At 73.9% G+C, this 114,198-nt stretch carries 90 protein-coding genes, 5 tRNA genes and 2 pseudogenes (1 of these 97 only partly in view); 54 read left to right on the top strand and 43 right to left on the bottom strand.

Annotated features, from left to right (window positions below):
* Window positions 1-3,554, bottom strand: partial view of an ABC transporter ATP-binding protein gene (locus tag ACZ7C5_RS26215; protein ID WP_470323575.1) — the 5' portion only. The gene continues 400 nt to the left of window position 1, outside the view; 3,554 of the gene's 3,954 nt are visible here — the first part of the coding sequence; it begins with the start codon at window positions 3,552-3,554; its stop codon lies off the left edge, out of view.
* A gap of 386 nt (window positions 3,555-3,940) precedes the next feature.
* Window positions 3,941-4,618, bottom strand: coding sequence for an SACE_7040 family transcriptional regulator (locus ACZ7C5_RS26210; RefSeq protein ID WP_470323574.1), 678 nt, complete (start codon window positions 4,616-4,618; stop codon window positions 3,941-3,943).
* A 131-nt stretch (window positions 4,619-4,749) separates the two neighbouring features.
* On the opposite strand from ACZ7C5_RS26210, the gene ACZ7C5_RS26205 reads away from it, so the two are divergent.
* The 4 genes from ACZ7C5_RS26205 (at window position 4,750) to ACZ7C5_RS26190 (ending at window position 11,280) form a co-directional block, all read left to right on the top strand.
* Window positions 4,750-6,456: a carboxyl transferase domain-containing protein gene (locus ACZ7C5_RS26205; RefSeq protein WP_470323573.1), complete on the top strand. Its 1,707-nt coding sequence runs from the start codon at window positions 4,750-4,752 to the stop codon at window positions 6,454-6,456.
* Window positions 6,457-6,609: 153 nt separating this feature from the next.
* Window positions 6,610-8,910 (top strand): acetyl/propionyl/methylcrotonyl-CoA carboxylase subunit alpha, encoded by a 2,301-nt coding sequence (locus ACZ7C5_RS26200; RefSeq protein WP_470323572.1) that lies wholly within the window; start codon window positions 6,610-6,612, stop codon window positions 8,908-8,910.
* On the top strand, window positions 8,907-9,893 hold the full coding sequence (locus ACZ7C5_RS26195) for a hydroxymethylglutaryl-CoA lyase (protein WP_470323571.1): 987 nt from the start codon (window positions 8,907-8,909) through the stop codon (window positions 9,891-9,893). The genes ACZ7C5_RS26200 and ACZ7C5_RS26195 overlap by 4 nt, the downstream gene beginning before the upstream one ends.
* 196 nt (window positions 9,894-10,089) lie before the next feature.
* Window positions 10,090-11,280, top strand: a complete 1,191-nt coding sequence (locus ACZ7C5_RS26190) for an acyl-CoA dehydrogenase family protein (RefSeq protein ID WP_188298929.1) — start codon at window positions 10,090-10,092, stop codon at window positions 11,278-11,280.
* A 184-nt stretch (window positions 11,281-11,464) separates the two neighbouring features.
* Here ACZ7C5_RS26190 and ACZ7C5_RS26185 read toward each other — a convergent pair.
* Window positions 11,465-11,890, bottom strand: a pseudogene (locus tag ACZ7C5_RS26185) (universal stress protein); the annotation flags it as partial.
* Window positions 11,891-13,036: 1,146 nt separating this feature from the next.
* Between ACZ7C5_RS26185 and ACZ7C5_RS26180 the strand changes: the two are divergent.
* Entirely contained in the window at window positions 13,037-14,125 is a 1,089-nt protein-coding gene (locus ACZ7C5_RS26180; protein WP_470323570.1) for an HAD family hydrolase, read from the top strand.
* 175 nt (window positions 14,126-14,300) lie between these two features.
* On the opposite strand, the gene ACZ7C5_RS26175 is transcribed toward ACZ7C5_RS26180, so the two are convergent.
* On the bottom strand, window positions 14,301-15,107 hold the full coding sequence (locus ACZ7C5_RS26175; protein WP_470323569.1) for a GNAT family N-acetyltransferase: 807 nt from the start codon (window positions 15,105-15,107) through the stop codon (window positions 14,301-14,303).
* Between the two features lie 968 nt (window positions 15,108-16,075).
* Between ACZ7C5_RS26175 and ACZ7C5_RS26170 the strand changes: the two are divergent.
* The 5 genes and pseudogenes from ACZ7C5_RS26170 to ACZ7C5_RS26150 all read left to right on the top strand — a co-directional run.
* Window positions 16,076-17,296: pseudogene (locus ACZ7C5_RS26170) on the top strand (helix-turn-helix domain-containing protein); the annotation flags it as partial.
* 710 nt (window positions 17,297-18,006) lie between these two features.
* Window positions 18,007-18,609, top strand: coding sequence for an oligoribonuclease (gene orn / locus ACZ7C5_RS26165; protein WP_401092079.1), 603 nt, complete (start codon window positions 18,007-18,009; stop codon window positions 18,607-18,609).
* A gap of 177 nt (window positions 18,610-18,786) precedes the next feature.
* Window positions 18,787-18,862, top strand: a tRNA-His gene (locus ACZ7C5_RS26160).
* 182 nt (window positions 18,863-19,044) lie between these two features.
* The gene (locus ACZ7C5_RS26155) at window positions 19,045-19,491 is read left to right on the top strand and encodes a DUF4442 domain-containing protein (RefSeq protein WP_401092080.1); all 447 of its coding nucleotides are present in this window, start codon (window positions 19,045-19,047) and stop codon (window positions 19,489-19,491) included.
* Window positions 19,492-19,601: 110 nt separating this feature from the next.
* Window positions 19,602-20,534, top strand: coding sequence for a hypothetical protein (locus ACZ7C5_RS26150; protein ID WP_470323568.1), 933 nt, complete (start codon window positions 19,602-19,604; stop codon window positions 20,532-20,534).
* A 38-nt stretch (window positions 20,535-20,572) separates the two neighbouring features.
* Here the strand turns inward: ACZ7C5_RS26150 and ACZ7C5_RS26145 are convergent, their stop codons facing one another.
* From ACZ7C5_RS26145 to ACZ7C5_RS26135, 3 genes are all read right to left on the bottom strand, one after another.
* A complete protein-coding gene (locus tag ACZ7C5_RS26145) occupies window positions 20,573-21,031 on the bottom strand; it encodes a GNAT family N-acetyltransferase (RefSeq protein WP_401092082.1) in 459 nt (152 codons plus the stop codon).
* Window positions 21,032-21,238: 207 nt separating this feature from the next.
* The gene (locus tag ACZ7C5_RS26140) at window positions 21,239-22,144 is read right to left on the bottom strand and encodes a spermidine synthase (protein ID WP_401092083.1); all 906 of its coding nucleotides are present in this window, start codon (window positions 22,142-22,144) and stop codon (window positions 21,239-21,241) included.
* A gap of 149 nt (window positions 22,145-22,293) precedes the next feature.
* Entirely contained in the window at window positions 22,294-22,809 is a 516-nt protein-coding gene (locus ACZ7C5_RS26135) for a hypothetical protein (RefSeq protein ID WP_470323567.1), read from the bottom strand.
* Between the two features lie 261 nt (window positions 22,810-23,070).
* Between ACZ7C5_RS26135 and ACZ7C5_RS26130 the strand changes: the two genes are divergently transcribed.
* Window positions 23,071-24,690, top strand: coding sequence for a tetratricopeptide repeat protein (locus ACZ7C5_RS26130; protein WP_401092085.1), 1,620 nt, complete (start codon window positions 23,071-23,073; stop codon window positions 24,688-24,690).
* Window positions 24,691-24,826: 136 nt separating this feature from the next.
* On the opposite strand, the gene ACZ7C5_RS26125 is transcribed toward ACZ7C5_RS26130, so the two are convergent.
* Window positions 24,827-25,483 (bottom strand): histidine phosphatase family protein, encoded by a 657-nt coding sequence (locus ACZ7C5_RS26125; RefSeq protein WP_401092086.1) that lies wholly within the window; start codon window positions 25,481-25,483, stop codon window positions 24,827-24,829.
* 211 nt (window positions 25,484-25,694) lie between these two features.
* Here ACZ7C5_RS26125 and ACZ7C5_RS26120 point away from each other — a divergent pair, with 211 nt between their 5' ends.
* From ACZ7C5_RS26120 to ACZ7C5_RS26110, 3 genes are read left to right on the top strand one after another with little or no spacing between them, the layout of a single operon-like run.
* On the top strand, window positions 25,695-26,939 hold the full coding sequence (locus ACZ7C5_RS26120) for a hypothetical protein (RefSeq protein WP_401092087.1): 1,245 nt from the start codon (window positions 25,695-25,697) through the stop codon (window positions 26,937-26,939).
* Window positions 26,936-28,561: a hypothetical protein gene (locus tag ACZ7C5_RS26115; RefSeq protein WP_401092088.1), complete on the top strand. Its 1,626-nt coding sequence runs from the start codon at window positions 26,936-26,938 to the stop codon at window positions 28,559-28,561. Before ACZ7C5_RS26120 ends, ACZ7C5_RS26115 begins: the two co-directional genes overlap by 4 nt.
* Window positions 28,562-28,569: 8 nt before the next feature.
* Entirely contained in the window at window positions 28,570-29,922 is a 1,353-nt protein-coding gene (locus ACZ7C5_RS26110) for an AAA family ATPase (protein ID WP_401092133.1), read from the top strand.
* 9 nt (window positions 29,923-29,931) lie between these two features.
* On the opposite strand, the gene ACZ7C5_RS26105 is transcribed toward ACZ7C5_RS26110, so the two are convergent.
* Window positions 29,932-30,258, bottom strand: coding sequence for a hypothetical protein (locus tag ACZ7C5_RS26105; protein ID WP_401092089.1), 327 nt, complete (start codon window positions 30,256-30,258; stop codon window positions 29,932-29,934).
* Between the two features lie 300 nt (window positions 30,259-30,558).
* Here ACZ7C5_RS26105 and ACZ7C5_RS26100 point away from each other — a divergent pair, with 300 nt between their 5' ends.
* The 3 genes from ACZ7C5_RS26100 to ACZ7C5_RS26090 all read left to right on the top strand — a co-directional run bounded on the left by ACZ7C5_RS26100 (window position 30,559) and on the right by ACZ7C5_RS26090 (window position 31,806).
* Entirely contained in the window at window positions 30,559-30,912 is a 354-nt protein-coding gene (locus ACZ7C5_RS26100; protein ID WP_401092090.1) for a hypothetical protein, read from the top strand.
* A gap of 191 nt (window positions 30,913-31,103) precedes the next feature.
* Window positions 31,104-31,664, top strand: a complete 561-nt coding sequence (locus ACZ7C5_RS26095) for a bifunctional DNA primase/polymerase (protein WP_223245445.1) — start codon at window positions 31,104-31,106, stop codon at window positions 31,662-31,664.
* A gap of 68 nt (window positions 31,665-31,732) precedes the next feature.
* Window positions 31,733-31,806 (top strand) — tRNA-Lys (locus ACZ7C5_RS26090).
* Window positions 31,807-31,949: 143 nt separating this feature from the next.
* Here ACZ7C5_RS26090 and pgi read toward each other — a convergent pair.
* Both pgi and ACZ7C5_RS26080 read right to left on the bottom strand, forming a co-directional pair.
* Window positions 31,950-33,611 (bottom strand): glucose-6-phosphate isomerase, encoded by a 1,662-nt coding sequence (gene pgi / locus ACZ7C5_RS26085; RefSeq protein ID WP_401092091.1) that lies wholly within the window; start codon window positions 33,609-33,611, stop codon window positions 31,950-31,952.
* A 243-nt stretch (window positions 33,612-33,854) separates the two neighbouring features.
* Window positions 33,855-35,438, bottom strand: a complete 1,584-nt coding sequence (locus ACZ7C5_RS26080) for a Na+/H+ antiporter (RefSeq protein WP_401092092.1) — start codon at window positions 35,436-35,438, stop codon at window positions 33,855-33,857.
* A gap of 163 nt (window positions 35,439-35,601) precedes the next feature.
* Between ACZ7C5_RS26080 and ACZ7C5_RS26075 the strand changes: the two genes are divergently transcribed.
* The 4 genes from ACZ7C5_RS26075 to ACZ7C5_RS26060 all read left to right on the top strand — a co-directional run bounded on the left by ACZ7C5_RS26075 (window position 35,602) and on the right by ACZ7C5_RS26060 (window position 38,429).
* On the top strand, window positions 35,602-36,510 hold the full coding sequence (locus ACZ7C5_RS26075) for an NADP-dependent oxidoreductase (RefSeq protein ID WP_401092093.1): 909 nt from the start codon (window positions 35,602-35,604) through the stop codon (window positions 36,508-36,510).
* A 74-nt stretch (window positions 36,511-36,584) separates the two neighbouring features.
* Window positions 36,585-36,658: transfer RNA gene (locus tag ACZ7C5_RS26070), tRNA-Lys, on the top strand.
* 161 nt (window positions 36,659-36,819) lie between these two features.
* A complete protein-coding gene (locus ACZ7C5_RS26065) occupies window positions 36,820-37,791 on the top strand; it encodes a GlxA family transcriptional regulator (protein WP_470323566.1) in 972 nt (323 codons plus the stop codon).
* Window positions 37,791-38,429, top strand: coding sequence for a DJ-1/PfpI family protein (locus ACZ7C5_RS26060; RefSeq protein WP_401092095.1), 639 nt, complete (start codon window positions 37,791-37,793; stop codon window positions 38,427-38,429). The genes ACZ7C5_RS26065 and ACZ7C5_RS26060 overlap by 1 nt, the downstream gene beginning before the upstream one ends.
* 131 nt (window positions 38,430-38,560) lie before the next feature.
* Here ACZ7C5_RS26060 and ACZ7C5_RS26055 read toward each other — a convergent pair whose 3' ends face one another.
* Window positions 38,561-40,264, bottom strand: coding sequence for a chitinase (locus ACZ7C5_RS26055; protein WP_470323565.1), 1,704 nt, complete (start codon window positions 40,262-40,264; stop codon window positions 38,561-38,563).
* Window positions 40,265-40,464: 200 nt separating this feature from the next.
* On the opposite strand from ACZ7C5_RS26055, the gene ACZ7C5_RS26050 reads away from it, so the two are divergent.
* Window positions 40,465-43,776: a S41 family peptidase gene (locus ACZ7C5_RS26050; protein WP_401092097.1), complete on the top strand. Its 3,312-nt coding sequence runs from the start codon at window positions 40,465-40,467 to the stop codon at window positions 43,774-43,776.
* Window positions 43,777-43,841: 65 nt separating this feature from the next.
* On the opposite strand, the gene ACZ7C5_RS26045 is transcribed toward ACZ7C5_RS26050, so the two are convergent.
* Window positions 43,842-44,054 (bottom strand): hypothetical protein, encoded by a 213-nt coding sequence (locus ACZ7C5_RS26045; protein ID WP_401092098.1) that lies wholly within the window; start codon window positions 44,052-44,054, stop codon window positions 43,842-43,844.
* Window positions 44,055-44,242: 188 nt separating this feature from the next.
* Here ACZ7C5_RS26045 and ACZ7C5_RS26040 point away from each other — a divergent pair, with 188 nt between their 5' ends.
* Window positions 44,243-45,049: a phosphoribosyl-dephospho-CoA transferase MdcG domain-containing protein gene (locus ACZ7C5_RS26040; RefSeq protein WP_470323564.1), complete on the top strand. Its 807-nt coding sequence runs from the start codon at window positions 44,243-44,245 to the stop codon at window positions 45,047-45,049.
* A 134-nt stretch (window positions 45,050-45,183) separates the two neighbouring features.
* On the opposite strand, the gene ACZ7C5_RS26035 is transcribed toward ACZ7C5_RS26040, so the two are convergent.
* A complete protein-coding gene (locus ACZ7C5_RS26035) occupies window positions 45,184-46,131 on the bottom strand; it encodes an Lrp/AsnC family transcriptional regulator (protein ID WP_401092100.1) in 948 nt (315 codons plus the stop codon).
* Window positions 46,132-46,265: 134 nt separating this feature from the next.
* On the opposite strand from ACZ7C5_RS26035, the gene ACZ7C5_RS26030 reads away from it, so the two are divergent.
* The 3 genes from ACZ7C5_RS26030 to ACZ7C5_RS26020 all read left to right on the top strand — a co-directional run bounded on the left by ACZ7C5_RS26030 (window position 46,266) and on the right by ACZ7C5_RS26020 (window position 50,079).
* A complete protein-coding gene (locus ACZ7C5_RS26030) occupies window positions 46,266-47,789 on the top strand; it encodes an MFS transporter (protein WP_401092101.1) in 1,524 nt (507 codons plus the stop codon).
* A gap of 162 nt (window positions 47,790-47,951) precedes the next feature.
* Complete coding sequence (locus ACZ7C5_RS26025; protein ID WP_401092102.1) at window positions 47,952-48,596, top strand: dihydrofolate reductase family protein; 645 nt, start codon at window positions 47,952-47,954, stop codon at window positions 48,594-48,596.
* Window positions 48,597-49,068: 472 nt separating this feature from the next.
* On the top strand, window positions 49,069-50,079 hold the full coding sequence (locus ACZ7C5_RS26020; protein WP_401092103.1) for a methyltransferase domain-containing protein: 1,011 nt from the start codon (window positions 49,069-49,071) through the stop codon (window positions 50,077-50,079).
* Between the two features lie 102 nt (window positions 50,080-50,181).
* Here ACZ7C5_RS26020 and ACZ7C5_RS26015 read toward each other — a convergent pair whose 3' ends face one another.
* The 4 genes from ACZ7C5_RS26015 to snpA (ACZ7C5_RS26000) all read right to left on the bottom strand — a co-directional run bounded on the left by ACZ7C5_RS26015 (window position 50,182) and on the right by snpA (ACZ7C5_RS26000) (window position 54,942).
* Entirely contained in the window at window positions 50,182-52,266 is a 2,085-nt protein-coding gene (locus ACZ7C5_RS26015) for a phosphocholine-specific phospholipase C (RefSeq protein ID WP_401092104.1), read from the bottom strand.
* A 199-nt stretch (window positions 52,267-52,465) separates the two neighbouring features.
* On the bottom strand, window positions 52,466-53,125 hold the full coding sequence (locus ACZ7C5_RS26010; RefSeq protein WP_401092105.1) for a pentapeptide repeat-containing protein: 660 nt from the start codon (window positions 53,123-53,125) through the stop codon (window positions 52,466-52,468).
* Window positions 53,126-53,355: 230 nt separating this feature from the next.
* Window positions 53,356-53,979, bottom strand: a complete 624-nt coding sequence (gene snpA / locus ACZ7C5_RS26005; RefSeq protein ID WP_401092106.1) for a snapalysin — start codon at window positions 53,977-53,979, stop codon at window positions 53,356-53,358.
* A 312-nt stretch (window positions 53,980-54,291) separates the two neighbouring features.
* Window positions 54,292-54,942, bottom strand: coding sequence for a snapalysin (gene snpA, locus ACZ7C5_RS26000; RefSeq protein ID WP_470323563.1), 651 nt, complete (start codon window positions 54,940-54,942; stop codon window positions 54,292-54,294).
* A gap of 405 nt (window positions 54,943-55,347) precedes the next feature.
* Here snpA (ACZ7C5_RS26000) and ACZ7C5_RS25995 point away from each other — a divergent pair, with 405 nt between their 5' ends.
* The gene (locus ACZ7C5_RS25995) at window positions 55,348-56,325 is read left to right on the top strand and encodes a LysR family transcriptional regulator (RefSeq protein WP_401092108.1); all 978 of its coding nucleotides are present in this window, start codon (window positions 55,348-55,350) and stop codon (window positions 56,323-56,325) included.
* A 20-nt stretch (window positions 56,326-56,345) separates the two neighbouring features.
* On the opposite strand, the gene ACZ7C5_RS25990 is transcribed toward ACZ7C5_RS25995, so the two are convergent.
* Both ACZ7C5_RS25990 and ACZ7C5_RS25985 read right to left on the bottom strand, forming a co-directional pair.
* A complete protein-coding gene (locus ACZ7C5_RS25990) occupies window positions 56,346-57,560 on the bottom strand; it encodes a low temperature requirement protein A (RefSeq protein ID WP_401092109.1) in 1,215 nt (404 codons plus the stop codon).
* A gap of 493 nt (window positions 57,561-58,053) precedes the next feature.
* Window positions 58,054-59,760: an ABC transporter family substrate-binding protein gene (locus tag ACZ7C5_RS25985; RefSeq protein WP_470323562.1), complete on the bottom strand. Its 1,707-nt coding sequence runs from the start codon at window positions 59,758-59,760 to the stop codon at window positions 58,054-58,056.
* 341 nt (window positions 59,761-60,101) lie between these two features.
* Between ACZ7C5_RS25985 and ACZ7C5_RS25980 the strand changes: the two genes are divergently transcribed.
* The 5 genes from ACZ7C5_RS25980 (at window position 60,102) to ACZ7C5_RS25960 (ending at window position 65,120) form a co-directional block, all read left to right on the top strand.
* Window positions 60,102-61,082: an ABC transporter permease gene (locus ACZ7C5_RS25980; protein WP_401092111.1), complete on the top strand. Its 981-nt coding sequence runs from the start codon at window positions 60,102-60,104 to the stop codon at window positions 61,080-61,082.
* A 16-nt stretch (window positions 61,083-61,098) separates the two neighbouring features.
* A complete protein-coding gene (locus tag ACZ7C5_RS25975) occupies window positions 61,099-62,100 on the top strand; it encodes an ABC transporter permease (RefSeq protein ID WP_470323561.1) in 1,002 nt (333 codons plus the stop codon).
* Window positions 62,097-64,181, top strand: a complete 2,085-nt coding sequence (locus tag ACZ7C5_RS25970) for an ABC transporter ATP-binding protein (protein ID WP_470323560.1) — start codon at window positions 62,097-62,099, stop codon at window positions 64,179-64,181. The genes ACZ7C5_RS25975 and ACZ7C5_RS25970 overlap by 4 nt, the downstream gene beginning before the upstream one ends.
* Before the next feature lie 60 nt (window positions 64,182-64,241).
* Window positions 64,242-64,315: transfer RNA gene (locus ACZ7C5_RS25965), tRNA-Lys, on the top strand.
* 73 nt (window positions 64,316-64,388) lie between these two features.
* Window positions 64,389-65,120: a GOLPH3/VPS74 family protein gene (locus tag ACZ7C5_RS25960; protein WP_470323559.1), complete on the top strand. Its 732-nt coding sequence runs from the start codon at window positions 64,389-64,391 to the stop codon at window positions 65,118-65,120.
* A 78-nt stretch (window positions 65,121-65,198) separates the two neighbouring features.
* Here the strand turns inward: ACZ7C5_RS25960 and ACZ7C5_RS25955 are convergent, their stop codons facing one another.
* Both ACZ7C5_RS25955 and ACZ7C5_RS25950 read right to left on the bottom strand, forming a co-directional pair.
* Entirely contained in the window at window positions 65,199-66,080 is an 882-nt protein-coding gene (locus ACZ7C5_RS25955; protein WP_470323558.1) for an alpha/beta fold hydrolase, read from the bottom strand.
* Window positions 66,077-66,856, bottom strand: coding sequence for a DUF998 domain-containing protein (locus ACZ7C5_RS25950; RefSeq protein WP_470323557.1), 780 nt, complete (start codon window positions 66,854-66,856; stop codon window positions 66,077-66,079). Before ACZ7C5_RS25950 ends, ACZ7C5_RS25955 begins: the two co-directional genes overlap by 4 nt.
* A gap of 221 nt (window positions 66,857-67,077) precedes the next feature.
* On the opposite strand from ACZ7C5_RS25950, the gene ACZ7C5_RS25945 reads away from it, so the two are divergent.
* From ACZ7C5_RS25945 to ACZ7C5_RS25935, 3 genes are all read left to right on the top strand, one after another.
* A tRNA-Lys gene (locus tag ACZ7C5_RS25945) sits at window positions 67,078-67,151 on the top strand.
* 224 nt (window positions 67,152-67,375) lie between these two features.
* Entirely contained in the window at window positions 67,376-69,829 is a 2,454-nt protein-coding gene (locus tag ACZ7C5_RS25940; protein WP_470323556.1) for a transglycosylase domain-containing protein, read from the top strand.
* A 147-nt stretch (window positions 69,830-69,976) separates the two neighbouring features.
* Window positions 69,977-71,098, top strand: a complete 1,122-nt coding sequence (locus ACZ7C5_RS25935; protein WP_470323555.1) for an EamA family transporter — start codon at window positions 69,977-69,979, stop codon at window positions 71,096-71,098.
* On the opposite strand, the gene lepB is transcribed toward ACZ7C5_RS25935, so the two are convergent.
* The gene (gene lepB, locus ACZ7C5_RS25930; RefSeq protein WP_401092118.1) at window positions 71,061-71,837 is read right to left on the bottom strand and encodes a signal peptidase I; all 777 of its coding nucleotides are present in this window, start codon (window positions 71,835-71,837) and stop codon (window positions 71,061-71,063) included. The two genes, ACZ7C5_RS25935 and lepB, sit on opposite strands and share 38 nt — an antisense overlap.
* 143 nt (window positions 71,838-71,980) lie before the next feature.
* On the bottom strand, window positions 71,981-72,316 hold the full coding sequence (locus ACZ7C5_RS25925; protein WP_188295319.1) for a chorismate mutase: 336 nt from the start codon (window positions 72,314-72,316) through the stop codon (window positions 71,981-71,983).
* A 280-nt stretch (window positions 72,317-72,596) separates the two neighbouring features.
* Here ACZ7C5_RS25925 and ACZ7C5_RS25920 point away from each other — a divergent pair, with 280 nt between their 5' ends.
* Complete coding sequence (locus ACZ7C5_RS25920; protein WP_401092119.1) at window positions 72,597-73,022, top strand: OsmC family protein; 426 nt, start codon at window positions 72,597-72,599, stop codon at window positions 73,020-73,022.
* 400 nt (window positions 73,023-73,422) lie between these two features.
* Window positions 73,423-75,552 carry a putative bifunctional diguanylate cyclase/phosphodiesterase gene (locus ACZ7C5_RS25915; protein ID WP_470323554.1) on the top strand — a complete coding sequence of 710 codons (2,130 nt, stop codon included), beginning with the start codon at window positions 73,423-73,425 and terminating at the stop codon, window positions 75,550-75,552.
* A 50-nt stretch (window positions 75,553-75,602) separates the two neighbouring features.
* Here ACZ7C5_RS25915 and ACZ7C5_RS25910 read toward each other — a convergent pair whose 3' ends face one another.
* Window positions 75,603-76,694, bottom strand: a complete 1,092-nt coding sequence (locus tag ACZ7C5_RS25910; protein ID WP_470323553.1) for an LLM class flavin-dependent oxidoreductase — start codon at window positions 76,692-76,694, stop codon at window positions 75,603-75,605.
* A gap of 643 nt (window positions 76,695-77,337) precedes the next feature.
* On the opposite strand from ACZ7C5_RS25910, the gene ACZ7C5_RS25905 reads away from it, so the two are divergent.
* Window positions 77,338-77,925: a DedA family protein gene (locus tag ACZ7C5_RS25905; RefSeq protein WP_317619947.1), complete on the top strand. Its 588-nt coding sequence runs from the start codon at window positions 77,338-77,340 to the stop codon at window positions 77,923-77,925.
* 449 nt (window positions 77,926-78,374) lie between these two features.
* Window positions 78,375-79,652 carry a polysaccharide deacetylase family protein gene (locus ACZ7C5_RS25900; RefSeq protein ID WP_401092121.1) on the top strand — a complete coding sequence of 426 codons (1,278 nt, stop codon included), beginning with the start codon at window positions 78,375-78,377 and terminating at the stop codon, window positions 79,650-79,652.
* A gap of 96 nt (window positions 79,653-79,748) precedes the next feature.
* Here ACZ7C5_RS25900 and ACZ7C5_RS25895 read toward each other — a convergent pair whose 3' ends face one another.
* The 6 genes from ACZ7C5_RS25895 to ACZ7C5_RS25870 form a co-directional block, all read right to left on the bottom strand.
* Window positions 79,749-80,654 (bottom strand): alpha/beta fold hydrolase, encoded by a 906-nt coding sequence (locus ACZ7C5_RS25895; RefSeq protein ID WP_470323552.1) that lies wholly within the window; start codon window positions 80,652-80,654, stop codon window positions 79,749-79,751.
* A complete protein-coding gene (locus tag ACZ7C5_RS25890; RefSeq protein WP_401092136.1) occupies window positions 80,651-81,778 on the bottom strand; it encodes a branched-chain amino acid ABC transporter permease in 1,128 nt (375 codons plus the stop codon). Before ACZ7C5_RS25890 ends, ACZ7C5_RS25895 begins: the two co-directional genes overlap by 4 nt.
* Before the next feature lie 206 nt (window positions 81,779-81,984).
* Window positions 81,985-82,851, bottom strand: a complete 867-nt coding sequence (locus tag ACZ7C5_RS25885) for a branched-chain amino acid ABC transporter permease (protein WP_074005092.1) — start codon at window positions 82,849-82,851, stop codon at window positions 81,985-81,987.
* Window positions 82,851-83,666 carry an ABC transporter ATP-binding protein gene (locus ACZ7C5_RS25880; RefSeq protein ID WP_470323581.1) on the bottom strand — a complete coding sequence of 272 codons (816 nt, stop codon included), beginning with the start codon at window positions 83,664-83,666 and terminating at the stop codon, window positions 82,851-82,853. Before ACZ7C5_RS25880 ends, ACZ7C5_RS25885 begins: the two co-directional genes overlap by 1 nt.
* A 56-nt stretch (window positions 83,667-83,722) precedes the next feature.
* Complete coding sequence (locus tag ACZ7C5_RS25875; protein ID WP_470323551.1) at window positions 83,723-84,463, bottom strand: ABC transporter ATP-binding protein; 741 nt, start codon at window positions 84,461-84,463, stop codon at window positions 83,723-83,725.
* Window positions 84,464-84,543: 80 nt separating this feature from the next.
* On the bottom strand, window positions 84,544-85,815 hold the full coding sequence (locus ACZ7C5_RS25870) for a substrate-binding domain-containing protein (protein WP_470323550.1): 1,272 nt from the start codon (window positions 85,813-85,815) through the stop codon (window positions 84,544-84,546).
* Between the two features lie 516 nt (window positions 85,816-86,331).
* Between ACZ7C5_RS25870 and ACZ7C5_RS25865 the strand changes: the two genes are divergently transcribed.
* From ACZ7C5_RS25865 to glxA, 4 genes are all read left to right on the top strand, one after another.
* Window positions 86,332-87,093: a CoA transferase subunit A gene (locus ACZ7C5_RS25865; RefSeq protein ID WP_470323549.1), complete on the top strand. Its 762-nt coding sequence runs from the start codon at window positions 86,332-86,334 to the stop codon at window positions 87,091-87,093.
* A 4-nt stretch (window positions 87,094-87,097) separates the two neighbouring features.
* Window positions 87,098-87,823: a 3-oxoacid CoA-transferase subunit B gene (locus tag ACZ7C5_RS25860; RefSeq protein ID WP_401092126.1), complete on the top strand. Its 726-nt coding sequence runs from the start codon at window positions 87,098-87,100 to the stop codon at window positions 87,821-87,823.
* Window positions 87,824-88,387: 564 nt separating this feature from the next.
* Window positions 88,388-90,532, top strand: coding sequence for a glycosyltransferase family 2 protein (locus ACZ7C5_RS25855; protein ID WP_470323548.1), 2,145 nt, complete (start codon window positions 88,388-88,390; stop codon window positions 90,530-90,532).
* A gap of 94 nt (window positions 90,533-90,626) precedes the next feature.
* Window positions 90,627-92,558 (top strand): radical copper oxidase GlxA, encoded by a 1,932-nt coding sequence (gene glxA / locus ACZ7C5_RS25850; RefSeq protein ID WP_401092128.1) that lies wholly within the window; start codon window positions 90,627-90,629, stop codon window positions 92,556-92,558.
* A gap of 95 nt (window positions 92,559-92,653) precedes the next feature.
* Here glxA and ACZ7C5_RS25845 read toward each other — a convergent pair whose 3' ends face one another.
* From ACZ7C5_RS25845 to ACZ7C5_RS25835, 3 genes are all read right to left on the bottom strand, one after another.
* Entirely contained in the window at window positions 92,654-93,691 is a 1,038-nt protein-coding gene (locus ACZ7C5_RS25845) for a glycoside hydrolase family 6 protein (RefSeq protein ID WP_401092129.1), read from the bottom strand.
* Between the two features lie 227 nt (window positions 93,692-93,918).
* Window positions 93,919-94,644 carry a uracil-DNA glycosylase gene (locus tag ACZ7C5_RS25840; protein WP_401092130.1) on the bottom strand — a complete coding sequence of 242 codons (726 nt, stop codon included), beginning with the start codon at window positions 94,642-94,644 and terminating at the stop codon, window positions 93,919-93,921.
* A gap of 204 nt (window positions 94,645-94,848) precedes the next feature.
* Complete coding sequence (locus ACZ7C5_RS25835; RefSeq protein ID WP_188295330.1) at window positions 94,849-95,628, bottom strand: HAD-IIA family hydrolase; 780 nt, start codon at window positions 95,626-95,628, stop codon at window positions 94,849-94,851.
* A 178-nt stretch (window positions 95,629-95,806) separates the two neighbouring features.
* Between ACZ7C5_RS25835 and ACZ7C5_RS25830 the strand changes: the two genes are divergently transcribed.
* Together ACZ7C5_RS25830 and ACZ7C5_RS25825 are read left to right on the top strand one after the other, a co-directional pair.
* A complete protein-coding gene (locus ACZ7C5_RS25830) occupies window positions 95,807-96,883 on the top strand; it encodes a Gfo/Idh/MocA family oxidoreductase (protein ID WP_401090942.1) in 1,077 nt (358 codons plus the stop codon).
* Between the two features lie 96 nt (window positions 96,884-96,979).
* A complete protein-coding gene (locus ACZ7C5_RS25825) occupies window positions 96,980-97,582 on the top strand; it encodes a hypothetical protein (protein WP_470323547.1) in 603 nt (200 codons plus the stop codon).
* A gap of 44 nt (window positions 97,583-97,626) precedes the next feature.
* Here ACZ7C5_RS25825 and ACZ7C5_RS25820 read toward each other — a convergent pair whose 3' ends face one another.
* Window positions 97,627-98,049, bottom strand: coding sequence for a type II toxin-antitoxin system VapC family toxin (locus tag ACZ7C5_RS25820; RefSeq protein ID WP_317619944.1), 423 nt, complete (start codon window positions 98,047-98,049; stop codon window positions 97,627-97,629).
* Window positions 98,042-98,326 carry a type II toxin-antitoxin system Phd/YefM family antitoxin gene (locus ACZ7C5_RS25815; protein WP_188295332.1) on the bottom strand — a complete coding sequence of 95 codons (285 nt, stop codon included), beginning with the start codon at window positions 98,324-98,326 and terminating at the stop codon, window positions 98,042-98,044. Before ACZ7C5_RS25815 ends, ACZ7C5_RS25820 begins: the two co-directional genes overlap by 8 nt.
* A gap of 283 nt (window positions 98,327-98,609) precedes the next feature.
* Between ACZ7C5_RS25815 and ACZ7C5_RS25810 the strand changes: the two genes are divergently transcribed.
* On the top strand, window positions 98,610-98,903 hold the full coding sequence (locus ACZ7C5_RS25810) for a DUF6412 domain-containing protein (protein WP_317619945.1): 294 nt from the start codon (window positions 98,610-98,612) through the stop codon (window positions 98,901-98,903).
* Window positions 98,904-98,997: 94 nt separating this feature from the next.
* Window positions 98,998-99,708 carry a YidC/Oxa1 family membrane protein insertase gene (locus ACZ7C5_RS25805; protein ID WP_470323546.1) on the top strand — a complete coding sequence of 237 codons (711 nt, stop codon included), beginning with the start codon at window positions 98,998-99,000 and terminating at the stop codon, window positions 99,706-99,708.
* A gap of 56 nt (window positions 99,709-99,764) precedes the next feature.
* On the opposite strand, the gene ACZ7C5_RS25800 is transcribed toward ACZ7C5_RS25805, so the two are convergent.
* Entirely contained in the window at window positions 99,765-100,448 is a 684-nt protein-coding gene (locus ACZ7C5_RS25800) for an HAD family hydrolase (protein ID WP_401090935.1), read from the bottom strand.
* 25 nt (window positions 100,449-100,473) lie between these two features.
* Complete coding sequence (locus ACZ7C5_RS25795; RefSeq protein WP_401090934.1) at window positions 100,474-101,049, bottom strand: NUDIX hydrolase; 576 nt, start codon at window positions 101,047-101,049, stop codon at window positions 100,474-100,476.
* A gap of 330 nt (window positions 101,050-101,379) precedes the next feature.
* Here ACZ7C5_RS25795 and ACZ7C5_RS25790 point away from each other — a divergent pair, with 330 nt between their 5' ends.
* Together ACZ7C5_RS25790 and ACZ7C5_RS25785 are read left to right on the top strand one after the other, a co-directional pair.
* Window positions 101,380-102,147: a CDP-alcohol phosphatidyltransferase family protein gene (locus ACZ7C5_RS25790; RefSeq protein ID WP_470323545.1), complete on the top strand. Its 768-nt coding sequence runs from the start codon at window positions 101,380-101,382 to the stop codon at window positions 102,145-102,147.
* Window positions 102,148-102,564: 417 nt separating this feature from the next.
* Entirely contained in the window at window positions 102,565-104,385 is a 1,821-nt protein-coding gene (locus ACZ7C5_RS25785) for a hypothetical protein (protein ID WP_401090930.1), read from the top strand.
* Between the two features lie 78 nt (window positions 104,386-104,463).
* Here the strand turns inward: ACZ7C5_RS25785 and ACZ7C5_RS25780 are convergent, their stop codons facing one another.
* On the bottom strand, window positions 104,464-104,799 hold the full coding sequence (locus ACZ7C5_RS25780) for an ArsR/SmtB family transcription factor (protein ID WP_401090928.1): 336 nt from the start codon (window positions 104,797-104,799) through the stop codon (window positions 104,464-104,466).
* A gap of 108 nt (window positions 104,800-104,907) precedes the next feature.
* Here ACZ7C5_RS25780 and ACZ7C5_RS25775 point away from each other — a divergent pair, with 108 nt between their 5' ends.
* Window positions 104,908-105,894: a quinone oxidoreductase family protein gene (locus ACZ7C5_RS25775; protein WP_401090926.1), complete on the top strand. Its 987-nt coding sequence runs from the start codon at window positions 104,908-104,910 to the stop codon at window positions 105,892-105,894.
* A 308-nt stretch (window positions 105,895-106,202) separates the two neighbouring features.
* Here the strand turns inward: ACZ7C5_RS25775 and ACZ7C5_RS25770 are convergent, their stop codons facing one another.
* Window positions 106,203-106,400: a hypothetical protein gene (locus ACZ7C5_RS25770; RefSeq protein WP_401090925.1), complete on the bottom strand. Its 198-nt coding sequence runs from the start codon at window positions 106,398-106,400 to the stop codon at window positions 106,203-106,205.
* A gap of 166 nt (window positions 106,401-106,566) precedes the next feature.
* On the opposite strand from ACZ7C5_RS25770, the gene ACZ7C5_RS25765 reads away from it, so the two are divergent.
* Window positions 106,567-107,925 carry a helix-turn-helix transcriptional regulator gene (locus ACZ7C5_RS25765; RefSeq protein WP_401090923.1) on the top strand — a complete coding sequence of 453 codons (1,359 nt, stop codon included), beginning with the start codon at window positions 106,567-106,569 and terminating at the stop codon, window positions 107,923-107,925.
* Between the two features lie 175 nt (window positions 107,926-108,100).
* Window positions 108,101-108,937, top strand: a complete 837-nt coding sequence (locus tag ACZ7C5_RS25760) for an NmrA family NAD(P)-binding protein (protein WP_470323544.1) — start codon at window positions 108,101-108,103, stop codon at window positions 108,935-108,937.
* An 18-nt stretch (window positions 108,938-108,955) separates the two neighbouring features.
* On the opposite strand, the gene ACZ7C5_RS25755 is transcribed toward ACZ7C5_RS25760, so the two are convergent.
* A complete protein-coding gene (locus ACZ7C5_RS25755) occupies window positions 108,956-109,564 on the bottom strand; it encodes a hypothetical protein (RefSeq protein WP_470323543.1) in 609 nt (202 codons plus the stop codon).
* 370 nt (window positions 109,565-109,934) lie between these two features.
* Window positions 109,935-110,867 carry a zinc-binding dehydrogenase gene (locus tag ACZ7C5_RS25750; protein WP_470323542.1) on the bottom strand — a complete coding sequence of 311 codons (933 nt, stop codon included), beginning with the start codon at window positions 110,865-110,867 and terminating at the stop codon, window positions 109,935-109,937.
* 79 nt (window positions 110,868-110,946) lie between these two features.
* Between ACZ7C5_RS25750 and ACZ7C5_RS25745 the strand changes: the two genes are divergently transcribed.
* Entirely contained in the window at window positions 110,947-111,648 is a 702-nt protein-coding gene (locus tag ACZ7C5_RS25745) for a TetR/AcrR family transcriptional regulator (RefSeq protein ID WP_470323541.1), read from the top strand.
* Between the two features lie 169 nt (window positions 111,649-111,817).
* Here the strand turns inward: ACZ7C5_RS25745 and ACZ7C5_RS25740 are convergent, their stop codons facing one another.
* Entirely contained in the window at window positions 111,818-113,278 is a 1,461-nt protein-coding gene (locus ACZ7C5_RS25740; RefSeq protein ID WP_470323580.1) for an MFS transporter, read from the bottom strand.
* A 188-nt stretch (window positions 113,279-113,466) separates the two neighbouring features.
* Here ACZ7C5_RS25740 and ACZ7C5_RS25735 point away from each other — a divergent pair, with 188 nt between their 5' ends.
* The gene (locus ACZ7C5_RS25735; protein WP_470323540.1) at window positions 113,467-113,922 is read left to right on the top strand and encodes a MarR family winged helix-turn-helix transcriptional regulator; all 456 of its coding nucleotides are present in this window, start codon (window positions 113,467-113,469) and stop codon (window positions 113,920-113,922) included.
* Window positions 113,923-114,198: the final 276 nt, after the last annotated feature.

Genomic DNA, 114,198 nt, shown 5'->3' with positions numbered 1-114,198 from the left:
TCGTGCGCGCCGACCGCCCTGGCCGCCGCCTCCACCTCGGCCGCCGAGGCGTCCGGCCGGCCGTACGCGATCGCCTCGCGGACCGTGCCCGCGAACAGGTACGCCTCCTGCGGCACCACGCCCAGCCGGTGGCGGTACTGCGCCAGGTCGTAGCGGGTGAGGTCGACCCCGTCCACCCGGACGGTGCCCTCCGTCGCGTCGTAGAACCGGGCGACCAGCTTCACCAGCGTCGACTTGCCGGCGCCGGTCTCCCCGACCAGGGCCACCGTCTGCCCGGCCGGGATGTGCAGGTCCACGCCGCTCAGCACGGTCGGGGCACCGTCCGCGCCGCCGTTGTAGGCGAAGCCGACCCCCTCGAAGGAGATCTCGCCGCGCAGGCCCTTGGCCACCGGGACCGGGTCGGCCGCCTCGGCGGTGGTGGTCGGGGTGCGCAGCAGCTCGCGGATGCGGCCGAGGCCCACCGAGGCCTGCTGGTAGCCGTCGAACACCTGGGACAGCTGGTTGACCGGCGCGAAGAACAGGTCGATGTAGAGCAGGTAGGCGACCAGCGCACCGACCGTCAGCGTCCCGGCGTCGACCCGGGCGGCTCCGACGATCAGCACCAGCGCGGCGGCCACGCTGGAGAGGAACTGGACGAACGGGAAGTACAGCGAGATGTAGAGCTGGGCGCGGACCCGCGCCTCGCGGTACGCGATGCCGCGCGCCACGAAGCGGTCGGTGTTGGTGTCCAGGCGACGGAAGGCCTGGACGATCCGCATGCCGGCCACGTTCTCCTGGAGATCGGCGTTGACGGCGCTGATCAGGTCGCGGGAGCGCTCGTACTGGTCCCTGGACTTCCTGCGGAACACCAGGGTCGCGATCACCAGCAGCGGCAGCACGGCGAAGACCACCAGGGCCAGGCCGGCGTCGATGATCAGCAGGGCGGCGAAGATCCCGGCGAAGGTCAGCAGGCTGACCACCGCGGTGACCATCCCGGTCTGGAGGAAGGAGGTCAGCGAGTCCAGGTCGGTGGTCATCCGGGTCATGATCCGGCCGGTCAGCTCGCGCTCGTAGTAGTCCAGGCCGAGCCGGTTGAGGTGGGCGAAGATCTTGAGCCGGAGCGTGTAGAGGACGCGCTCGCCGGTACGGCCGCTGACCCGGTTCTCCGCGCCCTGCACCACCCAGTCCAGCAGGACCACGACGAGTGCGGTGAGCGAGGCCACCGCGACTCCGCCCATCACGCCCTTGCGGACGCCCTCGTCGATGCCGTGCCGGATCAGCACCGGCAGGACCAGTCCGGCCGCCGCGTCCAGGGCGACCAGCAGGAGGGCGATGAGCAGCGGGGTGCGGAAGGGGCGCAGCAGGCGGCGCAGGGTGAAGTCGGGGTCCCCTGCCTCGGCCTCGGCGCGGGGGACGGCCGGGACGTCCGAGGCGGGCGGGAGGGCCGCGACCTTGGCCAGCAGGTCGGGGTCGGCGGTGCGGGCGGCCTTGGTCAGGGCGGGGGTGGCCTGAGGTGCGGGGGCGGTCCTGGCCCCGGACGTGGCGTCCGCGGGAGTGCCGTCGGTGGACTGCGGCTCGGTGGACTGCGGTTCAGCGGTTTGCGGTTCAGCGGGCTGCGGCCCGGTGGGCTGCGTGCCGGCCTCGGGATCGGTGATCAGGGCTCGGTACCGGGGACATCGGGCTTCGAGTTCCTCGTGGGTGCCGAGGTCCAGCAGCCGGCCGCGGTCCAGGACGGCGATCCGGTCGGCGAGCTGGAGGGTCGAGCGGCGGTGGGCGATCAGCAGCGTGGTGCGGCCGGCCATCACCGAGCGCAGCGCGTCGTGGATCTCCGCCTCGATCTGCGGGTCCACGGCCGAGGTGGCGTCGTCCAGCAGCAGGATCCTGGGGTCGGTGAGGATCGCCCGGGCCAGCGCGACGCGCTGGCGCTGGCCGCCGGAGAGGGTCAGGCCCTGCTCGCCCACCTTGGTGTCGTAGCCGTCCGGCAGCGCGCGGACGAACTCGTCGGCCTGGGCGGCCCGTGCCGCGGCGACCACCTGTTCGTCCGTGGCGTCCGGGCGGCCGTAGGCGATGTTGGTGCGCACCGACTCGGAGAAGAGGAAGCTCTCCTCGGGGACGATGCCGACCGTCGCCCGGACCGAGTCCAGGGTGAGGTCGCGCAGATCGTGGCCGTACAGGCGGACGGCGCCGGCGGCCGGGTCGTAGAAGCGGGGCACCAGCTGGGCCACCGTCGACTTCCCCGAGCCGGAGGCACCGACCAGGGCGAGGGTCTCGCCGGGGGCGATCCTCAGGCTGAGGCCATGCAGGACGGGGGCGGGGTGCTCGGGGTCGTAGCGGAACTCGACCCGGTCGAACTCCAGGGCGGCGTCAGGGGTCTCGGCGTGCGCGAGGTCGAGGGTGCGGGCGTCCGGCCGCTCCTGGACCAGCGGGCGCTCGTCGATCAGTTGCAGGACGCGCTCGACACCTGCCCGGGCCTGCTGGCCGACGGTGATGACCATGGTCAGCATCCGCACCGGGCCGGTCATCTGCGCGACGTAGGTGGAGAAGGCGACGAAGGTCCCCAGCGTGACCCGGCCGTCGACGGCCAGCCAGCCGCCGAAGGCCAGGACGGCGACCTGGGCGAGTGCCGGAATCGCCTGCATCGCCGGGTTGTAGCGGGCGTTGAGCCGGATCGAGCGGAGCCGGGCGGCGAACAGGCTGCGGGAGACCCCCTCCAGCTTGTCGAGCTCCTGCGCCTCCTGGCCGAAGCCCTTGACCACGCGGACGCCACCGATCGCACCGTCCACCACGCCCGCGACGGCGGCCGCCTCCTGCTGGGCCGCCCAGGTGGCGGGGAAGAGGCGCTTGCGGCTGAGCACCGAGACCCCCCACAGCGCGGGGGCCATCACCAGGGCGATCAGGGTGAGCGGCGGGGACAGCCAGACCATCACGACCAGCGACATGACGAACATCAGCAGGTAGCCGGTCATCATCGGCAGCATGGAGAGCAGACCGTTGACCAACTGGAGGTCGGAGGTCGCGCGCCCGATCACCTGGCCGGTGTCCAGCCGGTCCTGGCGGTGGCCGTCGAGCCGGCCGAGCGAGCGGAACAGGTCGCTGCGCATGTCGTGCTGGACGTCGAGCGCGAGCTGGCCGCCGTAGTAGCGGCGGACCTGGGTGCAGCCGAAGACCACGAGGGCGCCGAGCAGCAGCAGCACCGCCCAGGGGGCCAGCGAACGGGTGTGGGCGACGATGACGTCGTCGATGATCAGCTTGGTGACCAGCGGCACCAGCGCGGTGACGGCCATGCCGAGGAGCGACGCGCCGAAGGCGAGCAGCAGGCTGCGGCGGGACCGCCAGCTGTAGCCGATCAGGCGGCGCAGCCAGCCGGCCTGCTCGGTCTGCTCGGCCGGATCAGTCGGCTCGGCCTGCTCGGTCTGCTCGGCCGGATCAGTCGGCTCGGCCTGCTCGGCCTGCTCGGTCGGCGTCGTGTGTGCGGCGGTGGTCTGCGGGCTGTCGACGGGGACCTCCGGGGTCGGGCCGGGGGCCGGGGGGCCGCTCGGGGATTGCTCCACCGTGGATCCGTGAGTCTCAGGCATATTTAGGAATGCTAACCATTTCGTCGGGTGGCCGCCACGGCGTTTCCGCCCCGGGTGGGTCAGGGGCGGGCCAGGGCAGCCCGGATCGTCCGGTCCAGTGGACTGGCCAACAGCCTGCGGCCTGCCGTGATTCCCGGCCGGGAGCCCACGCGGGCCACTCTCCCCCGACCGCTTCCAGGGTCGCTGACGGCCTTCCGGGCGCCCAGCGGCCAACGGGTGGGCGGGCGCCGTCCTTTGGGCCTAGCACTCGGGACGGGCTTCCGCCGGCGGCCTCACTCCGGGCTCCGGCAAGGCGCATCGCTCCGCTTCGATGTCGCCACAGACGCCGGAAACGGGTCCGGGAGCAGGGCGAGCGCGAGGCCGGGGCCCAGGGCGGGGCGCGGGATTCAGGCCCCCGCGGACACCGGACCGCCGGCGGGCTCGACGGCCGGGTCGGCGACCGAGGCGGCCGCCGCCGCGAATGCGCCGTGGGCAAGGGCGTGGAGCAGCGCGGCCATGCCGTCGCGCTGGAGCGCCGGGCGCTCGCCCTGGTCGGGGTTCGGGCCGAGGCTGTGCGGGGTCGAGTTGATCAGACCGAAGACGGCGTGCACGGTGGCCCGCGCCACCGGCTCGGCAGCGGGGCCGGCCAGCGGCGGGTAGGCCTGCCGGACCACGTCCACCCACAGTTCGACGTAGCCGCGCTGGAGCCGGCGGACGGTGCGCCGGTCCTCCTCCTTGAGGTTCAGCAGCTCGCGGTCGTGCAGGGTGATCAGGTCGCGGTCGTTCAGGGCGAAGTCGACGTGGCCGCCGATCAGCGCGTTCAGCGCGGCAGCCGGACCGTCACCCTCGCCCGCCCGGCGCCGTCCCTCCTCCAGCAGCCGCTCGCTGATGCCGATCAGCAGGTCCGCGAGCATCGCGTCCTTGCCGGCGAAGTGGCGGTAGAGCCCGGGGCCGCTGATCCCGACGGCCTTGCCGATCTCGTCCACGCCCACGCCCAGGAAACCCCTGGCGGCGAACAGCCTCGCGGCCTCCCGGCGGATCTGGTCGCGGCGTGGGAGCGCGGAGGCTGCGGGGGCGTTCGACATGTCGACCATCGTAGACAGTCGGGTTATCGGCCGTTAACCTGGGCGCGTAAGTTAACGTTAATTAACGTGCGATGCCAGGCAGACCGCACCCGGCCGCCCACCTGGTGCCGAGGGCAAGGGAGCTCTTGGGAATGGTCATCTCAACCACCGGCGCACCCACCGGTGTCCGGTTCAACGCAGCGACCGGCACGGCGCCCGGCGCCGCACCGTCTGCGGCCGCCGCACCGGCACCCCGGCTCGGCACCTCCGCCGACCCGGGCTCCGAGGCCTACCGCGCCAACACCGAGGCGCACCGGGCCCTGGTCGCCGAGCTGCGCGCGAAGCTCGACGCGGCCGCCCTGGGCGGCGGCGCCAAGGCCCGGGCACGGCACGCCTCCCGCGGCAAGCTCCTGCCCCGCGACCGGGTGGACACCCTGCTCGACCCGGCCTCCCCCTTCCTGGAACTGGCCCCGCTGGCCGCCGACGGGATGTACGAGGGCGCGGCCCCCGCGGCCGGGGTGATCGCCGGCATCGGCCGGGTCGCCGGGCGCGAGGTGGTGGTGGTCGCCAACGACGCCACCGTCAAGGGCGGCACCTACTACCCGATGACGGTGAAGAAGCACCTGCGCGCCCAGGAGGTCGCACTGGAGAACCGGCTGCCCTGCGTCTACCTGGTCGACTCCGGCGGCGCCTTCCTCCCGATGCAGGACGAGGTCTTCCCCGACCGCGACCACTTCGGCCGGATCTTCTACAACCAGGCCAGGCTCTCCGCCGCGGGCATCCCGCAGATCGCCGCCGTGCTCGGCTCGTGCACGGCCGGCGGCGCGTACGTCCCGGCGATGAGCGACCAGGCCGTGATCGTCCGCGACCAGGGCACGATCTTCCTCGGCGGTCCGCCACTGGTGAAGGCCGCCACCGGCGAGGTGGTCACCGCCGAGGAGCTGGGCGGCGGCGACCTGCACTCCCGCACCTCGGGCGTGACGGACCACCTGGCCGAGGACGACGCCCACGCCCTCTCCATCGTCCGCACGATCGTCGCCGGACTCGGTCCGCGCGCGGCCAAGCCGTGGCCGCTGACCCCGGTCGAGCCCCCGGCCGTCGACCCGGCGGGCCTGTACGGGGCCGTGCCGGTCGACCCGCGCACGCCCTACGACGTGCGCGAGGTGATCGCCCGCCTGGTGGACGGCAGCCGGTTCGCCGAGTTCAAGGCCGAGTACGGCGCGACCCTGGTCACCGGCTTCGCCCGGATCCACGGCCACCCGGTCGGCATCGTCGCCAACAACGGCGTGCTGTTCTCCGAGTCGGCCCTCAAGGGCGCCCACTTCATCGAGTTGTGCGACCAGCGGGGCATCCCCCTCCTCTTCCTCCAGAACATCACCGGGTTCATGGTCGGCCGGCAGTACGAGGCGGGCGGTATCGCCAAGCACGGCGCCAAGATGGTCAACGCCGTCGCCTGCACCCGCGTCCCGAAGCTGACCGTGGTGGTCGGCGGCTCCTACGGAGCCGGCAACTACTCGATGTGCGGCCGGGCCTACTCACCTCGCTTCCTGTGGATGTGGCCGGGGGCCAAGATCTCCGTGATGGGCGGCGAGCAGGCGTCCTCCGTCCTCGCCACCGTCCGCCGCGACCAGTTCGAGGCGCGCGGCGAGCAGTGGCCGGCCGAGGCGGAGGAGGAGTTCAAGCGCCCCGTCCGCGAGCAGTACGAGCGCCAGGGCAACGCCTACTACGCCACCGCCCGGCTCTGGGACGACGGTGTGATCGACCCGATGGACACCCGCACCGTCGTCGGCCTCGCGCTCACCGCCTGTGCCAACGCCCCGCTGGCACCGCCCGCCCCGTACGGCGTCTTCCGCATGTGATGCCTCCGGGTGTCACCCCTGGGTCCGCGACCCCTCCCTTCCGGTCCCTTCCGGGTGTGACTCCCCGCGGCGCCGGCCCACCCGGGCCGGCGCCCCGACCGCCCACCGCCACCTCCTTCGTACGGCTCCCCTCGACCCGGAGGAACCCCTCCCATGTTCGACACAGTTCTGGTCGCCAACCGCGGCGAGATCGCCCTCCGGGTGATCCGCACCCTGCGGCGGCTCGGCGTCCGCTCGGTCGCCGTGTTCAGCGACGCGGACGCCGACGCGCCGCACGTCCGCGAGGCCGACGCCGCGGTCCGGCTCGGTCCGGCCGACCGCAGCGACAGCTCGGCTGCCGAGACCTACCTGCGGAGCGACCAGATCCTCGCCGCCGCCCGCCGCACCGGTGCCCAGGCCGTCCACCCCGGCTACGGCTTCCTCGCCGAGAACCCCGGCTTCGCCCGCGCCTGCGCCGACGCGGGCCTCGTCTTCATCGGGCCACCTCCCGGTGCCGTCGAGCTGATGGGTGACAAGATCAACGCCAAGGAGGCCGTCCGGGCCGCCGGCGTCCCGGTGATCCCCGGCAGCCGGGCCACCGCGCCCAGCGACGGGGATCTCGTCGCCGCGGCCGACGAGATCGGCTACCCCGTACTGCTGAAGCCGTCCGCCGGTGGCGGCGGCAAGGGCATGCGCCTCGTCCGGGACCGCGCCGACCTGCCCACCGAGATCGCCGCCGCCCGTCGCGTCGCCCGCACCGCCTTCGGCGACGACACCCTGCTGCTGGAGCGCTGGGTCGACCGGCCGCGCCACATCGAGGTGCAGGTGCTCGCCGACGCCCACGGCACCACCGTCCACCTCGGCGAGCGCGAGTGCAGCCTTCAGCGCCGCCACCAGAAACTGATCGAAGAGGCTCCCTCCGTTCTCCTCAATGCCGAGACCCGTGCCGCGATGGGCGCCGCGGCCGTCCGCGCCGCGGAGTCCTGCGGCTACACCGGCGCCGGCACCGTGGAGTTCATCGTCCCCGGCATCGACCCGGACGCCCCCGCCTCCACCGACGCCTCCACCGCCGAGGGGGTGCGGGACTTCTTCTTCATGGAGATGAACACCCGTCTCCAGGTGGAACACCCCGTCACCGAACTCGCCGTCGCGGTCGGCCCGGACGCCGCCCGGCTCGACCTGGTCGAGTGGCAGCTGCGCGTCGCCGCCGGCGAACCGCTCTCCTTCACCCAGTCCGACATCTCCTTCCTGGGCCACGCCATCGAGGCCCGCATCTGCGCCGAGGACCCGGAACGGGACTTCCTGCCCACCGGCGGCCGCATCCTCACCCTGGACGAGCCCCGGGGCGAGGGCATCCGCGTCGACTCCGGGGTGACCCCCGGAACCGTCGTCACCAGCGCCTACGACCCCATGCTCGCCAAGGTCATCGCGTACGGGCCCGACCGCCCGACCGCGCTGCGCCGGCTCCGCGCCGCGCTGGCCGACACCCGCATCCTGGGCGTCACCACCAACACCGGCTTCCTGCGCCGACTGCTCGCACACCCCGAGGTCGCCGCCGGCCGGCTGGACACCGGCCTCGTGGAGCAGACGGCCCAGGAGCAGCCGGCCCTGCTCGCCTCGCCGTACTCCCCCACGAACGCGACCACCCCGGACGCGACCGTGGCGGCCGAACCGCCGTCGCCCGCTCACCTCCTCTACTACGCGGCCGCGCTGGCACGGCACCTGGAACTCGTCCCCGCCGCCGACCCCGGCGGCTGGACCGATCCGTTCTCCCTTCCCTCCGGCTGGCGCCTGGGCGGCACCCCCGCCTGGACCACCCACCGCCTCCGCACCCCCGGCCAGGACCCGGTGGCGGTGCGCGTCCGTTCGATCACTGCGGGCAACGTAGCCGATGCCACTGACAATTCCGCCGGGCCGACCCGCGAGGTGGAACTCCGACTCGACGAGGGCCCCGCGCACCGCGCCCGCGCGACCCTGGCCGACGACCGGCTGCACCTGACCGTCGACGGCCTCAGGACCACGTTCGCGCTGGCCACCGACACCGCTCCCGGCCTCGCCGCAGGCCCGGTGACCTGGCTCGGCGTCGAGGGCGACGCCTGGCCGCTGCACGCCTACGACCCGGTGGTCGAGAGCGCCGCCGGAGCCGGCGCGCACCACGGTGCCCTGACCGCCCCGATGCCCGGCACCGTCACGGTCGTCAAGACCACGGCGGGCGAGACGGTCCGCAAGGGCCAGGCCCTGCTCGTGCTGGAGGCCATGAAGATGGAACACGTGATCGCCGCACCACACGACGGCGTGGTCGCCGAACTGCGGGCCACGGCCGGCGCCACCGTCGCGATGGAGGACCTGCTGGTCGTGGTCGCCCCGATCGAGGACACGACGGCCGAGGGCACGACCAGTGGGGGCGCAACGGGCGGGGACGCCACGGCCGAACCGGCCGACGCTCCCGCCGAGCCCGCGGAGGTGCGGTCGTGACCGCCCCCGCCCGCGAGCCCGACGCCCTCGACCTGGGCCTGCCGGAGCCGGTCCGCGCCCCCGGCCTGCCCGAGGAGGTCCGGATCCACGAGGTCGGACCGCGCGACGGCTTGCAGAACGAGAAGTCCCTGGTGCCGGTCGAGGTCAAGGCCGAGTTCATCGCCCGGCTCGCGGCCGCCGGCCTGCGCACCGTCGAAGCCACCAGCTTCGTTCACCCGAAATGGGTACCGCAGCTGGCCGACGCCGAGGATCTGGTCCCCCGGCTCGCCGAGCTGCCGGAGCGTCACCCCGGCCTGCGGCTGCCGGTGCTGGTGCCCAACGAGCGCGGCCTGGACCGCGCGCTCGCCCACCACGCCTCCGACATCGCGGTGTTCGCCAGCGCCACCGAGACCTTCGCCCGCCGCAACCTCAACCGCTCGGCGGACGAGGCCATGGAGATGTTCCGGCCGGTCGTGGCCCGGGCCACCGGGGCGGGGGTCGCGGTCCGCGGCTACCTCTCGATGTGCTTCGGCGACCCGTGGGAGGGCCCCGTCCCGGTCGACCAGGTGGTCCGCTACGGCGTGCAGCTGCTGGAGCTGGGCTGCGCGGAACTGAGCCTCGGCGACACCATCGGGGTGGCCACCCCCGGGCAGGTCGCCGCCCTGCTGGCGGGCTTCGCGCGGGCCGGCGTCCCGGTCGGCCGGCTCGCCGTGCACTTCCACGACACCTACGGCCAGGCGCTCGGCAACACCCTGGCGGCACTGCGCGAGGGCGTCACCACCGTGGACGCCTCGGCGGGCGGCCTGGGCGGCTGCCCGTACGCGAAGAGCGCCACCGGCAACCTGGCCACCGAGGACCTGGTCTGGATGCTGCACGGGCTCGGCATCCGGACCGGCGTCGACCTGCGCGCCCTCGTCGCGACCAGCGGCTGGATGGCCGGACGGCTCGGCCGCCCGAGTCCCTCCCGCACCGTCCAGGCGCTGCTCGGCTCGACCGGGGGCTGACCCCGCCCGCTCCGCCTCCGGCGCCGGTCGCCCGTACCCGTCCGGCCGGCGCCACACCGCATCGCACTACCGCATCACCGCATCACCGCTCGACACCCATCCCTCAATCGCACCGTGCGACCGTCACACCTTCCGACGAACGCCGGTCATTCCGCTCACGTCCGCGGCCGCCCCGGCCGGGCGCCAGGAGGATCAGATGCTCGACCACCGACTCAGCAGCGAGTACGAGGAACTGCGGCGCACCGTCGCCGAGTTCGCCCAGGACGTGGTGAAGCCGAAGATCGGCGAGTTCTACGAGCGGGAGGAGTTCCCCTACGAGATCGTCCGGGAGATGGGGCGGATGGGGCTCTTCGGCCTGCCCTTCCCCGAGGAGTACGGCGGCATGGGCGGCGACTACTTCGCCCTCGGCATCGCCCTGGAGGAACTCGCCCGCGTCGACTCCTCGGTGGCGATCACCCTGGAGGCCGCCGTCTCGCTCGGCGCGATGCCGATCCACCGGTTCGGCACCGAGGAGCAGAAGCGCGAGTGGCTGCCCCGGCTGACCTCGGGCGAGCTCCTCGGCGCCTTCGGCCTCACCGAGCCGGAGGGCGGATCGGACGCGGGGGCCACCCGCACCACCGCGCGGTACGACGAGGCCACCGACGAGTGGGTCATCAACGGGACCAAGTGCTTCATCACCAACTCCGGCACCGACATCACCGGCCTGGTCACCGTCACCGCGCTCACCGAACCGATCGCTCGTTCGAGTGAAGAGGGCGAATTCCGCTCGCCTGTGCGGGAGATCTCCTCCATCATCGTGCCCACCGGGACCCCCGGCTTCCAGGTCTCGAAGAAGTACTCGAAGGTCGGGTGGAACGCATCCGACACCCGCGAACTGTCCTTTACCGACTGCCGCGTTCCCGCGGCCAACCTGCTGGGCGAGCGTGGCCGAGGCTACGCCCAGTTCCTGCGGATCCTCGACGAGGGCCGCATCGCGATCGCGGCCCTGGCCACCGGCCTGGCCCAGGGCTGCGTCGACGAGTCCGTGAAGTACGCCGGCGAGCGCCGGGCCTTCGGCCGGCCGATCGGCGCCAACCAGGCCATCCAGTTCAAGCTCGCCGACATGGAGCTGCGCGCCCACACCTCCCGCCTGGCCTGGCGGGACGCCGCTTCCCGGCTGCTGCACCGCGAACCGTTCAAGAAGGAGGCCGCGATCGCGAAGCTGTACTCGTCCGAGGCCGCCGTCGACAACGCCCGCGAGGCGACCCAGATCCACGGCGGGTACGGCTTCATGAACGAATTCCCGGTCGCCCGTTTCTGGCGCGACTGCAAGATCCTGGAAATCGGGGAGGGCACGTCGGAAGTCCAGCGCATGCTCATCGCCCGGGAGCTCGGCATCGGTTCGTGACGATCACTTCCTGATGGTCACCTCCTGAACCGAGTCCACCGGGGTGGTGGACCAGTTCGATTCACCGCTCGGCGCGCCACTCAACGCTCCGCTTCACAAGCAGAGTTGTGTCGCCCGGTGGCGAACGGGGCATCAGGAGGAGGCCTCTGGAAGGGATTTCGAAGGAAGACGCGGGAGCAGGGCTTCAGGGGATCACGATCACCGGGCGGTTGGCCCGCCGCGCCAGCCGTCCGGAGACCGAGCCGAAGATCTTGCCGAGCAGGCCGTGCGTCGTGCCGACGACGATCGCGTCGGCGGCGTACTCACGGCCGACCTCCTCGATCTCGTGGCAGATGTCCCCGCCGCGCTCGACCAGGATCCACGGCACCCCGGTGAGGAAGTCCGCGCAGGCGAGTTCCAGTCCGAGGACCTCGGTCCGGTGGTCGGGGAGGTCGACGAAGACCGGCGGCTCGCAACCCGCCCAGACCGTCGCGGGCAGGCGGTTGGCGACATGCACGATCACCAGGCCGCACTGCGAACGGCGGGCCATGCCGACCGCGTAGGCGAGGGCGCGCTCGCTCGACAGCGAGCCGTCGAAGCCGACCACCACGCCGTGCTGGAACACCGGGTCGAGGGACGGCGCCGGGGTGTCCTGCCCGGACGGTTCGGTGGGCCCGCCCAGCGGACCGGCCGAGCCGGCGGCTGTCTCCGGACGCTCGGCACCCGGGCCCAGGCGGCCCGTCACCGGAAGATCCGCAGGGTCAGCCGGGGGTTCGCCACGCCGCTGGCGCGGCCCCGGGCGGTCCCCTCGGGCGGCGAGGCCGCCCCGGCGGCCGAAGCCGCGCAGAGCACGCGCGAAGCCGCTCCGCGGGTCGTCGTGCCGCGGGTCGTCATGCCCCGGGTCGGGCTCCCCTGGCTCCGTCGGCTGTCCCGCGTCAGCATGTCCGTCCGCACGCCCGCCGGCGGACTCGTCCGCACCGTCGCCGCCACGGCCGTCGTACCCACTGCCGCCTTCCCCCCGGTCGTCACCCCTGCGATCGCCACCACGGCCGGCGCTGTGCCCGTCACCGCACCCGCCGCCGTGCCCAGCACTGTGCGCGCCGCCGCGTCCGTCACCGTGGCTCTCGCTGCGGCCGTCGGTCCGGCGATCCGATCGGCCCTCGGCCCGGCCGTCGGGGGGATCGGAGGCAGACCCGCCGTCCGGGCCCACGCTGCGGGGTGTGTCCGGTTCAACCGGTCGGGGAGGCTCAAAACCAGCCATGGCTCACGGCTCTTCGATGGAGAGGGGCCGACAGAAGAGGAGGACAACGCTGCCCGGGCAGCAGGCCCGCCCACGGGATGACGTCGGTCTGCGCCGCGCAGCACCGTATGTGACCTGTTCCTTTCAGAGTACGACGGGCGCGGGGCCCAGCCCAGCGGCGAAGCCCCGGAGCGACGTTGTTCCCGCGAAAGAGGGATGCGCCCGCCGGGGCAGTGCGCCCCGTTCACAGGTGATCGCGCCCCCTCCGGAAAGGAGGTTCCCTGGAGCTTGACTGAGCGGACCGGGCCGCGCAACAGCCTCACGGGACACCGTGACCGGACTGTCATGGATCGGCGACGATCCGTTGCGGCACGTCGCGAACCGTGACGTCCGGGCTGCCCCAACAGTCCCCGTCCGTCCGGGGAATCGCCACTCGTCACGGGCGTGCGGAGGCCGTTTCAGCCACTCCGTACGGCTTCGCGACGCCGTCTGGCATTTGCCAGATGCATGGGCGCGGCCGCTGGCACCATGCTCGGCATGCCCCTGCTCCTGTTCGACCTCGACAACACCCTGCTGCCCCGGGACGCCGCGTTCCGGTCCTGGGCGCAGGACTTCCTGTCCGACCACCGGCTGCCACCCGGAGACCTCGACTGGTTCGTCACCCTCGACGGCGGCGGCTACGTACCGCGCAGCACCGTACTGTCCGCCGTCCGGCGCCGCTACGGCCTGGACGTGTCCGCCGAGTTCCTGCACGCTCACTACCGACGCGGCATCAACTCCCACATCCACTGCCCCCGCAGGAACATCGAGGCACTGCGGGCCGCCCGGGCCGCCGGGTGGACGCTCGGCATAGTCAGCAACGGCGGCACCCGCCCGCAACTGGAGAAGATCCGGCGGACCGGACTGGGCCCGCTGGTCGACGGCTGGGTCATCTCCGAGGAGGCCGACTGCGTCAAACCCGACCCGTTGATCTTCAGGATCGCCGCCCGGCGGTGCGGCATCGTGCCCACCGGGGACTGGGCCGCGCACACCTGGATGATCGGCGACCACGCACCCGCCGACATCGCCGGTGCCGAGCTGACCGGGCTGCGCAGCGTCTGGCTGCACCACGGCCGGCCGTGGGCGGAGAACGGCTACCGCCCGACGCTGAAGGCGGCCGGCCTGCCGGAGGCCGTCGGTCAGGTGCTCTCCGCGCGGAACGCGCCCTCGCCCCGGCCGGGCGTCCGCTCCGCCGGGACGCTCCGACGGGCAGCGGCGGGAGTGCTCGCGGGGGCGCCGACGGGGGTACCGGCGGAGGTGCAGGCACGCGCGACGGCGCTGGTCGGCGCACGGCCCGGCGCACGTCCCGCGGTGGCCGCCCCGGACGGTCCGAGTGCATCCGGTGCCGCCGACGCCGGGAGGGCCGGCGAACGCGTTCCCGCAGGCAGTTCCGGTGTCCGAAACCGATCCGGCGGATTTGCCGTGATCACCGAGGCCGGCACCGGCGCCGGAAAGGGCGCCGACGCCGCCGCGGCCACCCGCGCCGCCTTCGTCCCGGTCCCCCTCGCAGCACCCGCAGCCCCCGCAGCACCCGCCGCGGCATCGACCGCAGTCGTGTCCGGCACCGCGGTGGCGGCCGCCCAGTAGCACCCCGGTCGACGCCCTACGACGATCCTGCCGCCACGACGGCCGACGCCCGCACACCCCGGCCTCCCGACGCCCCGGCCCCCAACACCCCGACGTCCGCCCCACCCTCGCCCCGATTCCCCTCCGCCCCAGCCCCGGCTCCCCTTCACCTCGCGCCCCGGCCACCTTGCTCCGGTTACTCCGCCCGCACCACCGACGTACGGGTCCACCAGCAGGTGCGCGCCCGCTCGACGAACCCGAGCTTGCGGTAGAGCGGCTCGCCGAGCGAGGTGGCGACCAGGGTGGCCGGGCGGTCCGGGTGCGCGTGGGCCAGGGCGGTCCGGAGGACGGCGCGGGCCACCCCCCGACCGCGCCAGTCGGGCATGGTGGCGACCCAGTACACGCCGGTGGCCTGACCGTCGTCATAGGTGAGGCAGGTACCGGCCACCGTGCCGTCGACCCGGCCGAGCCACCCCCGCCAGCCGGTGACGTCCAGCAGCTGTTCCGGAAGGGCTTCGCCGCGGACCCAGGGCTGTCGGGCGGGCAGCGGGAAGCCCTCCACTATCGCCCGCTCGACCATGGCGAAGCTCTCGCCGCCTCCGGCCTCATCGACCGTCAGGACGCCACCGCCGTGTGCCTCCGAGACCGCGGGCAGGACGGTGGTCGCGTCCTCGACCGGGCCTGGGTCCCGGACCATCACCGGCATGAGCGGCATCCGCGAGGCCCCGAGGCCGGAGAGGTCGAGGCCGTCGTACGGGTCCTCCACGGTGCAGCGCACGGTCGACCACTCGGCCAGAAGGTCGGCCAACTCCTGCTCCACGACGCCGGGTTCGTCATAGGGGCGGGTCAGCACGATACGGTGCGCGTCGTCGGGGGTGCGGGCGCAGCGGACCGCGGTCAGCCCCGGTCGGGTGCGGGTCTGCCAGCCGTGGACACGGGCCTGGGCGAGCCAGAAGGCGGCGGCGTTGTCGTTGGCCCGTTCGAGCCGGCTGTTGGTGTTCACGGCAGGACCGTAACCCGGCGGTCCGGTTCCCGGTTCTGCCGTCTCCCGCTTGGCCGGATGAAGCCTGGGAGGCGCACGACTTCTCCCTGTGCGCCCCCTCGTGCACCGCCGATTTTCGGTCAATTTCACGCCGGTCCCTCCCGCTTGGGCAAATCCGCAGCCCAGACCAGCCGGCCGGGCGCGCCGGAGCCGGACGCCCCAGGAACGGCCCCGCGACAACCAGCCACCGTTACCCCGGCCCTCTTCCCAGAAAGGTCGACGGGTGCCACGCTTCGTGATCGAATGCATCACGCCAAATTGCCATGTCGACATAGCGTCGGATGGTGAACTTGTCACAACGGCAACGGTCCACCCGATAGATTTCGATCTTGGCCAGCAGTGCCGCACCACCCACACCACACCACCGAGGGGGCTTGAGCGCCTTGAGCAGGGTGAGCAGGAGCGACGCGGGTCCTGACAGCGGCCAGGCGGTGGCCGGCAGCACCGGCCGACCCGCGAGAAGCACCGGCACCTCCGCGATCGCCACCACCCGCGCCCCGGGCGCCGCCTCGCACTCCTCGTACCCCGCGGTGCCCTCCCCCGGGGCGGGCACCGGCGTCGGCCCCGGTGCGGCACCGGCCGCCGAGTACGGTGCCGCGACGCCCTACGGAGGCCAGCCGGCCTTCGGCGGACCGTCCTTCGGAGGGCAGTCCCTCGGCGGACCGCCCATCAGCCGAGGACCCGTCAGTCCCGGCCAGTCCTACGGCGGCGAGCACCCGGGCCATTCCGGCCACCCGGGTTACGGCGGCCACCCCGGCCATGCCGGTCATCCGAACCACCCCGGCCACGCGAGCCATTCCGGCCATCCCGGACACTCCGGCTACCCCGCCGGCCCCCCGGGCCTGAACGGTGTCCCCGGCGGGCCCGTCCCCGGAGCGGGCAGCGGTCCGCTCGGCGGCCTCGCGCTCGGCGCCTCCGGCCACGGCCCGATGGGCCACGGCGGGCCCGGCGCGAACGGCTCCCCGACCCCGGTGACCGCCTCCGCCCCGCGCAAGCTGTCCGGCCGCCGCCGCCGGGAGACCGTCGCGGTCCTGATCTTCGGCGGCGCTCCGATCTTCGAGAGCTCCATCCCGCTCTCGGTCTTCGGCGTGGACCGCCAGGACGCCGGAGTGCCCCGCTACCGCCTGCTGGTCTGCGCCGGCGAGGAGGGCCCGCTGGCCACCACCGGCGGCCTGACCCTCTCCGCCCCGTACGGCCTGGAGGCGCTCGCCCGGGCCGGCACGATCGTCGTCCCCGCCTGGCGCTCGATCTCCCAGCCGCCACCGGTCGAGGCGATCACCGCCCTGCGCAAGGCCCACCACGAGGGCGCGCGGATCATCGGGCTCTGCACCGGCGCCTTCGTCCTGGCCGCCGCCGGCCTGCTCGACGGCCGCCCGGCGACCACCCACTGGATGTACGCGCCGACGCTGGCCAAGCGCTACCCGCGGGTGCACGTCGACCCGCGCGAGCTGTTCGTCGACGACGGCGACGTGCTCACCTCGGCCGGCACCGCCGCCGGGATCGACCTGTGCCTGCACGTGGTGCGCAGCGACCACGGCGCCGAGGCGGCCAACGCGCTGGCCCGCCGCCTGGTGGTGCCCAGCCGTCGCGGCGGCGGAGGACAGGCCCAGTACATCGATCAGTCTTTACCTGAAGAGATCGGCAACGACCCGCTGGCCGAGGTGGTCACCTGGGCGCTGGAGAACCTCAACCAGCAGTTCGACGTCGAGGTGCTGGCGGCTCGCGCCTACATGAGCCGACGCACCTTCGACCGGCGGTTCCGCACGCTCACCGGCAGCGCGCCGTTGCAGTGGCTGATCACCCAGCGGGTGCTCCAGGCGCAGCGGCTGCTGGAGACGTCGGAGCTGTCGGTGGACGATGTCGCGCGCCGTTGCGGGTTCCGTTCGCCGGTGGCGCTGCGCGGGCACTTCCGCCGCCAGCTCGGGGTCTCCCCGGCCGCGTACCGGACCAGCTACCGGGCCCGCCGTCCCGGTCAGCAGCCGACCGCGCCGGCCGGTGCGCTCGGCGACCTGCGGCTGTCCGGAGCACTGCCGCACCCCTCGGCGGGCGCGGTCGCCGCGACGGGCGGACCGCTGTTCGGCGGGGCGCACGGCATGCCGTCGGCGCAACCGTTCCCGGCCGGGCCGGGGGCACAGGTACCGGGCGGCCCGCACGGGCAGCCGGTTCCGCACGGCCAGCACGGCCAGCACGGCCAGCAGATCGGCCACGGGCAGCCGGGAGCGCACGGGCAGCCGGGCGGGTTCGGTCCCGGCCAGGTCGGGACGCCGGCCGGTCAGGCCTTCCACGCCCGCGCCGCCCAGTCGTACCCGCACCAGCAGGCCGCGCAGCAGTCGCACCCCGGGCAGCAGGGTGCGACCGCGCGCGGTCCGGTGCGGCCGCCGGTGATCCCGCCGCAGGCCGGACCGGGCGCGGGGACGGGGCGTCCGCCGCGCACCGCCGAGCACGCGGCGGCGGAGGACGGCCTCCCGCAGCCGGGGGCGCGCGGCCAGGGCCAGGGGCACCGGAGCGCGGTCGAGCGGTCCGCGGACGAGCCGGGTGCGGCCGGACGCGGTCACGGCGCGGGCGCCGGACGGATGCCGGCTCCGGCCGGGCAGCCGGGTTCCGGCCCGGGTGAGCTGCGCGGTCGCCAGGCGCGGGTCCCGCAGGTCCGCGGCCAGACAGGACGGCCCGCGGCCGAGGGCGCCAGGGCGGCGCGCGAGGCCAGGACCGGACGCGACGGCCACCCGGTCAGGACCGGCCGGGAGGGCGAGCTCCCGGACGGCCACGGCTCGCACGACGGGCCGGAGGAGCACCAGGCCGAGGCCCCCCGCTCGGCTCCACCGGTCCCCGCGGCGCGGGATCGCGCCGTAGGGTGAGTTGTGTGAATGACCGTTTGGTATGGATCGACTGTGAGATGACTGGCCTCGACCTCGACCGGGACGCCCTGGTCGAGGTCGCGGTGCTGGTGACGGACTCCGAGCTGAACATCCTCGGCGAGGGCGTGGACGTCATCATCCGGCCGCCGGCGGAGGCGCTGGCGAACATGCCCGAGGTGGTGCGCACGATGCACACCGCCTCCGGGCTGCTGGAGGAGCTGGAGCAGGGCGTGACCCTGGCCGAGGCCGAGGAGCGGGTGCTCGCCTACGTGCGCGAGCACGTGCCGGAGGCCGGGAAGACGCCGCTGTGCGGCAACTCGGTGGCCACCGACCGCGGTTTCCTGGCCCGGGACATGCCCGCCCTGGAGAAGCACCTGCACTACCGGATCGTGGACGTCTCCTCGATCAAGGAGCTGGCCCGCCGCTGGTACCCGAAGGCGTACTACAACAGCCCGCAGAAGGGCGGCAACCACCGGGCGCTCGCCGACATCCGGGAGAGCATCGACGAACTGCGGTACTACCGCGAGGCGGTGTTCGTCCCGCAGCCCGGCCCGGACGCCGACACCGCGCGGACGATCGCCGGGAAGTACCGGGCCCCGGCGAGCTGAGCCCCCTGCGCCACCCCGCGCGCCGACCCGGCACCGCACGCCGGGATCCCGCCGGAGGGCCGGGAGAGGGTGCTCGCGTTCGCCGGAACGAAACCCTGGCGCGAGCACCCTCCCGGATCCTGTAGAGTTCTTCCTGTCGGAACGGGAACGCGGAAGCGGGAACGAGCCGGACAGATGGTGGGTGTAGCTCAGTTGGTAGAGCACCTGGTTGTGGTCCAGGTGGCCGCGGGTTCAAGTCCCGTCACTCACCCCAGAGCCTGAGGGGCCGATCTCTTCAAGAGATCGGCCCCTCAGGCGTTTTCGCGTTCCCTCAGCCTTGTGGAGCCTCAGCTGTCCGCCCCTCACGTCCATGTGCGCCGCCTCACACCCGCGCGACCGGCCGGTTTTCGGCGCACCCCCTGCCACTCGAAGCTACTCACTAGTAACATCGTCGCCATGACCACACCCACGATCGGCCAGATGCTCGACTCCACCGTGCCGATGGCGCACACCCTGAAGCTGGAGTACCTGGAGACCACCGCGGAGCGCGCCGTGCTCCGGCTGCCGGACCAGCCCGCGTACCACAACCACGTCGGCGGCCCGCACGCCGGCGCGATGTTCACGCTGGCCGAGTCCGCCAGCGGCTGCGTCGTGATCGCCGCCTTCGGCGACCAGATGTCCCGGGCCGTGCCGCTCGCCGTGAACGCCGAGATCGCGTACAAGAAGCTCGCGATGGGCGACGTCACCGCCACCGCCGTGCTCGGCCGCCCGGCCGCCGAGGTCGTCGCCGAGCTGGACGCCGGCGGCCGCCCCGAGTTCCCGGTCACCGTCGAGATCACCCGCGCCGACGGCGCCGTCACCGGCGTGATGACGGTCACCTGGACCCTGCGTCCCAACTCCTGACCGCCACGCGGTCGGTGGCCCCGGGAGCAACGGCCCCGGGGCCATCCGTACGATGACCGTCCGTGACGGCGGGCGTGACCTCACCGCCCGGCCGCTCGTTCTCGACTCACGTGCGAGCCAATCACGCGACCAAGCCCCAGGAACCCGCCCCCCGCGGCGTCGCCGGTGCCCGCCGTGGGATCGCCCGGTGGCTGCCCCGCCCCCGCGCCGTCGCGGCCGCCGGGGCCCTGCTCGCACAGCTCTGGGGCTTCGGCGCCCCCGGGGCGTACGCGGCTTCCGCCGACCCGCCGCGCGGCCCCGCCCAGTCCGCCGCCCGCCGCGCGCTGCACGGCGCACCGGCGCTCGGCCGGTCCACCCTCGAGCGGCCGGTGCTCGACGGGATCGCCCTCGACGGGCAGTCAGCCGAACGTCCCCTCGGGTCGGGGCAGTCGGCGGGCGGAACGGCCGAACACTCCCCCGGGCTCCTCGGGGAGCCGGCCGCCGAGGGGCCGGTCGGCGGGGTCTCGGGGGCCGCCGGGGTCACCGGCGCCGTCGGGGCCCTCGGCGACACCCTCCAGGACCGGATCCGGGCCGGCGGACTGCCCCTGCCCGGCCAGCGCGCGGCCGTCCCGGACGCCTTCGCCCTCGCCTCCGGCCTGCTCGGCACCACCCCCGCCCAGGCCGTGCCCGCCGAGACCCGCGCCCCCTCCGTCGGCGAACCCGCCGACCGGCCCAGCGCCGCCCGCCGCCACCCCGGCACCGACCGGCTCGCCGCCGCTCGGCAGCGCGAGGCCGCGGAGGCTCCGCCCGTCCAGGAGGCGGCGTCCACGGCCGCCGCCGAGTCCGGGCCCGCCGGGCCCGAGGGGGCGGCGGCCGCCCCGCCCTCCCCCCTGCCGGGCGGCGGCGGGCCACCGGGGACGGTGGCCATCGCGGACACCGCCACCGTGACCGCCCCGGGTCACGGCTCCGCGACCGCGACCGCCGTCCTCGCCCCCATCGCCGCCGGACTGCTGCTCACCGGGGCGGCCATGTGCAAGCACCGCGGACTGCCGCGCGGACACTGACCGGACCGGACCGGACCGCGCCGGCCCGACCGCCCCGGCTAGGACCTCGCCGGTTCCAGGACCAGCAGCGGGAGTTCGCGCCCCGGGATCGAACCGGACCGGACGCTGCCGATCCGGGTGGCGCCCATCGCCAGGTAGAACGGCTCGGCATTCGGATCGGAGGCGATGGTGAACCGGCGCAGCCCGAGCGCCACGGCTCGGTCCCGGGCCCGCTCGAACAGCGCCCGGCCGACGCCCCTGCCCATCGACGCGGGCTCGACGAAGAGCATGTCCATCGACCCGGTCGGCGGCGTGGCGGAGAGCGAGACGAACCCCAGCACCCGCCCGCCCTCCTCGGCCACCACCGTGGCCGAGCGCTCGATCACGTCGGCGTCCATGGCCAGTTCCTCCCGGCAGGCGGCCATGAACGCCTCGTCGTAACCCCAGTAGGCCTTGGCCCGCAGCGCGAGGTCGGTGAGCAGCGCGGCCTCCTCCGGCCGGGCCGGTCTGATCTCCATGGCGTCCCCCTCGGGTCGGCGGCCGGTCGGTGGCACCATCGTCGGGCGCGATCCGGTCGTCCGGCAACGGTTTCACAGCGGGCGGACGAGCGGTTCCGGGCCGCGAGGGCCTCGAAAGCCGCGAGGACCGCGAGGGCCACGAGGGCGGCTCACGACAACCGCGGCCGGCACCGTCAGCCGGGCAGCACCGTCAGCCGGGCCTCCCGCTCAGCGGAACACCCCCGGCGGTGGTTCCGGGGACGGAGCCGCCGTGGCGTCCGTCGCCGGGGCGGCGCCCGCCGCGAAGTCGGTGAGCGCACGGCCGTGTTCGACCCGGGCGTGGGCGGAGTCGGAGGCGGCCCTGCGGGTGAGGTCGGCGACCGGGAGGGGGGCGTGGGCGGCGGCCAGGACGAGATTGCCGAAGCGCTTGCCGCGCAGCACGGCGGGGTCGGCGATCAGGCACAGCTCGGGGAAGACCGCGCCAAGGGTGGCCACCTGGGAGCGGGCGAAGGGCAGGGCGCCGCCGTCGGCGATGTTCGCGGTGTACCAGCCGCCGGGGGAGAGGGCACGGGCGGCGAGGGTGGTGAACTCGACGGTGGTGCAGTGGGCCGGGGTGCGGGCCCCGGAGAAGACGTCGGTGATCACCAGGTCGACGCTGCCCTCGGGGGTGCGCTCCAGCACGCCGCGGGCGTCCGCGCCGCGCACCTTGATCTGCCAGCCGCGGTCCAACGGCAGTTCGGCGCGCACCAGTTCGGTGAGCGCCGTGTCGATCTCGGCGACCTGCTGGCGGGAGCGCGGCCGGGTCGCGGCGACGTAGCGGGCCAGGGTGAGGGCGCCGCCGCCGAGGTGCAGGACGGTCAGCGGCCGGCCGGGCGGGGCCACCAGGTCGATCAGGTGGCCGAGCCGGCGCTGGTACTCGAAGCCGAGGTGGGTGGGGTCGGCGAGGTCGACCAGGGACTGCGGGGCGCCGTCGATCAGCAGCGACCAGGCCGCGGGGCGGTCGCGGTCGGGTCGCAGCTCGGCGACGCCGGAGCCGACGGGACGGCTGAGCGGGCCCTGGGCGTGGGTACGCCCGGCCTCGCCGGTGGTGGCCGCCGTTTCACTGCCGCGGGCGGCTCTGCTGCTTCGTCCCATGTCGGCCATTATCGCCGCCGCGCGGGGGACGGCCCCGGCGGCGGGGGGACGGCGCCACAGGTCAGCGGGACGGCGCCACGGGTCGGCGGCGTGCCGCGGGGACCCGGCCGGTGGCTCACGGGCCCGGCCGGATCCGCGCGGCACGCCCGCTAGAACGGACCGAGGCCGCCTGCGGTGAGCGTGCAGGCGGCCTCGCAGAGGGCGGAGCGGAGCACCCAGGCGTCGGTGGCGCGCGCGGTGCGGCCGGCACCGGAGGGCGGGATCACCCAGCGCGGGTCGGTGGCGGTGGGCACCAGGGCGCCCGCCGTACAGGAGCTGCCGGGCAGGTGCCAGGTCTCCCAGGTGCCGGCCGGGACGAGGAAGGAGACGGTGCTGTCGTTGCGGCTCTGCAGGACGACTCCGCAGGCGCGGCGCAGTCTGAGGATGTCGACGGCCTCCAGCCCGTGCCGCAGGGCGACGGTCACGGTGTCGCAGGCGGTGACGCGGGTGCCCTCGTCGGGGGTGGTGCGCTCGCGCCGGTGGCCGCCCCAGCGGACGTGTCCGCCCTCGACCGGCCCCCGGCCGGAGGCCCGGTCGTCACCGGGTTCGGGGAGCAGGGCGGGAGACGCGCCGGCGAACACTTCCCCGGGGACGGGGCGGTGCTGCGGCAGTCCGGTGGCCGTCATGAGCCCTCCTGTACCTCGTCGGGTCCGGAAGCACAGCCGCTGGGAGGGGCCGCCGGGCTGGGACGGGCCGGGGCGACGGCATGGGCTTTCCTCGTACCAGCACAACGGAGCGGGCGCGCCGCAGGCCACGGGGCGCCTTACAGCAAGGCATGGCATTTCATGGCAGATATCCCGCAACATGGCCCACTTTGCCCCGACTTGATGGCAATCATCCCGCAAACCGAATGTGGCCGACCGGTGACTCCGAGTACTCTCGGCGCCATGGCAGCCACCCCACCGGCCGAGCCGAACCGACCGTCCCCCAACACCGCGATGCGCGCCCTGCGCGGCGACCGCTCACCCGGGGAGTTCGCCACGGCCGTCCGCAGGGCGGCCCGCGAGATCGGCGAGCACGTGTCCTGCGACGCCCGCTACGTCGGACGGGTCGAGTCCGGTGAGATCCGCTGCCCCAACTACGCCTACGAGCGGGTGTTCCGGCACATGTGGCCGGACCGCACGCTCACCGACCTCGGCTTCGCCCCCAGGACCTCCGTCCGCGGCCGCCCGGCGGGCGGCGGCGGGCGGCCCCAACCGCCTCCGCTCCACCCGACGTTCCCGCCCCTGCCCGCCCCGCGCTCACCACTCTCCACCCAACTCCCGTACGCTGCCTCGCCGTACGCGGATCCAGCCGCTCCGGACGGGCCCCCGTGGCCGAGCCCAGGCACGGTGCCCCGGGGGCCCGATGGATCGCCCTATCTCGACGAGGAGAACGACGACGTGCGTCGCCGTACGTTCCTGGCCGGCGGCACCACCGCGCTGGCCACCGTGATCGGCATCGACCGACCGGCCGCGGCCGCCGGCCGGCCGGCCGGCACCGCCGGCGCCTCCGGTGTACTCGCCGGCCAAGGTGCCCTTCCCGGTGCGGAGTTCACCGCGCCGTCACTGCTCGGCACCGAGCCGGTGGTGCCCGGCCGGCCCGGCCCGGTGGGGCCGCTGCGCCGGGTGGGCGCCGCCGAGGTGCTCCGCGTCGAACAGGCCGTCCGGGAGATCCGGCTGGCCGACGACGCGCACGGCGCGGACGCCCTGTACGAACTCGCCGGGCAGTCGCTGCGCAACGCCTACGTGCTGCTCAACGAGTGTGAGTACAGCACCGAGACGGAACGCCGGCTCCAGGCCGGTGCGGGCGAACTCGCCATCTCGGTGGGCTGGTTGGCGCATGACTCGAACCGGCTCGCGGACGCCCGCTCGTTCTACGCGGAGGCGCTCGCCACTGCCAGGATGGCCGGGGACTCCGCGATGGAGGCGCACGTCTTCTGCAACAGCGCCTTCCTCGCCCGGGACGCCGGCCGGCCGCGCGAGGCGCTGCGCGCCGCCCAGGCCGGGCAGGTCGCCGCCGGGGGGTTGGGCTCCGACCGGCTGATCGCCCTGCTGACCATGCGCGAAGCCGGCGCCTGGGCGCTGCTCCAGGACCGCGCCTCCTGCGAGCGCGCGATCGGCCGGGCCTACACCCTGTTCGACCGCGGCCCCGGCGAGCAGGACCCGGAGTGGATGTCCTTCTTCGGCGAGGCCGAGTTCGCCGGCCTCCAGTCGCAGTGCTGGTCCGCGCTCGGCGACTGGGACCGCGCCAGTGAGCAGGCCGGGCTGGCGATAACGCTCCAGAAGCCGCACTTCGTCCGCAACCGGGTGCTGTACACCGCCGAACTGGCCCACGACCGGCTCGGCCGGGGGGACCTCGCGGGCGCGGCGCACCACGGCTCGGCCGCCGTCGCCCTGTTCGGCGCCGTCCGCTCGGCCCGGATCCGGTCCATGCTCGCGGACACCGCCGGGCGGCTGCGCCCGCACGTCACGGTGCCCGAGGTGCGCCGCTTCCTGACCGAGTACGACCGGGCGTCCGCCGCCTGAGCACGCTCCGGGAGACACCGGCGAGGCCCGGCGAGGCCCCGCGGGGCGCCGCGGAGACACCGGCGAGGCTCCGCGCACACCCCGGGGAAGCCGTCCGACGAGCCGGGTCGACGGGCCGGGGGCGACGGGCCGGGGATCAGTGCCCGGCGGTCAGCCCCTCCAGGTGGGACAGGTCGTTCCAGACCTCCACCGCGGGGGCGCCGTACTCCCAGGACAGCACGCAGAGCGCGGCCGTACCGAGCTTGAACCGCTGGGCGAACTCGGGCGGCAGGCCCAGCCAGCGGGCGGTCAGGATGCGCAGCAGGTGGCCGTGCGCGAAGAGGATCACGTCCCGGTCGGCGCAGTGCATCACGGTGGTGTCCGGCTCCGGGACGCCGTGCTCCTCGTTGAGGCCGGCGAGGAAGGCGTCCACCCGGGCGGCCACCTCGGAGAGCTTCTCGCCGCCGGGCACGCCGTCGCGCCAGATCAGCCAGCCGGGCTGGTCGGTGGCCCGGATGTCCGAGCCGGTGCGGCCCTCGTACCGGCCGTAGTCCCACTCCATCAGCTCCGGGCGCTCCACCGCGCGGTCGCCGAAGCCGGCCAGCTCGCAGGTCTCCCTGGCCCGGCCGAGCGGGCTGGTGTAGACGAGCGCGTCCGGCAGCCCGTTCCAGGGGGCCTTGGCGAGACGGGCGCCGAGGGCCCGGGCCATCGCGCGGCCCTCCTCGGTCAGCGGGATGTCGGTGCGGCCGGTGTGGCGGCCGGTGGCGGACCACTCGGTCTCGCCGTGGCGGACCAGCACGATTCGGGCGGGCATGGGGGCTCCTCGCGACAGGGCGGTCAACGGTCGGTCTCACCATTGAGCACCGGGCTCCATGATCCCCCACCCGGGTGCCCGCCACGATCGCGGGGCCGCGGACCCGGGGCGGCCCACGGCCCGCGCGGCGTCGGGTCAGGGCCGCCGGCGCGTCGTCCGGTGGCCGGTCCGCACCGCGCTGTCGGACCGGGATGCGAGACTGGGCCGCACCATGAACGTCTCGACGAACGTCCCGCCCGGCGGGTCCGCTGAGCCGCTCGCCCAGCGGCTCGCGGAGCTGCGCGGACCGGCCCCGCAGCGCAGTCTGAACGCCCGCTCCCTCGCCGCGCTCGCCGCCAATCCGGGCTGCCGGCGCCGCGCCGTGCTCGACGCGGCCGGGGTGGACAAGTCCGCGCTGGCCGCCCGGCTCGGCCGCCCCGCCCCCTTCGGTCAGTCCCCGTTCGCCATCGCCCGCGGCGTGATCTTCGAGTCCCGGCTGAAGGCGGACGGCTACGCCCCCCTGCTGGAACCGCTCCGCCACCACCTGGGCGTCCCGGCGGACGGCCACGCCCCGCTCCTGGTCCCCGACCTGCTGCACCGCTCCGGCCCGGCCGTGCGGGCCGACCGGACCGTCGAGGCGCTGGCCCTGGCCGCCGCGGAGCCGGAGGCCTGGACGCTGCTGGACCACCCGATGCTGCGCCTGGAGGTGGCCGGCAGCACGGCCTACCTGGAACCGGACGCGCTGGTGGTGCACGGCGGGCGGTGCACCGTGGTCGAGATCAAGTCCTTCCCGGTGCTGGACGGCAGCGCCGACCCGGCGAAGGTCGGCGCCGCCGCCCGGCAGGCCGCGGTCTACGTGCTGGCGCTCCAGCGGGCCGCCGCCGCGGCGGCCGGGCAGCCGCTCGCCGAGGACCCGTACACCGAGCAGCGGCTGCCGGGCAGCCCGCGCACCAGCGTGCTGCTGGTCTGCCCGAAGGACTTCGGCAACCGGCCGACCGCGGTCGCCGTGGACGTCCGCCGCGAACTGGCCACCACCCGCCGCCAGCTGAGCCGGATGACCGGCATCGGCCCGCTGCTGGAGGCGCTGCCGCCGACCGCCGACTTCGACCTGGCCACCGACGAGGACGGCGCTCCGGCCAGGACCGCCGAACAGCTCACCGCCTCGGTCGAGACGGTGCCCGCCGCGTACAGCCCGGACTGCCTCTCCACCTGCGAACTCGGCTTCCACTGCCGCGCCCGGGCCCGCTGCGACGACCGGGTCGAACAGCTCGGCCGGGGCGTGCGCGGCGAGCTGGGCAGCATCCGCACGGTCGCCGGGGCGCTGGCCGCCGCCGGTACGAAGAGCGGCGACCTGGACGGCGCGGACGACGCCACCGAGCGGCTGGCCTACGCGGCCGCCCTGCGGGCCGAGGCCCTCGGGGCGGCGGCCCTGGGCGCCGGCCCCCTGACGGCGCGGGCCCCGGGAGCGGGCGCATGAGCCTGCTCACCACCCTCGCCCGGCTGGAGGCCGTCCGCAGCGGCCGGGCCGAGCCGCTGGCCACCGTCCGGCACCGGCACCTGTCCGACCGGCCGATGGTGCTGGTCCCGCTGACCGCCGCCGGCGAGTCCGGCGCGCCGCTCGCGGTGATGCTCGGCACCGACCGGGATTCGCCCCGGCTGCACCTGGTGCCGCAACCGCTCAACCGCACCCTGCGGTTCGACTTCCTGGCCGAGCTGGCCGCCGACCTGCTGCCCTACCTGGAGTCCTACGCCGAGGACGTCGAGCAGATCGAGGGCTCCGAGAAGGACCCGGAGACCGGCGAGAAGACCCAGGTGTTCCGCGAGCTGTGCGCGGACGCCCCGCAGCTGGTCGTGCCGAACGGCGCGGGTGTGCACCACCTCGCCCTGATCGGCCGCTCGACCCGCTTCCGCCGCACCGTCGAGGACGAGGAGCCCGGCCCCTACCCGGCGCCGGTCCGGGTGCCGCTGCTCGGCCGCTGGCTGACCCACCTCACCGACCGCGCCCAGGTGCCGGGCTCCTCCCTGCTGCTGCCGATGACCGGCCTGCTGGCCAGGCACTGGGCGACCGGCCAGAGCCACCTGGAGGACCAGCACCTGGCGGCCAGGCTGGCCTGGCACCGCCCGCCGGACGGCCTGTCCGGCGCGCAGGCGGCCGAGCTGGCCGAGTCCGCCCGGGATGACCGGGGGCAGTTGCTGCACCCGCCGGCCGGCCCGGCCACCGACCCCCGCTTCGACGAGTTCGTGCTCGCCCCGGCGATCGCCCGCTACGACTCCGCCGTGGGCGCCCTGCAGCACAGCACCGAGCAGGACGACGAGGCCGCCGCCGGGCGCGCCAGGGCGGCGGTACGGGCCTCGGTCACCGCGCTGGAGGAGGCGCTGACGGCCGTCCTGCTGCCCACCTGGCAGGACGTCTGGCAGGGCCTGGACCTGCTGCGCGCGCTGCCGCCGGCCGGCCACCTGGCGGAGCGCTGGACCGGCGACCGCTGGTCCTACACCGGCCACCGGGACCGGCTGGCGGCCGGCGAGCCGCCGCAGCCCCGGCAGGACGACGCCGTCACCGCCGCCCGCAAGCTCGCCCAGCGCGAGCGCGAGCAGACCCGCCTCGACGTCCAGGAGGCGCTGGACGACCCGCTGGCGATGGCCGAGCACCGGCTGGCCGGCGAGGCGTTCAGCGGCGTGGTGACGGAGGTGGTGCCGGACTGGGACACCACCGGCCGCTCCCCCAAGCCGCGCCCGCTGGTCACCCTGCGGACCGTCGACCGCCCGCACGCGGACCTCGGCCGGGAGGTGCACCGGGTCTGGGGGTCCCCCCGGCCGGAGGCCGGAGGAGGCCCTGCCGCGCAGAAGGCCGAGATCGTCGCGGTGGACACCGCCGAGGGCACCCTCACCCTGCGGGTGCTCTCCGGCATGGGCCGCAGGAAGGAGCCGGAGCCCGGCAGCCTGCCCGAGCCCGGCGAGACGGTCACCTTCACCCTGTTCGAGCTGACGGTGCGGCAGTCCGCTCCGCTGCCGGAGCCCGACGACACCCCCTGGACCCACGGCGGTCCGCCCGGCGCCGCGCCCGTGCCCGCCCCGACCGTCTCCGAGGAGTGGGAGTGAACCGTCCCATGACCCCCGAGCAGGCCCCGGGCGCGGCCGCCGACGCCGCGGTGGCCCGGATCCTCGCGGCCACCGTCCGTCCGCCGGCCGGCGCCCCGCGCGGTGTGGTGGTGGACTCCCCGCCCGGCGCGGGGAAGTCCACGCTCGTGGTGCGGGCCGCGCGTGAGCTGGTCGAGGCCGGCGAGCGGCTGATGATCGTCGCCCAGACCAACGGCCAGGTGGACGACCTGGTCGGCCGACTGGCCGAGAAGGCGCCGGAGTTGACGATCGGCCGGCTGCACGCCGCGGATTCGAGGCCGGGCCCCGAGGTGCTGAAGCACGCCAACGTCACGCCCTCCGACAAGGTCGCCGACCTGGTCGGGCACGACGTGGTGGTCTCCACCTCGGCCAAGTGGCAGTGGGTGCGGACCGAGGCCCCGTGGCGGCACGCGATCGTCGACGAGGCGTACCAGATGCGCTCGGACGCCCTGCTCGCGGTGGCCCGGCTGTTCGAGCGGGCGCTGTTCGTCGGGGACCCCGGCCAGCTGGACCCGTTCACCGTGGTCGGCACCGAGCAGTGGGCCGGTCTGTCGTACGACCCGTCCGGCAGCGCGGTGGTCACCATGCTGGCGCACAACCCGGAGATCGAGCCGCACCGGCTGCCGGTCTCCTGGCGGCTGCCGGCCAGCGCCGCGCCGCTGATCTCCCGGGCCTTCTACCCGTACACGCCGTTCCGCTCGGGCACCGGCCCCGGGGACCGCCGGCTGACCGCCGCCGTGCGTCCCGACGGCTCGGCCCTGGACGCGGTGATCGACCGGGCCGCCGAGCACGGCTGGGCCCTGCTGGAACTGCCCGCCCGGCACACCGTACGGACCGACCCGCAGGCCGTGGCGGCGGTCGCGGCCACCGTCCGCCGACTGCTGGAGCGCGGGCTGACCGCGAGCTCCGAGCAGGGCGAGGCGCCGCTCACCGCGGACCGGATCGCCGTCGGCACCGCCCACCGGGACCAGGCGGCGGCGGTGCGCGCGGCACTGCTCAAGGAGGGCGTGCCGGTGGACGGCACCGCCGGCCCGGCCGTCACGGTGGACACCGCCAACCGCCTCCAGGGCCGCGAGTACGACGTCACCGTGGTGCTGCACCCGCTGTCGGGACGCCCCGACGCGACCGCCTTCCACCTGGAGACCGGCCGGCTCTGCGTGCTCGCCTCCCGGCACCGGCACGCCTGCATCGTGGTGGCCAGGGCGGGGATCGCCGGGCTGCTGGACGAGCACCCCTCGACCGAGCCGGTCCAGCTGGGCGTCCCGGTGACCTTTCCGGACGGCTGGGAGGCCAACCACCAGGTGCTGCACCACCTGAGCGGCCACCGGGTCCACCTGCGGTAGCGGCCGGGGTCAGTCCTCGGTCTCGCAGACCGCGAAGGCCGCCACGGAACCCCGCTCCACCTCCGCGCTCCACCCGCGCGCGTCGTCGGTGGGGCCGCTGGCGCGCACCGGGCCGTCCGCGTCCGGCTGGAGCCGGTAGCCGCCGCCGGTCAGGTGGGTGCCGGGCGGGCAGGTCGCCGTCGAGACGCCGCCGGGGCCGCTCGGCTCCCCGGCCACCACCAGCGCCGTCTCGGCGGCCACCGCGGCCGGGGCGACGGAGGCGGCGGCCGCGAGCAGGACGCCCAGCACGGACAGGACGGACAGGGCGAGGGCCGTGCGGCCCCTTCTCACACGCATGGGGGTTCTCCCGTTTCGCTGGGTGCCCGCGTCCGGCCGGCGGCCCACGGACCGGAGCGATCCACGGACCGGAGGGGCCCACCGGCCGGAGCGGCCGGTACACCGGGACAACCGGTTCGCACCCGCCCCGGAAGCGCGGCGCCCGAGGCGCACGCCCGGCGCACATCCGGGAATAGCGCCCGCGTGCGCACCGTTCCGCTACCGGCCACCGCCGCGAGACAATGGACGGCGGCCACGACCGGGCGGCGCAGCCCGGAGCAGGTTCCGCCCACCCCACCCGAAACCCGGAGGTGTCCGTCCATGCCCGACTCCCCAGAGTCGTCCGAGCCCCCCAGGCGCCTGCGTCCGGTGCAGCTGCTGTTCGAACCGCAGTCCGCCGAACCCGAGCCGGAACGATTCTTCGACCTGGAGTCGATCGAGGACCCGGCGGAGCTGCTGCGCCGCTCCACGGAACTGGCCCTGGCCTTCCGGGCCGCCGCCGAACGGGCGACGGACTTCCAGGCGGTCGCCGCCGCCCAGCTGGCCGACCCACGCCGCTTCGACGCGCTCTCGGACACCGAGGTCGCGCAGCGGGCGGACTGGACCCCGGACTACGCCGCCAAGATGATCGAGTACGGCCGCACCCTGCTTCAGCCGCGCAGGCACGAGGACTGATCCCCCGCGCGCCGTCGCCGGACCGGGCCTCTGGCATATGCACGGCGGGGAAGGGTACGCCGTTCCCCGCCGCCCTGTCCGGCGAACCGCGCTTTCCGTCCCGCCCCGGGCGCGGGCCGCACAGGCTGCTCTCCGTGGAGATCTGGACACAGCAGTCGATGACACGACAACCGGTGACGCGGCAGCCGGTGATGTACCCGTCGGTGATGTCCCCGTCGGTGGAACACGTCAGCGCGGCCGGGGAGGCCTGGCTCGCCTCCGCCAGCGAGTACCCGCGCAGCATGCGCGCCCTGTGGGAGAGCCGCCCCTGGGCCCCCTCGGTGCTGCCCTGCGGTCGTGCCTTCGACGTGATCAGCATGCCGGCGCTGTTCGGCCGCCGGGTGCTGGACGAGCTGTGGGTCTCGGGACCCGGCTGCGGACCGGCCGCGAGCCACCGGGGGCGGATCCTGCTGTTCGTCCAGCCGGGCGCGGCGCCCCGGCTGCGCCGGCTGCTGGCCTGGGAGGAGTGGGCCAGGGACGTGCCGCCGCTGCTGTGCCACGGCAGGGGCGACGCGGTGACCGTGCCGCCCCTGCAACGGATGGTGAACAGCCCGGACTCCCCCGGGCGGGGCGCCGGCCGGTGGATCGTCGCGCCGGAGCAGCGGGAGCCCCGGCTGCCCGGCGCCGCGGTGGTGCTGTGGGCCTGTGTCCGGGCGGCGCGCGAGCCGGGTGCGGCGGCTGTCGCCGGGCCTGCCGTCGTGACCGGCGGGTGAACGCGGGGCGGCCGGTATTCGATTTTGGCCCGGCCGCGGGGCGCTGCTAGAGTCTTCTCTGTCAGCAGGCGCCGCTAGCTCAGTTGGTTAGAGCAGCTGACTCTTAATCAGCGGGTCCGGGGTTCGAGTCCCTGGCGGCGCACAGACAGCCGGAAGGCCCTTCGCGAGAGCGAGGGGCCTTCCGGCGTTTCGGCGTCCGACCACGCGTCCGACCACCCGGCGGACGCCCGCACGGCGGCCGGCAGGGCCAGGGCCGCCCGCCGGAGCGAGCGGCCCGGCCCCGGCTCAGCGGCCGCGCAGCGCCCGGTAGCGGGCGACCAGCTCGGCGGTGGAGCTGTCCAGCCGCTCGGTGCCCTCGCCGGTGAGCAGCACCGGCTCGATCCGCTTCGCGAGCACCTTGCCCAGCTCGACGCCCCACTGGTCGAAGGAGTCGATGTTCCAGACCGCGCCCTGGACGAACACCTTGTGCTCGTAGAGCGCGACCAGCTGGCCGAGCACCGAGGGGGTCAGCTCGCCGGCCAGGATGGTGGTGGTCGGGTGGTTGCCCTTGAAGGTCTTGTGCGGGACGAGCTCGGCGGGCACGCCCTCGGCCGCGACCTCCTCCGGGGTCTTGCCGAAGGCCAGTGCCTGGGTCTGCGCGAAGAAGTTGGCCAGCAGCAGGTCGTGCTGGGCGACCAGGCCGGGCAGCAGGTCGGCGACGGGCCTGGCGAAGCCGATGAAGTCGGCCGGGATCACCTTGGTGCCCTGGTGCAGCAGCTGGTAGTAGGCGTGCTGGCCGTTGGTGCCGGGGGTGCCCCAGACCACCGGGCCGGTCTGCCAGTCCACCGGGGTGCCGTCCCTGGTCACCGACTTGCCGTTGGACTCCATGTCCAGCTGCTGGAGGTAGGCGGTGAACTTGGACAGGTAGTGCGAGTAGGGCAGCACCGCGTGCGCCTGGGCGTCGAAGAACGCGCCGTACCAGACGCCCAGCAGGCCGAGCAGCAGCGGGACGTTCTGCTCCGCCGGGGCGGTGCGGAAGTGCTCGTCGACCAGGTGGAAGCCGTCCAGCATCTCCCGGAAGGCGTCCGGGCCGATGGCGATCATCAGCGAGAGGCCGATCGCCGAGTCGAAGGAGTAGCGGCCGCCCACCCAGTCCCAGAACTCGAACATGTTGGCGGTGTCGATGCCGAAGTCCTGCACGCCCTGGGCGTTGGTGGACAGCGCGACGAAGTGCTTGGCCACCGCGTCGGTGTCGGCGCGCAGCCCGGTGAGCAGCCAGTTGCGAGCGGAGACCGCGTTGGTGATGGTCTCGATGGTGGTGAAGGTCTTCGACGCGACGATGAACAGCGTCTCGGCCGGGTCGAGGTCGCGGACCGCCTCGTGCAGGTCGGCGCCGTCCACGTTGGAGACGAAGCGGACGTCGAGGTCGCGCTCGGCGTACGAGCGGAGCACCTCGTAGGCCATCGCCGGGCCGAGGTCGGAGCCGCCGATGCCGATGTTGACGACGGTGCGGATCCGCTTGCCGGTGTGGCCCTTCCACTCGCCGCTGCGGACCCGGTCGGCGAAGGCGGCCATCCTGTCGAGGACGGCGTGCACGGCGGGCACCACGTTCTCGCCGTCGACCTCGACCACGGCGCCGCGCGGGGCGCGCAGCGCGGTGTGCAGGACCGCCCGGTGCTCGGTGTTGTTGATCTTCTCGCCGCGGAACATCGCGTCCCGCAGCTCGGCGACGCCGGTGGCGGCGGCCAGCTCGCGCAGCAGCTCCAGCGTCTCGTCGGTGACCAGGTGCTTGGCGTAGTCCACGTGCAGGTCGCCGACCTGGAGCGTGTGACGGCGGCCGCGCTCCGGGTCGGCGGCGAACAGCTCGCGCAGGTGGGTGTCGCCCAGTTCGGCGCGGTGCTTGGCCAGGGCGGCCCACTGCGGGGTGCGGTCCAGCGGGGTGCGGGCGTCGGCGCGGGTCTCCGACATCGGTGGGTCCTCGATTCATCTGGGTGCAGAAACCGGCAGGGCCAGGCGTGAGGGCCAGGCCGTGGCGGCCTGGATGCGAGGTCGTGCGGGTACTCGTGGTGCGCCGACTCCGTTGACGGCCTGCCCGGGTTCAGCCTATGCAACCCCGGAGCCGGTCGCGCACATTCCGCCCGGCGGTCCTGCGGCCGGGTGTGTTCCGCTCCCGCGGGGCGGACGCCCCGCCCCGCGGGAGCGGACGCCCCGTCACTTCCGTTCGGAGCGCAGGTCGAGGCCGCGCAGCACCTCGTCGACCATCTCGGGATCGGCGCCGAGTTCGCTGCGGGCGGAGAGCATCTCGCGCCGGGAGGCGGCGATCATCTCCTGCTCGACGTCCCTGGCGGCCCGCCACTGGGCCATCCGCAGCTTGGCCTCGGCGGCCTCCTCCTCGGCGTAGTTCTCCGGGCAGAGCCTGGCCAGCCGGTCGTGCTGACGGTCCCGCAGGCGGTCGGCGACCTCCGCGGGCAGCCGGTCCTGTTCCTCCAGCTCGCCGAGCCGCTTCAGCCCGGCCTTGGCGGCCCGCCACCAGAGCTGCCGCACGGCCTGCTCGTGCTGGTCCTGGTCGATGTCCAGCTCGAACCGCTTGGCCAGCCAGGGCAGCGTCAGGCCCTGGACGAGCAGGGTGAACAGCACCACGCTGAAGGCGATGAAGACCAGCCGGCCGCGCTCGGGGAAGTCCTCGCCGGAGTGCAGGGTGAGCGGGATGGCGAGCGCCAGGGCGACGGTGGCCACGCCGCGCATGCCGGACCACCAGAGGATCACGCTCTCCTTCCAGCTGAACGGGGTGTCCTCCTCGTCGTTGGAGCGCAGCTTCTTCGACAGCCAGCCGGCCGGCAGCAGCCAGAGCAGCCGGACCCCGACGACCACCGCGATGACCACGGCGGCGTCGCCGATGAAGCCGGTCCAGCCGCTGCCTGCCTCCTTGAGCACGGTGGCCAGCTCCAGGCCGATCAGGCCGAAGGCGACCCCGGTGATCAGGATCTCGACCACCTCCCAGAAGGCGTTGCCGACGAGCCGGTAGGCGACGGCGTCCGCGTCGGAGGCCCGCTCGGCGAGGTAGAGCGCGCAGACCACGACGGCGAGCACGCCGGAGCCGTGGATCTCCTCGGCGAGGGTGTACGCGGCGAAGGGCACCAGCAGGTTGAGCGCGACCTGCTGGGTCGGGTCGTCCAGGCGCTCGGCGAGCTTGGTGTTGACCCAGCCGAGCGCGACGCCGACCACCACGGCCAGCACCGCGGACAGGACGAAGCGCAGCACCGCGTCGCCGGCCGAGAAGTCGCCGCTGACCATGGCCTCGATGGACAGCGAGTAGATGACGATCGCGGTGACGTCGTTGAACAGCCCTTCGCTCTCCAGGATCGCCACCAGGCGGCGGGGCAGCCCGACGCTGCCGGCCACCGCGACGGCGGCCACCGGGTCGGGCGGGGAGACCAGTGCGCCGACCGCGATGGCGGCGGCGAGCGGCAGGGTGGGCAGCAGCCAGTGCACGGTGCCGGCCACGGCGACCGTGGTGACCGCGACCAGGGCGACCGCCAGCAGCAGGATCGAGCGGGCGTTGGCCTTGAAGTAGCGCACCGAGGAGCGTCTGGCCACCGCGAAGATCAGCGGCGGCAGGACCAGCGGGAGGATCAGCTCGGGCTCGATGCTGACGTCCGGGATCTGCGGGACGAGTGCCATGACGATGCCGAGCAGGGTCATCAGCACCGGTTGTGGTACTCCGGTCTTCCGCCCGAGCGGCATGGTCACCACGGAGGCGAGCAGCACCAGGAAGAACAGGGGCAGCTGGCCCACGGGGAGGTTCCTCTCGACGATCGACGGACGGCTGAGCGCCGCCCAGGATAAATCTGACAATGCGCCCATCAGTATCGACACGCTGAACAAAAGCTTGACCTCAAGCGCACTTCACATCCGATGATCGTAGAAGTCGAAGTGTCGAGGAGGGGTGGGGACAGGCATGAAGGCGGTCACCGTGACGGGGAACGGCGGTCCCGAGGTGCTGCGGGTCACCGAGGTGCCCGACCCGGAGCCCGGGCCGGGCGAGGTGCGGGTCCGGGTGTACGCGGCGGGAGTGCAGCCGGTGGACCTGGCGATCCGCGAGGGGTTCCGTCCACCGGGGATGGCGGTCGAGCCGCCGTTCGTCCTCGGCACCGAGTTCGCCGGGGTGGTGGACGCCCTCGGTCCTGACGCCGGCGACTGGCGGGTCGGGGACGAGGTGCTGGGCTTCCGGACGCTGGGCTGCCAGGCCGACCGGGTCACGGTGGACGCCGGCCGGCTGGTGGCCAAGCCCGCCGGGATGCCCTGGGAGCAGGCCGGCTCGCTCTCCGCCTCCGGCCAGACCGCTCACCTGGCGCTCACCGGGCTGGGCGTCGGCCCGGGCGACACGGTGCTGGTGCACGGCGCCTCGGGCGGGGTCGGCACGGTCGCCGTCCAGCTGGCCCGGACCTGGGGCGCCACGGTCGTCGGCACCGCGAGCGAGCGCAACCACGGGTACCTGCGCGAGCTGGGCGCGGTGCCGGTCGCGTACGGCGAGGGGCTGGTCGAGCGGGTCCTGGCGGCGGCGCCGCAGGGGGTGACCGCGGCCTTCGACGCCGCCGGGCGGGGCGCCCTGGAGGCCTCCGTCGAGCTGGTCGCCGACCGGGACCGGATCGTCACCGTGGTCGACTACCCGGGCGCCGAGCGACTGGGCGTCCGGGGCCTGCGGGGCGAGCGGACGGCCGCGCGGCTGGCCGAGCTGGTGAAGCTGTGGGAGACCGGCGGGCTGCGGCTGGAGGTCGAGGAGGCGCTCCCGATGGGGCGGGTCGCCGAGGCCCACCGGCTGGTCGGCGCCGGGCACGTCCGGGGCAAGGTGGTGCTGGTCATGTGAGCCGGCCGGGCTCCGCGCTCCGGCCCGATTGTGAGTTTCGGTGGCTGACCGGGTAATGTTCTCCAGGTCAGCAGGCGCCGCTAGCTCAGTTGGTTAGAGCAGCTGACTCTTAATCAGCGGGTCCGGGGTTCGAGTCCCTGGCGGCGCACAGACAGCCGGAAGGCCCTTCGCGAGAGCGAGGGGCCTTCCGGCGTTTCGGCGTCCGGCCACGCGGCGGCAGGGCCCAGCGGGTGGCAGGCCTCAGCGGATGGCAGGAAAGGTGGGAAGCAGGTCATTGCTGCCGCCGCTCCCCCTTGGGAGGCTGGCCGCATGAGAGCGCGCAGCGTGGTCATCGTCCTCTTCGAGGGCGTGCAGAGCCTCGACGTGACCGGCCCCCTGGAGGTGTTCGCGGGAGCGGACAAGGCCTGCGGACAGCCGGGGACGTACCGGGTGACCACCGCCTCCCCCGGCGGTGCTCCGGTGCGCTGCCACAGCGGACTGCGACTGCTGCCGGACGCGGACCTGGCGCAGGCCGGTCCCGTGCACACCCTGCTGGTCCCCGGCGGGCAGGGCACCGTGCAACCGGACCCGGCGCTGGTGGCGCGGATCCGGGAGCTGGCCGAACGGGCCGAGCGGGTGGTGTCGGTGTGCACCGGGGCCTTCCTGCTCGCCGAGGCCGGGCTGCTGGCCGGGCGCCGGGCGACCACCCACTGGGCGCACTGCGACGCGCTGGCCCGGCGGTTCCCCGACGTCGAGGTGGACCCGGACCCGATCCACGTCCGGGACGGGCACGTCGCCACCTCGGCCGGGGTCACCGCCGGGATCGACCTGGCACTGGCCCTGGTCGAGGAGGACCTGGGGCGCGACACGGCCCTGCTGGTCGCCCGCCACCTGGTGGTCTTCCTGCGCCGGCCGGGCAACCAGGCCCAGTTCAGCACCCAGCTGGCCGCCCAGGTGGCGGCCCGGCAGCCGCTGCGCGAGGTGCAGCGGTGGATCGCCGAGCACCCGGAGGCCGACCTGTCGGTCGAGGCGCTGGCCGGCCGGTCGGCACTGTCGCCGCGGCACTTCGCCCGGACCTTCGCCGCCGAGGTCGGGGTCACCCCGGGCCGGTACGTGGACGGGGTCCGGCTGGAGGCCGCCCGGCGGCGGCTGGAGGACACCGCCGACGGCGTCGAGGAGATCGCGCGCTCCTGCGGCTACGGCACCCCGGAGGCGATGCGGCGCGCCTTCGTCCGGGCCCTGGCCGCCCCGCCCGCCGAGTACCGACGCCGCTTCCGACCCGAACCCACCGGAGGTCACTGATGCGCATCGCCATCCTGCTCTACCCCGAGTTCACCACCCTGGACGCGGTCGGCCCGTACGAGGTGCTGTCCCGGATCCCCGGCGCCGAGGTCGTGCTCACCGCCGCCGAGCGGGGGCCGGTGCGCAACGACCTCGGCAGCCTGGCGATCACCGCGGACGCCGCCCTGGACGAGGTGGACTCGGCCGACCTGCTGCTGGTGCCCGGCGGGCCCGGGACGGAGGCCCAGCTCACGAACGAGGCGCTGCTCGACTGGCTGCGCCGGGTGGACGCGACCACCGCCTGGACCACCTCGGTCTGCTCGGGCTCGCTGCTGCTGGGCGCCGCCGGGCTGCTCAGGGGCCGCCGGGCCACCAGCCACTGGGGCGTCCTGGACCGGCTCCCCGCGTACGGGGCGGAGCCGACCGGCACCGACCGGGTCGTCATCGACGGCAAGTACGCCGTCGCCGCCGGGGTCTCGGCCGGGATCGACCTCGCGCTGACGCTGGCCGGCCGGATCAGCGGGGACACCACCGCGCAGGCGATCCAGCTGCTGATCGAGTACGACCCGCAGCCGCCGTACGCGTCGGGCTCCCTGGCGACGGCGTCTCCCGAGGCGGTCGAGGCGGTGAACGGGCTGACGCTGGGCCGGGCGCGCTGACCACCGCCGTCGGTGACCACGACGAGGAGGGGCCGTGCCCGGACCTCACGGGGGTAGGTCCGGGCACGGCCCCGGAGGCCGTCGGGCCGGCGGATCGACGGATCGGCCGGCCCGGCGGATCGGCGTCCTGATCAGCGGCCGAAGTAGCCGTTGAAGTTCTTGGAGAACTCCTGGCCGCCGAACCGGTCCCAGTTGATCGACCAGGTCATCAGCCCGCGCAGGTTCGGCTGAGCACCCGAACGCGGCACGTACGTCCCGCAGTTGGCCAGCTTGGTGAGGCAGTCGAGCGCCTTGTTCACCTCGGCCGGGGCGACGTAGCCGTTGCCCGCGTTGGTGGTGGCCGGCATGCCGATGGCGACCTTGGAGGCGGGCAGCGCCGGAAACACGTTGTTCGCGTTGCCCGCCACCGGGAAGCCCTTGAGCAGCATGTCGGTCATCGCGACGTGGAAGTCGGCGCCGCCCATCGAGTGGTACTGGTTGTCCAGGCCCATGATGGAGCCGGAGTTGTAGTCCTGGACGTGCAGCAGGGTGAGGTCGTCGCGCATCGCGTGGATGACCGGCAGGTACGCCCCGGCCCGCGGGTCCTGGCCGCCCCAGGGGCCCGATCCGTAGTACTGGTAGCCGAGTTGGACGAAGAAGGTCTCCGGCGCCATGGTCAGCACGAAGCCCTGGCCGTACTTGGCCTTGAGGGTCTTCAGCGCGGAGATCAGGTTGACGATGACCGGGCTGGTCGGGTTCTTGAAGTCGTTGTCACCGGTGTTGAGGGAGAGCGAGTGCCCCTCGAAGTCGATGTCCAGCCCGTCCAGGCCCCACTTGTCGATGATCGCCGAGACCGAGTTGACGAAGGCGTCCCTGGCCGCGGTGGTGGTCAGCTGGACCTGGCCGTTCTGGCCGCCGATCGAGATCAGCACCTTCTTGCCCTGGGCCCGCTTGGCGGCGATGCCGGCCTTGAACTCGTCGTCCGACTCGACGCCCGGGCACTCGGTGGCCGGGCAGCGGTTGAACCGGATGTCGCCGGAGGTGACGGAGGTGGGCTCGCCGAAGGACAGGTTGATGAAGTCCCAGGAGTTCGGGACGTCGGCCATCCGGGTGTAGCCGGCACCGTTGGCGAAGCTCGCGTGCAGGTAGCCGACCAGGGCGTGGCTGCCGACCGGCGGGGTGGTGGGCGTGCCCGTGGGAGTCCCGGTGGGCGTACCCGTGGGCGTCCCGGTCGGGGTCGCCGTCGGGGAGGCGGTGCCCGTCGGGGTGGTGGTCGGCGTCGCGGTCGGCGTGGGCGTCGGGCTGGGCGCGCCCGGGCCGTCCAGCGAGACGTCGTCCGCGTAGTAGGTGCCCTGCCCGTACCAGCCGTGGGTGTAGACGGTGGCGCTGGTCTGGCTGGCGCCGGTGGTGAAGCTGACGCTCAGCTTCTGGTACGAGCCGCCGGTGCCCGGCGTCCAGGTGCTCGGGCCGCCGCCGTCCACGCCCAGGTAGACGTACGAGCCGTTGACGAAGGCGCTGAGCGTGTAGGTGGTGTTCGGGGCGACGGTGACGGTCTGGCCGCACTGGGCGGTGTCACCGGCCGAGGCCGCCGCGGCGAGCGCGCGGCTGCCGCCGTGCACCGGGCTGGTGACGACGCTGCCCGAGTTGCCGGAGCAGCTCCAGGGGCCGAGCGAGCCGGACTCGAAACCGCCGTTGACCAGGAACTCTCCGGCCGAGGCGGCGGGCGCCAGGCCCAGCGTGACGCCGACCAGGGTGGCCGCGGCGACGGCGGAGGCGGTTGCGGCGGCGACGGCCGCGCGGCGGCCGGTGGCCGGGGTTCCGGGGGTGGGTGTTCCGGGGGTGGGTGTTCTGCGCATGCGGGTGCTCCTGCGATGGCGCGGTCGTGGGGGACGTCCGAGGGCACGCCGGAGCACGCGCCAGTGGGGGGAACGGCGCGGCCTCGCACCCAAGTTGGACTAGACCACTGAAGTGGATCCGGCCCTGTGGTGTCAATGGTCCAGACCGGTTGCCGCCTCCTCCGGTTGCCGGTGGTGACGCCCCGTCGAAGGATGGAGGCGTGACCCCGCCCGGCTACCTCCGCCACCCCCACCTGCACGGCGGCCTGCTCACCTTCACCGCCGAGGACGACGTCTGGATCGCCCCGCTGGACGCCGACGGCACCGGCACCGGCCGGGCCTGGCGGGTCGGCTGCGACCGCACCCGGGTCAGCCACCCCCGCTTCTCCCCCGACGGCACCACCCTCGCCTGGACCAGCTGGCTCGGCCCGACCCCCGAGGTGTGGACCGCCCCGGTCGAGGGCGGCGAGGCGAACCGGCTCAGCTTCTGGGGCAGCCAGGACACCCGGGTGCGCGGCTGGCTGCCCGACGGCGAGGTGCTGGCCGTCACCTCCTACCACGAGCCCTTCGGCCACTACACCTGGGCGCACGCCCTGCCCCCGGACGGCTCCCCCGGTCGCCGGATGCCCTGGGGCCCGGTCGGCGACGCCCAGATGAGCCGCGAGCGGACCGTCCTGCTCACCGGCGCCGCCCCGCACGAGCCGGCCGCCTGGAAGCGCTACCGGGGCGGCGCCACCGGCCGGCTCTGGGTGGACGGCGAGCGGATCCTGCCCGGACACACCGGGCACCTCGCCGCCCCCATGCCGGTCACCGGCCCCCTCGGCGGACGGATCGCCTTCCTCTCCGACCACGAGGGCATCGGCAACGTCTACTCCTGCCGCCCGGACGGCACCGACCTGCGCCGGCACACCGACCACGCCTCCTACTACGCCCGCGAGGCCGCCACCGACGGCACCCGGATCGTCTACCAGCACGCCGGCGACCTCTGGCTGCTGGACGGCCTGGACGCCCCCGCCCCGCGCCGGCTGCGCGTCCCGCTCGGCGGCGCCAGGGCCGGCCGCCGCCCGTACCAGGTCAACGCCGCCGGCCAGGTCAAGGACCTCGCCTGCGACCAGACCGGCCGGGCCGGGGTGATCACCGTGCGCGGCAGCCAGTACTGGCTCACCCACAAGGACGGCCCGGCCCGCGCCCTCGCCGACACCCCCGGCGTGCGCACCCGGCTGCCGGTGGTGCTCGGGCACACCGGCGAGGCCGCCTGGATCACCGACGCCGAGGGCGCCGACGCGATCGAGGTGGTGCCGCTGCCAGGCCATGCCGCGCGGCCCGGCCACGGCGAACGGCCGGGCAGCGGCGAACCTCCGGGGCGCACCGAGCTGCCGGGCCACTCCGAACGGCCGGGCCACGGCGGGCCGGAGAAGCACCGCCACCGGGTGATCGCCGCCGGACGGATCGGCCGCGTCCTGGAACTCACCGCCTCACCCGACGGCAGCCGGCTCGCCGCCACCACCTCGAACGGACGGCTGCTGCTGGTCACCGCGGCCGACGGCGAGGTCCGCGAACTGGCCGCCTCCGGCTACGGGCCGGTCTCCAGCGCCCGCTTCTCCCCCGACTCACACTGGATCGCCTGGTCCGAACCGGTCGCCGGGCGCTCACTGCGCCGCATCCGGCTCACCCGCGCCGACGCGCCCGCCCCGACCACCGAGATCACCGACGGCCGCTTCGAGGACGAGCAGCCGGTGTTCACCAGGGACGGCCGCTACCTCGCCTTCCTGTCCTGGCGAGGCTTCGACCCGGTCCACGACGTGCACACCGGCGACCTCTCCTTCCCGCTCGGCTGCCGCCCCTACCTCGTCCCGCTCGCCGCCGACACCCCCTCGCCGTTCGCCGCCCCGGCCGAGGACGGCGCCCCGCACGGCGACGGAGGCGGCGACGGCACCGTCCGGGTCGACCCGGCGGGCATCGGCGAGCGGCTGCTCCAGTTCCCGGTGATCGCCTCCAAGTACTCGGCCACCGACGCGGTGCGCGGCGGCCTGGTCTGGCTGCGCTGGCCGATCTCCGGCACCCTCGGGCAGACCTTCGCCGGCCCCGAGGACACCTCGGGACGCCCCGCACTGGAGCACTTCGACCTGGCCAGGGGCACCCGCAGCACACTGGTCGACCGGCTCGACGGCTACGCGGTCTCCGGGGACGGCGGCTCGATCGCCGTCTACTCGGCCGGGACGCTGCGGGTGATCCCGGTCGCCGCCCCCGCCGCCGGCACCACCGTCGACCTGCGCCGGATCACGCACACCGTGCGCCCGGCCGCCGAGTGGCGCCAGGCCTACCACGAGGCCGCCCGGATCGTCCGGGACCAGTTCTGGGACGAGCGGATGTCCGGCCTGGACTGGCCCGCCCTGGTCGCCCAGTACGAGCCGCTGCTGGAGCGGGTCTGCTCCCCCGACGACTTCGCCGACCTGCTGCGCGAACTCCTCGGCGAACTCGGCACCTCGCACGCCTACGTCACCCCGTCCCGGCGCGCCGAGGGCCCCACCCTCTCCCAGCAGCCGCTCGGCCTGCTCGGCGCCAACGCCCACCGCTCCCCCGACGGCCGCTGGCTGGTCGACCGGGTGCTGCCCGGAGAGACCTCGGACCCGCGCGCCCGCGCCCCGCTGGCCGCCCAGGGCGTGCGCGACGGCGACGAGTTCCTGGAGGTCGGCGGCCGCCCGGTCGACCCGCTGCGCGGACCGCTGCCGCTGCTGGCCGGCACCGGCGGCACCACGCTCGAACTGGCCCTGCGCAGCGGCCAGGACGGCCCGGTGCGCCGGATCGTGATCAGCCCGCTGACCGACGAACGGCCCATCCGCTACCAGGACTGGGTCACCAAACGGCGTTCCCTGGTAAGGGAGTTCAGCGACGGGCGGTGCGGCTACCTGCACATCCCCGACCTCGGCGGCTCCGGCTGGGCCCAGTTCAACCGGGACCTGCGCCGCGAACTGGACAAGCCCGCGCTGGTGCTGGACGTACGCGGCAACGCCGGCGGCAACGTCTCCGAACTGGTGCTGGAGAAACTCACCCGGCACGTCCTGGCCTGGGACTTCAGCCGGGACCGCAGGCCGGTGCGCTGGCCCAGGCACGCACCGCGCGGCCCGCTGGTCGCGCTGGCCGACGAGGCCACCAGCTCGGACGGCGACGTGATCATCGCGGCGATCAAGCTGCTCGGACTCGGCCCGGTGATCGGCACCCGCACCTGGGGCGGGGTGGTCGGGATGACCGGACGGCACACCCTCGGCGACGGCACCCAGATCTCGGTGCCGAAGAACGCCTCCTGGTTCAGCGGCGGGCTCGGCTGGTCGGTGGAGAACCAGGGCGTCGAACCGGACGTGCACGTGCTGCGCACCCCGCGCGACTGGGCCAGGGGCCGCCACCCCGAACTGGTCGCGGCCGTGCAGCTGGCCCTGGAGCTGCTGGAGGACGCGCCCGCCGCGGAGCCCCCGCCGGCGTCCACCCCCCGGCCGGACCTGCGGCGCCCGCCGCTGCCGCCACGGGCGCGGTGAGCGGCGGTTCCGTCCGGGCCTGACCGGCTTCGGCTTCGGCTTCGTACGGTGAAGCCGGCAGGGCCTCAGTCCCAGGGATCGCCCTCGGCCGTCATGTTCTCGGCGGCACGCCGGTCGGCCTCCTCCTGGGCGAGCCGTTCCTGCTGGTCCCGGCTGCGCTCGACCTCGTCGCCGTACGCGTCGGCGGCCTCGTCGTGGGCGAGGGCCGCGCGCTGGGCGGCCTCCTGCCCGACGGACTCCTGCGGCGGCCGGTGGAACAACCTGTCGAAGATGCCCATGACTCCTCCAAGCGGGACGGACGGGAGGTCGGATACCGGGCTTGCCCCCACTCTCACACCGGGTGCCCACGGGCGCACCTTGAGCCTTTGGTCCCTGGTGGACGCGCCCAACGGCCGTAGCCACGGGCCGTCGGCCGGGCGCACATTGGGGCCGTCGGCGAAATCGACGCCACCCTCTGGAGCCCGCAGTGACCGTCGTACATCCAGGAAGCCCCGCCCGACGCACCGCTGAGGACCCGCACGACGGACCGCGCCGACGGGTCGGCCCGCTGGCCGCCCTGGACGGCCGGCTGCCCGGCCCCCACGACCTGCTGCTGATGCAGTGCCCCAGCTCGCTGCGGCCCTTCGCGGGCGGCGAGCTGCCGGACTGGGCGCGGGCGGTCCTGCGGGCCCACCCCTGGGTCACGGTCGGCCGGGCCCCCGCCGTGGCCGGCAGCCCGGTCGACCTGCCGCACCCCCAGCGCTGCACCCGCGACGCGGAGGCGGCGCCCGAGCTGTGGTTCCCGGTGACGGTCCACGGCCCCCGGCCCGGCCTGCGCCTGGACGCCCTGGCCCCCTGGGCGGCGGTGGCCAGGACCCTGCGGCCCGAACAGCTGGCCGAACGGCGCGGGCACCTGGCCCCCGAACGGCTGGCCGGCATCCCGGCCCTGGCGCTGCTGCCCGAGGTCGGCCGCCTGGTCGCCGACCACCGGCTCCCCTGGGGCCCGATCGGCGCGGCCGGCTACGAACTGGGCAGCGGCGTCCCGGTGACCGGGCCGCTCAGCCCGCTGCGGCTGGTGCTCCGCTCCCCCCAGCCGGTCAGCCGCCGCGACGCGCTGCAACTGCGGCGGGCACTGACCAAGCTGCCGGTGCCGGTGCAGGCCGAACTGGAGACCCGGCACGGCTCGGTGCAGCTGGCGGAGTACGCCTCCGGCGCCCACAGCCTCACCCTGCTCACGCCGGACGGGCCCCGCGAGGTCCACGACCCGTGGTTCCCCCGGGGCCCCTTCGCCTGACGCACCCGAAGGTCACGGCGGTGCGCACCATCGCGACCGTCTCGCGTCGCCGGGAGCCGGACCGGAGGACCGGCGGCGGGTAGCGGACACGGGACGCTCCTGCCCGGACAGGGGCGTGGTGTTCCGGATGCGGGTCAGGGCAGGACGTGGGCGAGGCGTTTGACCTCGCGGAGGGTGGGCGCGGTCTCGATGTTCTGGATGCCCGGGAGGGGGCCGATGCGCTGGTCGAGATAGCTGTAGAGGTCGGCGGGCGTACGGAAGACGCCGCTGGCGACGAGGTTGGCGGTGCCGGTGATGGCGGCGGCGAAGGCGATCTCGGGGTGGGTGGCGAGGGCCTCACCGACGGTGCGCAGGTGGACCGGGACGACGTTCAGCCACAGCTGGGTGGTCATCCGGTAGCCCAGGAGCTGGGGGTCGAAGTCGACGGAGAAGCCGAGAGCGCCTTCGTCCCGGAGCCGGTCGAGGTGGCGCTGGACACTGGAGGCGGAGCGGTCGGCCGCGGTACCGAGTTCGGAAAGGGGGGCCCGGCCGTCGCGGGCCAGTTCGGCGAACAGCACCCGGTCGGTGGCATCCAGGGGCAGCGGTTCCGGCGCGGGGGACGGCTCGGTCGGGGCCGGGGCGTGGAAACGGGTGGCGTGCCAGGTGCTGGTGGTGCCGACGAAGATCCGCATCATGCAGTGGGCGCTGACGGACAGCACGTGCGGGGTGCGTGGGAGCTTCTGCAGCAGGAGGGCGTTGCGCTCGTCGGCGGTGCGGGTGTTGAGGGCGCAGTAGAGCTCGGTGCCGCCGGAAGCCAGGGTGACCCAGCTGGTGTCGGGACGGCGGGCCAGCGCGTCGGCGATGGCGGCGGCCGCGTCGGGTGTGCAGCGCAGGCGCAGCAGCCAGCGCACCAGGCCCAGACGGTCGGGCACCGGTTGGCCCACGATGCGCAGGCCCATGGTGCGCAGCCGTCGGTAGCGACGGGCGACGGTCCGCTCGGAGACGTCCAGGTCCTGGGCGAGGCGGCTGAAGGGAGCCCGGCCGTCCAGTTGGAGGCCCTGGAGCAGCCGCTGATCGAGCTCGTCGAGCCTGTCCGAATCCACCGCGATACCTCGTCTGTGTGCCGGATCCTTCCGTCCCGCAGGGTATGGCTTGGGGTGCCTGCGGCGGGGCGCAGAGGGTGTGGAGGTCTTGCCCACTCACTCCGGGAGTTCGTTTCATGCGTATCTGGGGGCCCTTGGCAGCGATCTGCCTGGGCACGTTCATGCTGCTGGTCGATGTCACCATCGTGCTGGTCGCCCTGCCGTCCGTGTCCGGATCGCTGGACGCGTCCTTGTCGCAACTGCAGTGGGTGGCCGACGGCTACGCGCTGGCGGTCGCCGCCACCCTGCTGGGCGCGGGCATGCTCGCCGACCTGCACGGCCGGCGCCGCGTGTACGCGGCGGGCCTGCTCGTCTTCGCCCTCGCCTCCGTCGCCTGTGCGCTGTCGCCGGACATGGGCCGGCTGATCGCCGCCCGCCTGGTGCAGGGCATCGGCGCGGCCGCCATGTTCGCCACCACCATCTCCCTGATCGGCACCCTGTACTCGGGGCGCCGGCTGGGGACGGCCTTCGGCATCTGGGCGGCGGTGGCCGCCAGCGCTGCCGCGCTCGGCCCGGTCCTGGGCGGCCTCCTCACCGAGGCCCTGGACTGGCGGTGGATCTTCTACGTCAACGTGCCCGTCACCGCGCTCGCCCTGTGGATGACCTTCCGCTACGTCCCCCGCTCCACCCCGGCCAAGGACGCCGCCCGGCGTCTGGACGTACCTGGTCTGCTGCTCTTCGCCGTCGGCGCGGGCGGCCTGGTCTACGCCCTGACCGGGTCGCACTCCCACGGCTGGACCACCCCGGCCACTCTGGTCCCCCTCGGTGTGGCCCTGCTCGCGCTCGTGGCCTTCGTCGGCGTGCAGAGGCGCGGCGTCCACCCGCTGCTGGACCTCTCGCTCTTCCGTCGGCCCGCGTTCACCGCGGCGATGATCACCATCGCCGTCGGGGAGGCGGCGGTGTACGGGATCCTTCCCTACACCTCGATGTGGCTTCAGTCCGTTCAGCACCTCTCCCCGGTCGGCGCCGGCCTGGTCGTTCTGCCGCACGCCCTGGCCGCCGCCCTGGTCGCGATCGTGAGCGGCCGGTGGATGCCCAGGCCCTCCCCCCGGGTGGGCGCCACCCTCGGCCTGTTCCTCGCGGGCCTCGGGGTGTCGGCGGAGGGCTTCCTGGGCCCCGACTCCGGGTGGCCCGTCCTGGTCGGCGGCCTCGCGCTGAGCGGCCTCGGCATGGGTCTGGTCTTCCAGGTCGCCGCCGCCCTCGCCCTGGGCTCGGTGCCGTACGACCGCGCCGGAATGGCCGGCGGCACCTACAGCACCTTCGAACAGCTCGGCTACGCCTTCGGCGTCGCCGTCTTCGGCACACTGGCCGTCTCCACCATGGGCCGATCCATGGAGGGCAAGGTCACCGACCCGCACCAGGCCGCCCAAGCCCTGTCCGGCGGCGGAGCCGACGGCCTGATCGCTGCCGCTCCGGCCGGGGGGCGCGGTGCCCTGGAGGACACCCTGCGCGCGGTGTTCGCCACCGGGCACAACACCCTCGCCCTGACCGCGGGTGCCCTCGCCATGGCCGGTGCGGCCCTGGTCCTGTTCCTCACCCGGCACACCGGCGGCGAACCGCCCGCCGCCGACGACCGGGAACAGCCGGCGGACCCGGAACTCCAGACCACGGGCGGCTGACCCCCGCAGCGCCGGGCGGGCTCACCGCCCGCCCGACGCCGGCGGGGCCACTCCGGAAACGTCTGGAAAAAAGTCCCGCCCCGGTGTCAAGGCTGCCGGGTCCGCTCCGACGTCATGGTGTGCGGCGTCCGGCCGCACGACGGTGCGACAGGAGCTTCAGCCATGGAACAACTGCTCAGAGTCATGAACTTCAACGTCTCGAGCGACGGCGTCGCCGCCGGCGAGCACCAGACCCTCGAACTGCCGTTCGGCCTCGACCGCGCCGAGCGGCTGTTCTCCTGGGCGGGCGCCACGGCGAGCTGGCCGATGCGCACCGATCCCGGAGGCAGCCGGGGTCTGGACGACTACTTCACCCGGGACTTCGCCCGCAACATCGGGGCCGAGATCATGGGCCGCAACAAGTTCGGGCCCCAGCGCGGGCCCTGGCAGGACCACGAGTGGCAGGGCTGGTGGGGTGGCCAACCCCCCTTCCACACCCCGGTGTTCGTGATGACCCACCACCCGCGCCCGTCGTTCACGCTCTCCGACACCACGTTCCACTTCGTCGACGGCGACCCGGCCACGGTCCTCGCACGGGCCCGGGCGGCCGCCGACGGCAAGGACGTCCGGCTCGGCGGCGGCGTCACCACCATCCGGCAGTTCCTCGACGCCGGTCTCGTCGACACCCTGCACGTGGCGGTCTCCCCGGTGAAGCTCGGGTCCGGACTGAAGCTCTGGGACTCCCCCGACGAGCTGCTCGACCGCTTCGACCTGGAGGTCGTGCCCAGCCCGAGCGGCGTGGCGCACCACCTCTTCTGGCGGCGCTGACACGAAGGCCCCACTGCCCGACGGGGGTGGGCGGTGGGGCCCGCGGCCTCAGCCGGCGGCACCGGCCCCCGGGTGGCCGGTGAACCGCCCGGTTCCGGGGCGCCGGAGCAGCCGGTGTTGCGGCGCATCCGGGCGACGGTCAGTATCGAATGGCCGACCCGAGAACCGAAGGGCGCCGTCCCCACGAGTGGGAGGCCCAGCGGAAGAACCCCTTCGGTGGTCGGGTGGGGAGGCCGCTTCGAGCGCCGCCCGCACACGGCAGGGGCGAAGCCCCACCTCCCCCGTCCGGGTGTGTGCCGTGTCCCTCCTCGGGGGAGTGAGTCGCGAGCACCGGATACGACGGACATCGCTCCATCCGTAGCCGGGGAACCCGCTCGCGCCGGGCCTGGTGTTCGCCACCGTGCCGCGACGCCCCGTCGCCGCACCGGTCGGCGGGCACCGGCGCCACCCGCCTTCGGAAGGAGATCCCCCCATGCCTGACACGTACCTTCCGTCCATGTCACTGGATGCCTACCTCCGCACCATCGCGAGCGACCATGCCCAGCTGAGTTCCCTGATCGACCGTGCCCGGCTGCGGGAGGTCGCCGTGGACGGCGGTCTCGCCGCCTGCGACAACGAGTTCGAGTCCGACGCCACCGGCCGGGGCGACTCCTACCGCCGCGCCCAGCAGGACGCCTCCGTCCGCTGGACCGGAGCGCGCCGGCTGCTGGAACTCGCCGCACCGGCCCACGCGGCCGGTGACGCCACGGTGCTCGACGTCCTGGGCGGGGACGGGACCATCGCACGGGCGCTGACCGCGCACGGCGACGGCGCGAGCGCGAGGCTGCGGATCCTGACCGGTGACATCTCGGGCGCGATGGTGGAGCGGGCGCTCGCCTACGGGCTGTCCGCGCTCCGGCAGTCCGCCGAGGCGCTGATCCTCAGGGACGACTCCGTCAGCGCCGTGCTCCTGGCCTACGGCACCCACCACATCGCCCCCGAGCGACGCCCGCTCGCCATCGCCGAGGCCGTCCGCGTGGCGAGGCCCGGAGGCCGGGTCGTGGTGCACGACTTCGACGACTCCAGTCCCATGGCCGGGTTCTTCGGCGAGGTCGTCCACTCGTACTCGGCGGTGGGCCACCCGTACGAGCATTTCAGCCGGGCCCGGATGGTGGCCCTCTTCGACGGGCTCGACGTGCCCGTCAGCGTCTCGGACGTCTACGACCCCCTGATCGTCCGGGCGGAGACCGAGGACGAGGCCCGCCGGCGGATGTGCGACTACCTCGCCGACATGTACGGCATCCATGCCTTCTTCGCTCAGTTGGACCGGAACGAGGCCTGGCACCGCGTCCGGCAGCACTTCGACCACACCGCCTACCTCGCCGGCACCGATGCGCCACCGGGCACCCGGGTCCGCCCCACGACGTACCGCGTGGACGGCGGCTACGCGGCCGAGGTACCCCGGATGGCACTCGCGGCCGTGGCCACGAAGGCACCGGCCTGAGTCGGACGACGGCACCGGGCACAGCGGCGTGGCGGACCACCTGTTCCGGCGCCGCCGGCGCGAAGGCCCCACCGCCCGGCGCGGGCGGTGGGGCCCGCGGCCTCAGCCGGTGACGCTGGCGGCGCCCGTCTCCAGGTGGCCGGTGAAGCGCTGGGACCAGCTGCCGTCGGCGTCGACCGTCACGGTGAAGTCGTACCAGCCGTTGGTGTAGGCCACGGCGTTGAAGAAGTCGGTCACGCTGCCGCCGGCCGGGACCTGGTACGTCCAGGGACCGTCCGTGCGGTAGTTGTCGGACGCGATGGTGAAGGTCAGCGGCGTGGTGCCGGAGTTGGCGAGCCTGAAGTACACCGCCGGCTTGCCCGTGCCCGGCTCGACCGCGTACGAGGCGGTGACCGCCGCGTTCTTGCCCGCCTTCGTCGCGTCGCCCTTGAATCGGCGCAGGAAGCGGTTGGGGCCGACCACCGTGAGGTCGTACGGGCCGCCGCCGAAGCCGCTGCCGCAGTTGAAGAAGTCGCTGGTGCTGCCGCCCGGGTCGACCGTGTACTGCCAGGGGCCGCCGCCGCGGTAGGCGTTGGCGTACGCGGCGAAGTGCGCGGACTTCGCCGCCGGCGCCCCCACGTTGGCCATCGTGATCCAGACCTTCATCAACCCGCCCGAGCCGAACTCCAGGTGGTCCAGGTTGGCGTTGGGCTGGTACGGCAGGGCCCGCGCGGGCCGGGTGCCGGGCTCCTGCACCGGGAGCTGGTTGTTCACCGGGGCCGGGTTGGGCAGCGGACCGCAGGCGGCGAGGCCGATGGTCTGCGAGGTGTCGGGCAGTGCGGGCAGGCCGTACACCGGGTTGGCGAAGTCGAACACGCCGGTCAGGTCGCCGCAGACGCGGCGGCGCCAGTCGCTGATGTTCGGGCAGGTGGCGGGCTTGCCGAGGGCGGCCGTCCAGGACTCCAGGAAGCGCAGCACCGAGGTGTGGTCGAAGGTCTCGGAGTTGACCCAGCCGCCGCGGGTCCAGGGCGAGACGGCGATCATCGGGACGCGGAAGCCGAGGCCGATGTTGGTGCCGCCGTAGAACTCGCCCGGGGTTCCGGCCGGGGCGGCCGGCGGCGGGACGTGGTCGAAGAAGCCGTCGTTCTCGTCGTAGTTGATGAACAGGATCGACGAGTCGAAGACGTTCGGGTCAGCGTTGAGCGCGTCGATCACCATGTGGACGAAGTGCGCGCCGTCCACCGGGGTGGAGTACGGGTGCTCGGAGGAGGCCTGGTCGGGGACGATCCAGGAGACCTGCGGGAGCGTGCCGGCCAGCACGTCGGCCTTGATCGCGGCGGCGATGTCGTCCGGGGTCCTGCCGGTGACCTTGGGCACCGAGCCCATGCCCTTGACCGCGAGCGGGCTGCCGGCCGGGGCGCCGGAGAACTGGCTGAAATAGGCCAGCGCGTTGTCGCCGTAGTTGTCGGCGGCGTTCTGGTAGACCTTCCAGCTCACCCCGGCGCTCTCCAGCGCCTCGGCGTAGGTCTGCCAGCGCAGGCCCTTCTCGTCGCCGCCGTCGTAGGCCGGGCCGCCCGCGGTGCCGGCCGGGTCGATCTGGCCGGACCAGTGGTAGGTGCGGTTGGGGCCGGTCGCGCTCAGGACGGAGCAGTGGTAGGCGTCGCAGATGGTCCAGTTCTCGGCGAGCGCGTAGTGGAACGGGAGGTCCTGGCGGGTGAGGAAGCCGAGCGTGCGGACGTTGCCCTTGGCGGCGACCCAGGAGTCCATCCTGCCGCCGTTCCAGGCCTTGTGCTGATCCAGCCATCCGTGGCTGAGGTCGCCGTTGCATTGGGCGAGGCGCTCGGGGTCGGCACCGCCGGCCGGCTTGGTCAGGCTGAACTGCCACGGGTACTGGCGGGAGAGCAGGCCGTTCGGCTGGTTGAAGACGCTGTAGCCGCCGGAGATCTGGATGGCGCTGCGGTCGGCGAAGCCGCGCACGCCGCGCAGCGTGCCGAAGTAGTGGTCGAAGCTGCGGTTCTCCTGCATCAGGATCACCACGTGCTGGGCGTCGCGGATGGTGCCGGTGGTGCTGAGCGCGGTGGTGGCGGCCGTCGCGGCCGGGCCGCCCGGGGCGGCACCCGCGGCGCCGGCACCGGTGCCGGCCACGGCGAGGCCCGCCGCGGCGGCACCGGACAGCGTGACGAACTTCCTACGACTCAACTCGGCCATCAGAACCGGTCCGTCCCTTCGCTGGCGATGTTGTGCACACAAGTCGGGGCCATCGATCGCGGAGAAGTCTCCACCGCGGCCGAACCGGGCCACCAGATGCGGGCGCCAGGGTTGGCGGACTGTTCGCCGGAACGCCACCGGGGTTCGCCCGGTCGTCACCGAGCGACGCCCGGCTGAACGGACGAAGGGGCCGGGGTGCTCAGCGGTCCTTGACGTCGATCCCCAGCGCCTGGGCGAACTGGGGGGCCAGCTCCATCAGTTGGAGGGAGCTGATGACCGCGCCGCGCAGCCCCTGGTGGCCGTCGGTCAGACCGAGCCGGACGGCCCCGCGCAGGTCGGTCTTGCTCAGCGTCGCGCCGCGCAGCCGGACCTCCTCCAGCGTGGAGCCGGGGAAGGACACCCCGGTCAGCTTCGCCTCGCCGAAGTCCACGTCGCGCAGCAGGCAGTCCTCGAAGACGACGTCCCGCAGGACGGCCGAGCGCAGGTTGACCGCCTCCAGCTTGCAGCCCCGGAACACCACCCGGCGCAGCGCCGAGCCGTACCCGGCGACCCCGGCGAGCACCCCGCCGACGAAGGAGCTGTCCTGCCACTCGGAGCCGCTCAGGTCGCAGGCGACCCAGCGGCCGGCCTGCACCCAGACCTCGTTGAACCGGGCCTGGCGCAGCTTGACCCCGTTGAGCGCGACGCCGGTGAAGGCGCACTCCAGGAAGGACCCGCCGGCGCCGGACTCGTCGGTGTGCTCGCCGCCGTCGAAGTGCGCGGTGTCGTACCGCTCGTCACTGCGCAGCGGCCCGGTGTGCGGGCTCAGCAGTTCGGCGTACGGGAGGTCGGCGAGCCGGTCGGGGACGGCACGGGACATGGCGGTGGCTCCTGCGGTCGGGGGCGGATGGATCTCGCCCGCATGCTCGCACGCGGCACCGACAACGGCCCGTACCGACAACTGCCCGCACCGACGACGGCCGCCCTGCAACGGGCCGCCCGTACCGACGACGCCTGCCGCGGCCCCGCCCTGCGACACGCCGCCGGACAACCGCGGCGCCCCGGACCGGCCGCGTCGAGGCGGCCGGTCCGGGGCGCTCACCGCTCGGGTCAGCCGCGCGCCCAGAGCGAGTTGACGCGGCTGCGCTCGGTGGTGTTCGGGTAGGCGTTGGTGCAGGAGGTGCCGGGGCCGCCGCCCGACATCAGCTCGCTGCACGGGCCGGAGTAGTGGTCCGGCAGGCCGAGCACGTGCCCGGTCTCGTGCGCCACCACGCGCACCGAGCTGTACTGCTGGTTCTGCTGGTAGTCCAGGAAGACGTAGCCGCGCCCGTGGCCGTCGGTGCTGGCGTACGAGCCGCGGCTGTCGTTGCCCTCGTAGTAGCGGAAGTCGGCGGCCGAGCCGGACTGCAGCTTGACGTTGGCGACCGAGCCGTTCCAGATCTGCGCGGACTGGGATATCTGGTTGCGGAAGGACGGGGCGGAGCTGGCGTCGTAGGTGACGGTGACGACCGCCAGGCCGGGGTTGGCCGCCTGCTTGGCCTTGGCGGAGGCCATCACGGCCTGGAAGAAGGCCTGGTTGTTGGCCGTCTCCTCGGCCGAGCCCGCGTACGTCGTGGCGGTGTAGCCCTGGACGGCCGGGGCGGCCGGCGCCGCGGCGGCGGCAGTGGTGGGCAGGACCGCGAGGCCGGCCGCGAGGGCGAGGCCGAGGGTGGCGGACAGCACGGATCGCTTCATGTGGGGGCTCCGATTCGTGGGGTGTCGTGGCCGGTTGGGGGCCGGCCCGGGGGAACACCTGGTCAACGGACGGTGTCCCCAGAGCTTCGGGCAACCCGGTGCGCCCGCGGATGATGGCAACCCGCGATAGCACCGTCCAATACCCTGCCGGCGGAGCCGAATTGAGTGGCCTTTTCCTCGCCTTGACCCAATCGTGCCCCTGGCATTCAGTTCCGGTGGCGGCTAGGCTCCGGTCCGGGGAAGTACCCGGAGTGGCGGGCCGACCGATTCCGGCCGGACGGCCCGCCGCGCCGAACTTACCTGCCGGACATGTCAGTTCCGGGCCGCGAGACCGTTGGCCCAGAGGTAGTCGACCTGGCTGCGCTCGTTGCCGTCGGGGTAGGGATTGGTGCAGGACGGGCCGGGGCCGCCGCCCGACATCAGCTCGCTGCACGGGCCGGCGTAGTCGTCGGGCAGGCCGAGCACGTGCCCGGTCTCGTGCGCCACCACGCGCAGCGAGCTGTACTGCTGGTTCTGCTGGTAGTCGAGGAAGACGTAGCCGTGGCCGTGGCCGTCGGTGCTGGCGTACGAGCCGCGGCTGTCGCTGCCCTCGTAGTACGAGAAGTCGCCGTTGCCGCCGGTCTCCTGGAGCCGCACTCCGCTCACCGAGCCGTTCCAGATCTGCGCGGCCTGGGATATCTGGCTCGTGAAGGAGGGCGCGTTCGCGGTGTCGTAGGTGACGGTGACGCTCAGCAGCCACGGGTTCGCGGCCTGCCGCGCCTTGGCCGAGGCCATCACGGCCCGGAAGAAGGCCTGGTTGTCCGCGGTCTCCGCGGCCGGGGCGGCGTGTGTCGAGGGGGTGTAGCCCTGGACGGCGGGGGCGGCGGGCGCTGCCGGTGCCGCGGTGGCGGCGGTGACGGGCAGGGTCGCGAGGCCGGCCGCGAGGGCCAGGCCCAGGGCGGCGGACAGCACGGATCGCTTCATGTGGGGGCTCCGATTCGCGGTGCGCCGGCTCGCGGGGGCCGGTGGGGGCCGGGCCCGGCGACGGCGCACGGTGGGGGCCGCCCCACGGGTGTGACCGGGGGCGGGTTGCTGCTCCCGAGCTTCGACCCGCCCGGGGCCGTCACGGATGATGTCAACCGGCGATAGCACCGCCGCATGCCGGCCGGGCCCGGCACGCGGTCCGGCCGGGCTGACCCCACCGGACGAACCCGTCGAGCGAACCCCCCCGGACGAACCCGCCGCACGAACCCACCCCACGTCCGCCACACGTCCACCGCACGTCCGCCGCACACGACGCCGGCCGTTCCGTCGGCCGGCTCCCCGACACGCCTTGAATGCCTGTCATGTCCTTGGCGAGACGGTGGGGCGGCGTCTATGCTCCCGGACGTGGAGCTCGACGTGAGACACCTCCGGGTGCTGTGCGCGATCGCCGACACCGGCAGCCTCCGCAAGGCCGCGCTCCAGCTCGGCATGACCCAGCCCTCCCTCACCACCCAGCTGCACCGCATCGAACGGGCCATCGGCGGCACCCTGTTCACCCGTGAACAGACCGGCAGCCGGCCCACCGCGCTCGGCCACTCGGTGCTCTCCCGGGCCCGGCCGGTGATCACCGAGATGGCCGCCCTGGTGGCCGCCGCCCGCCAGGAGGCCAGGGACTCGGCCGGGCCGGGCCGGCAGCGACGGCTGCGGATCGGCAGCGTCGGCAGCCGGGCGGTCGCGGCCTGGCTGCGCCGGGTGCACGAGCGGCTGCCGGACACCGACACCACCATCCACGTGGACATCTCGGCCAGCGCGCTGCTGCGGATGGTCGCCGCCGACCAGTTGGACGTGGCCTTCGTGTACGAGAGCGAGGGCTTCCCGCTGCGGGTGCCGCCGGACGCGGAGCAGCGGGTGCTGATGGCCAGGGAGCCGCAGTTCGTCGCGCTCGCCGCCGGGCATCCGGCCGCCGCCCGGCCGGTCGTCCACCTGGCCGACCTCGCCGAGGACACCTGGATGGTCGACCCGACCGCCGACCACGAGTACGCGGCGATGCGCCGGGTGTTCAGCGAGGCCGGGCTCAACCCCCGGGTGCTCCAGGTGCGGGACAACGCCACCGCCGCCGAGCTGGTCGCCTCCGGCGAGGCCGTCCGCCCCTGCCAGCCGACCTCGCTGCCCGGGCCCGGCACGGTGGTCCGCCCGGTGCACGGGGACCCGCTGGCCGTCCGGCTGCTGTTCACCTGGCGTCCGCGCGTGCTCAGCGCGCCCGCGCTGGACGCGCTGTACGGCGAACTGCGGGCCGCCTACCTGGATCTGGCCAAGGTCAACCCGGCCTACCTGGCCTGGCTGGCCCGGCACGAACCGGTACTGCTGGGGCGGGCCGGCTAGCCCGTCCTCGCGGGAGGGAGTCAGCGGGCGATCCCGTGCCTGCTCTCCCGGCCGTGGACCAGCACGCCACCCGCCACCATCAGCGCGCAGACCAGGCCCGCCGCGAGCACCCCGGAACCGCCGAGCGCGGTGCAGGCCAGCACCAGCACGGCCCCGGCCGGGGCCAGCGACTGGGCCACCACGCCCCGCTTGGTGTGCCGGGAGTGCAGGAGCCAGACCGTGACCAGGAAGACCGCGGTGGGCACGGTGACCGTCGCGGTGGCGGCGGTCTCGGAGATGTGCGCCTGGTGCACCGCCGACTCCACGGCCACCTCCAGCCCCGCGCCGATCGCCGCCGCCGAGCCGAACACCAGGTAGTGCCCGTAACCCCAGACCAGCGCCTGCCGGTTGGAGCGCAGGTGGTCGTGGACGGGCCGGGCGAAGTAGATCCACCAGGCGGCGAAGCAGATCAGCAGCCCGCCGATCGCCACCGGCACCAGCCGGCCCAGCTCCTCGTGCTCGTCCACCGCCGACTGCACCGCGACGGTCGCCGCCGCCACCGTCTCGCCGAGCACGATCAGGGTGAACAGCCCGTACCGCTCGGCGATGTGGTGCGGGTGCCAGGAGGTCCGCATCCGCAGCTCGGCGACCACCGGCACGGCCAGCTCGCACAGCACCCCGACCGGGATGGCGTAGGGCCGGGCGCCGGGCGGGAGGAACAGCATCACCACCCAGCCGATCTGGCAGAGCGTGATCCCGGCCGCGTAGCCCAGCGCGACCCGGCGTGCCGTGCCCTGCTCGCTGGCGGCCGCCCGCAGCCACTGGGTGACCATGGCCAGGCGCATCACCACGTAGCCGGCGATCGCCAGCGACAGGTCCTGGGTGGCGAACAGCCGTGGCACCCCGGCGGCCAGGATCAGCACCCCGGCGATCTGCACCAGGGTGGTGACCCGGTACGGCACGTCGTCGACGTCGTACGCGGAGGCGAACCAGGTGAAGTTCATCCAGGCCCACCAGATGGCGAAAAATGACAGGGCATAGCCGGTTCCGCCCGCTCCGTAGTCCCCGGCTGCCAGGGAGTGGGCCAGTTCCCGCCCGGCCTGGCCGACCGCGACCACGAAACAGAGGTCGAAGAAGAGTTCCAGCGGGGTGGCGACCCGGTGCGGCTCGTGGCGGTCGCGCGGAACCATCCGGCGCACCGGCGGCGGGTCGACGGGGTGGCTGCGGGGTACCGCGGCGGCGGGGTCACTGGCCATCGGAGCTGCTCCGGGGGTGTGCGGGAGGGATCGTCCCGGGCATCCTGGCAGCGGCCCTGGCCCGGCGCACGTACCGGCGCGGCAGCTGTGCACGCACCGGCACATCAGTGTGCACGCTCCGGCGCACTCCTGGACTACCGCACGCCCCCGCCGTGATCGACCCGAATGTCCGCTTTTTTTCCTTGCCGTCAGCCCCAGTTGACGCTTCGGTGCGCGAACCGGGTGACAGCGCGGCGGGATTCCGGGCGCGTCCCGCGCGCTGCGCCGCGGGCGGCCGGAGCGCCGCTAGATTCTTCCCCGGTTGGAAGAGCGCGGGTCCTGCCGGGCCCCACGACACGGGTGGCGTGCGGGCAACGCGGAAGGTCAAGGCGGGTGGCGGGACAGCGGGGGCGGCGGAGCCGATCCTCCCGCGTCCGCGCCACCGGCCTCGTGATCACCGCGCTGCTCGCCAGCGCCTGCCGCGCGGCCCGACCGGCCCCGGCCGTGGCGGCGGCTACTTCTCCCAGCCGAGCACGCTGTAGTCCTCCGTGGCGAGGCCGAAGGCGCCGTAGTTGGCCAGTCCCTTGCGGGTCGCCACCACGGAGGGCCGCTGGTAGAGCTCGACGGTGTGGCCGAGCTCCCAGATCTTCGCGTCCGCCTGGTTGTAGAGCTTCGCGGCCTCCACCGGGTCGACCGTCCCGGCCGCCTTCTTCAGCAGCGCGTCGATCTCCGGAGTGCCCAGCCGCGAGGGGTTGCTGAAGGTGTTGTCGCCCACCGGCAGGCGGAAGTTGGCCAGGCCCTTGGAGTTCGGGAACGAGTCGGTGTTGCGCCAGCTCGCGATGTCGAACTTGCCCGGGGTGACGTACTTGGCGAAGTAGTCGTTGGCGGCCACCTTGTCCAGGTCGACCTTGACCCCGACCGTCTGCCACATCGCCGCCGCCGCGGTGGCCAGGTCGAGCTGGGCCTGCGTGGTGCCGTCGCTGAGCACCCAGTGCAGTTCCAGCGGCCTGCCGTCCCTGGTGCGCGGCCGGCCGCCGCCGGACTCCTTCCAGCCGGCCTCGTCCAGCAGCGCCTTGGCCGCGGCCGGGTCGAACTTCGCCCAGTCACCCGAGTTGTCCTGGTAGCCCGCCTGGTTGGGCATGATGATGTGGTTGCCGAGCGGCTTGAACTCCACCGGCACCCCGTTGTTGGCGATCTTGATCAGCGCCGAGCGGTCGAGCGCCCTGCCGAGCGCCTGGCGGACCTTCCGGTCGGCCAGCGCGCCGGTGCCGCCGAAGGAGATGTGCACCTCGTCCCACGGGCTGGCGGCCCGGATCACGGTGTCCTTGGCGTTCTTGAGCTGCCCGTACGCGGTGGCGGTGCCCGCCGAGGCCAGGTCGATCTCGTTGTTGAGGTACGCCTGGATGCTCGCGGCCTTGTCCATCACCCGGAAGGTGATCCGGTCGAGCTTGGCCCGGGCGCCCCACCAGGCCGGATCGGGGACGAGGCTGAGGGTCTGCGCGGTCTTGTCCGCGACGCCGATCTTCAGCGGGCCGGCGGTGATCGGGATCCTCTCCACCCAGCCCTTGTTGAAGTCGTCCGGGGTGGCGATGCCGGCCGCCGGGATCAGCGGGCGGAACAGGTTCTGCCAGTCCGCGTACGGCTCCGAGAAGGTGACCTCGACCTCGCCCGGGCCGGCGCCCTGCTCGACCGCGGAGATCAGCTCGTAGCCGGACGGGTCGTAGATGTTGTACGCCGGATCCTTGCCGCTGCCCGCCTGCCAGTCGGCCCTGAAGTCCAGGTAGCTCAGCGGCTTGCCGTCCGACCACACCGCCTTGGGGTTCAGCCGGTACGTGATCACCTGCGGCGAGGTCGAGGTGACCTTGGCCTCCACCAGGTAGTCCGGGTTCGGCCGGAAGGTTCCGGAGGCGTCGGTGCGGAAGAGCGAGGGCTCCAGGGCGCGGATGAGGTTCACCGTGTCGGTGTAGGAGCCGCCGTCCACCTGGAGCGGGTTCCACTGGGTGATCCACTGGTCCAGCTGGAGGCGCACCTCGCCGCCGTCCTTGACCTGGTCCGGCGGCCTGGCGTTGATGTCCTCGGAGTCCTGTCTCGGCGGCTCGCTCTTGGCCGCGCTGTCGGCCGAACCGCCACCGCCCGAGGTGCACGCGGTGACCGCGAGCACGACGGCGACGGCGAGGGCGGCCGCCCGGCCGAGACGGCGGGCCGTGGTGGAAGCGTCCATGAGGGTCCCCCTGGGACTGGTGACGGGAGTCGGGGCGCGCGAGGTGTGACGGGTCTTGATCGTGGGCAGCCAATTCGGCACCGGGCCAGCAGAACGTAACAGCGGATCAGATCCGCCACCAGGGGGAGGAGCGCACACCTGATCGAGACGTCACGCGCGGCAACACCGCCGCAACACCCCCTCAGTGCGCCGGTGCTTCACTCTGACCTGCGCGTCCCCAATTCCCTTGTCGCAAAAGTCATCTGACACCAAAACAGGAACACGACAGGACCCCGGACCGGAGGCCACCACCCGATGCCCACCAGACGCGTCGGCCCCACCCGCACCACGGACGGCCGTTGATGCTCCGCTACCTGGCGAAACGGCTGGGCTACTACGCGGCACTACTGGTCGCCGCCGTCTTCCTGGCGTACGCGGTCTCCGCGACCGCCCTGCAGCCGCGCACCTACTTCGAGGCCAAGGTGCCCCGGCCGTCCGCCGAGTCGGTCGAGCGCCAGCTCACCGCGCTCAACCTGAACGACCGCACGCCGGTGGTCGAGCGCTTCGGCCACTGGGCCGGCGGGCTGCTCGACGGCGACCTCGGCCGGAGCATCCACGACACGCCGGTCACCGACGACTTCGGCCGCCGGGTCCTGGTCTCGCTGCGGCTGCTGCTGCTCGGCAGCCTGCTGGGCATGGTCCTCGGCGTCGCCGCCGGCGCGTGGAGCGCGGTGCGCCAGTACCGGATCTCCGACCGGCTGCTCACCGTGCTGTCCTTCGTGCTGCTCTCCACCCCGGTCTTCCTGGTCGCGCTGTTCCTCAAGAACGGCGCCATCGCCGCCAAGGACGCGGCCGGCCACGAGGTCGTCCCGTTCACCGGCTACGAGACCCCGGGGCTCGCCGGCGGCCTCGGCGCCCACCTCGCCGACTGGGCACTGCACCTGCTGCTGCCCACCATCTCGCTGGCCCTCGGCGGACTCGCCACCTACAGCCGCTACCAGCGCGGCACCATGCTCGACGTGCTCGGCTCCGACTACCTGCGCACCGCCGAGGCCAAGGGCCTGACCCGCGGCCGGGCGCTGCTCAGGCACGGCCTGCGGACCGCGGTGATCCCCATGTCGACCATGTTCGCCTACAGCTTCCTGGGCATCTTCACCGGCGCGATCTTCACCGAGACGATCTTCGGCTGGCACGGCATGGGCGAGTGGCTGATCAAGTCGATCAACGAACAGGACGTCAACTCGGTGGTGGCGATCAACCTGTTCACCGCCGTCGTCGTGCTCGCCTCCGGCTTCCTCGCCGACACCCTGCACGCCGCCCTCGACCCGCGCGTGCGGTCCTGACCGGAGGAGAGCCGAGTTGACCACCACCGCCACCGCCACCGCCGGACCGGCCGGCCCCGACGACCCCTCTGGTCCCGCCGGTCGCGGCCGGCTCGTCCTCTCCCGGCTGCTCGCCGCCCGCGGCGCCGTGGCCGGCGCCGTCGTGGTGCTGCTGCTGTTCGCGCTCGCCTTCGGCGGGCCGTACCTGACGCACTGGGACTACGCCGCCCCCGACTTCTCCGCACTGCACCGGCCGCCCTCCGCCGAGCACCTGTTCGGCACCAACGGAGTCGGCCAGGACGTCTTCGCGCAGACCGTCCGCGGCTTGCAGAAGTCCCTGGTCATCGGCCTGCTGGTGGCCCTGTTCTCCACCGCGCTGGCCTCCGTGGTCGGCGCCTGCGCCGGCTACTTCGGCGGCTGGGCCGACCGGGCGCTGATGTTCCTGGTGGACCTGCTGCTGGTCTTCCCGGCCTTCCTGGTCATCACCATCGTCTCGTCCCGGCTGAAGAGCGCCGGCTGGATCGCCTTCGTCCTGCTGCTCGCGCTGTTCAACTGGATGATCACCGCCCGGGTGGTCCGCTCGATGACCATCTCCCTGCGCGAGCGCGAATTCGTCCGCGCCGCACGGTTCATGGGCGTCCGGCCGCTGCGGATCATCAGCCGGCACATCCTGCCGAACGTCGCCTCCTTCCTCGTCATCGACGCCACCATCGCGGTCGGCGGCGCCGTGATGAGCGAGACCGCGCTCTCCTACTTCGGCTTCGGGGTCAAGGCGCCGGACGTCTCGCTCGGCACCCTGCTCGCCGCCGGGACCGGCGAAGCCCCGGTGTTCCCCTGGCTGTTCTACTTCGCCGCCGCGCTGCTGGTGCTGTTCGTCCTCGCCGTCAACCTGATCGGGGACGGGCTGCGCGACGCCCTCGACCCCACCTCCGGTGCCGCGCCCCGCCGTTCGCGGGCCACCCGTCGTTCCCGCCGTTCCACCGACCGCTCCGCCGGCCGGTCCACCAGCCAGTCCGCGAGTCGTAGGAAGCGCCCGTGACCACCACCGTCGACACCCCGCTGCTCGCCGTCCGTGGCCTCCGGGTGGACTTCGCCGGGCCCGCGGGCCCGGTCCCCGCCGTCCGCGGGGTGGACCTCACCCTGCGGCGCGGCGAGACCCTCGGCATCGTCGGCGAGTCCGGCTCGGGGAAGTCCGTCACCGCGCTGTCCGTGCTCGGGCTGCTGCCCGGCACCGCGAGCCTCAGCGGCTCGGTGCGGCTGGACGGACGGGAACTGGTCGGACTGCCAGGCCGGGAGCTCGCCGCGATCCGCGGCCGCCGGATCGCCATGGTCTTCCAGGACCCGCTCTCCGCGTTCACCCCGGTCTACCGGATCGGCGACCAGATCGCCGAGGCGGTCCGGATCCACCAGCGGGTGGACAAGGCCGCCGCACGGCGAAGGGCCGCCGAGCTGCTCGACCTGGTCGGCATCCCGGCACCCGGCCGGGCCCTGGACAGCTTCCCGCACGAGTTCTCCGGCGGCATGCGCCAGCGCGCGATGATCGCCATGGCGGTCGCCAACGAGCCCGACATCCTGCTCGCCGACGAGCCCACCACCGCGCTCGACGTCACCATCCAGGCCCAGGTGCTGGACGTGCTGCGCACCGCCCGGCGGGAGACCGGCGCGGCGCTCGTCCTGGTCAGCCACGACCTCGGGGTGATCGCCGGAACCGCCGACCGGGTCGCGGTGATGTACGCCGGACGGGTGGTCGAGACGGCCGGGGTGGACGAGCTGTTCGCGGCCCCGCGCCACCCGTACTCGCTCGGCCTGATCGGCGCGCTGCCCCGGCTCGACGGGCGCGGCGGTCCGCTCGTACCGATCCCCGGCACCCCGGCGCCGATGGCCGAACTGCCCCCGGGCTGCCCGTTCGCGGCGCGCTGCCCGCTGGCGGAGGAGCGCTGCACGGCGGCCGAGCCGGCCCTGGAGGGGGCGGCCGGTCATCTGTCGGCGTGCGTCCGGTCGGCGGAACTCGCCGACCGGCGGCCCGCACCGGCCGAGGTCTACCCCGTCCCCGAGCCGCCGCCCGTCGCCGGCCCCGGCGACCGCTCGTCCCGGACACCGGTGCTGTCGGTGAGCGGGCTGGGAAAAACGTTCCCGCTCCTCAAGGGCACGGTGTTCAAGCGCAAGGTCGGCGAGGTGTACGCGGTGGACGGCGTCGACCTGGACCTGCGGGAGGGCGAGACCCTCGGCCTGGTCGGCGAGTCCGGCTCCGGCAAGTCCACCACCCTGTTCGAACTGCTGCGGCTCGGCGCCCCGGAGACCGGCCGGATCGAACTGCTCGGCCGGGACGCCGCCGCGCTCACCCGGGCCGAGGCCCACCGACTCCGCGCCCTGGTGCAGATCGTCTTCCAGGACCCGATGGCCAGCCTCGACCCCCGGATGCCGGTCGGCGACATCGTCGCCGAACCACTGCTCGCCCAGCGCGCCCCGCGCGAGGAGATCGCCCGCCGGGTGCCCGAACTGCTCCGCCAGGTCGGCCTCGACCCCGGGCACGCCGTCCGCTACCCGCACCAGTTCTCCGGCGGCCAGCGCCAGCGCGTCTCGATCGCCCGGGCGCTCGCCGTCCGGCCGAAGCTGCTGGTGCTGGACGAACCGGTCTCCGCCCTGGACGTCTCCATCCAGGCCGGGGTGCTCAACCTGCTCCAGTCGCTCAAGGCCGAACTGGGCCTCTCCTACCTCTTCGTCTCGCACGACCTCTCGGTGATCCGGCACCTCGCCGACCGGGTCAGCGTGATGTACCTCGGCCGGACGGTCGAACAGGGCGAGGTCTCCGCCGTCTTCGACCGCCCCCGCCACCCGTACACCCGTGCCCTGCTCTCCGCCGTCCCGCTCCCCGACCCCGCCGCCGAGCGCGCCCGCGACCGGATCCTGCTGGCCGGCGACCCGCCCCCGCCCACCGAGCGCCGCACCGGCTGCGTCTTCCGCACCCGCTGCCCGCGCTACGCCGGGCTCACCTCCCCGGCCGACCGCACCCGCTGCGAGCAGGAGCGGCCGGCCCTGGCCGACAACGCGCCCGGGACGGACCACCAGGCGGCCTGCCACCACCCGGAGCCCACGACCGGAACCGGTCACCGAAGGTGAAGCATCGAACACGATTCGGCGGATCGGGTGAGCGCCGTGTAAAGTCTCCGACGTCAGCAGGCGCCGCTAGCTCAGTTGGTTAGAGCAGCTGACTCTTAATCAGCGGGTCCGGGGTTCGAGTCCCTGGCGGCGCACATGGCAAGGTCTCAGGCCGTCCACTCCGGTGGGCGGCCTGAGGCGTTTCCGGCCCGGGTAGACCTTCTCCTCGTGAACTCCTCCGACACCCGGCCCCTGGCCGAGGAACTGCTGCTGCTGCTCTGCGCCGACCCGGCGGGCGGACGCCTGCGGATCCCCTCCCTCACCGTCTCGACGGCGGTCGCGGGCGCCGCCCTCGCCGAACTCCTGCCGGCCGGCGCGATCACCGTCGACGAGCGCCGGATCACCGGCCACCAGCCACTGGGCGGCCACGACGAGCCCGGCACCGCCGTCCTGGCCGGCCTCGAACGGGCGGGCAAGGGCCGGCCCCGGACTCTCGACCACGCGCTGCGCGAACTCACCCACCCGCACGGCAGGACGACCCGCCACTACCTGGACCGGATGGTCGGACAGGGCGTGCTGACCGCCCGGAGCCGCTGCTTCCCCGGGCTGCCCCACCGTCGCTGGACGGCCGTGCGGCCGGATGCCCGAGCGCTGATCGCCGGGCGGATCGCGGCCACGCTGGCGCGCACCGGGCCGTCCGACACCACCGTTCCGTCCGACACCACCGGGCCGTCCGACACCACCGGGCCGTCCGATACAGCCGTTCCGTCCGGCACGACCGACGAGCGGGACCGGCAACTGGCCGGCCTGGTCGGGGCGGCCAGGCCGGAACGCCGGCTCTACCCGGGATCGAAGGGTGCCCGGACCCGGCAGGCCGTCCGGCAGCCGGCCCGCGGCCTGCCCGTCCCCCGGGCCGTGGAGCGGGAGATCGCACGCCGGAGGTCCCAGTCGGGGAGTTGAGCCGGCCTGCCGGGCGCCCGCCCCGGGGCTTCCGGCCGGTCGTCGCGACATCTCGGCACGGCGTCCCGGCGCGGCGCCTCAGCGGGTGTCGAGCACCGCCGAGGCCACCGCGTCCGGGCGGTCGAACATCACCAGGTGCCCGGCCGGGGCGGTGGTGCGGAAGTCGGCCCCGAGCAGCGCCGCCAGCTCCCGCTGCCGGGCCAGCCAGTCCTCGGTGTCACCGGTCCGGCAGCCGTCGTCGGCGGCCAGCACGGTGATCGGAAGGTCCTCGGCCAGCGGCCGGGTGCGCCGCAGCCCGTCCAGTTCCGCGGCCGTGTCGAGGTAGCGCCCGTTCTCCCGGAGCAGCGCGCGCAGGGCCCGGCCGGTCCGGTAGCAGCGCCGGACCAGCGGCTTCGGGGCGAGGTCCTCCCGGCGGACGGTGGACAGCCGGGCGGTGGTCCGGCGGACGGTCGGGCCGAGCAGGTAGGGCACGGCGAGGGCGGTGGCGAGGCGGGCCGCCGCCCGGGCCGCCAGGTCGCGCGCGCCGGGCGCCGGGAACGGGCGGGCCGCTTCCTCCACGCTGCCGTCCACCAGCACCAGCCCGGCGGTCCGCTCGGGGTGCAGCCGGGCGAAGGCCTCCACGTGGAAGCCCGCCAGCGAGTGGCCGGCCACGGTGCAGGGCCCGCGCAGTCCGAGGCCGTCCAGCACCGCCAGTATTCGCCCGGCCTCGCCGGCCGCCGTCGGCGCGGGCCGCCCGGTGGCGGGTTCGGCGGCGCTCAGCCCGTAACCGGGCCGGTCGAAGCGGACCACGGTGCGGTACGGCGTGAGGAAGGGGACGACCAGGTCCCAGTCGAACCAGCTGCTGCCGAGGCCGCCGGAGAGCAGGCAGACCGGGCCGCTGCCCTCGGTGCGGACGTGCAGCGGGACGCCGTCGACGCGCAGGAAGCGCGCCCCGGCGCCGGGGTCGTCGGGGCTGGTCATGCCGGCCCCCGTTCCTGGACCGGCTCGGCCGGGCGTTCCCGCCCGACGGCCTTCTCGTCCGGCCCGTCCGGCCCGTCCGAACCCTCCGACCGCTCCGGTGCGTCCGGCGTGGCCGGGCGGGCGGAACGGGCGACGCCCAGGGCCAGCAGGCCCAGCCAGAGCGCGACCAGCAGCACCTGGAGCCGCTGCCCGGCCCCCAGCGCCCAGGTGCCGCGTCCGGCCTGGAAGGCGGCGATCGAGGCGAGGCTCCAGCCGGTGGCGAGCAGCTCGGCCCCCAGCAGCCAGGGCCCGATCCGGCGCACCGGCGGCCACCAGCGGTAGCGCCGGGCGGCCACGGTGAGCGAGACCAGCGCGGTGAGCGCGCCGGCCATGGCGAGGCTGCTGGTGACGGCGTGCGCGGTGTGGGTGGCGGGGACGAGCCCGGCGGTCTCCCGGGCGGCGCACATCTCGTCGCTGGTGGGGGTGCAGCTGAGCGGCAGCCGGGAGTCCGCGGCGGTCGCGGCGCCGAACAGGGCCAGCGCGGCCCAGCCGGCCAGCGCCCAGCGGTTCCGCCGGGAGGCCCCGGCCCGACCGGTGGCGAGGGCGGTGCCGGCGGCGGCGAGCAGGCAGAGCCCGGCGGCCAGGTCGGTGGCCCGGAACAGGCCGCCCAGCGGCTGGTCCTCGGCGGCGAGCTCGCTGATGTACGCCTGCACCGGGTCGAGGCCGGTGCTCAGCACGACCTCCAGTACCCAGGCGGTGTACGCCACGGCGCTGAGCAGCAGCAGGGCGGCGACCATGGCCGGCGCGGCGCGGTGTCCGGGCTCGCCGCGTCCCGACCCGTCGCGTCCTGACCTGCCGGATCGTGCTCGGGGGTGTCCTGGCTGGGGGCTGGGCACCGTTCCACCCTAACCAGAGGCGAACTCCAGCCCAACCGGGCGGAAAGGGGCGGATCGGGCGGTGGCGACCGGACCGGTTCGAGGCACCCCTCGGAACCGTGTATTGTTTTCCAGGTCAGCAGGCGCCGCTAGCTCAGTTGGTTAGAGCAGCTGACTCTTAATCAGCGGGTCCGGGGTTCGAGTCCCTGGCGGCGCACAGACAGTTGGGGAGTCTCTCGCAACAGCGAGAGGCTCCCTGATTTTTTGGCCTCCGACGTCCGTTTTGCGTGTGATGTCGGTCTCGATCGGCGATCCGCCGGAGCCATCCGGCCCGTTCTGCTCGTCCAGGGCAGTAAAACCGGAATCGGGACAAAGGTCCCCAACCGCCGATGTCCCCGTCCGTGCAGGCCGCTTCGCGGTGCTCGCAGGAAAGGCCGCGCTTTGTCCAGAAACGCCCAGAGCGGCCGTCGCACGCCGTCGATAAGCCTCCGGCCGGTCAAGCGGCTCAAGCGCTCCGCCGGCCCGGCCGGCGGGTCCGGCAAGTCCGGAGGCTCCGGCGGCAAGAAGTCGCGCCGCCCGAAGCGCACCGGCTGGCGCCGGCTGATACCCACCTGGCGGATGACCCTGCTCGGCTTCGGCTCGGCGCTGCTGCTCGGCATCGGACTGTTCGCGCTGGGGATCGCCCTGGTGAAGGTGCCGGACGCGCACGCCGCCGCGACGGCCCAGAGCAACACCTGGCTCTACTCGGACGGCTCGGTGCTCACCCGCACCGGCCAGACCAACCGGCAGAACGTCACCCTGGACAAGGTCTCCCCCGCCGCCCAGCACGCCGCGCTGGCCGCCGAGGACCGGAACTTCTACAACGAGGGCGCGGTCAACGTCCAGGGCCTGGCCCGGGCCGCGATCAACACCGCCAAGGGCGGCTCCACCCAGGGCGGCTCCACCATCACCCAGCAGTACGTGAAGAACACGTACCTGAACCAGAAGCAGTCGATCACCCGCAAGGTGAAGGAACTGTTCATCGCCATCAAGGTGGACGCCACCGAGAGCAAGAACGACATCCTCTCCGGCTACCTGAACACCTCCTACTACGGCCGCGGCGCCTACGGCATCCAGGCCGCCGCGCAGGCGTACTTCGGCATCGACGCGTCGGCGCTCAACGCCGCCCAGGGCGCCTACCTGGCCACCCTGCTGAACGCCCCGAGCGCCTACGACGTCGCCACCGCGACCGCGGCGGGCAAGCAGAACGCCGTCAACCGCTGGAACTACGTGCTCGACGGCATGGTCAAGGAGGGCTGGCTCCCCGCCGAGGAACGGGCCGGGACCGCCTTTCCCGACGTCCGTGACCCGCAGCCCAACCCGGGCCTGTCCGGTCAGGCCGGCTACCTGGTCGACGCGGCCACCGAGTACCTCACCTCCAGCGGCGTCATCAACGAGACCGAGCTGGCCAAGGGCGGCTACACGATCAAGCTGAGCGTCGACCCGGCCCGCCAGCAGGCCCTCCAGGACTCCGTCCAGGCCCAGCTGCGCGACAACCTGAACCCGGAGAAGCGGAAGAAGGACGCGGCCGCCCAGGCCGGCGCCGTCTCGGTGGACCCGAAGACCGGCGCGATCGTCGCCCTGTACGGCGGCGTCGACTACGTGAAGCACTACGTCGACAACGCCACCCGGCGCGACTACCAGGCCGGCTCGACCTTCAAGGCGATCGCGCTGGCCGCCGCCTTCGAGAACAACGCCAGGACCCAGGACGGCCGCAGCATCACGCCGCGCACGGTCTACGACGGCACCAGCGGCCGGAAGGTCCGCGGCGGCAAGGGCACCCCGTACGCGCCGCCGAACGAGGGCGACAAGAGCTACGGCCAGATCAGCCTCCAGCAGGCCACCGACTGGTCGGTCAACTCGGCGTTCGCGCAGCTGGCGCAGGACACCGGGCTGCAGAAGGTCAAGGACACCGCCGTCGCGCTGGGCCTGCCCGGCAACACCCCCGGCCTCGACCCGGTGCCCTCCATCCCGCTGGGCGCGGCCACCCCGAGCGTGCTCGACATGGCGGGCGTGTACGCCACGCTGGACAACGGCGGCAAGCAGATCACCCCGTGGCTGGTGCAGTCGGTGGACCGCGAGGGCGAGAACGTCGCGCTGCCCGCGCACAAGACCACCCAGGCGATCAGCGCGGACACCGCCGACCAGGTCACCTCGATGCTCCAGGGCGTGGTGAGCGACCCGGGCGGCACCGGCTGGCGAGCGAAGTCGCTGGGCCGTCCGGTGGCGGGCAAGACCGGTACCACCGACGACCAGAAGTCGGTCTGGTTCGTGGGCTACACCCCCGAGCTGGTCACCTCGGTCGCCCTGTTCGGCCAGGACCCGGGCAACGGCGCCCAGGTCAGCCTGAGCGGTGTCGGCGGCATCGACGGCGCGGCGGGCGGCCAGTTCCCGGCCCAGATCTGGACCAGCTACATGAAGGCCGCGCTCAAGGGCCAGCCGGTGAGCGACTTCCCGACCCCGGCCGGCGGCGACTCCTCCGGTGCCGCCGACCTGCCGACCGCCCCGAGCACGCCGAACAGCGCCCCGTCGACGAGTGCGCCCACCGGTACTCCGAGCTCCGGTCCCACCACGACGCCGGGCAACGGATCGGGTTCGGGTTCGGGTTCGGGCTCGGGCTCGGGCTCGGGCTCGAACACTCCGTCGGGTGGCACCGACGGCGGCGCGACCACCGCGCCGACGGCTCCCGCGACCACCGAGCCGACCCAGCAGCCCACCCGGCCGACCCGGCCCACCTCGCGGCCGACGCCGACCACCCCGCCGACCCAGCAGCCCACCCAGCAGCCGACCACCCCGCCCACGGGCGGGACGGACGTGCTCACCGGAACGGGTGCCTCGTCCGGATCCGGGGGCTGACCGGGGCCCGTACGACCCCGGCCGGCCCGGTCGCGTGACCGGGTCGGCCGGGGTCGCGTGATTGCGCCACCGCGCACAGTTCGGGGCAGGACCGAATGACGGAATGGCGCCTTACTCGACCGTCGATATGACTGTCACAATGCGGCAGTGCACAGATCATCGGCCTTGCCCACCCGCCCGTCGCGCAGGACCGTCGGCCTCGGCCTCGCGCTGGTCGCCGCCGTCTCCTTCGGCGGCTCCGGCACCGCGGCCAAGCCGCTGATCGAGGCCGGCCTCTCCCCACTGCACGTGGTGTGGCTCCGGGTCACCGGAGCGGCGGTGGCGCTCCTCCCGATCGCCTGGCGGCACCGGGACGCCGTACTGCGCCGACCCGGCCTGCTGTTCGGCTTCGGCCTGCTCGCCGTGGCGGGCGTCCAGGCCGGCTACTTCGCGGCGATCTCCCGCATCCCGGTCGGCGTCGCCCTGCTCATCGAGTACCTCGGGCCGCCGCTGCTGATCGCCTACGTCAAGTTCGTCCAGCGCAAGCCGATCAGCCGGGGCGCGGCCGTCGGCGCCGGCGTCGCGGTGGCCGGGCTGGCCTGCGTGGTCGAGGTCTGGAACGGCCTGAGCTTCGATGCGCTGGGCGTGCTGTTCGCCCTCGGCGCGGCCTGCTGCCAGGTCGGTTACTTCGTGCTCGCCGACGCCGGCCGGCGCGGCGACCGCCCGGTCGACCCGCTGGCCGTCAGCGCGTACGGGCTGATCGTCGGCGCCGTGCTGCTCACCGTCTTCACCCTGCCCTGGAAGGCCGACTGGAGCCTGCTCGGCGGGTCCGTGGTGATGAACGGGCACACCCTGCCCGCGCTCCTCCCGGCCGCGTGGATGGTCCTGGTCGCGACCGTGCTCGCCTACCTGACCGGCGTGATCTCGGTCGGCTACCTCTCGCCGCCGGTCGCCGGGGTGGTGGCCAACCTGGAGGCGGTGGTCGCCACCGTGACGGCCTGGGTGCTGCTCGGCGAGCACCTCGGGATGCCGCAGATCGCGGGCGGCCTGCTGGTGCTGGCCGGCGCCATCGCGGCGCAGGCGAGCAAGCCCCCGGCGGACGGGGACGGGACGGCGGACGGGAAGGCGGCGGGCGGTACCGCGGGACTGGCGGAGGGTGCCGACGTGGCGGAGCTGGACGCGGGGCCCCGAGGCGCCGGGCGTGGCGCTGCCGGGCCGGGGGCTCACGACCGGGTGGCCGCCGAGCGCGGGATCAGCGGCCGGTCCAGCCGAACCAGTCGAAGTGATTGAGCGGCCAGACGACGGCCGACACCGGGCCGACCACGTTGTCCACCGGCACGGCGCCGCCACCCGGGCCGTGCTGGTGGTAGCGGGAGTCCGCCGAGTCGCTGCGGTGGTCGCCCTCGACCCAGACGTAGCCCGACGGCACCTTCACCGGCCCGAAGTCCAGCCCCGCGCAGGAGTCGTCCCCGGGATGCAGGTACGGCTCGTCGAGCTTGCGCCCGTCGACGGTCAGCGTGGTGCCCTCGCACTGCACGGTCTGACCGCCGGTCGCGATGACCCGCTTGACCAGGTAGTTGTCGTCCTTCGGCGGCACCAGGCCGACGAAGCTGAGCGCCGAGCTCACGGCGTTGGTGAACGGGTTCGGGTCGGTGGGCTGCGGCGGCAGCCAGCCCCCCGGGTCCTTGAACACCACCGGCTGCCCCGGCTCCGGCTCCCAGCCGGTCAGCGGCGCCAGCTTGTTCACGCCGACCCGGTCGCCGATCCGCAGGGTGTTCTCCATCGAGCCGGACGGGATGGTGAACACCTGGAACAGGCAGGTCTTGATCAGCAGCGCGACCAGCAGCCCGACCGCCGCCATGACCGGCAGCTCGATCCACCACGGCCGGGGGCGCCGGCCCGGGCGGCGGGCCTTGCGGCCGCGCGAGCCGCGGCTCTGACGGCGGGCCTCGGCGCGGCCTCCGGGGGTGGGCCGGGCAGCGGAATCGCTGGGGGCTCCACCGGGCGTTTCGGGCAGGTTCACCGCCATCGTCGCTGCTCCACCTCTCCGGCTGGGGAAACCTGCACGCTACGCCACCCGGAGAGCCTGACGAAATCGGGCATTTAGCCGCCCCCGACATGCCCGGGCAGCCCGGGCAGCCCGGGTCCGCTCCGGGGGAGCCGCTCCGCGCCTCAGGAGCGGGCGATGGCCTCGTGGTGGCGGATGACCTCGGCGATGATGAAGTTCAGGAACTTCTCCGCGAAGACCGGGTCCAGCTTCGCCCCGGCCGCCAGCTCCCGCAGCCGCTTGATCTGGTCCCGCTCCCGGGCGGGGTCCGCCGGCGGCAGCTTGTGCTCGGCCTTGAGCCGGCCGACCCGCTGGGTCGCCTTGAAACGCTCGGCCAGCATGTGGACCACCGCGGCGTCGATGTTGTCGATGCTCTCGCGCAGGCTGGTCAGCTCGGCCCGTACGGCGTCGTCGATCCCCGTGGGCAGGCCGGCGTCGGGGGTCGTGGAGTGGTCCGTCATCGGGGCGGCTCCCGGTGTCTGCGGTGGGCGCCCGACCGCGCTGCGGCCGGGCTCGGGCCCGGGCAAATCTAACAGGGCCCCCGCCCGGGCCCCGCACCGTCCGACGGAACCGTCCACGATCCGGACGGCGGCCCCGGACCGGCCGCCTCGGCCCCGCTCCGCTCCGCCCGGCCACCGCGGGCGTGACACGGCTGACCGGGAGGGGATCTGCCCGTAGGCTGGGGCCCGCATGACCGAAAGTGACCATTCGAACACCCCCTCAGCACCGGAGGACCCGATCGTGGCAACTACCCGCACCGCCCGCACCGAATGGGAGGGCAACCTCCTCGACGGCAAGGGCCTGGTGACCTTCGAATCCTCCGGGATCGGCGAGTACCCCGTCTCCTGGCCGGCCCGCGCCGAGGCGCCCAACGGCAAGACCAGCCCCGAGGAGCTCATCGGGGCCGCCCACTCCGCCTGCTTCTCGATGGCCCTCTCGCATGGTCTGAGCGGCGCCGGCACCCCGCCCGCCAGGCTGACCACCCGGGCGGACGTGACCTTCCAGCCCGGTACGGGCATCACCGGAATCCACCTGACCGTCGTCGGCGAGGTCCCCGGACTGGACGAGGCCGGCTTCGTGAAGGCCGCCGAGGACGCCAAGGCCAACTGCCCGGTCAGCCAGGCCCTGACCGGCACCACCATCACCCTCACGGCCTCGCTGGCCTGAGCCGCCCCTCCCCTTCTCCTGCGCCGTCCGATCGCCCCCCGACTCCCGGCCCGCTCCGTTCCACTTCCGGCGCGCGACCGGCGCCCAGGGGCGCGGCTTCGGCGCACGCGCCCCCGGTGCACATCGTGTGATGTGCACCGGGGGCGTCTGAACGTATCGCCGCACATGATCACAAAGCGGGCGAATCACCCTGGCGGCGGTCACCGCGTGTTGCCGTCGCGGCCTATGATCGGCCGCAGCGCCCTGTCCTTCGGGCGGGTCTTCGCACGCCAGCGCCCCACGGCGGGCGGCCCCGCAGCGGACCGGCTCCGAGGACCGCGACAGAGTGCGGAGCCGGCCACCGGGTCCCGACTGGCCGGCCGGACCATCGTCAAGCGTCAGCAGCGGACGGGAGCATGCCGTGCCGGGCCAGAACGAGGGGGCCGACGCACACCACCCGGGCGTGCGGCACGAGGAAGCAGCACGCCACCGCCACCTCACCGCGCCGGTCCTGGAACCGGCCGCCGGCTCGTCCCCCGGATCGGCCACCGGCTCAGTCACCGCCCTCAGCGCCCTCGGGACGCTGGCGGAACCCGAGCTGCTGCTCTGCCCCACCTGCTCGGCCCCGCTCACCGGCAACGGTCACCGGGGAGCCCTCGGCGGCCCCGACCGGACGAGCGGCGGCATCGGCAGGGCAGAGGGCGGCACGGGCAGGGCAGAGGGCGGCGCCGACCGGCTGCTGGCCGCCCTGCGGGCCAGCGAGTCCCGGTTCAGAGCCGCCTTCTGCGACGCCGTCATCGGCATGGCCCTGATCGATCCCGAGGACCGGATCATCGAGGTCAACCCCGCCTTCGCCGGCCTGATCGGACGGGGCGTCGGCGAACTGGTCCGCACCCACCTGCACGAGATCATCGACCCCGAGGGCATGCCGGACCGGCTCTTCTCCGAACTCGTCCGCGGGGAGCGGGAACGGTTCCGCGTGGAGAAGCAGCTCAAGCACCGCGAGGGCCACACCGTCTGGAGCAAGCTCACCGTCTCGCTGATCCGGAACGGCGCCGGGGAGCCGCTCTACACCCTGGCGCTGGTGGAGGACATCACCGAGCAGCGCCGGCTCGGCGACCGGCTGGAGTACCAGGCCCTGCACGACCCGCTGACCATGCTGCCCAACCGGGCCTACTTCTTCGAACGGCTCGACGCCGCCTGCCTCGCGCCGGCCGACGAGCCCGGCCCCGGCGGAGCCCGGGACGACCGCCGGGTCGGGGTCTGCTACCTGGACCTCGACGGCTTCGCGGCGATCAACGAGGCGCTCGGCCACCACATCGGCGACCAGCTGCTGGCCGCCGTCGCCACCCGGCTGCGGCGCGGGTTCGACGGGCACGACACCCACCTGGTGGCCCGGCTGGGCGGCGACGAGTTCGCCGTCCTGGTCACCGACAGCCTGGGCAGCGAGCAGCTGACCGAGCTGGCCGCCCGGATCCTGGAGGTGCTGGAACGTCCCTTCGACGTCGCCGGGCACCGGCTGGTGATCACCGCGAGCGTGGGCGTGGTCGAGCGGTCCGTGCACGAGACCACCCCGACCGACCTGGTCAAGGACGCCGACGCCACGCTCTACTGGTCCAAGGCCGACGGCCGCGCCCGCTGGACGCTCTACGACCCGGACCGCGGCGCCCACCAGCTCACCCGGCAGCTGCTCGCCACCGCGCTGCGCCCGGCTCTGGAGCGCGGCGAGTTCACCATCGAGTACCAGCCGCTGGTCGGTCTGGCCGACGGCACCGTGCACGGCGCGGAGGCACTCGTCCGCTGGCGCCACCCCCGCTACGGGACGCTCTCCCCGGACCGCTTCATCCCGCTCGCCGAGGAGACCGGCGCGATCGTGCCGCTCGGGACCTGGGTGCTGGAGGAGTCCTGCCGCCAGGCCCGGCAGTGGCTCACCGAGTTCCCCGGGACGGAGACCTTCGTGAGCGTCAACCTGGCCGCCCGCCAGATCTGGGACTCCGACATCGTGGCCGACGTCGCCCGCGTCCTCGAACGCACCGGGCTGCCGGCCGGGCTCCTCCAGCTGGAGATCACCGAGAGCGCCCTGCTCGGCCCCGGCGGACGCCCCCTCCAGGCGCTCCAGGCGCTCGCGGACATGGGCGTGCGGATCGCGATCGACGACTTCGGCACCGGTTACTCCAACCTGGCCTACCTCTCCCGGCTGCCGGTGCACGTGCTCAAGCTCGACGGCACCTTCATCGAGGGCTTCCGGGAGCCCGCCGCGGCGGACCGGCCCGGCCTCCCCGAGCTCGGCTCCCGCCGCAGCGACGCGGACGAGCAGATCGTCGGCGCGATGGTGCAGCTGGCCCACACCCTCGGGCTGACCGTCACCGCCGAGGGCATCGAGAGCGCCGCCCAGGCCGAGCGCCTGCGGCTGACCGGCTGCGACACCGCCCAGGGCTGGTACTTCGCCCGCCCCGGCGAGGCCGAACTGGTCGCGGCCATACTCCGCGAGGGGGCCCCGCCCTCGACCGCCGGTAGCGGCGGGGGCGGGGCGGTTCCCGACCGCCGGTAGCGGCGGGGCGAGGCCGTTCGCGACCGCGCGGGGCGGTCAGGCGGTGGCCGTCAGGCCGTACCCGTCAGGCCGTACGCCTCGGCGATCAGGCCGTAGGAGCGGAGGCGGGCCTCGTGCCCGTGGATGTGCGAGGTGACCATCAGCTCGTCCACACCCGTCCGCTTGCGCAGGGCCTCCAGGCCGTCGGCGACCCGGCCCGGGTCGCCGAGCACGACGTTGTCGAGCCAGCTGTCGATGAAGTCCGCCTCGACCGGGCTGTACGGGTACTGCTCGGCCTCCTCCGGGGTGGGGATCGGGCCGGGGTTGCCGCGCCGCAGGCGGAGCATGCCGAGGGCCGCGGAGCGGGCGAGACGGCGGGCCGAGGACTCGTCGTCGGCGGCCACCGCGCTGACGCCGATCAGCGCGTACGGCTCGGCGAGCACCGCGGAGGGGCGGAAGGACGACCGGTAGAGGTCGAGCGCCGGGATGGTGTTGGCGCTGCTGAAGTGGTGGGCGAAGGCGAACGGGAGGCCGAGCCGGCCCGCCAGCTGGGCGCTGAAGCCGGAGGAGCCGAGCAGCCAGACCGGCGGGCGGGCCTCGCCCTTGGGGACGGCGGTCAGCCGGGCGTACGGGTGGCCGTCCGGGAAGTCGCCGTCGAGGAAGTGGGTCAGCTCGGCGAGCTGCTGCGGGAAGTCGTCCGCGCCTTCGGCGAGGCCGCGGCGCAGCGCCCGGGCGGTGGCCGGGTCGGTGCCGGGGGCGCGGCCGAGTCCGAGGTCGATCCGCCCGGGGTGCAGGGCCTCCAGCAGGCCGAACTGCTCGGCGATGGCGAGCGGGGCGTGGTTGGGGAGCATGACGCCGCCGGAGCCGAGCCGCAGCGTGGTGGTGTTGGCCCCGAGGTGGGCGAGCAGGACGGCGGGGGTGGAGCTGGCCACTCCGGGCATGCCGTGGTGCTCGGCCACCCAGAAGCGGTGGTAGCCCCACTGCTCGGCCTTGCGGGCCAGCTCGGTGGTGGCGGTGAGGGCCTCGGCTGGCGTGTGGCCGACACCGACGGTGGCCAGGTCGAGGATCGAGAGCGGAGCGGGTGCCGTTCCGCGGGCGGTGCCCCGGATCGCCGCGCCGGCCGTCGGCCCCGTCCCGCGCTCCTGCTGGTCCTCGGTGGTCATGCCGTCCGCCCTCCTGGCTGTCTTCGAGCCGGCCTTCGTGGGTGACCGCGCGGGCTCGGACGGCCCGCCGGTCGATCTGCTCGACGACCGGGGTCAACCACGGCCGACGGCTCGCTGTTCCCGCGCCCCGGAAGTCGTCCGGCCACGGTCCGGGCGGGTTTCGGCCATTTCGCACGGGAGTCCGACCCGGTCGTCCGACTGACGGAGAGCCAGCGGGCGAACACGGTTGGCGACTTCCCGCCAGCGCCGGAAGTCGCCAGCGCCAGGTCTCGCGGCAGGGGGCCGGAGTCCGGCAGGCTGGGGTCAGGGAGCGGGTCACCGAGCGGGGACCCGCGCTCCACCAGCAAGATCGTCGGGCTGGACCAGCTCCGGACGATCACTGCGAGCCCTCGGCGCGGCACCCCGCCCCGGGGGCTCGTTCGCTTCTCGCACCAGGCACGACGCCCCTCCACCCGGCGGTCGGCCCCCGCCCCGGCCGCCCCGCGCACCCGATCCGCCACGGCGGAGTCCGGCCGGATTCGGGGTCCGTGATCCACGGCATACCGGGGTGCTTCATGACATGAAAAGTCAAGGCGCTAGCGTTGACCCCAGCAGCCACCTGCTCCCTCGGGCGGCGTGGAGGGAGTAAAGGGCCTTGAACTTCGTGGCGGCGATCGGATCCTCGTGGATCTGCGCGCTGGCGCTCGTCGCCGTGCTCGGAGACGCCCTCCTGCCGTTCATCCCCAGCGGGACGCTCGTCATCCTGGCGGTGCTCAAGACGTCGCAGATCGACGGCGCGCCCCTGATGCTCGCGCTGGGCGTGGCGGTGGCCTCCTTCCTGGGCGACCTCCTGCTGCTCAACCTGGCCCGGCGCGGCGCCCCGATGCTGCATCGACGGCTCGCCCGGCGCCCGCAACTGGCGGCCAGCGTGACCCGGGTCCAACAGGCCCTGATCGAGCGCCCCCACGGCGCGGCCGCGGCGATGGTGGTGATCGCGCGGTTCGTACCGGCCGGGCGGACCGTCCTCGACCTGGCCATCGGCCACTCCCCCGCCCATCCCCACCGGTTCCTGCACTGGTCGGCACTGGCGGCGCTGGTCTGGGCCGCCTACATCGTGACGCTGGGCTGGCTGAACAGCCACTGGTTCAACACCGCCTGGCTGAGCCTCGTGGTCTCCTGCGCGGCGGCGACCGTCATCAGCACCGCGGTCGCGCGAATAATCCGCCGCACCCGGCGGCTCGCCGCACTCTGACGGGCCCGCCCGTCGCCCGCTGCCGGCCTGCCCGCTGCTGGCCTGCCCGTTCCGGCCCGCGTGCTCCGACCTGCCCGTTCCGGCCACTCCGCCGCCCTGTGCCTCCGGGCGGACTTCAAACCATCCGGTTCTGCAAGGGGCAAAAGTTTCCCCAAAAGAGCGACCAACCAGGCCGAACGCTGACGAACTCCCCCGGAAGGCGGGCAGGCCGGCGGTAGCGTGATGACCGGGCCAGCCGGGGCGGGAAGCGTCACAGGACGGCAACAGTCGGCGAATCCCCGCAGCCCAGCCGGATGCTTCCGGCGTGTTGAGAACCGTCGGCTCTCGGCGACCTTGGTCGCCTTCGCAGTGACATGACATGCTAACGGCGGAATATTCATCAATTGCCCGATTTGACCGGTGCGGCTGCGGGCCGCCCTCACCACCGGTATCGGTACCCAGGGGAGACCATGACCAGCATCTCGCGCAGGACGGTGCTCAGTGCAACCGCTGCGACCGCGGCCCTCGGCGCGGTCGCGGCCTGCTCCAGCGGCGGATCCGGTTCTGGCCAGGGCTCCGCCTCCCCCGGTCCCGGCGGCGCGAGCAGCACCCAGGGCGGCACCGGCGACCCGACCCAGGCGGTGGTGCCCAAGGGCACCCCGATCGGTGACGGCTCCAACGCGGACACCGGTCCGCAGCCGAACCAGCCCAAGCCCGAGAAGCTCAAGCCGGGCGAGCGGCCGCCGCAGTTCGTGGTCTTCTCCTGGGACGGCGCGGGCGGCACCGACGACGGCCAGTTCCCCCGCTTCCTGAAGCTGGCGGAGCAGCACAAGGCCACGATGACCTTCTTCCTCTCGGGCATCTACGCCCTGCCCAAGGGCAAGTCCGACCTGTACCACCCGCCGAAGCACTCGGTCGGCGCCTCCGACATCCCGTACCTGTCGGACGGCGCGGTGAAGAGCACGCTCAAGCTCGTCAGCCAGGCCTGGCTGGCCGGGCACGAGATCGGAACCCACTTCAACGGGCACTTCTGCTCCAGCCGTCCGGACAAGAACGGGGTCAACGTGTGGACCCCGGAGGACTGGCAGAGCGAGATCGACCAGGCGATCGGCTTCGTCACCCAGTGGCGGACCAACACCGGCTTCACCGACGTCGACCCGCTCCCCTTCGACTACAAGAAGGAGCTCATCGGCGGCCGCACCCCGTGTCTGGAGGGCCAGAAGGCGCTGCTGCCGACCATCGCCAAGCTGGGCTGGAAGTACGACGCCAGCTCCTCGGGCGGCCTCCAGATATGGCCGCAGAAGGTGCAGGACGGCAAGGTCTGGGACTTCCCGCTGCAGTCCATCCCGTTCCCCGGGCACACCTTCCAGGTCCTGTCGATGGACTACAACATCCTGGCCAACCAGTCCAAGGGCAGCACCAAGGGCGACCCGGCCATGTACGACGAGTGGCGCACCCAGGCCGCGAACTCCTACCTGGCGGGCTTCGAGCGCGCGTACAACGGCAACCGCGCGCCGTTCTTCGTCGGCAACCACTTCGAGCAGTGGAACGGCGGCATCTACATGGACGCCGTCGAGCAGACCCTCAAGGCCGTCGCGGGCAAGCCCGACGTCCGGCTGGTCTCCTTCAAGCAACTGGTCGAGTGGCTGGAGGTCCAGGACCAGTCCACCCTGCGCAAGCTGCGCACGCTGAACGTCGGCCAGGCGCCGACGGGCGGCTGGGAGAGCTTCCTCGGCGCGGCGGGCTGACACGCCGAAGGGCGGTGGGACGGGGAACCGGCACCGGCCGGCGGGGCTCGGCCCCGCCGGCCGGCGTCGTCCCGGTCGGACGCTCGGCCGGGCCCGCTACCCGGCGGTGGGGACGTCCGCGAGCAGGCTGCGGACGATGCGGTCGGCCCCGGCGCCGCCCCAGAGGATCGAGTAGTGGTTGGTGTCCGGCACCGGCGAGGCGGGCACCCGCTCCTGGTCCAGCCCGGCCAGACCGATCCGCCCGTGGTCGTAGAGGCCCTGCGGCTCGTCGAGCAGGCCGCGCTCGGCCCAGAGCAGTTCGGCCGGGCAGGGCAGCCGGTGCACGGCGGCGGCCGCGTCCTCGTCCAGCAGGACCTGGGCGCCGTCGACCCGTACCGCCTCCAGCACGCAGGAGGAGTGCAGTTCGGGCTCCGTGCCGACCAGGTCGCGCTGGGTGTAGGCGTCGATCCCCTCGCTCCAGGCGCCGGCGAAGGCGGGGTGCGCGCGCCAGAACTCCCGGTAGGCGTCCCGGTCCTGGAAGGTCGTGGACAGCCGGGCCAGCGCGGGGCCGAGCACCGCGGCCAGGGCCTCCTCCTCGTGGACGCCCTCCGGCAACGGGAAGGTCAGCGCTCCGTCGACCAGCAGGACGCGGCGGACCAGGCCGGGGTGCCGGACGGCGGCCAGGGCGGCGACCCAGGCCCCCATCGAGTGGCCGACCACCGTGACGGGGCCCGAGCCGAGCGCCCCGATCAGCGCGGCCACGTCGTCGGCGTGCCTGGCCAGCCCGTACGGTCCGGCGACCGAGCGGCTGGCGCCGCGGCCCCGCAGGTCGGGTGCGAGCAGGGTCGCCCGGCCGGCGAGCCGGTCGGCGACCTCGTACCAGGCGAGGCCGTTGGCGGTGATGCCGTGCACCGCCACGATCGTCGGGGCCTCCGGGTCCTCGGCGGGCCAGCGCAGGACGGCCAGGTCCCCACCGGGCACGGGGACGGTCGACTCCTCGGGCTTCAGCGGCGACTGGCTCACGCGGGGGTACCTCCGGTCGGGCGGGCGGTTCCGAGGCCGGCCGGCGCCGGGACGGCGCGGGCGGATCGGACCGCGCGGATGCGGGCAGGCAGTCTAGCCAGCCCGCCGGGCAGCAGGTAGACCACGGCGACGAACAGGGCGCCCAGCAGGAAGAGCGGCTGGGAGAGCGGCACACGCAGCACCCCGGGCAGGTCGGCGACGGTCGACGAGTTGGCGAGATCGCCGAGCCGGTGGCCGGCCCAGGTGTACAGCACCCCGCCGAGCAGCGGCCCCCAGCGGGTGCCGGAGCCGCCGAGGACGACCATGACCAGGAGCGCGAGCGTGGCGTCCGAGGTGGCGGCCTGCGGGGTGGCGCCGCCGGTCAGCAGCAGGTAGACCACCCCGCCCAGTCCGGCGAGCCCGCCGGACAGCACGAAGGCGACCAGCTTGTAGCCGTAGGGCCGCAGTCCGAGCACCTCGACCCGGCGCTCGTTCTCCTTGATGCCCTCCCAGACCCGGCCCATCGGCGACTTGACCGCCCAGTGGACCGCGGCGACCGTCAGCACCAGGTAGCCGACGGCGATCCAGTAGAGGTTGGCGGTGTTCTCGATCCCGAGCAGGCCGGAGGGCAGCAGGTCGGCCGGAGCGGAGCGGCCCTCCTCGCCACCGGTGACGCCACCGGGGTTGCGCTGGACGAGGATCGAGCCGGCCTGGGCGAAGGCGAGGGTGACCATGGAGAAGCCGATGCCGGTGACGCGCAGGCTGACCGAGCCGAGCAGCAGGGCCAGCAGCACGGAGCAGGCGACGCCGAACACCGCGGCGGCGACGAACGGAAGCCGGAGCTCCAGCATGCCGAGGTCGGTGGCGTAGAGGCCGGTGGCGAAGTAGAGCGCGTGGCCGAAGGAGAGCAGTCCGGTACGGCCGAGCAGGAGGTCGTAGCCGGTGGCGAGGCCCCCGTAGAGCAGGCACAGGGCGAGCAGTTGGAGGCTTCCGGGGCTGCCGAGCGGGCCGTCGAGCAGTCCCGGTACGGGAAGCGCACTATAGGGGGCGACAAGGAACGTGATCAGCAGAGCGATCGGCCACCAGCGTAGCGCTCTGTGTACGCCTGTCCAGCGATTAGTGACTGGATCACCCGTTCGAGGGATGGCGCCGGACGCGGCCTTGTGTTCACAATGGGTCTCGGCAAGGCCGGTGTCAGTCCCCCTTGCCACAGTGGTGGTGTCGGCGGAGCTGGTGTCAGTCCCCTCCGTCGGCATGGTGGTCACGGCAGGGCCGGTGTCAGTCCCCCCTGTCGGAGCGGCGCCGCGGTCGGCCGCGGGGCCACCGGTGCTCGTGATCGGTGTTTCGGCGCTCACGCGAGCCTCCCGGTGAGTCCACGGGGTCGGACGAGAAGCAGCACGGCGAGCAGGACGACGACCGAGAGGTCGCCGAGCCCGGCGCCGGTGTAGTAGTTGGCGAACTGCTGGACGAGACCGACGCCCACCGAGGCGACGGCGGCTCCGGTCACGGAGCCCATGCCGCCCATCACCACCACGACGAAGGCGAAGATGAGCAGGCCGGTCCCCTGGCCGGGATTGACCGAACCGAAGTAGAGGCCGCCGAGGGCGCCGCCGAGCGCGGCGGCCGCCCCACCGAGGGCGAACACGAGGGTGAACGCCTTCCGGACGTCGATGCCGAGCGCGGTGACCATCGCCCGGTCCTCGACGCCGGCCCGGACGATCAGCCCGTAGCGGGTGCGGGCGAGGAACAACCGAAGAGCGAGCAGCAACAGTGCGGCGGCAGCCACCAGCACGAAGCGGTTGACCGGGACGGTCGCACCGAGCACGTGCCAGGTGCCGGACAGCAGCTCCGGCTGGGGGAAGGGGCGGGAGTCCGCGCCCCAGATCCCCATCAGCAGGGCGGGTACGGCGAGCCCGACCCCGACAGTGGCGAGGATCTGGTCGCGCGGGCGGCTGTAGAGCGGCCGGATCAGGAAGAGCTCCAACAGGACGGCGGCTGCCGTCCCGACCAGGGTGCCGAACGGCACCGCGAGCCAGAAGGAGAGACCGGCTTCGGCGCCGGCCCACCAGGTGGCGTACGCGCCGATGGAGAGCAGGGCGCCGTGCGCGAAGTTGAGCACGTCCATCAGCCCGAAGATCAGCGACAGACCGGAGGCGACCAGGAAGTACAGCGCACCGAGACCGAGTCCGGTACAGAAAAGGAGGACGACAGTGTCCATCAGGGCTTCACCTCCGCGGTGACGACAGGGGTGGCCGGGGAGGCCCCGGGCCGGGGGCCGCCCGCGAGCGGGTGACGGGAGCCGACGCCGAGCAGGCGGCGGGCGGCCTCCTCGTCGGCCAACAGCTCGGCGGTGTCGCCGCGGTGGGCGGTACGGCCGTCGGCCAGGACGGCGCAGGTGCCGGCCAGTCGGCGGACGAGGGCGAGGTTCTGCTCGACCAGCAGGACGGGCACGGCTTCGGCCGCACGCGCCAGCACATCGGCCACCTCGGCGACGATCTTCGGGGCCAGCCCCTTGGTGGGCTCGTCGGCGATGATCAGCCGGTTGCGGTTGAGCAGCGTCCGGCCGATCGCCACCATCTGCTGCTGGCCGCCGGAGAGCGTCCCGGCCAACTGTCCGGCCCGCTGCTTGAGTTCGGGGAAGAGCTCGTGGACGAGCGCGTAGTTCGGCTCACCGGCCCCGCCCCCACCTCCGGCGACGCGCTCGGCAGCACGCTCGGCAAGACGGAGGTTCTCGGCGACGGTCAGGCCGGCGAAGATCCCCCGGTCCTCGGGCGCGTAGCCGATGCCCTGGCGAACGACCAGATGCGTGGGAAGGGAGGAGAGTTCGGCGCCGGAGAACCGGATGCTTCCGGTGCGCGGCACCAGGCCCATGACGGCCTTGACGGTGGTGGTCTTGCCCGCGCCGTTGCGGCCCAGGAGTGCGGTCACCCCGGCGGGGGCCACGTCGAGGTCGACGCCGTGCAGGATGTGCAGCCCGTCGATGACCACCCGCAGATCGCGAACGGAGAGGAGGGGTTCGGCAGTGGACGGCAGCGAGGAGGACGAGTGCGCCGAAGAAGAGGGGCGCTGATCGGAGAACGGAGAGGAGGTCACAACGCCTCACCCAGGTAGGCCTGTTGAACGGTCGGATCGGCCATCACGGCCTCGGGGGTGTCCAGGGCGAGCAGGGTGCCGTGGTGCATCACCGCGAGCCGGTCGGTCAGGCCGAGCAGGACGTCCATGTGGTGTTCGACCATCAGGACGGTCCGGCCCAGGTCACGGTGCACGGAACGGATCAGCTCGGTGAGGGCGGGCACCTCCTCCGCGCTGACACCGGCCATCGGCTCGTCCAACAGGATCAGCCGGGGCTCGGAGACCAGCAGGACGGCCAGCTCCAGCTTGCGCTTCTCCCCGTGCGAGAGCGCACTGGCCAGGGTGTCCGCGCGGTGGGTGAGCTCGGTGCGTTCCAGGGTGGCGGCCAGCTGCCGCTCGTAGCGGTCGGCACGGCGCCAGAGCCGGTACGAGGCGCCGGGCCCGGCCGCCGCCTGGGCGGCCAGGCGGACGTGGTCGGCGACGGTCATCCCCGGCCAGAGGGAGGAGGTCTGGAAGGTGCGTCCGAGCCCGCGCCGGGCCCTGGCGTGCACCGGCTCGGCGGTGATGTCCGCGCCGTCGAGGTGGAGGCTGCCGTGGCTCGCCGGGTAGATGCCCGAGATCAGGTTGAAGAGGGAGGTCTTGCCGGCGCCGTTGGGTCCGATGAAGGCGATGAACTCGCCTTCGTCGACCGAGAAGGAGACCTCCTCGACGATCGGCACACCGCGGACGGACCAGCCGAGCCCGTCCAGGCTCAGCACCGGAGAGGAGGACGAGGAGGAACGCGCCGGCGGAGCGGCAGAAGCGGAAGGAGTGGAGACGGTACGGGCGGGCATCGGGATCAGCCCGCCATCGGGACGACCGGGGGCGCCGCCTCGTCCGCGGTCAGGGTCTTCTCCACCGAGGGCTTGGCGGCGGCACCGTTGCCGGTGAGCCGGGCCTGGAACATCGGCTGGAGCAGGGCGTGGTCCTCGGCGCGCACCGTGGTCTTCCCCTTCACCCCGTCGAAGCTCCAGCCCTCCAGGGCCTTGATCAGGGCCGAAGTGTCCTCGGCGGAGCCGTGGTTCGCCTCGACGGCGTGCACGATCATCTGCGCCGCGGTGAAGCCGTCGGGGGTGAAGATGTCGGTCTTTCCTCCGGCGGCGGCGACGGCCTCGGTCATGGCCTTCTCGACCGGGGTGCCGGCGGCGCCCTCGAAGTAGTGGTTCAGGAAGGAGATCTTCTCGCCGGCCGGGCCGAACAGCGGGTAGGAGGCGGCCAGGTCGAGGCCGGTGACGACCTTGGTGTCGGCGAACACGTCCTGCTGGTTGAGCGCCGTCCACAGGGCCGAGGCGGTGTCGCCGGCCCAGGCGACGAACAGCAGGTCGGGCTTGGCGGTCTTGGCCTGGGTGGCGAAGGGGGTGAGGTCGGTGGCGCTCGGCGGGGCGAGCACCTGGTCGACCGTCGCGCCCTCGGCACCGAGCAGGGCCTTCACGGCGGCCACGTTGGCCTGGCCGAAGGCGTTGTCCTGGGCAAGCACGGTGACCTTCTTGCCCTTGGCGTCACCGACGAACGAGGCCGCGGTCTTGATGTCCTGGTAGGACTGGCGGCCGGAACGGAAGGTGTACTTGTTCAGGCCGGTGGCCTTGTCGGCGGCGGCCGGGCCGCTGATGAAGAGCACCTTGTTCTGGGCGGCGATCGGACCGACCTGGAGGGCCACGCCGGAGGCGGTGGAACCGGCCAGCACCTTGTGGCCCTTGCCGATCAGGTCCTTGGCGGCGGACACCGCCTTGGCCGGGTCGCCCGCGTCGTCCTGCTCCTCGAACTCGATCTTGTGCCCGTCGACCGAGCCGGTGCCCTTGGTCGCGTAGCTCAGGCCGGCCTTGAAGCCCTCCAGGTACTGCTTGCCGTAGGCGGCCAGCGGCCCGGTCTTGGAGTACACCAGGCCGACCTTGATCGGGCCCTTCGCCCCACCGTCCGCCGTGTTCGTCCCGGCCGTGCCGGCCTTGGCGCAGCCCGAGGCGAGCAGGACGCAGGCCGCGAGGGCGGCGAACTTCCGAGCCGGGCCGCCGGTCAGGGAGTCGCCCAGGCGGGCGCCGGAGGCGGTCCTGGAGGGGGCTGTCGAGCTGCGCATGGTGACCGACTCCTGTGGTGCGGCGGGGTGGATGCGGGAACCGTAGGTGTGCGGTGGGAGCGGCGACATGTGCCCGACCGACGCATCACCCGGCCGGGATGTGGCTCCGGTCGACATACCGTCGGCCCGGTCCCGTTCCCCGGGCGCTCTGGTGTGGCCGGCCGACACGACCCAGGGCTCACCCATGGGGGTGGCCGCCATGGCTGCCCCGGCCCGTGTCCGGTGACGGTGGAGGGGCGCGGAGCCCGTCCGGCGGCAGCCACCCCAGCGGCGTGCCCGACCCCGGTCCGGCCCGGACAGGACCCCAGCCCCGCCCGGTCCGACCGCGGGCTCCGCGCGGTTCCCGAGCCCGCCGGCCACCCCGATGTCCGCTCCGCCCCCGACCCCTGGTTCACCCACGACGCCCGGCCGTCCCGATGCCCGGCCCGTCCCCGACGCCCGGCCCTCACGGACGCCTGCCGGCCCCGCGGTCGACCCGCCCACCCCCTTTCCTCCCACTCCTCACGAGGTGATCCCTTGGACAAGGTCCTGGACTCCCCCGCCGACGCCGTCGGGGACATCCCCGACGGCGCGGTGCTGGCCGTCGGCGGCTTCGGCCTGTGCGGCATCCCGAGCACGCTGATCGGCGCCCTGGCGGACTCCGGTGCCACCGGTCTGCGGGTGGTCTCGAACAACTGCGGGGTGGACGACTGGGGGCTGGGCCTGCTGCTGCGGGCGGGCCGGATCGCCCGGATGACCTCCTCGTACGTCGGGGAGAACAAGGAGTTCGCCCGGCAGTACCTCTCCGGCGAACTGGAGGTGGAGCTCACCCCCCAGGGCACGCTGGCCGAGCGGCTGCGGGCGGGCGGCGCCGGCATCCCGGCGTTCTTCACCCCGGCCGGGGTCGGCACCCAGGTCGAGGAGGGCGGGCTGCCCTGGCGCTACGCGGCGGACGGTTCGGTGGCCCTGGCCTCCCCGCCGAAGGAGGTCCGGGAGTTCGGCGGCCGCCGGTACCTGCTGGAGGAGGCGATCACGGCGGACTTCACGCTGGTCCGGGCCGAGGTGGCGGACCGGCACGGCAACTGCGTGTTCCATGCCGCCGCCCGCAACTTCAACCCGCTCTGCGCGGCGGCCGGCCGGATCACCCTGGTCGAGGCGGACCGGATCGTCGAGCCCGGCGAACTCCCCCCGGACGCGGTGCACCTGCCCGGGGTGTACGTCGACCGGGTGGTGGCCGCCGACCCCGAGGACCGCCGCATCGAGCGCCGGACCGTCCGCCCCGCACTCCAGGAGGCCTGACCCGATGCCCACCCCGACCATCACCCCCACCGCGGCCGGCCCCACCGCGGCCACCCCCGACATCTCCGCCGCGCCCGCATCCGCGCCCACGCCCGCCCTCGACCCGCGCAACGCCCTGGCCGCCCGCGCCGCCCGGGAGTTGCGCGACGGCCAGTACGTGAACCTGGGCATCGGCCTGCCGACGCTGATCCCCAACCACCTCCCGCCGGGCGTCGAGGTGGTGCTGCACTCGGAGAACGGCGTCCTCGGCGTCGGCCCGTACCCGGAGGAGGGAGCCGAGCACGCCGACCTGATCAACGCCGGGAAGGAGACGGTGACGGTCGCCGCCGGCGCCTCGTACTTCGACTCCGCCTTCTCCTTCGGCATGATCCGGGCCGGGCGGATCGACGTCTCGGTGCTCGGCGCGATGCAGGTCTCCGCCGCCGGGGACCTCGCGAACTGGATGATCCCCGGCAAGATGGTCAAGGGCATGGGCGGCGCGATGGACCTGGTGCACGGCGCCCGCCGGCTGATCGTGGTGATGGAGCACACCGCCCGCGACGGCTCACCGAAGATCGTCGAGGAGCTGTCACTTCCGGCGACCGGACGGGGAGTTGTGGACCGGATCGTCACCGACCTCGCGGTGGTCGACGTGACCCCGGAGGGGCTGCGCGTGGTGGAGACGGCCCCGGGCGTGGGGTTCGCCGAGGTCCAGGCGGCGACCGGCGCCGCCCTGCTGCCTCCGCTCTGACCAGCCAGGACCCGTACGGACGGCCGGATCGCCCCAGGGCGGTCCGGCCGTCCCGCTGCCCCTCGCCGCCGTCCCCCTTCCGCCGCCCCTCATCGCTGGCCCCTCACCGCCGCCCCCTCGGCACCACCCCCGCTCCGCCGTCCGGCCTCCGCCGGGTAGCGCGGATCGGCCGGGCAAGGAGAATTCGCCGCAATAGCACCAACACCCGCCAGATTGGCCGGGAACCGTGGCATCTTCATGCCTGGACGACGGTGATCCCCCGGATTGGTTGCGATCACCGTTGCGCTCAGGGAGAGTTGAGGAAGTCGAGGATCCCGACGTGTCCGGAGGGGAAGCGGGAAAAGCATCGGGATCCCGGATTCGAGGCCGCCGTACCCGCGCACAACCGAACCGGTCGCACACGCTGGACCTGCCGGACCGCCCGGAAACCGCCTGAGAAGCGCGGTTCCCCGGGCCGCGTTCTCACCGGTTCCACCTGGTTCCACCCGGCCGGCTCCGAGTCGAGGCAAGCCCACGCAGAAGCCGAGCGAGTGAAGCAAGGCGCGAACTCCGGGGGGAGCAGCTATGACCACGCCGTTCTCACGACGAAAGGGCGTCGGAACGGCCCACGGGCGAGGTGAAGGGCGAGGTGAAGGGCAGCTGGACGAGGCCGTCCTGAGCACCGTAGCCGTACCCGAAGCCCCGTACGACTACGGCCACTTCAGCCGTCTCGCCGGCCCGGCACACGACCCGGACGAGGACGACGACCTCGGCGGCGGCGTCTACTGGCCCGACCCGGCCGTCTCGTACGAACCCGCCCCGGCAAGCTCGTACGCCCCAGCCCCAGCTCCCGCCCCCACAACCGCCCCCGCAACCGCCCCCTCGGCCGCCCCCTCGGCCGCGTCCCACGAACCACCGCCCACGGAACCCCCGTACCGCGTCCGCTACCGCAGCCTGCTGCGCCGCGAGCCGCACCGGATCCGCGCCGCCCTGCTGCTGATGGCCGCTCCCGTGGTGGAAGTGGTGCTGCTGGTCTGGCTGCTGCTGCCGGAGCACTGGCCCGAGCGGCTCGACGAGACCAACACCCTGGTGCTCCTCGGCGACAAGGTGATGATCGGCATCATCGCCGTCGTCGAGGTGTTCCGGCTGGTCAACGTCGTCTCCAACACCCACGCCACGCTGGTCGCCCGCGATCCGATCCCGGTGACACCGGTGCCGGGCACCCGGGTCGCCTTCCTCACCACCTGTGTGCCGGGCAAGGAGCCGCCGGAGATGGTCCGGGCCACGCTGGCCGCGGCCCGCGCCGTACGGCACGACGGACCGTACGACGTCTGGCTCCTGGACGAGGGAAACGATCCTGCAATGCGGGAGCTCTGCACCGAGCTGGGCGTGCGTCACTTCAGCCGCGCCGGCCGGCCGCACTGGAACCGGCCGAAGGGCCGGTTCCGCGCCGGGACCAAGCACGGCAACTACAACGCCTGGCTCCAGGCCCACGGCGACGACTACGAGTTCTGGGTGTCCGTGGACACCGACCACGTTCCGCTGCCGGACTTCTGCGAGCGGATGCTCGGCTACTTCCGCGACCCCGACGTGGCATTCGTGGTCGGCCCCCAGGTGTACGGGAACTACCGGAGCTCGGGCTCGGCCGTCACCAAATTCTCCGAGAGCCAGCAGTACCTCTTCCACGCCCTCATCCAACGCGCCGGAAACCGCTACGGCGCGCCCATGTTCGTGGGCACCAACAACGCCGTCAGAATCCGCGCACTCCAGTCGATCGGCGGGTTGTCCGACTCCATCACCGAGGACATGGCGACCGGTCTGGAGTTCCACCGGAGCCGGAACCCGGAGACCGGAGAGCGCTGGAAGTCCGTGTACACCCCGGACGTGCTCGCGGTCGGCGAGGGCCCGTCGTCCTGGACCGACTTCTTCTCCCAGCAACTGCGCTGGAGCCGCGGCACCTACGAGACCCTGCTCACCCAGTACTGGCGGGTGCTGTGGCAGCTGTCGCCCGGGCGGCTGCTCAACTACTCGCTGTTGGTGGGCTTCTACCCGATGGCGGCGCTCACCTGGCTGCTCGGCGGCCTGTCCAGCGTCCTCTACCTGGGCTTCGGCGCCTCGGGCGTGCACGTCTCCTCGGAGATCTGGATGATGCTCTACAGCGACGCCGCCGCCCTCCAGCTCCTGCTCTACACCTGGAACCGCAAGCACAACGTGAGCCCGCACGAGCCGGCCGGCTCCTCCGGGGTGGCCGGCATGGTGATGTCGGCGCTCTGCGGCCCGGTCTACGCGGCCTCGCTGCTCCAGGCACTCGTGCGCCGCCGCAGCCGCTTCGTGGTGACGCCCAAGGGCCGCTCGGCCAGCACCGACCGCCTCGGCGCCTTCCGCTTCCACCTGTTCTGGACGCTGGTGTTCGGCGGCGCGATCACCGCCTCCTACTTCACCGGCTACGACCACGCCGCCATGCGCGCCTGGGCCTGGATCGCCCTGCTGCTCACCCTCCTGCCGGTCCTGATCACCGCCGGCGACGCCGTCCGCCGTCGCCGGACCCGCCCCACCGCCACCCTCACCGTCACCGGCGGCCCGACGGCGACCCCGGCGGTCCTCCTGGAGAAGCGCCGCCCGCGCCACGCCCGCGACCGCCGGGCCGCACCGCCCGTACGGACCGCGTCACCACCGTCGTTCACCCCGCCCGCACCCGACCGGACCGGGAGCCGCACGCCCTCCCACTGACCGGAACAGCACAGCGCCGAACGGGACATCCGCCCGAGCAGAACAGCCGCCCGAACAGAACAGCCCCCGACCGCCTCCCGAGGGAGCAACCACCGTGAGGATCCACAAGGCCGGCCGCACCAAGCGCCTCGCCCTCGGCAGTACCGTCGCGCTGACCGTGGCCGGGATGAACGCACCGGCCGTCCTCGGCTTCGCCTCCGAGCAGTACCACAGCTACGTGATCAACCGCCCCGACTACAAGGCGCGGTACGGCCACTGGCAGACCCTGTCGCTGCCCGCCGAGTTCCGGGTCAACGCCGTGCACGCGACGCTGCTGCGCACCGGCAAGGTCCTGATCGTGGCCGGCTCCGGCAACGACGAGAAGCAGTTCAACGCGGGCACCTTCAAGAGCCTGCTCTGGGATCCGGCCGAGAACTCCTACAAGCCGGTCCCCACCCCGGCCGACATGTTCTGCGGCGGCCACACCTCGCTGCCGGACGGCCGGGTCCTGGTGGCCGGCGGCACCCAGCGCTACGAGAAGCTGGCCGGCGCCGTGAAGAAGGCCGCGGGCGTGATGCGGGTGCGCAACGAGAGCCCCGACCGCGACCGGACCTTCCCGAAGGGCACCGTCTTCGTCTCCCCGAACGGCCACGAGTACGCCAGCACCGCCGAGGTGACCGTCCCGGCCGCGACCAAGGCCGGCTCCGGCAAGCAGACCGTGGTCACCGCCGGCGAGCAGCACGTGTACGTGGAGGCGGTCGCCGCGGGCCCGGACTACGTCTCCGACTCCCCCGCCCAGTACCGGATCAAGGGCCTGAGCGGCACCGACGCCCACAACCTGTACGGGCAGAACACGAAGCTGACCCTGGACAAGCAGGAGTACCAGGGCATCCGCTCCGCCTTCGAGTTCAACCCGGACACCGAGCTGTACGAGCCGGTCACCGACATGGCCCACGCCCGCTGGTACCCGACGCTGACCGGGCTGGGCGACGGCCGGGTGGTCACCGTCTCCGGGCTGGACGACACCGGGGAGATCCTCAGCGGCAACGACAACGAGATCTACGACCCGAAGTCCAAGTCCTGGTCCAAGGGCCCCGACCACTACTTCCCGACCTACCCGGCGATCTTCCTGACCGCCTCCGGCAAGCTCTTCTACTCCGGCTCCAACGGCGGCTACGGCCCCGGCGACAAGGGCCGCGAGCCCGGCGTGTGGGACGTGTCGACCGGGGCCTTCCAGCCCGTCCCCGGCCTGCGCGACCCCGGCCTCACCGAGACCTCCTCCTCGGTGCTGCTGCCGCCCGCGCAGGCGCAGAAGGTGATGGTGCTCGGCGGCGGCGGCGTCGGCGAGTCGCCGCTGTCCACCGCCCGCACCGACATCGCGGACCTCTCCGCCGCCGCGCCCGCCTTCGCCCCGGGCCCGGACCTGCCGGCCGGCGGCACCCGCTACCTCAACAGCGTGATCCTCCCGGACGACACCGTCTTCACCACCGGCGGCTCCAGCGGCTACCGCGGCCGGGGCGACAGCGACCTGCTCAAGGCGCAGGTCTACCACCCGGACTCCAACAGCTTCAGCACCGCCGCCGAGCCGGCCGTCGGCCGCGACTACCACTCCGAGGCGCTGCTGCTGCCGGACGGCCGGGTCGCCGTACTGGGCTCCAACCCGCTCTTCGCGGACAAGGCCGAGACCCAGCCGGGCGGCTTCGAGCAGCGCATCGAGATCTACACCCCGCCGTACCTGTACCACGGCGACCGCCCGCAGGCCGGTGCCGTTCCGCGGACGGCCGGGCTCGGCAGCACCGTCGCCGTCGGTGCGTCCAGGCCGGAGGCGGTCGCCACCGCCAAGCTGATCCGGCCGAGTTCGGTCACCCACGTCACGGACGTCGAGCAGCGCTCGGTGGCCCTGGAGATCACCGGACGGACGGCGGACGGCGTCTCGCTCGCCCTGCCCGGCAACCCCAGTCTGCTGCCGCCGGGCTGGTACATGCTGTTCCTGACGGACGCCGTCGGCACCCCGTCGGTCGCCCGCTGGATCCAGGTCACCGCCTGACACCCCGGAACGACGCGAGCGGCCCGGGCCGGCCGGGGCGACGCGATCAGCCCTGATCGCCCGGGCCGGGTGACGCAGCCGGTGCAGGCCGTGCCTCAGCGCGCCGCCTGCGCCAGCCCGAGCGCGTACGGCAGCCAGAACTCGCCCGCCCTGGGCTCGCCCCGGCCGCAGTCGCCGTCCGACTCCCCCGGGTTCTTGATCCACAGGTAGGCGTCCACCCCGGGCCGCCCGGTCTCGGTGGTCGGCCGGTCGCCGAGCGCACGCCCCTGCGGGTTGCACCAGGAGTCCCCGCCCATCGCGCCGTTGCCGCTGCGGCTGGTGTCGACGACGAAGTGCTTCCCGCCCAGGGCCGCGGAGAGCCTGGCGCCGTACGCCGCGTTCCGCTCGGTGTCGTAGAAGTTGGCGACGTTCACGGCGAAGCCGTCCGCCGCGGCGATGCCCGACTTGCGCAGGGCGGCGGCCAGTTCCTCCGGGTCCTGCGCCCAGCCGGGGTTGCCCGCGTCCAGGTAGACCCGGGCGTTCGGGTTCTTCTTCAGCTCCTGGACGGCGAAGGCCAGCAGGCCGTACCGCTCGGCGGCCAGGTCGCCCTTGATCCCGCAGGTGTCCAGGGTGTGCGCGACGGCGTCCGGTTCCAGCACCACCCAGGCCTTGCGGTCGCCGAGGGCCTGCGCGACGCCGGTGATCCAGGACCGGTAGGCGGCCGCGTCGGAGGCTCCGCCGGCCGAGTACTGGCCGCAGTCGCGGTGCGGGATGTCGTACGCGACGAAGACGGCCGTCCGGCCCGACTCGGTGGCCCGGCGGCTCACCTGCTCGGCGATCTCCTTGGCGCCCTGCTCGCCGAGCCACTGCGAGGAGGGCTGGGAGGCGATCCGCTGCAGCGTGTCGGCCTCCACCGTCCGGCCCTGGCCGCGCAGCGCGGCGGCCTGGCGGGCGGCGTTGGTCTGGTCGGAGACGTAGAAGGTCTGCCCGGGGAGCTGGGCGAGCCCCCCGGCCTGGCCCGTCCCCGCGGAGGCGCCCCCACCCGCGGTGGCACCCGTCCCCGTGGCGGCGCCCGGTTTGCCGCCGTCCGAACCGCTACAGCCGGACACGGCCGCCAGCACCCCGGCCAGCACCGCCCCCACGGCCCACCGCAACGTCCCTGTCCGCCCCAGCCCGTGCACGTACCGCCCCTCCCCGGCACCGGTCAGGCGACCGGTCCGCACCAGCTAAGCACACCCGGCACCGGCCGGCGGCCACCGGTGGTGAACGGCAAGTGGCCGTGGGCGAACGGGACATCGAACCCGCCCGGCCCACGGCCACCAGCACCCGACAGCGCCCGGGAACGCCCGAGCCGGGGCTCAGGCACCCCGCGACCCGGGGCTCAGCCCTTCAGGTTCGGCACCTGCCAGTCGATCGCCTCGGCGCCGAAGGAGTCCAGCGCGGTGTTGATCTGCGAGAACGGGCGGCTGCCGAAGAACAGCTTGGCCGAGAGCGGCGACGGGTGCGCGCCCTGCACCACCACGTGCCTGGTGGTGTCGATCAGCGGCAGCTTCTTCTTCGCGTAGTTGCCCCACAGCACGAACACCACCGGCTCCTCGCGCTCGCTCACCGCCTTGATCACCGCGTCGGTGAACTTCTCCCAGCCCTTCGCCTTGTGCGAGTTGGCCTCGTGCGCGCGGACCGTGAGCACCGCGTTGAGCAGCAGCACGCCCTGCTCGGCCCAGTGCATCAGGTAGCCGTTGTCCGGCGCCGGGATGCCCAGGTCGGCGTCCAGCTCCTTGAAGATGTTGCGCAGCGACGGCGGCGTCTTGGTGCCCGGCAGCACCGAGAAGCTCATGCCGTGGGCCTGGCCGTTGTCGTGGTACGGGTCCTGGCCGAGCACGAGCACCCGGACCTTGTCGTACGGAGTGGCGTCCAGCGCGGCGAACTCCTGGCCGCTCGGCGGGAACACCTCGTGCTCCGCACGCTGGGCCGCCACGAAGGCCGCCAGCTCCGCGAAGTACGGCTTCTCCGTCTCGGCGCCCAGCACCCCGCGCCAGGACTCGGGCAGTTCCAGCCCGCCGTCCGCGCCGGCCCCGACCACGCCCGCCTCGACAGTGTCCGTCACGACATCTACCTCCCACACCGCGGCTGCTGCGCCGCACGCCCTCTTTCACCCCGAACGCTACACAGCCCCACTGACAACCGGCTCCCCCGGAGCGGGTTCCGGGCCGCCGCGATCTGACGGATGGTCAGCAGAGACGGTGCGGACACACGACGGCCCCGCCCCGGCGACCGGCCGGAACGGGGCCCCGCGGCGGAACCGCGCAGGTCAGATCAGCTCGACCAGGTCCGCGATCGACTGGACCACCCGGGTCGGCCGGTACGGGAAGCGCTCCACGTCGGAGGCGGAGGTCAGGCCGGTGAGCACCAGGATGGTCTCCATGCCGGCCTCCATGCCCGCGACGATGTCGGTGTCCATCCGGTCGCCGATCATCACCGCCGTCTCGGAGTGGGCGCCGGCCGTGTTCAGCGCCTCGCGCATCATCAGCGGGTTGGGCTTGCCGACGAAGTACGGGTCGACGCCGGTCGCCTTGGTGATCAGGGCCGCGACCGAGCCGGTGGCCGGCAGCACGCCCTCGGTGGAGGGGCCGGTCTCGTCCGGGTTGGTGCAGATGAACCGGGCGCCCTGGTTGATCAGGCGGATCGCCTTGGTGAGCGCCTCGAAGGAGTAGGTGCGGGTCTCGCCGAGGACCACGTAGTCGGGGTTGTTGTCGGTCAGCACGTACCCGGCCTGGTACAGGGCCGTGGTGAGCCCCGCCTCGCCGATCACGTACGCCGTCCCGTTCGGCCGCTGGCTCTTGAGGAACTTGGCCGTTGCCAGGGCGGAGGTCCAGATGCACTCCTCGGGCACCTCCAGGCCCATCCCGGCCAGACGGGCGCTGAGGTCGCGCGGGGTGTAGATGGAGTTGTTGGTGAGGACCAGGAAGGGCTTGCCGGACTCCCGCAGCCTGCGCAGGAACTCCTCCGCCCCGGGGATCGGCGTGCCCTCGTGGATGAGGACCCCGTCCATGTCGGTCAGCCAGGACTCGATGGGCTTACGGTCTGCCACGTGCGTGTCTCCCGAAGTGTTGCAACGTCTTGCATGGTACGAAGGCCCTGACGCGGCACAGCCTAATCCGCGCACCTGGCCGATGGCAGCACGTCCCGCCCACCGGGACGCGGCCGCCGGCCCGCGGCCGTCCCGTCGAAACCGGGAGCAACCGGGCGCCGCGTGGTTGAGTGGGCGCATGAACCCGCAGACGACCTCCCGCCCGTTCCGCGTCGGCCTGATCGGCTACGGCCTGGCCGGCTCCGCGTTCCACGCGCCACTGATCGCCACCACGCCGGGGCTGCGGCTGGACGCCGTGGTCACCGCCAACCCCGAGCGGCGGGCCCGGCTGGCGAGCGAACACCCCGGCGCCCGCGCCGTGGACACCCCCGAGCAGCTGCTGGCCGACCCGGACGCGCTCGACCTGGTCGTCATCGCCTCGCCCAACCGCACCCACGCCCCGCTCGCCCACGCCGCCCTGCGGGCCGGCCTGGCCACCGTCGTGGACAAGCCGCTGGCCGGCACCGCCGCCGAGGCGCTGGAGCTGTGCCGGCTCGCCGAGGAGCAGGGCGTCCTGCTCTCGGTCTTCCACAACCGTCGCTGGGACGGCGACTTCCTCACCGCGAGCCGGCTGGTGCGCGGCGGCGCGCTCGGCCGGGTGCACCGCTTCGAGTCCCGCTTCGAGCGCTTCCGCCCCAAGCCGAAGCCGGGCTGGCGGGAGCTGGCCGACCCGGCCGAGGTCGGCGGCACGCTGTACGACCTGGGCAGCCACCTGGTCGACCAGGCACTCACCCTGTTCGGGCCGGTCGAGACGGTGTACGCGGAGATCGACGTGCGGCGCGACGGCGCGGTGGTGGACGACGACGCCTTCCTCGCCCTCACCCACGCCTCCGGCACCCGCTCGCACCTGTGGACGAGCGCCGTCACCCCGCTGATCGGCCCCCGGCTGCGGGTGCTCGGCGACACGGCCGGCTACGTCAAGCCCGGCATGGACCCGCAGGAGGCCGACCTGCGGGCGGGCCTGCGCCCGGACGGCACCCGCCCCTGGGGCGCCGACCAGCCCTCGCACTACGGCACCCTCGGCACCGACGAGTCCGCGATCCGGCTGCCCACGGACCGGGGCGACTACCCCCTCTTCTACGCGGGCATCGCCGCCTCCCTGGCCTCCCCCGGCACCCCGCCTCCGGTCGATCCGCGCGACGCGGTGGCCACCCTCGCGGTGCTGGAGGCCGCCCGCGCCTCCGCCGCGACCGGGACGGCGGTCCGCCTGGGCTGACGCGCGCCTCGCCCGGCCGGCCGCCACACCCCTGCCGCCGCACTCCTGGAGGCATTCCCCTGGAGCCCTGCCTCGCGCCGCTCCTAGGATGATCGGATGAGCAGTCAGCGGGGGCGGCAGGCCGACGGCGAGGAGCGCCTCCGGCGCGAGCGGGAGTGGTCCGCCGAGCAGAAGAAGCGCGAGAAGGCGTGGAGCGCGGAGTTCGAGGAGCGCCGGAAGGCCAAGGAGGCCGAGGAGCAGGAGCGCCGGCGGGCCGCGGCCATCGCCTCGAACCGGGCGGCCTGGGCGACCGGCCGGGCGGGCGGAAGCGAGACCATCGGCTACGTCGACGTCACCGGACCCGACGCCGTGCCCGTACGGATCGCGGTGGTGTGGCTCGGGCGGTTCGGGGCCACCGCCCGGCCGCTGAACGACTACCGCCCGCTCCGCAACGTCGACGTGGGCGGCGGCGAGGGAATCATCTACCTGATCCCGTACGCGGCCCTCGTGGGCCTGAACTTCGGGGTCCGCTGGCTCGTCCTGCAACTGCTCGGCCGCCCGCTCTGGGCCGTCGCCGCCAGGACGGGGGCCGACCGGGGCGGGCGGGGCAGCGCCACCGTCCTGCTGCGCACCCGGGACCGGGCGACGGCCCTGAAGCGCGCGGCCGCCCTCGCCGACCGGGTCGAGCAGGACGGGACCACCGCCCTCAGGACCCGCTGACCCTCAGGACCCGCTGACCTCACGACCGGCCGGCCCGCTGACCCTCACAGCCCGATGACCTCCACCGCCGAGCCCAGCCCGCGGAAGTCCGACACGTTGCGGGTGTACAGCGGCAGCCCGTGGGCGGAGGCGACCGCCGCGATCATCAGGTCGATCCGGCGCGGGCGCGGCTGCCGCCCGGCGGCGATGGTCAGGGTGACCAGCGTCCCGTAGCGGGCGGCGGCCGCCGCGTCGAAGGGCAGCGGGTCGAAGTCCGCCATCGCCGCGCCCAGCACCTCAAGCCGGGCCGCCCGGCCGGCCGGGTCGCGGGCCATCGACACGCCCTGCTGCAGCTCGGCGAAGGTGATCGCGGTCAGCTCGGGCACGGCCGGCAGGTCGGCCGGGTTGAGCAGCGCCAGATCGATGTACACACAGGTGTCCAGCACCCCGGCCGGCCGCCGCCGGGGCGCTCTGCGGCGCTCAGCCACGCCGCCGCTCGAACGGGTCGCCGTCCTCGTCCCCCACCAGCTCCTCGGGCCCGAAGTACTCCTCGGCCTCCTTGCGCATCTGCTGGTAGTCCACCCGCGGCAGCTTCACGTGCCGCGCCACCAGCTCCTCCGCGGTGAGCCGCCGGCGCCCGGACACCGGCCGCAGCTCGGCGACCTCGACCCCGTTCCTGGTGATGTGGAAGGTCTCCCCCGCCTCCACCGCGTCCATCACCGCGGCGGAGTTGTTCCTGAACTCCCGCTGGGTAATCGTCTTCACCCCTCCACGGTAGCCCCGCGTAGCCCCCTTGGCTACACCTCGCACGATCCCCCCGCGATCCCGCGAAACCCCGCCCCTTGCCGGTCCGCGACCGTCACGTTCGCATACAAAGGGGAGTTCCGGGAGACCCGGCCCCGCCGAAGCGGGAGGGGGACGCGGCGTGGGTGTGCGCGGGGGACGTTCCGTAGGGGGTTTCCCCGATGGAGGCGGGAACCCGGGGGCTCGTAGGATCGTCCTGCTGGTACGTCAGGAAGCCGAGGGACGCCGGGAGGGGGCAGCCGCCGTGGCCGTGGTCGCGATGCTGCTGGGCCTGCTCCGGGTGTTGACCGGGGAGTTGGTGGCCGACAGCGGGGCGCTGGCGTCGGTGGCGGCCGTTGCGGCCGTGGTGCTGGTGGCCGGGGCGGTCGCCGGGGCGCTGGCCGGGGCTCGGCTGCTGGGGGCGCGGGCGCCCGCGGCGGTGCGCAGCGGGGTGCTGCGGCGTCGGGCGTTCGGTACGGCGTTCCTTCCGCAGCGTGATCCGGACGCCCGGGGCAGGCGACGCCCCAGGGCACCGGGAGCGGCCCCGGCGGCCGCGTGAAACCCCTGGTCCCTCTGGTGCCGTAGGAAGATTCCTCGCAGGCCGTCCTCCGCCGATCGCTCATGTCCTGAGACCCCGGAGGGCTCGCTTCACCATGTCCGTACTCGCTGTTCTCGACCCGGCCGTCGCCGTCGCGCACGCCGCCGTCGCCGCCGTCGCCCACCTGGTGCCGACGGCGCTGGCCATCGTCCTGTTCACCGTCGCCGTCCGGCTGGCGCTGCATCCGCTGGCGCGGGCGGCGGCGCGCGGGGAGAAGGCCAGGGCGCGGCTGGCGCCGAAGGTCGCCGCGTTGCAGAAGAAGTACCGGGACCGGCCGGAGCGGCTGCGCGAGGCGCTGGCCGAGATGTACCGGAAGGAGCAGGCGTCGCCGTTCGCGGGGTGCCTGCCGATGCTGGTGCAGGTCCCGTTCTTCTCGGTGATGTACCGGCTGTTCACCACCCCGAACGACCTGCTGGACCGCACCCTGTTCGGCGTGCCGCTGGGCCTGCACGTCACGGGTGTGCACGGCGCCGGCCAGTGGGTGGTGTTCGGGGTGCTGTTCGCCGGGCTGGCGGCGGTGGGGTACGTCAACTTCCGCCGGGCCCGGCGCGCGGCCGCGGCGGCGATTGTGAGTGCGGCGCAGCCCGCCCCGCAGCCGGGGGCGGGGCTGCTGCCGTACCTGTCGTTCGGCTCGGTGCTGTTCGCGGCGCTGGTGCCGGTGGCCGCCGTGCTCTACCTGCTGACGACCGGCGTCTGGTCGGCCGCCGAGCGGGCCCGGTTGTACCGGGACGGGACGCCGGTGCCGGCCGCCGCGCTGATGACCTGATGTCCCGATGAAGCGCTGAGCCGCTGAGCCGAAGCGACCGGCCGACCGGCCGACCGTCAGAAGTGGCGCAGCAGCTCGGGAAAGGCTCCGATCCGCAGCGTCGCCTCGTCCGGGCCGAGCTCCTCGTGCTCCAGCACCCAGGTGTGCTCGTGCGGGATGAAGACGGTGTGCAGGCCGGCCCGGCGGGCGGGGGCGATGTCGGACTTGGGCGAGTTGCCGATCATCCAGGTGCGGCCCGGGTCGAGGTCGAGGTCGGCGGTCAGCTGCCGGTAGGTGTCGACCGACTTCTCGACGACGATGTGGATGCCCCGGAAGTGGTGGTCGATGGCGGACTCGGCCACCTTGCGCTGCTGCTCGCCCTGGTCGCCCTTGGTGAGCAGCAGCAGGTGGTGGCGGTCGGCGAGGGCCGCCAGGGTGTCGGCGACGCCGGGGATCAGCTCGACGGTCCGGCTGGTCAGCGGGGTGAGCAGGTCGTCGATGCGGGCCTGCTCGTCCGCCGTCGGCGTACGGCCGTTGAGCCGTTGCAGGCAGTCGGCGAGGCTCTGCCGGAAGACGGCGGCGCCGTAGCCGAGGGCGGCGGAGTTGACGGCCTCGATTTCGTTCAGCAGGGCCCTGGTGCGCTCCTGCTCGGCCGGGGCGGCGACCCAGTCCAGGAAGCCGTCGATGACCCGCTCGAAGAGGACGTTGTTCTCCCAGAGCGTGTCGTCGGCGTCGAAGATCAGGATCTGGTCGGTGTGCATCCGGTGGTCTCCAGGGTGAGGTCGGTCAGGCGGGCGGCAGCAGGCGGGCGGCGCGGTCGAGCGTCTGCCGGAGGTTCTCCTCGGTGGTCCGCCGGCCGGCCTCCTCGATGGTGAGCCACTCCAGCGGGGACGCCGGGTTCTCCGGCCTGGCCTGCTCCGGGGTGCCGGTGGCGAGCAGGAAGCGCAGGTCGGCGTGCTCGTGCGCGGGTTCGGCGGGCGAGGCGGGGACGGGCACCACGGCGAGGTGGACGAGGGCGGGGCCGGGCCAGGGGGTGAGGTCGGTCAGCCCGGACTCCTCCAGGCCCTCGCGCAGGGCGATGTCCAGCGGCCTGGTCTCCCCCGGGTCGCCGTGGCCGCCGACGTGCAGCCAGGCCTGCTGACGGACGTGCCAGCGCAGCAGGACGCGGCGGGTCGGCGGGTGGACGATCAGCGCGGAGGCGGTGAAGTGGAGTGGGAAGGTGCCCCTGTTCCAGGCGTCGGCGACGCCGAGGAGGCGGCGGGCCCGCTCGTGGTCGGCGGTCTCCACCGGACCCTGCGGGTGGTGGTCGTCCAGCAGTCGGGCCAGGTCGGGGCTCGGGGACGGGCGGCCCGTGGTCACCATCGGTCTGCGCTCCTCGTTCCGCTCCGGGACGGCACCGGCCGCGCGGACCGTGGGCCGTGGAGCACGTCGGCCGGCGTGCGGGCGGGCGGGCGGGCGGCCCGGGGCTTCGGGTTCCGGCGAACCCGCGCAGCCTAGCCCGGGGGCGCTCGGGCGTCCCACCGGTTTTCACCGGCGGGAGCACCGGTCCACAGGCCTTCCGGCGGGCGCCCCGACGGACGTTCCACCGGAGGACACCTCCCGTACCGCCGGCGGCGTACCGGCTGGTCCGGGCGTTTCCCCGGAGGCCGTAGCCTGTGGTGATCGTTTCGGGACAGGTGGAGGGATGTCGTCATGGTGGCTGCTCCGGCACTCGCCGAGCTGCGCGAGGTGTGCCAGCCGCAGGCCAAGATTCAGAGCCGCAACGGCGAGCACTGGGCGGGACGGCTGTACATGCGGCGGATCTCGCTGCGCACCACCCGGCAGCTGGTGCGCACGTCGGTGTCGCCGAACACCCTCACCTGGGTGATGGTGGTGTGCGGGGTCGGTGGCGGCGCGGCCCTGCTGATCCCGGGCCTGACCGGTGCGGTGCTGGCCGCCGTACTGTTCCAGCTGTTCCTGCTGTTCGACTGCGTGGACGGCGAAGTGGCGCGCTGGAAGCGCCAGTTCAGCATGGCCGGGGTGTACGTGGACCGGCTCGGCGCCTACCTGGCGGACGCCGCGCTGATGATCGGCGCGGGCGTACGGGCGGCCCGCGGCGGGTCGGAGCTGTGGGTGTCGGTGGGGCTGGCGGCCGCGCTGGGCGTGGTGCTGCTGAAGGCCTCGACGGACCTGGTGGACGTGGCCCGCGCCCGCAGCGGGCAGCTGCCGGCGACCGAGGAGTCGACGCAGCCGCGCTCCCAAGGCATCGCGACGGCCCGCAAGGTCGCCTCGCTGTTCAAGATCCACCGGGTGGCGAACGGCATCGAGGCCTCGCTGGTGCTGCTGGCGGCGGCCGTGGCGGACGCGGGGCTCGGCCACCTGGACGCGACCCGGTGGGTGCTCGCGGGCATCACGGTGATCACCTGGGGCATGGTGGTCGCGCACCTGGCGTCGATCCTTTCCTCCTCCCGGCTGCGATGAGGCCGAAGCGCTGAGACCGATCACCCCGGGGCGGACCGCCCCGGGCCGACTGGCCGAGGCCGGCCGCGCCGAGCGGCCTGGCCCCGCTGTGGACGCCGTTCGCCGCGCGGTGGGCCGCGCCGGGTCCGGACATGACCCCGCGCGGCCACCTGCTGGTCGGCTTCCTCTACCTGCCGACCCGTCGCCTGGGCCCCGTTGCTCGCGGCCGTCACCGTGTCGTACCACCGCCGGCACCGGACGGTGGCGGACGCGGCCCCGCGCCCGGCCTGAGGGCCGATGAAGCCCCAGGGCCCTCCACCGCCGCGATGATCCGGACCTGATGTCAGGGCCCCCCTTCCTTCGGAACCAATTGGACTACATATTCAGTCCAACGGCATATACAGTCGTCCGACAGTCCGACAGAAGGGGGGCACGTCCATGCCGCACCGCACGCCCGCCCGGCCGCGCCGACTCCGGCCCGCCACCACCCCGCCCACCACCGGCATTCCGTTCAGCAGCATCCCGATCAGCGCCCTGCTCGCCACCGCCCGCGCCGCCGCCGTCCGCACGGCCGCCACCCGGCCCGCCGTCGTCCTGCTCGTGGGGTACCTCGCCGAGCTGCTGTTCCGGCTCGTCCTCGTCCGGCGCATGAGCTTCCCGTCCGTCCACCCCGACGAGGACTCCTACCTCGCGATCGCCCGCGTGCTGGCCGGCGGCTCGGCGACCGAGATCCCGGTCGGCGTGGTCATCCCCGGCGGCTACCCGCTGCTGATCTCCCCGGCGCTGCGCCTGGCCGGCGATCCGGTGACCGCCTACCACCTGATCATGGACATCAACGCCGCCGTCAACGCGCTGGTCTTCCCGCTCGCCTACGTCGCACTGCGCCGCCTCGGCCTGAACCGCCGGCTCTCGTACCTCTTCGGCGCCACGACCGCGCTGCTGCCGCCGGTGATCTTCTACTCGCAGTTCGTGATGACCGACGCCGTGTTGCCCGTCCTGGTGCTCGCCTGGCTGCTCTGCCTGCACGGCTGGCTCGCCGACGGCCCGGCACGGCGCCGCGCCTGGCACGCCGTCGGGGCGGGCGCGGCCGCCGGCTACACGATGGCCGTGCACGACCGCGGCGGGGTGGTGGTGGCGCTGACCGCCGCCGTCCTGCTCGGCGTCCTGCTGCTGCGCCGGGCCCCGTGGCGCGCCACGGCGGCCGGGCTCACCGCGCTCGGCCTCGGCGTGCTCGGCGCCAAGCTGCTGGAGGCCTGGCTGCACGCGCGGTTCACCGTCGAGAACAGCGACGTCGGCGGCTACCTCTGGGAGGGTCTGACCGACCCCGAGGCGGCGCAGCGGACCCTCGCCAGGACCGCCGGCCAGACCTGGTACTTCATCACCTCCACCTGGGGCGTCGGCGGGCTGGCCGTCGTCGCCTGCCTGGGTGCGGTGTTCGACCGCCGCAGGCCGCGCGCCCTGCGGATCACCGGCGGCGTGCTGGTGGCGCTGCTGTTCGGCACCGCCCTGGCCTCCGCCGCCGCCCTGCCGCCCGACGGGCGGGTCGACGACTGGGTGTACGCCCGCTACACCTCCTACCTCGCCCCGGCGGCCTTCGTGACGGGCGTCGCGGTGCTCGCCGGGTACGGGCGGCGCGCGCTGCGCCGGACGGCGGCGGTCACCGCCGGACTCACCCTGCTGCTGGCCGAGGCCGTGCTCCTGTCGGCCGGCAAGGAGCTGCGCACGTCGAACTTCATCCCCTGGAGCCTGCCCGACGTCTCGTTCCTGGCCGCGAGCTGGGGCCGGCTCGACATGCTCCGCACCTCCGCCGCCGCGCTGATCGTGCTCGGCGCGGTGGTCATGGTGCGCAACGCCGGGGGCCGCCGGATGCTCCGGGTGCTCGGCGTCTCGCTGGCGCTGTTCGCCGCGTTCGCGACCACGACGATCACCACGCAGGTCGCCCGGCCGCACTCGGTGGGGCGCGAGGGCCTGGCGACCGGCTTCACCCGCGCCTCCGGGATCAGCCAGGACGACAACGTGGTGTTCGCCTGGGACATCGACTGGTCGCTGCGCGCCGTCCAGACCTTCGAGGTCTACCGGGGGAAGGTCTGGTCCCGCGACCCGCGCTGGCAGCCCGTCCCCGCGGAGGCGAACGCCATGGTCCTCCCGCTGCCCGGGGCGGGGAAGCAGGCGGAGGCGTACTGGCCGGACCATCCCGCCGACTGGTACGTCGAGCGGGTCGACGCCCGGCAGAACTGGGCGGTCTGGCGCCGCCGTTGAGCCGCCCGGCACCGAACCCGGCCGGCGCCGGGCCCGACCGGCACTGAGCCGGCCCGGCAACAAGCCCGACCGGGCCGGCTACCCCTCCGTACGGGTGTGGGCGGCGAGGACGGTGTCCAGCACCCCGGGGAAGCGCCGCTCCAGGTCGGCCGTGCGCAGCGCGGAGAAGCGCCGGTTGGCCTCCTCGCGCTGGGCGATCAGCCCGGACTCGCGCAGCACCTTGAAGTGGTGGCTCAGGGTGGAGGGCGCGACGTCCACCGGGAAGGTGCCGCAGGCCCGTTCGGGCTCGGTGCGCAGAATGCGGACGATGGTCATCCGGGTGGGGTCGGAGAGCGCGTGCAGGACGTCGAGGAGGTCGATCTCCTCGGCGGCGGGGTGCGCGAGTGCCGGTCGGCGGCGGGTATTGCGAGGCAAGGTCGACCTCCCTGATCTGCGATGTTCGACATCCATAGAAGAGGCGTGGTACCACTGCCCCGAGCTAATTTCGTATTTCGTCGAATATCGTAGCCGAGGGGGCCCGACATGCGCGCACTGGTGATGACCGCACCCGGTGGAGCCGAGAACTCACAGGTCCTGGAGATCGCGGCGCCGCACCCCGGGCCGGGCCAGGTGACGATCGACGTCGCCCGCGCCGGGCTGAACTTCGTGGACGTGATGACCCGCCGCGGCGACGCCGCGTACGCCGCCGAGTGGCCGTACCGGCCCGGCAAGGAGGTGTCCGGCACGGTCCGCGAGCTCGGCGCGGGCGTCGCCGGACTGGCGGTGGGCGACCGGGTTGTCGCCGCGCCGGTCGGCGCCGGGCTCGCCGAGGTGGTGGTCGCCGAGGCCGCCCTCACGGTGACGGTCCCGGACGGGGTGGCGCTGCGCGAGGCCGCCGCCGTCCCGCTCGGCCTGGCCACCTCGATGCTGCTGCTCACCGACGCCGGCCGCTTCACCGCGGGGGAGACCGTCCTGGTCCACTCGGCGGGCGGCGGGATCGGCAACGCCGTCGCCCGGCTCGTCCCGCTGCTCGGCGGCGGCCGGCTGATCGGCACGGTCGGCCGACCGGAGAAGACCGCGGCGGCGCTCGCCTCCGGCTACCGGCACGCGTTCGCCCGCGGCGAGGGCCTGGCCGAGGCCGTCCGCGCCGCCACCGGCGGACGGGGCGTCGACCTGGTGCTCGACCCGCTGGGCACCGCGGCCCTCGACCTCGACCTCGCCGTGGCGGCGCCCGGCGCGCGGATCGTCCTGTTCGGCAACGCCGGCGGCGGCGCCGTCGCCGACCTGCCTCCGCTCGGCCGCCTGATGGCGGGCAACCTGACCGTCACCGGCTTCAGCCACCGCGGCCTGGCCGCCACCGCCCCCGAGCGTCTGGCCCGCGCCATCCGCCGGGTCCTCGGCCTCCTCGCCGACGGCGGCCTTGAGCTGCCGGTCACCGAACTGGCCGGGCTCGACGCCGTCCCGGCCACCCACGACGCCATGCAGGAGGGCCGGGCGACCGGCAAGTACGTGGTGCGCGTCGGCGGCTGAAACCTGGAGCCCCCGACCAGGACGGAAACGCGGGAGCCCGGAACGGCACCGTGCCCTGCACGGGAAGCGACTCCGCCGACTTCCCGTGCAGGGCGCGCCAGGTCACCGAGGGGGATCGGCGAGCCGGCCGTTCAGCGCCCGGAGGGGCTCGCGGCGCCGGTGGTGGAGGATCCGGAGCCGGCCCGGCCGGTGGCGGTGGTGGCGGTACGGACGCGACGCTTCAGAGCCATGTGCATGACAGGGCTTCCTTTCGGAGGGAGGAAGGGGCGGAGGGGAAGAAGGCGACGGGAGTCGCCGGCGACGGCCGGTCAGCTCAGCGGCCTGCCGGGGCACCAGGCGTCGCCCCAGGCCGTCGTCTCGATGCACTTGTGGCCGCCCTGCCCGCCGACCGAGCCCGCCGGCGGCGCGCCGTGGAACACCGAGGCGCCGGCCGGGGCCACCCCGCCCAACCAGGCAGCGGCGCCCAGCGCGACCGCGACCAGGGTCCGCGTCACGATTCCTCGCATGGCGACAACTCCCATCACTTCGTGGACAGTTCGATACGATTCGGGCGTTTTCGCAGTTCCTGCCGCTGCCGCCCGGGCCGTGATCGTCACCCTGCCAGTCGGCGGATGGCCACGGCATCCCCCGCAGGGGATCATGAGCCTGCCTGGCAGCTTTAGGAGGCATGCGATGGAGCCCGGGAACGGTCCGGAACCGGCCGTCGGCGTACCCGCGCTCGACAGCGCGGCCGTCACGCTCTACCGGTGGACGGTGGTGCACGAGCGCCTCACTCCGGCGACCCTCGCGCAGGCCGCGTCGGAGACCGGCCTGAGCCTCCGGGAGTGCGAGTCGGCCGTCCGGCAGCTCACCGGGGCCTGCCTCTTCCAGGAGCTGCGCCCGGCCGGCGACCCGGCGGGCGCGGACCCGACGGGGGCGGGCCCGACGGCCGACGACCCGACTGCCGACGGCCCGACGGGGCCGGGCCCGGCGACCGACGGCCCGACGGGGGCGGGCCCGACCGCCTGGCGGCCCGTCAGCCCCCAGGCCGCGACCGCGCAGCTGCTCTCCGCGCGCGACACCGCCCTGCGCGCCCAGGAGGAGTCCCTGCGCGAGCAGCGCCGGCTCATCCAGCAGCAGCGCGACGGGCTCGCGGCGCTGCTGCCCGTCTACCTCCAGGCCCGTCAGCACGCCTTCCCCCAGGGCACCATCGACCGCCTGCCCGACCAGTTCGCGGTGCGCTCGCTGCTCTCGGACGTGATCGACTCCTGCCGCAGCGAGGTGCTGGTCTCCAAGCACGGCGGATCGTTCCCTCCGGCCGCCCTGCGCGAGGCACTGCCGCGCGACCTGGCGCTGCTCGACCGGGGCGTCCGGATGCGGAGCCTCTACCAGCACGCGACCCGCTTCGACCAGCCCACCCGGGTGCACTCGGAACGGCTCATCGAGGCCGGCGCCGAGATCCGGACGCTGCCGGAGGTGCTGCCGCAACTGATCATCGTGGACGGCTCGCTGGCCCTGCTGCCCGCCAGCTCGGGTGGCGCGCTGATCATCCGGGAGCCCGACCTGCTCTCCTACCTGCTGACGGTCTTCGAGCGGGACTGGGGGAACGCGACCCCGTTCGCCAGCGGCCCGCAGGCCGCGCACGACGTCACCAAGACGATGAAGCAGAGCATCCTGGTGCTGCTCGCGAAGGGCCTCAAGGACGAGTCGATCGCCCGGCGGCTCGGCATCTCCCTGCGCACCTGCCGCCGCCACGTCTCGGACCTGCTGGACAACCTCGGCGCGCACAGCCGGTTCCAGGCCGGCGTGGTCGCGGAACGGCTGGGCCTCACCGCGCACCCGGCACCGGCCGCCCCGGCCTCCGGCGAGGAGCCGACACCGGCCCCGGCCTGCCCGGCCTGCCCCGCGTGCGGCGGACCGCTGCCGACCGCCCCGGCCCCCTCCCCCGGCGGGCCGCGCCCGGGTGGCCGCCCACCGCGCTACTGCTCGCCCCGCTGCCGCTCCCGCGCCTACCGGACCCGGCAGAGGGAACGGGCGGACGGCGTCACGTAACCCGGCGGCGGCGTGACGTAACCCCGGCCGGCGCCGGGGCAGGGCGGGCGCGGTCCGCCCGGCTCCCCGCCGTGAACGCCCCGAACCCCTGCCGGGCCGTCGACCCCGCGAGGCCGCGAGGCACCGCCGGCAGCCGCCGGGCATAGCCCCCGCCCGGCGGGCGTTGACCCCCGGCATGACCAAGATTCTGGTGATCGGCGCAACCGGCAGTGTGGGCAGGCACGTTGTGGCCTCGCTGGCCGAAGGCGGCCACGAGGTAAGGGCGTTGGTGCGGGACCCGGCGAAGGCCGTACTGCCCGCGGGGGTCGAGGCCGTCCGGGGCGACCTGACGGATCCGGCGAGCCTGGAGCCGACGCTGGCCGGCGGGGTGGAGGCGGTCTACCTGATGTGGCCCGGCCTGCCCGTGCAGCCCCGGGTGGTGGAGCTGATCGCCCGGCACGCGCAGCGGGTCGTCTACCTCTCGGCGGACGTGCCGGACCTCGCCGACGACGAGCCGGCCGTGATCTTCCACCAGGAGATCGAGCGGCTGATCCGGCACTCGGGCCTGCGCTGGACCTCCGTCCGGGCGATCGACTTCGCGGGCAACCTGCTGGCCTGGGCGGACCAGGTGCGGGACGGCGTGGTCCGCTGGCCGTACGGGCGGGCCCGGCGTTCGCTGGTGCACGAGCGGGACATCGCGGACGTCGCGGTCCGGGCGCTCACCGAGGACGGGCACGACGGCGCCGCGTACGTGGTCACCGGCCCGGAGTCGCTCGCGCACGCCGAACTGGCCGGGATCATCGGCGAGGAGCTGGGCCTCGCGGTGCGCTGGGAGGAACTGCCGCCGGAGACGGCCCGCGAGCGGCTGACGGCGGCCTGGGGGAACGCGGCGTTCGTGGCGGCCCGGCTGCGCGCCTGGGAGTCGTTCACGCACGAGCCGGAGCGGGTGACCGACACCGTGCGGCAGGTGCTGGGGCGTCCGCCGCGCGACGTCCGCAGCTGGGTGCGGGATCACGCGGCGGACTTCCGGTAGACCGGACGGGTGGCGCGGTCAGTAGCGGACGGCCTTGACCACGACGGGGAGCAGCGTCGTGTCGGCCGGCTGCCTGCTGAACGCGACGGGCTGGGCCTTGCCGTTCGCCGGGACGTTCTCGGCGCCGACGACGGCACTGTCCACGGCCTTGCCGCTGGTGTCGGTGAAGTCGACCTGGACGGCGTAGGAGGCCGCGTCGAGCCCCGAGTTCTGGATCGTGACGACCACGGCGTGCAGGCCGCCGGTGTTCTGCCGCGCGATGCCGGTGATGGTGATGTCGTTCTGCGCGTTGCCGCCGTCCGTCACCCCGCTGAGCACCGAGGCGGCCTTCTCCCTGGTCATCGCCTGCTGCGCCGAGACGGAGGCCTCGAAGGCGGACGCCGCCGCGGAGTTGGAGGCGGCGGCGGCCACGGAGGCCTCCGACGCCGAGGCCGCCGCGGCCGACGCCGAGGCCAGCATCGACTCCGCGGCGGAGGCGACGGCGGAGGGCGGCTCGCCGGAGAAGGCGCTCGCGTTGGGCGGGGTGGCGGTCGGCGAGCCGGCCGCCGTGCCCGAGGAGCTGCTGCCGCAGGCGGCGAGCACGGCGGCGCCGGAGGCCGCCACGATCAGCGCGACCGTGCGCTGCATCGTCCACCTCCGGACCGGCGGCCGGTCGCCGCCCGACGTCTGGCCGCCGTCCGGGGTGCTGCGGGGCGCCGGACGGTGGCCGGGTCGGCCGTGGCTGGGGGGACTGTGGAGTTCACGCACCGAGGGATCCCTCTCCTGGTCGGTGTTCGGCGGCCGAGGGGCCCGTACGTCCCCATGCTTGGCAACAACCGGCTCCACAGCGACAGCTCATGACCCGTCCGAGTGGGGCGGGCCCGCGCCCGGGCGTCCCGGCCGGGGGCCGAACGGGTCCGCGGGCGGGCCTCGGGCACCGGCCCAGGGGTCCGAACGGGTCCGCGGGCAGGCCTCGGGCACCGGCCCAGGGGTCCGAACGGGTCCGCGGGCAGGCCCCTCAGGCGCCGATGGTCAGCACCGCCTTGCCGTGCAGCCGCCGCCCGAGCAGGGCGTCGACCGCCCCGGCCGCGTCGTCCCAGCCGCCGCGCCAGGTGATGCCGGGGTCCAGCTCGCCCGCCGCGACCCGGTGGGCGAGCCAGCCGAGGTCGCGGTCGAGGCCGGGGCAGGCGAGCAGGTAGAAGGAGATCACCGAGCGGTCGTGCCTGGCCGCGTCGCCGAAGAGGTCACCGAACGCGAAGTCCTCGCCCCGGCCGGAGCTGTGCCCGGCGGCGACCAGGGTGCCGCCCGGGCCCAGGACCCGGTAGGCCTCGACCAGGTGGTGTCCGCCGACGAGGTCGACCACGCCGTCGACCGGGCCAGCCGCCTCCTTCGGCGAGGTGACCACCTCGTGGGCGCCGAGCCCGCGCAGCACGTCGCCGTTGCGGGCGGGCGAGCCGGTGGACGCGATCACGTGCGCCCCCGCCGCCCGGGCGAGCTGGACGGCGTAGCGGCCGACGCCGCCGGTGGCGCCGGTGACCAGGACGCCGCGGCCGAGCAGCGGGCCGATGCGGTGCAGCGCGCGCAGGGCGGTGGCGGCGGCGACCGGGATGGTGGCGAGGGCGCCGAGGTCGGCACCGGCGGGCGCGGCGCCGATCAACCTGGTGTCCACCGCCCGCAGTTCGGCCCAGCCGCCGGCGGGCATCAGGGTGACCACCGGGGTTCCCTCGGCGGGGCCGGAGCCGTCGGCGGCGGCGCGTTCCACGGTTCCGGCGGCGTCCCAGCCGAGGACGGTGCCGTCGGGGGCCGCGTCGAGGCCGAAGGCGACCTCGCCGTAGTTGAGCGAGGTCGCGGTGACCCGGACCAGCGCCTGGTGCGGCGCCGGTTCGGGGTCCGGGGCCGTGCCGAGGCGCAGGCCGCCGGGGGCCGAGCGGTCGACCAGGAGTGCGCGCATGGAAGATCCTCCCCAAGATTCTGCCACTGAGTGGCATAAGCCTATAGGTGGCACTCCGGGCCTGACTACACTGACCGCGATGACTCCCGAGAACGCCACCGGCACCGCGCCCCGGGCGGGCGCCCCCGAGGCCCCGGGCGCCACGCTCCCGCTGCGCGAGCGCAAGAAGCTGCGCACCCGTCAGGCGCTGATCGACACCGCCCTGGAACTGTTCGGCGAGCACGGCTTCGACGGGGTGACGCTGGACCGGCTCTGCGAGGCCGTCGAGGTCTCCAAGCGGACCTTCTTCCGCGCGTTCACCAGCAAGGAGGACGTCGCGATGGCCCCCACCCAGGACCTGTGGGCGGCGTTCCTGGAGGTACTGGAGGCACTGGAGGCCCCGGCGGACCGGCGGCTGCTGGCTGTCCTGGAGGAGGCGCTCACCGGGGCGATCGGCCGGATGCCGGCCGACGGCTGGGCCGAACGCGCCCTGGCCAGCCGCCGGCTGGCCGCGGGGACGCCCTCGATGGACGCCCATGGACTGGCCTTCTGCGAGCGGACGACCCGGGAGGCGGTGTCGGCGATCGACCGCCGCTTCGCCCTCGACGGCCTTCCGGGCAGCGCCGGGCCGCGCGCCCGGCTGGCGGTGGACATGCTGGTCGCCGCGTTCCGCCAGGCGATGGACGGCTGGGTGGCGCAGCCGTACGGGCACACCCGCGAGGACCTCGCCCGGCGGCTGCGCGCGGCCTGTGCCGAACTTCCTGGCGCGCTCGCGGCGACGGTCGAGCCGCGACGGGCCTGAGGCACGGCGGGCCCGAGGTGCGGTCGCGCCGCCGTCGTTCCGCGGCGGTGACCCGGGCGCGCACGGGCCGGGCCGCATCCTTCCGGCCCGGGTCGGGCGGAGCCCGCCGGCGTTCCGATGGCCACCCCGAGGCCCGGGCGCGCGGGAGCACCGCGCGCCCGGGCAGGGCTCAGGCGGTGGCCGCCTCCGCGCCGTCCGCCTCCGGGGCGGGCACGGCCCGCAGCTGGGGAGCGGGCGGCGCGGGGATGACGGCGGCGACGGCGGCCGCGATCAGGGCGACGCCGCAGCCGATCACCAGGCCGACCCGGAAGCCGCCCTCCGAGGGCAGGGTGTGCCCGCCCAGGGTGACGGTCATCTGCGACAGCACCACGCCCATCACTGCGGCGGACACCGAGGTGCCCAGCGAACGCATCAGGGTGTTGAAGCTGTTCGCCGAGGCCGTCTCGGACAGCGGAACCGCACTCATGATCAGCGCGGGCATCGCCCCGTAGGCCAGGCCCACGCCGCTGTTGCAGACGACCGTCACGACCAGCACGCCCCAGGTGGAGCCCATCAGCGCCAGCGCCAGCCCGTACCCGACGGCGATCGTCAGGGCGCCGGCGGCCAGGGTGAACTTCGGTCCGCGGGCGGCCGACAGCTTTCCGCCGAACGGGGAGACCACCATCATCATCAGACCGCCGGGCGCCATCCACAGGCCCATGGCGAGCATCGACTGCCCCAGCCCGTAGCCGGTGGCCTCCGGCAGCTGGAGCAGCTGCGGCACGATCAGCGCCTGGGCGTACATGCCGAAGCCGACCAGGACGGAGGCGAGGTTGGTCAGCAGCACCCGGGGGCGGGCGGTGACCCGCAGGTCCACCAGCGGCTCGGTGACGCGCAGCTCCCAGCGGGCCCAGAGCATCAGGATCGCGGCGGAGGCGGCGAACAGGCCGAGGGTGCGGGTGCTGCCCCAGCCCCAGTCGCCGCCCTTGGAGACGGGCAGCAGCAGGCAGACCAGCCCGGCGCTCAGGCCGATCGCGCCGACGAAGTCGAAGCGCCCGCCGACGGGACGGCGGCCGGCCGCGGCCGGGGCGGGGATGACGGTCCAGAGCATGCCGATGATGACCAGGGCCAGCACGGCGGTGCCCCAGAACAGCACGCGCCAGCTGGCGTAGTCGGCGACGCCTGCGGCGATCGGCAGGCCGAGGCCGCCGCCGATCCCCATCGAGGCGCTGACCAGCGCGATCGCCGAGCCGAGCCGCTCGGGCGGCAGCACGTCGCGCAGCAGGCTGATGCCGATCGGCACCAGGCCCATGCCCATGCCCTGGAGTGCCCGGCCGATGATCATCGGCACCACGGAGTCGGCCAGCGCGCACAGCACCGAGCCGAGCAGCAGCGGGACACAGGAGGCGATGAGCATCGGCCGCTTGCCCACCAGGTCGCCGAGGCGTCCGCTGATCGGGACGAAGACGGCGGCGGAGAGGAGGGTCGCGGTGATGACCCAGGAGGCGTTGGACGCGGAGGTGTGCAGGAGTTGCGGCAGTTCGCTGATCAGCGGGGTGACCAGGGTCTGCATGATCGCGGCGACGGTGCCGGTGAAGGCGAGCGTCGCCACGATCGGACCGGTGCGGAGGGTGGGGGCGGGGCCGTTGATGACGGGCCTCCTCGGGCAGTCGAAGAGCAGACGTGTGCGAAAAACACACGATGTGCATGAAACACAGACTGGTCAGCTTACACAAGATGTGCGTCATGCACATCGTGTGTGATGCGCATACCTCTGGCATACTGAAGGGTGATTCACGGAGAACCCGCAGGTCGAAGCGGTGATGAAGGGACTTCGACATGACCAGCCCCACGCACGACGTCGCCCTCGAATTCCTGGTGTTCGCCCGGCACCGCGACCTCAGCCAGGTCAACGCCCGCCCCGAGGGCAGCCAGCTCGAACGCAGCGCCTACATCCTGCTCAGCCGCGTCGAGGCAGAGGGGCCCATGTCCATCGGGCAGTTGAGCGACGCCTTCGCCCTGGACGTCTCCACGCTCAACCGCCAGACGGCGGCCCTGAAGAGCGCGGGCCTCCTCGAACGCATCCCGGACCCGGACGGCGGCATCGCCCGCAAGTTCCGCCTGACCGACAAGGGCAAGCACCGGCTGGACGCCGAACGCGAGGCCCACGTACGGGCACTGAACCTCGTGATGGCCGACTGGCCGGAGGAGGACGTCGCCGGCTTCGCCGCCTACCTGCGCCGCTTCAACACCGGCATCGAGCGCCTCGACGGCCGCCCCTGGCCCCGGCATTGAGGCACCGGCGGGCCTGAGCAGTCACCATCGACGCCGTCCTCGTCCGCAACAGCCTTCTGCCGGACGCCATCGCCCAACTCGCCCCCGACGAGTGGCGCGACCTCGTCGCCGCCATCCGCGCCGGCGAGTTCGACGTCTGAACTCCCCCGCCGCGCCGGCCGGGGCGACTGTCCCCGGCCGGCGCTTCGATCGCCCCCAGGCCGCGATTCGGCACACCGGCGTTGAGCTGCTAGTCTTCCTTCTGTCGCGAGGAACATGATTCCTCGCCAGGCGTCA

It is taken from the genome of Kitasatospora sp. NPDC036993 (assembly GCF_055607525.1).
Note: the sequence above shows the minus strand (reverse complement) of the source record. Positions and strands in the feature narration are given on the sequence as shown.

What these genes read in the sequence shown, in the direction of transcription:
- ACZ7C5_RS26120 (WP_401092087.1), top strand. Translation starts at nt 25,695, where the DNA reads ATGAACGTCTCGACGAACGTCCCGCCCGGCGGGTCCGCTGAGCCGCTC.
- ACZ7C5_RS26115 (WP_401092088.1), top strand. Translation starts at nt 26,936, where the DNA reads ATGAGCCTGCTCACCACCCTCGCCCGGCTGGAGGCCGTCCGCAGCGGC.
- ACZ7C5_RS25950 (WP_470323557.1), bottom strand. Translation starts at nt 66,856, where the DNA reads ATGGTCGCCGCCCTGCTGCTGCTCAGCGCCGTGGCGTACACCGCCTGG.
- ACZ7C5_RS26095 (WP_223245445.1), top strand. Translation starts at nt 31,104, where the DNA reads ATGTACCCGTCGGTGATGTCCCCGTCGGTGGAACACGTCAGCGCGGCC.
- ACZ7C5_RS25760 (WP_470323544.1), top strand. Translation starts at nt 108,101, where the DNA reads ATGACCAAGATTCTGGTGATCGGCGCAACCGGCAGTGTGGGCAGGCAC.
- ACZ7C5_RS25825 (WP_470323547.1), top strand. Translation starts at nt 96,980, where the DNA reads ATGAGCAGTCAGCGGGGGCGGCAGGCCGACGGCGAGGAGCGCCTCCGG.
- ACZ7C5_RS25805 (WP_470323546.1), top strand. Translation starts at nt 98,998, where the DNA reads ATGTCCGTACTCGCTGTTCTCGACCCGGCCGTCGCCGTCGCGCACGCC.
- ACZ7C5_RS25855 (WP_470323548.1), top strand. Translation starts at nt 88,388, where the DNA reads ATGACCACGCCGTTCTCACGACGAAAGGGCGTCGGAACGGCCCACGGG.
- ACZ7C5_RS25750 (WP_470323542.1), bottom strand. Translation starts at nt 110,867, where the DNA reads ATGCGCGCACTCCTGGTCGACCGCTCGGCCCCCGGCGGCCTGCGCCTC.
- ACZ7C5_RS26045 (WP_401092098.1), bottom strand. Translation starts at nt 44,054, where the DNA reads ATGGGCATCTTCGACAGGTTGTTCCACCGGCCGCCGCAGGAGTCCGTC.
- snpA (WP_401092106.1), bottom strand. Translation starts at nt 53,979, where the DNA reads ATGAAGCGATCCGTGCTGTCCGCCACCCTCGGCCTCGCCCTCGCGGCC.
- ACZ7C5_RS26125 (WP_401092086.1), bottom strand. Translation starts at nt 25,483, where the DNA reads ATGCCCGCCCGAATCGTGCTGGTCCGCCACGGCGAGACCGAGTGGTCC.
- ACZ7C5_RS25770 (WP_401090925.1), bottom strand. Translation starts at nt 106,400, where the DNA reads ATGCGAGGAATCGTGACGCGGACCCTGGTCGCGGTCGCGCTGGGCGCC.
- ACZ7C5_RS25900 (WP_401092121.1), top strand. Translation starts at nt 78,375, where the DNA reads ATGACCAGCATCTCGCGCAGGACGGTGCTCAGTGCAACCGCTGCGACC.
- pgi (WP_401092091.1), bottom strand. Translation starts at nt 33,611, where the DNA reads ATGTCGGAGACCCGCGCCGACGCCCGCACCCCGCTGGACCGCACCCCG.
- ACZ7C5_RS26210 (WP_470323574.1), bottom strand. Translation starts at nt 4,618, where the DNA reads ATGTCGAACGCCCCCGCAGCCTCCGCGCTCCCACGCCGCGACCAGATC.
- ACZ7C5_RS26065 (WP_470323566.1), top strand. Translation starts at nt 36,820, where the DNA reads ATGAGAGCGCGCAGCGTGGTCATCGTCCTCTTCGAGGGCGTGCAGAGC.
- ACZ7C5_RS26140 (WP_401092083.1), bottom strand. Translation starts at nt 22,144, where the DNA reads ATGGGACGAAGCAGCAGAGCCGCCCGCGGCAGTGAAACGGCGGCCACC.
- ACZ7C5_RS26155 (WP_401092080.1), top strand. Translation starts at nt 19,045, where the DNA reads ATGACCACACCCACGATCGGCCAGATGCTCGACTCCACCGTGCCGATG.
- ACZ7C5_RS26145 (WP_401092082.1), bottom strand. Translation starts at nt 21,031, where the DNA reads ATGGAGATCAGACCGGCCCGGCCGGAGGAGGCCGCGCTGCTCACCGAC.
- ACZ7C5_RS25830 (WP_401090942.1), top strand. Translation starts at nt 95,807, where the DNA reads ATGAACCCGCAGACGACCTCCCGCCCGTTCCGCGTCGGCCTGATCGGC.
- ACZ7C5_RS26130 (WP_401092085.1), top strand. Translation starts at nt 23,071, where the DNA reads ATGGCAGCCACCCCACCGGCCGAGCCGAACCGACCGTCCCCCAACACC.
- ACZ7C5_RS25910 (WP_470323553.1), bottom strand. Translation starts at nt 76,694, where the DNA reads ATGACCACCGAGGACCAGCAGGAGCGCGGGACGGGGCCGACGGCCGGC.
- ACZ7C5_RS25775 (WP_401090926.1), top strand. Translation starts at nt 104,908, where the DNA reads ATGCGCGCACTGGTGATGACCGCACCCGGTGGAGCCGAGAACTCACAG.
- ACZ7C5_RS26180 (WP_470323570.1), top strand. Translation starts at nt 13,037, where the DNA reads ATGCCCCTGCTCCTGTTCGACCTCGACAACACCCTGCTGCCCCGGGAC.
- ACZ7C5_RS25735 (WP_470323540.1), top strand. Translation starts at nt 113,467, where the DNA reads ATGACCAGCCCCACGCACGACGTCGCCCTCGAATTCCTGGTGTTCGCC.
- ACZ7C5_RS26015 (WP_401092104.1), bottom strand. Translation starts at nt 52,266, where the DNA reads ATGGCCGAGTTGAGTCGTAGGAAGTTCGTCACGCTGTCCGGTGCCGCC.
- ACZ7C5_RS25990 (WP_401092109.1), bottom strand. Translation starts at nt 57,560, where the DNA reads ATGGCCAGTGACCCCGCCGCCGCGGTACCCCGCAGCCACCCCGTCGAC.
- ACZ7C5_RS25800 (WP_401090935.1), bottom strand. Translation starts at nt 100,448, where the DNA reads ATGCACACCGACCAGATCCTGATCTTCGACGCCGACGACACGCTCTGG.
- ACZ7C5_RS26055 (WP_470323565.1), bottom strand. Translation starts at nt 40,264, where the DNA reads ATGCGCAGAACACCCACCCCCGGAACACCCACCCCCGGAACCCCGGCC.
- ACZ7C5_RS25870 (WP_470323550.1), bottom strand. Translation starts at nt 85,815, where the DNA reads ATGCGCAGCTCGACAGCCCCCTCCAGGACCGCCTCCGGCGCCCGCCTG.
- ACZ7C5_RS25925 (WP_188295319.1), bottom strand. Translation starts at nt 72,316, where the DNA reads ATGACGGACCACTCCACGACCCCCGACGCCGGCCTGCCCACGGGGATC.
- ACZ7C5_RS25745 (WP_470323541.1), top strand. Translation starts at nt 110,947, where the DNA reads ATGACTCCCGAGAACGCCACCGGCACCGCGCCCCGGGCGGGCGCCCCC.
- ACZ7C5_RS25885 (WP_074005092.1), bottom strand. Translation starts at nt 82,851, where the DNA reads ATGGACACTGTCGTCCTCCTTTTCTGTACCGGACTCGGTCTCGGTGCG.
- ACZ7C5_RS26190 (WP_188298929.1), top strand. Translation starts at nt 10,090, where the DNA reads ATGCTCGACCACCGACTCAGCAGCGAGTACGAGGAACTGCGGCGCACC.
- snpA (WP_470323563.1), bottom strand. Translation starts at nt 54,942, where the DNA reads ATGAAGCGATCCGTGCTGTCCGCCGCCCTGGGCCTGGCCCTCGCGGCC.
- ACZ7C5_RS25985 (WP_470323562.1), bottom strand. Translation starts at nt 59,760, where the DNA reads ATGGACGCTTCCACCACGGCCCGCCGTCTCGGCCGGGCGGCCGCCCTC.
- ACZ7C5_RS25790 (WP_470323545.1), top strand. Translation starts at nt 101,380, where the DNA reads ATGGTGGCTGCTCCGGCACTCGCCGAGCTGCGCGAGGTGTGCCAGCCG.
- ACZ7C5_RS26010 (WP_401092105.1), bottom strand. Translation starts at nt 53,125, where the DNA reads ATGTCCCGTGCCGTCCCCGACCGGCTCGCCGACCTCCCGTACGCCGAA.
- ACZ7C5_RS26100 (WP_401092090.1), top strand. Translation starts at nt 30,559, where the DNA reads ATGCCCGACTCCCCAGAGTCGTCCGAGCCCCCCAGGCGCCTGCGTCCG.
- ACZ7C5_RS26200 (WP_470323572.1), top strand. Translation starts at nt 6,610, where the DNA reads ATGTTCGACACAGTTCTGGTCGCCAACCGCGGCGAGATCGCCCTCCGG.
- ACZ7C5_RS25955 (WP_470323558.1), bottom strand. Translation starts at nt 66,080, where the DNA reads ATGACCAGCCCCGACGACCCCGGCGCCGGGGCGCGCTTCCTGCGCGTC.
- ACZ7C5_RS26025 (WP_401092102.1), top strand. Translation starts at nt 47,952, where the DNA reads ATGGAACAACTGCTCAGAGTCATGAACTTCAACGTCTCGAGCGACGGC.
- ACZ7C5_RS25860 (WP_401092126.1), top strand. Translation starts at nt 87,098, where the DNA reads ATGCCCACCCCGACCATCACCCCCACCGCGGCCGGCCCCACCGCGGCC.
- ACZ7C5_RS26205 (WP_470323573.1), top strand. Translation starts at nt 4,750, where the DNA reads ATGGTCATCTCAACCACCGGCGCACCCACCGGTGTCCGGTTCAACGCA.
- ACZ7C5_RS25765 (WP_401090923.1), top strand. Translation starts at nt 106,567, where the DNA reads ATGGAGCCCGGGAACGGTCCGGAACCGGCCGTCGGCGTACCCGCGCTC.
- ACZ7C5_RS26075 (WP_401092093.1), top strand. Translation starts at nt 35,602, where the DNA reads ATGAAGGCGGTCACCGTGACGGGGAACGGCGGTCCCGAGGTGCTGCGG.
- ACZ7C5_RS26135 (WP_470323567.1), bottom strand. Translation starts at nt 22,809, where the DNA reads ATGACGGCCACCGGACTGCCGCAGCACCGCCCCGTCCCCGGGGAAGTG.
- ACZ7C5_RS26110 (WP_401092133.1), top strand. Translation starts at nt 28,570, where the DNA reads ATGACCCCCGAGCAGGCCCCGGGCGCGGCCGCCGACGCCGCGGTGGCC.
- ACZ7C5_RS25785 (WP_401090930.1), top strand. Translation starts at nt 102,565, where the DNA reads ATGCCGCACCGCACGCCCGCCCGGCCGCGCCGACTCCGGCCCGCCACC.
- ACZ7C5_RS26060 (WP_401092095.1), top strand. Translation starts at nt 37,791, where the DNA reads ATGCGCATCGCCATCCTGCTCTACCCCGAGTTCACCACCCTGGACGCG.
- ACZ7C5_RS25755 (WP_470323543.1), bottom strand. Translation starts at nt 109,564, where the DNA reads ATGCAGCGCACGGTCGCGCTGATCGTGGCGGCCTCCGGCGCCGCCGTG.
- lepB (WP_401092118.1), bottom strand. Translation starts at nt 71,837, where the DNA reads ATGGCGGTGAACCTGCCCGAAACGCCCGGTGGAGCCCCCAGCGATTCC.
- ACZ7C5_RS25795 (WP_401090934.1), bottom strand. Translation starts at nt 101,049, where the DNA reads ATGGTGACCACGGGCCGCCCGTCCCCGAGCCCCGACCTGGCCCGACTG.
- ACZ7C5_RS26105 (WP_401092089.1), bottom strand. Translation starts at nt 30,258, where the DNA reads ATGCGTGTGAGAAGGGGCCGCACGGCCCTCGCCCTGTCCGTCCTGTCC.
- ACZ7C5_RS26020 (WP_401092103.1), top strand. Translation starts at nt 49,069, where the DNA reads ATGCCTGACACGTACCTTCCGTCCATGTCACTGGATGCCTACCTCCGC.
- ACZ7C5_RS25980 (WP_401092111.1), top strand. Translation starts at nt 60,102, where the DNA reads ATGCTCCGCTACCTGGCGAAACGGCTGGGCTACTACGCGGCACTACTG.